Source organism: Paraliobacillus quinghaiensis, from assembly GCF_003426025.1.
Classification (GTDB): domain Bacteria; phylum Bacillota; class Bacilli; order Bacillales; family Amphibacillaceae; genus Paraliobacillus_A; species Paraliobacillus_A quinghaiensis.
Map to the genome: position 1 here is coordinate 57,672 of NZ_QJSH01000005.1, position 104,953 is coordinate 162,624.

At 35.0% G+C, this 104,953-nt stretch carries 94 protein-coding genes and 2 riboswitches (1 of these 96 running past the window's edge); of the genes, 53 read left to right on the forward strand and 41 right to left on the reverse strand.

What is annotated here, in order from left to right:
• Positions 1-304 carry the final stretch of a potassium channel family protein gene (locus tag D2K40_RS05130; protein WP_229666639.1) on the forward strand. 362 nt of this gene lie to the left of the window's left edge, so the window shows 304 of its 666 coding nt (coding positions 363-666); the start codon falls outside the window, past its left edge; it ends in the stop codon at positions 302-304.
• 82 nt (positions 305-386) lie between these two features.
• Here D2K40_RS05130 and D2K40_RS05135 read toward each other — a convergent pair whose 3' ends face one another.
• The 3 genes from D2K40_RS05135 to D2K40_RS05145 all read right to left on the reverse strand — a co-directional run bounded on the left by D2K40_RS05135 (position 387) and on the right by D2K40_RS05145 (position 1,849).
• Positions 387-857: an NUDIX hydrolase gene (locus D2K40_RS05135; RefSeq protein ID WP_117153802.1), complete on the reverse strand. Its 471-nt coding sequence runs from the start codon at positions 855-857 to the stop codon at positions 387-389.
• Positions 858-1,018: 161 nt separating this feature from the next.
• Entirely contained in the window at positions 1,019-1,294 is a 276-nt protein-coding gene (locus D2K40_RS05140) for a hypothetical protein (RefSeq protein ID WP_117153630.1), read from the reverse strand.
• A gap of 111 nt (positions 1,295-1,405) precedes the next feature.
• A complete protein-coding gene (locus D2K40_RS05145; RefSeq protein WP_117153632.1) occupies positions 1,406-1,849 on the reverse strand; it encodes an ASCH domain-containing protein in 444 nt (147 codons plus the stop codon).
• Positions 1,850-2,199: 350 nt separating this feature from the next.
• Here D2K40_RS05145 and D2K40_RS16615 point away from each other — a divergent pair, with 350 nt between their 5' ends.
• Genes D2K40_RS16615 through rlmH (D2K40_RS05155) form a run of 3 tightly spaced genes read left to right on the forward strand, consistent with a single transcriptional unit; the run spans position 2,200 to position 3,896 of the window.
• Positions 2,200-2,352 (forward strand): hypothetical protein, encoded by a 153-nt coding sequence (locus D2K40_RS16615; protein WP_229666637.1) that lies wholly within the window; start codon positions 2,200-2,202, stop codon positions 2,350-2,352.
• Positions 2,353-2,363: 11 nt separating this feature from the next.
• Entirely contained in the window at positions 2,364-3,365 is a 1,002-nt protein-coding gene (locus D2K40_RS05150; RefSeq protein ID WP_229666642.1) for a Zn-dependent hydrolase, read from the forward strand.
• A 45-nt stretch (positions 3,366-3,410) separates the two neighbouring features.
• Positions 3,411-3,896 (forward strand): 23S rRNA (pseudouridine(1915)-N(3))-methyltransferase RlmH, encoded by a 486-nt coding sequence (rlmH, locus tag D2K40_RS05155; RefSeq protein ID WP_117153634.1) that lies wholly within the window; start codon positions 3,411-3,413, stop codon positions 3,894-3,896.
• Here the strand turns inward: rlmH (D2K40_RS05155) and D2K40_RS05160 are convergent.
• Positions 3,816-5,549, reverse strand: coding sequence for a recombinase family protein (locus D2K40_RS05160; RefSeq protein ID WP_162879139.1), 1,734 nt, complete (start codon positions 5,547-5,549; stop codon positions 3,816-3,818). The two genes, rlmH (D2K40_RS05155) and D2K40_RS05160, sit on opposite strands and share 81 nt — an antisense overlap.
• Positions 5,542-6,306: a hypothetical protein gene (locus D2K40_RS05165; RefSeq protein WP_117153638.1), complete on the reverse strand. Its 765-nt coding sequence runs from the start codon at positions 6,304-6,306 to the stop codon at positions 5,542-5,544. Before D2K40_RS05165 ends, D2K40_RS05160 begins: the two co-directional genes overlap by 8 nt.
• 124 nt (positions 6,307-6,430) lie before the next feature.
• Between D2K40_RS05165 and D2K40_RS16345 the strand changes: the two genes are divergently transcribed.
• The 4 genes from D2K40_RS16345 (at position 6,431) to rlmH (D2K40_RS05180) (ending at position 8,936) form a co-directional block, all read left to right on the forward strand.
• Positions 6,431-6,589, forward strand: coding sequence for a hypothetical protein (locus D2K40_RS16345; RefSeq protein ID WP_162879140.1), 159 nt, complete (start codon positions 6,431-6,433; stop codon positions 6,587-6,589).
• Between the two features lie 49 nt (positions 6,590-6,638).
• Positions 6,639-7,670, forward strand: coding sequence for a hypothetical protein (locus tag D2K40_RS05170; protein WP_117153640.1), 1,032 nt, complete (start codon positions 6,639-6,641; stop codon positions 7,668-7,670).
• Between the two features lie 97 nt (positions 7,671-7,767).
• Positions 7,768-8,097, forward strand: coding sequence for a hypothetical protein (locus D2K40_RS05175; protein WP_162879141.1), 330 nt, complete (start codon positions 7,768-7,770; stop codon positions 8,095-8,097).
• Between the two features lie 359 nt (positions 8,098-8,456).
• Positions 8,457-8,936, forward strand: a complete 480-nt coding sequence (gene rlmH, locus D2K40_RS05180; protein WP_117153644.1) for a 23S rRNA (pseudouridine(1915)-N(3))-methyltransferase RlmH — start codon at positions 8,457-8,459, stop codon at positions 8,934-8,936.
• Positions 8,937-9,254: 318 nt separating this feature from the next.
• Here rlmH (D2K40_RS05180) and radC read toward each other — a convergent pair whose 3' ends face one another.
• The 4 genes from radC to D2K40_RS05200 form a co-directional block, all read right to left on the reverse strand.
• Positions 9,255-9,863 carry a RadC family protein gene (gene radC, locus D2K40_RS05185; RefSeq protein ID WP_229666636.1) on the reverse strand — a complete coding sequence of 203 codons (609 nt, stop codon included), beginning with the start codon at positions 9,861-9,863 and terminating at the stop codon, positions 9,255-9,257.
• A gap of 193 nt (positions 9,864-10,056) precedes the next feature.
• Positions 10,057-10,815, reverse strand: a complete 759-nt coding sequence (locus D2K40_RS05190) for a hypothetical protein (RefSeq protein WP_117153648.1) — start codon at positions 10,813-10,815, stop codon at positions 10,057-10,059.
• 25 nt (positions 10,816-10,840) lie between these two features.
• Positions 10,841-11,359, reverse strand: a complete 519-nt coding sequence (locus D2K40_RS05195) for a hypothetical protein (protein ID WP_117153650.1) — start codon at positions 11,357-11,359, stop codon at positions 10,841-10,843.
• A gap of 28 nt (positions 11,360-11,387) precedes the next feature.
• Positions 11,388-11,600 (reverse strand): hypothetical protein, encoded by a 213-nt coding sequence (locus D2K40_RS05200; protein WP_117153652.1) that lies wholly within the window; start codon positions 11,598-11,600, stop codon positions 11,388-11,390.
• 288 nt (positions 11,601-11,888) lie between these two features.
• Between D2K40_RS05200 and D2K40_RS05205 the strand changes: the two genes are divergently transcribed.
• From D2K40_RS05205 to D2K40_RS05255, 11 genes are all read left to right on the forward strand, one after another.
• Positions 11,889-12,464 (forward strand): restriction endonuclease subunit S, encoded by a 576-nt coding sequence (locus tag D2K40_RS05205; protein WP_117153654.1) that lies wholly within the window; start codon positions 11,889-11,891, stop codon positions 12,462-12,464.
• A 14-nt stretch (positions 12,465-12,478) separates the two neighbouring features.
• Complete coding sequence (locus tag D2K40_RS05210; protein WP_117153656.1) at positions 12,479-14,008, forward strand: type I restriction-modification system subunit M; 1,530 nt, start codon at positions 12,479-12,481, stop codon at positions 14,006-14,008.
• An 8-nt stretch (positions 14,009-14,016) separates the two neighbouring features.
• On the forward strand, positions 14,017-15,297 hold the full coding sequence (locus tag D2K40_RS05215; RefSeq protein WP_117153658.1) for a restriction endonuclease subunit S: 1,281 nt from the start codon (positions 14,017-14,019) through the stop codon (positions 15,295-15,297).
• A gap of 42 nt (positions 15,298-15,339) precedes the next feature.
• Positions 15,340-18,438, forward strand: a complete 3,099-nt coding sequence (locus D2K40_RS05220) for a type I restriction endonuclease subunit R (RefSeq protein WP_117153660.1) — start codon at positions 15,340-15,342, stop codon at positions 18,436-18,438.
• Between the two features lie 13 nt (positions 18,439-18,451).
• Positions 18,452-19,183, forward strand: coding sequence for a M48 family metallopeptidase (locus D2K40_RS05225; protein WP_117153661.1), 732 nt, complete (start codon positions 18,452-18,454; stop codon positions 19,181-19,183).
• A 40-nt stretch (positions 19,184-19,223) separates the two neighbouring features.
• Entirely contained in the window at positions 19,224-20,801 is a 1,578-nt protein-coding gene (locus D2K40_RS05230; protein WP_117153663.1) for an SIR2 family protein, read from the forward strand.
• Between the two features lie 241 nt (positions 20,802-21,042).
• Positions 21,043-22,389, forward strand: coding sequence for a hypothetical protein (locus D2K40_RS05235; RefSeq protein ID WP_117153665.1), 1,347 nt, complete (start codon positions 21,043-21,045; stop codon positions 22,387-22,389).
• A gap of 36 nt (positions 22,390-22,425) precedes the next feature.
• Positions 22,426-22,932: a hypothetical protein gene (locus D2K40_RS05240; protein WP_117153667.1), complete on the forward strand. Its 507-nt coding sequence runs from the start codon at positions 22,426-22,428 to the stop codon at positions 22,930-22,932.
• Positions 22,933-23,243: 311 nt separating this feature from the next.
• Positions 23,244-23,942 carry a glycosyltransferase family 2 protein gene (locus tag D2K40_RS05245; protein ID WP_117153669.1) on the forward strand — a complete coding sequence of 233 codons (699 nt, stop codon included), beginning with the start codon at positions 23,244-23,246 and terminating at the stop codon, positions 23,940-23,942.
• Positions 23,943-24,157: 215 nt separating this feature from the next.
• Positions 24,158-24,865 (forward strand): glycosyltransferase family 2 protein, encoded by a 708-nt coding sequence (locus D2K40_RS05250; RefSeq protein WP_162879142.1) that lies wholly within the window; start codon positions 24,158-24,160, stop codon positions 24,863-24,865.
• A gap of 156 nt (positions 24,866-25,021) precedes the next feature.
• Positions 25,022-25,351: a CHY zinc finger protein gene (locus D2K40_RS05255; protein ID WP_373285558.1), complete on the forward strand. Its 330-nt coding sequence runs from the start codon at positions 25,022-25,024 to the stop codon at positions 25,349-25,351.
• Between the two features lie 88 nt (positions 25,352-25,439).
• On the opposite strand, the gene D2K40_RS05260 is transcribed toward D2K40_RS05255, so the two are convergent.
• Positions 25,440-26,018, reverse strand: coding sequence for a biotin transporter BioY (locus D2K40_RS05260; RefSeq protein WP_117153675.1), 579 nt, complete (start codon positions 26,016-26,018; stop codon positions 25,440-25,442).
• Between the two features lie 362 nt (positions 26,019-26,380).
• Between D2K40_RS05260 and D2K40_RS05265 the strand changes: the two genes are divergently transcribed.
• The 5 genes from D2K40_RS05265 to pntB all read left to right on the forward strand — a co-directional run bounded on the left by D2K40_RS05265 (position 26,381) and on the right by pntB (position 34,935).
• A complete protein-coding gene (locus tag D2K40_RS05265) occupies positions 26,381-28,087 on the forward strand; it encodes an IS200/IS605 family accessory protein TnpB-related protein (protein ID WP_117153677.1) in 1,707 nt (568 codons plus the stop codon).
• Between the two features lie 139 nt (positions 28,088-28,226).
• Positions 28,227-28,310: riboswitch (cyclic di-GMP riboswitch) on the forward strand.
• A 231-nt stretch (positions 28,311-28,541) separates the two neighbouring features.
• Positions 28,542-30,308, forward strand: coding sequence for a diguanylate cyclase (locus D2K40_RS05270; protein WP_117153679.1), 1,767 nt, complete (start codon positions 28,542-28,544; stop codon positions 30,306-30,308).
• Between the two features lie 130 nt (positions 30,309-30,438).
• Positions 30,439-31,359 carry a TraB/GumN family protein gene (locus D2K40_RS05275; RefSeq protein WP_117153681.1) on the forward strand — a complete coding sequence of 307 codons (921 nt, stop codon included), beginning with the start codon at positions 30,439-30,441 and terminating at the stop codon, positions 31,357-31,359.
• A 618-nt stretch (positions 31,360-31,977) separates the two neighbouring features.
• Positions 31,978-33,525 carry a Re/Si-specific NAD(P)(+) transhydrogenase subunit alpha gene (locus tag D2K40_RS05280; RefSeq protein ID WP_117153683.1) on the forward strand — a complete coding sequence of 516 codons (1,548 nt, stop codon included), beginning with the start codon at positions 31,978-31,980 and terminating at the stop codon, positions 33,523-33,525.
• A gap of 3 nt (positions 33,526-33,528) precedes the next feature.
• Positions 33,529-34,935 (forward strand): Re/Si-specific NAD(P)(+) transhydrogenase subunit beta, encoded by a 1,407-nt coding sequence (pntB, locus tag D2K40_RS05285; protein ID WP_205417559.1) that lies wholly within the window; start codon positions 33,529-33,531, stop codon positions 34,933-34,935.
• Positions 34,936-35,353: 418 nt separating this feature from the next.
• On the opposite strand, the gene D2K40_RS05290 is transcribed toward pntB, so the two are convergent.
• On the reverse strand, positions 35,354-35,488 hold the full coding sequence (locus D2K40_RS05290) for a DUF4023 domain-containing protein (protein ID WP_117153685.1): 135 nt from the start codon (positions 35,486-35,488) through the stop codon (positions 35,354-35,356).
• Positions 35,489-35,662: 174 nt separating this feature from the next.
• Complete coding sequence (locus tag D2K40_RS05295; protein WP_117153687.1) at positions 35,663-36,664, reverse strand: tRNA dihydrouridine synthase; 1,002 nt, start codon at positions 36,662-36,664, stop codon at positions 35,663-35,665.
• A 750-nt stretch (positions 36,665-37,414) separates the two neighbouring features.
• Between D2K40_RS05295 and D2K40_RS05300 the strand changes: the two genes are divergently transcribed.
• Genes D2K40_RS05300 through D2K40_RS05315 form a run of 4 tightly spaced genes read left to right on the forward strand, consistent with a single transcriptional unit; the run spans position 37,415 to position 41,661 of the window.
• Positions 37,415-38,269 carry a MurR/RpiR family transcriptional regulator gene (locus tag D2K40_RS05300; RefSeq protein ID WP_117153689.1) on the forward strand — a complete coding sequence of 285 codons (855 nt, stop codon included), beginning with the start codon at positions 37,415-37,417 and terminating at the stop codon, positions 38,267-38,269.
• Positions 38,262-39,155, forward strand: a complete 894-nt coding sequence (murQ, locus tag D2K40_RS05305; protein WP_117153691.1) for an N-acetylmuramic acid 6-phosphate etherase — start codon at positions 38,262-38,264, stop codon at positions 39,153-39,155. The genes D2K40_RS05300 and murQ overlap by 8 nt, the downstream gene beginning before the upstream one ends.
• A gap of 21 nt (positions 39,156-39,176) precedes the next feature.
• On the forward strand, positions 39,177-40,625 hold the full coding sequence (locus D2K40_RS05310) for a PTS transporter subunit EIIC (protein ID WP_117153693.1): 1,449 nt from the start codon (positions 39,177-39,179) through the stop codon (positions 40,623-40,625).
• Positions 40,618-41,661, forward strand: coding sequence for a MupG family TIM beta-alpha barrel fold protein (locus D2K40_RS05315; protein ID WP_117153695.1), 1,044 nt, complete (start codon positions 40,618-40,620; stop codon positions 41,659-41,661). Before D2K40_RS05310 ends, D2K40_RS05315 begins: the two co-directional genes overlap by 8 nt.
• 194 nt (positions 41,662-41,855) lie before the next feature.
• On the opposite strand, the gene D2K40_RS05320 is transcribed toward D2K40_RS05315, so the two are convergent.
• The 5 genes from D2K40_RS05320 to D2K40_RS05340 all read right to left on the reverse strand — a co-directional run bounded on the left by D2K40_RS05320 (position 41,856) and on the right by D2K40_RS05340 (position 46,413).
• Positions 41,856-42,635 (reverse strand): energy-coupling factor transporter transmembrane component T family protein, encoded by a 780-nt coding sequence (locus D2K40_RS05320; protein ID WP_117153697.1) that lies wholly within the window; start codon positions 42,633-42,635, stop codon positions 41,856-41,858.
• Positions 42,622-44,289 carry an ABC transporter ATP-binding protein gene (locus D2K40_RS05325; RefSeq protein ID WP_117153699.1) on the reverse strand — a complete coding sequence of 556 codons (1,668 nt, stop codon included), beginning with the start codon at positions 44,287-44,289 and terminating at the stop codon, positions 42,622-42,624. The genes D2K40_RS05320 and D2K40_RS05325 overlap by 14 nt, the downstream gene beginning before the upstream one ends.
• Complete coding sequence (locus D2K40_RS05330; protein ID WP_117153701.1) at positions 44,286-44,867, reverse strand: ECF transporter S component; 582 nt, start codon at positions 44,865-44,867, stop codon at positions 44,286-44,288. Before D2K40_RS05330 ends, D2K40_RS05325 begins: the two co-directional genes overlap by 4 nt.
• Positions 44,860-45,471: a YkoF family thiamine/hydroxymethylpyrimidine-binding protein gene (locus tag D2K40_RS05335; RefSeq protein WP_117153703.1), complete on the reverse strand. Its 612-nt coding sequence runs from the start codon at positions 45,469-45,471 to the stop codon at positions 44,860-44,862. Before D2K40_RS05335 ends, D2K40_RS05330 begins: the two co-directional genes overlap by 8 nt.
• Before the next feature lie 84 nt (positions 45,472-45,555).
• A riboswitch (TPP riboswitch) is annotated at positions 45,556-45,661 on the reverse strand.
• A 299-nt stretch (positions 45,662-45,960) separates the two neighbouring features.
• Positions 45,961-46,413, reverse strand: coding sequence for a staygreen family protein (locus D2K40_RS05340; protein WP_117153705.1), 453 nt, complete (start codon positions 46,411-46,413; stop codon positions 45,961-45,963).
• Positions 46,414-46,781: 368 nt separating this feature from the next.
• Between D2K40_RS05340 and D2K40_RS05345 the strand changes: the two genes are divergently transcribed.
• Together D2K40_RS05345 and D2K40_RS05350 are read left to right on the forward strand one after the other, a co-directional pair.
• The gene (locus D2K40_RS05345; protein WP_117153707.1) at positions 46,782-47,678 is read left to right on the forward strand and encodes a glycerol kinase; all 897 of its coding nucleotides are present in this window, start codon (positions 46,782-46,784) and stop codon (positions 47,676-47,678) included.
• A gap of 79 nt (positions 47,679-47,757) precedes the next feature.
• Positions 47,758-50,913: a DEAD/DEAH box helicase gene (locus tag D2K40_RS05350; protein WP_117153710.1), complete on the forward strand. Its 3,156-nt coding sequence runs from the start codon at positions 47,758-47,760 to the stop codon at positions 50,911-50,913.
• Positions 50,914-50,929: 16 nt separating this feature from the next.
• Here D2K40_RS05350 and D2K40_RS05355 read toward each other — a convergent pair whose 3' ends face one another.
• The 3 genes from D2K40_RS05355 to D2K40_RS05365 all read right to left on the reverse strand — a co-directional run bounded on the left by D2K40_RS05355 (position 50,930) and on the right by D2K40_RS05365 (position 53,624).
• Positions 50,930-51,325 carry a (deoxy)nucleoside triphosphate pyrophosphohydrolase gene (locus D2K40_RS05355; protein WP_117153712.1) on the reverse strand — a complete coding sequence of 132 codons (396 nt, stop codon included), beginning with the start codon at positions 51,323-51,325 and terminating at the stop codon, positions 50,930-50,932.
• A gap of 217 nt (positions 51,326-51,542) precedes the next feature.
• Entirely contained in the window at positions 51,543-52,265 is a 723-nt protein-coding gene (locus D2K40_RS05360) for a DUF981 family protein (RefSeq protein ID WP_117153714.1), read from the reverse strand.
• Positions 52,266-52,367: 102 nt separating this feature from the next.
• Positions 52,368-53,624, reverse strand: coding sequence for an MFS transporter (locus tag D2K40_RS05365; protein WP_117153716.1), 1,257 nt, complete (start codon positions 53,622-53,624; stop codon positions 52,368-52,370).
• A 245-nt stretch (positions 53,625-53,869) separates the two neighbouring features.
• On the opposite strand from D2K40_RS05365, the gene D2K40_RS05370 reads away from it, so the two are divergent.
• Together D2K40_RS05370 and D2K40_RS05375 are read left to right on the forward strand one after the other, a co-directional pair.
• Positions 53,870-55,297: a hypothetical protein gene (locus D2K40_RS05370; protein WP_117153718.1), complete on the forward strand. Its 1,428-nt coding sequence runs from the start codon at positions 53,870-53,872 to the stop codon at positions 55,295-55,297.
• A gap of 248 nt (positions 55,298-55,545) precedes the next feature.
• The gene (locus D2K40_RS05375; protein ID WP_117153720.1) at positions 55,546-55,974 is read left to right on the forward strand and encodes a helix-turn-helix domain-containing protein; all 429 of its coding nucleotides are present in this window, start codon (positions 55,546-55,548) and stop codon (positions 55,972-55,974) included.
• A gap of 203 nt (positions 55,975-56,177) precedes the next feature.
• Here D2K40_RS05375 and D2K40_RS05380 read toward each other — a convergent pair whose 3' ends face one another.
• The gene (locus D2K40_RS05380) at positions 56,178-56,561 is read right to left on the reverse strand and encodes a hypothetical protein (protein ID WP_117153722.1); all 384 of its coding nucleotides are present in this window, start codon (positions 56,559-56,561) and stop codon (positions 56,178-56,180) included.
• Between the two features lie 2 nt (positions 56,562-56,563).
• The gene (locus D2K40_RS05385; protein WP_117153724.1) at positions 56,564-57,541 is read right to left on the reverse strand and encodes a ParA family protein; all 978 of its coding nucleotides are present in this window, start codon (positions 57,539-57,541) and stop codon (positions 56,564-56,566) included.
• A gap of 138 nt (positions 57,542-57,679) precedes the next feature.
• Between D2K40_RS05385 and D2K40_RS05390 the strand changes: the two genes are divergently transcribed.
• Positions 57,680-58,207: a VanZ family protein gene (locus D2K40_RS05390; protein WP_117153726.1), complete on the forward strand. Its 528-nt coding sequence runs from the start codon at positions 57,680-57,682 to the stop codon at positions 58,205-58,207.
• A 123-nt stretch (positions 58,208-58,330) separates the two neighbouring features.
• Here D2K40_RS05390 and panF read toward each other — a convergent pair whose 3' ends face one another.
• The 4 genes from panF to D2K40_RS05410 form a co-directional block, all read right to left on the reverse strand.
• Positions 58,331-59,782, reverse strand: a complete 1,452-nt coding sequence (panF, locus tag D2K40_RS05395; RefSeq protein ID WP_117153728.1) for a sodium/pantothenate symporter — start codon at positions 59,780-59,782, stop codon at positions 58,331-58,333.
• Positions 59,779-60,096 carry a YhdT family protein gene (locus D2K40_RS05400; RefSeq protein ID WP_117153729.1) on the reverse strand — a complete coding sequence of 106 codons (318 nt, stop codon included), beginning with the start codon at positions 60,094-60,096 and terminating at the stop codon, positions 59,779-59,781. Before D2K40_RS05400 ends, panF begins: the two co-directional genes overlap by 4 nt.
• Positions 60,097-60,448: 352 nt before the next feature.
• Complete coding sequence (locus D2K40_RS05405) at positions 60,449-61,654, reverse strand: NAD(P)/FAD-dependent oxidoreductase (protein ID WP_117153731.1); 1,206 nt, start codon at positions 61,652-61,654, stop codon at positions 60,449-60,451.
• Positions 61,655-62,012: 358 nt separating this feature from the next.
• Positions 62,013-63,770 (reverse strand): alpha-glycosidase, encoded by a 1,758-nt coding sequence (locus D2K40_RS05410; RefSeq protein ID WP_117153733.1) that lies wholly within the window; start codon positions 63,768-63,770, stop codon positions 62,013-62,015.
• Positions 63,771-64,055: 285 nt separating this feature from the next.
• On the opposite strand from D2K40_RS05410, the gene D2K40_RS05415 reads away from it, so the two are divergent.
• The 4 genes from D2K40_RS05415 (at position 64,056) to D2K40_RS05430 (ending at position 68,766) form a co-directional block, all read left to right on the forward strand.
• Positions 64,056-65,381, forward strand: coding sequence for an extracellular solute-binding protein (locus D2K40_RS05415; protein WP_117153735.1), 1,326 nt, complete (start codon positions 64,056-64,058; stop codon positions 65,379-65,381).
• 68 nt (positions 65,382-65,449) lie between these two features.
• A complete protein-coding gene (locus tag D2K40_RS05420; RefSeq protein ID WP_229666632.1) occupies positions 65,450-66,739 on the forward strand; it encodes a carbohydrate ABC transporter permease in 1,290 nt (429 codons plus the stop codon).
• Positions 66,740-66,744: 5 nt separating this feature from the next.
• Complete coding sequence (locus D2K40_RS05425; protein ID WP_117153808.1) at positions 66,745-67,587, forward strand: sugar ABC transporter permease; 843 nt, start codon at positions 66,745-66,747, stop codon at positions 67,585-67,587.
• Between the two features lie 147 nt (positions 67,588-67,734).
• Positions 67,735-68,766, forward strand: coding sequence for a LacI family DNA-binding transcriptional regulator (locus D2K40_RS05430; protein WP_117153736.1), 1,032 nt, complete (start codon positions 67,735-67,737; stop codon positions 68,764-68,766).
• A gap of 290 nt (positions 68,767-69,056) precedes the next feature.
• Here D2K40_RS05430 and D2K40_RS05435 read toward each other — a convergent pair whose 3' ends face one another.
• A complete protein-coding gene (locus D2K40_RS05435) occupies positions 69,057-69,626 on the reverse strand; it encodes a TetR/AcrR family transcriptional regulator (protein WP_117153738.1) in 570 nt (189 codons plus the stop codon).
• Between the two features lie 139 nt (positions 69,627-69,765).
• Between D2K40_RS05435 and D2K40_RS05440 the strand changes: the two genes are divergently transcribed.
• Positions 69,766-71,826 (forward strand): efflux RND transporter permease subunit, encoded by a 2,061-nt coding sequence (locus tag D2K40_RS05440; protein ID WP_117153740.1) that lies wholly within the window; start codon positions 69,766-69,768, stop codon positions 71,824-71,826.
• Positions 71,827-71,856: 30 nt separating this feature from the next.
• Entirely contained in the window at positions 71,857-73,671 is a 1,815-nt protein-coding gene (locus D2K40_RS05445) for a YhgE/Pip domain-containing protein (RefSeq protein ID WP_308422896.1), read from the forward strand.
• A 285-nt stretch (positions 73,672-73,956) separates the two neighbouring features.
• Here the strand turns inward: D2K40_RS05445 and D2K40_RS05450 are convergent, their stop codons facing one another.
• Positions 73,957-75,606, reverse strand: coding sequence for a BCCT family transporter (locus D2K40_RS05450; protein ID WP_117153744.1), 1,650 nt, complete (start codon positions 75,604-75,606; stop codon positions 73,957-73,959).
• 277 nt (positions 75,607-75,883) lie between these two features.
• On the opposite strand from D2K40_RS05450, the gene D2K40_RS05455 reads away from it, so the two are divergent.
• The 4 genes from D2K40_RS05455 (at position 75,884) to D2K40_RS05470 (ending at position 81,086) form a co-directional block, all read left to right on the forward strand.
• Positions 75,884-76,330, forward strand: coding sequence for an LPXTG cell wall anchor domain-containing protein (locus tag D2K40_RS05455; protein ID WP_117153746.1), 447 nt, complete (start codon positions 75,884-75,886; stop codon positions 76,328-76,330).
• 130 nt (positions 76,331-76,460) lie between these two features.
• Entirely contained in the window at positions 76,461-77,186 is a 726-nt protein-coding gene (locus D2K40_RS05460) for an EcsC family protein (protein WP_117153748.1), read from the forward strand.
• 175 nt (positions 77,187-77,361) lie between these two features.
• Positions 77,362-80,586, forward strand: coding sequence for a DEAD/DEAH box helicase (locus tag D2K40_RS05465; protein WP_117153750.1), 3,225 nt, complete (start codon positions 77,362-77,364; stop codon positions 80,584-80,586).
• Between the two features lie 269 nt (positions 80,587-80,855).
• Positions 80,856-81,086 (forward strand): hypothetical protein, encoded by a 231-nt coding sequence (locus D2K40_RS05470; protein WP_117153752.1) that lies wholly within the window; start codon positions 80,856-80,858, stop codon positions 81,084-81,086.
• Positions 81,087-81,144: 58 nt separating this feature from the next.
• Here the strand turns inward: D2K40_RS05470 and D2K40_RS05475 are convergent, their stop codons facing one another.
• Together D2K40_RS05475 and D2K40_RS05480 are read right to left on the reverse strand one after the other, a co-directional pair.
• Positions 81,145-81,558, reverse strand: a complete 414-nt coding sequence (locus tag D2K40_RS05475) for a bactofilin family protein (RefSeq protein WP_117153754.1) — start codon at positions 81,556-81,558, stop codon at positions 81,145-81,147.
• A gap of 28 nt (positions 81,559-81,586) precedes the next feature.
• Complete coding sequence (locus D2K40_RS05480) at positions 81,587-82,501, reverse strand: M23 family metallopeptidase (RefSeq protein WP_117153756.1); 915 nt, start codon at positions 82,499-82,501, stop codon at positions 81,587-81,589.
• 654 nt (positions 82,502-83,155) lie between these two features.
• Here D2K40_RS05480 and D2K40_RS05485 point away from each other — a divergent pair.
• Entirely contained in the window at positions 83,156-83,380 is a 225-nt protein-coding gene (locus D2K40_RS05485; RefSeq protein ID WP_117153758.1) for a hypothetical protein, read from the forward strand.
• A gap of 88 nt (positions 83,381-83,468) precedes the next feature.
• Here D2K40_RS05485 and D2K40_RS05490 read toward each other — a convergent pair whose 3' ends face one another.
• The 6 genes from D2K40_RS05490 to D2K40_RS05515 all read right to left on the reverse strand — a co-directional run bounded on the left by D2K40_RS05490 (position 83,469) and on the right by D2K40_RS05515 (position 89,592).
• Positions 83,469-84,377, reverse strand: coding sequence for a Gfo/Idh/MocA family protein (locus tag D2K40_RS05490; protein WP_117153760.1), 909 nt, complete (start codon positions 84,375-84,377; stop codon positions 83,469-83,471).
• A gap of 100 nt (positions 84,378-84,477) precedes the next feature.
• Positions 84,478-84,933 carry a divergent PAP2 family protein gene (locus tag D2K40_RS05495; protein WP_117153762.1) on the reverse strand — a complete coding sequence of 152 codons (456 nt, stop codon included), beginning with the start codon at positions 84,931-84,933 and terminating at the stop codon, positions 84,478-84,480.
• Between the two features lie 74 nt (positions 84,934-85,007).
• A complete protein-coding gene (locus D2K40_RS05500; protein ID WP_117153764.1) occupies positions 85,008-85,859 on the reverse strand; it encodes an NAD-dependent epimerase/dehydratase family protein in 852 nt (283 codons plus the stop codon).
• Between the two features lie 149 nt (positions 85,860-86,008).
• Positions 86,009-88,168, reverse strand: coding sequence for a heavy metal translocating P-type ATPase (locus tag D2K40_RS05505; RefSeq protein ID WP_117153766.1), 2,160 nt, complete (start codon positions 88,166-88,168; stop codon positions 86,009-86,011).
• Positions 88,161-88,544: an ArsR/SmtB family transcription factor gene (locus tag D2K40_RS05510; RefSeq protein WP_117153768.1), complete on the reverse strand. Its 384-nt coding sequence runs from the start codon at positions 88,542-88,544 to the stop codon at positions 88,161-88,163. Before D2K40_RS05510 ends, D2K40_RS05505 begins: the two co-directional genes overlap by 8 nt.
• A 334-nt stretch (positions 88,545-88,878) precedes the next feature.
• On the reverse strand, positions 88,879-89,592 hold the full coding sequence (locus tag D2K40_RS05515; RefSeq protein WP_117153770.1) for an HAD family hydrolase: 714 nt from the start codon (positions 89,590-89,592) through the stop codon (positions 88,879-88,881).
• A gap of 283 nt (positions 89,593-89,875) precedes the next feature.
• Here D2K40_RS05515 and serC point away from each other — a divergent pair, with 283 nt between their 5' ends.
• The 3 genes from serC (at position 89,876) to D2K40_RS05530 (ending at position 92,209) form a co-directional block, all read left to right on the forward strand.
• Positions 89,876-90,964 (forward strand): 3-phosphoserine/phosphohydroxythreonine transaminase, encoded by a 1,089-nt coding sequence (gene serC / locus D2K40_RS05520; protein WP_117153772.1) that lies wholly within the window; start codon positions 89,876-89,878, stop codon positions 90,962-90,964.
• Between the two features lie 93 nt (positions 90,965-91,057).
• Positions 91,058-91,567, forward strand: coding sequence for a methylated-DNA--[protein]-cysteine S-methyltransferase (locus D2K40_RS05525; protein WP_117153774.1), 510 nt, complete (start codon positions 91,058-91,060; stop codon positions 91,565-91,567).
• Positions 91,568-91,657: 90 nt separating this feature from the next.
• On the forward strand, positions 91,658-92,209 hold the full coding sequence (locus tag D2K40_RS05530; RefSeq protein WP_117153776.1) for an NAD(P)H-dependent oxidoreductase: 552 nt from the start codon (positions 91,658-91,660) through the stop codon (positions 92,207-92,209).
• Between the two features lie 322 nt (positions 92,210-92,531).
• Here the strand turns inward: D2K40_RS05530 and D2K40_RS05535 are convergent, their stop codons facing one another.
• From D2K40_RS05535 to gdhA, 3 genes are all read right to left on the reverse strand, one after another.
• Complete coding sequence (locus tag D2K40_RS05535) at positions 92,532-94,217, reverse strand: alpha/beta hydrolase (RefSeq protein WP_117153778.1); 1,686 nt, start codon at positions 94,215-94,217, stop codon at positions 92,532-92,534.
• 6 nt (positions 94,218-94,223) lie between these two features.
• The gene (locus tag D2K40_RS05540) at positions 94,224-95,312 is read right to left on the reverse strand and encodes a DNA alkylation repair protein (RefSeq protein WP_117153780.1); all 1,089 of its coding nucleotides are present in this window, start codon (positions 95,310-95,312) and stop codon (positions 94,224-94,226) included.
• Between the two features lie 336 nt (positions 95,313-95,648).
• Positions 95,649-97,013: an NADP-specific glutamate dehydrogenase gene (gene gdhA, locus D2K40_RS05545; protein WP_117153782.1), complete on the reverse strand. Its 1,365-nt coding sequence runs from the start codon at positions 97,011-97,013 to the stop codon at positions 95,649-95,651.
• A gap of 273 nt (positions 97,014-97,286) precedes the next feature.
• Between gdhA and D2K40_RS05550 the strand changes: the two genes are divergently transcribed.
• The 3 genes from D2K40_RS05550 to D2K40_RS05560 all read left to right on the forward strand — a co-directional run bounded on the left by D2K40_RS05550 (position 97,287) and on the right by D2K40_RS05560 (position 100,217).
• A complete protein-coding gene (locus tag D2K40_RS05550) occupies positions 97,287-98,453 on the forward strand; it encodes a TraB/GumN family protein (protein WP_117153784.1) in 1,167 nt (388 codons plus the stop codon).
• A 292-nt stretch (positions 98,454-98,745) separates the two neighbouring features.
• Complete coding sequence (locus D2K40_RS05555; RefSeq protein ID WP_117153786.1) at positions 98,746-99,747, forward strand: arsenic resistance protein; 1,002 nt, start codon at positions 98,746-98,748, stop codon at positions 99,745-99,747.
• A 32-nt stretch (positions 99,748-99,779) separates the two neighbouring features.
• Positions 99,780-100,217, forward strand: coding sequence for an OsmC family protein (locus D2K40_RS05560; RefSeq protein ID WP_117153810.1), 438 nt, complete (start codon positions 99,780-99,782; stop codon positions 100,215-100,217).
• Between the two features lie 22 nt (positions 100,218-100,239).
• Here D2K40_RS05560 and D2K40_RS05565 read toward each other — a convergent pair whose 3' ends face one another.
• Positions 100,240-100,737, reverse strand: a complete 498-nt coding sequence (locus D2K40_RS05565) for a flavodoxin domain-containing protein (RefSeq protein ID WP_117153788.1) — start codon at positions 100,735-100,737, stop codon at positions 100,240-100,242.
• Between the two features lie 102 nt (positions 100,738-100,839).
• Positions 100,840-101,715 (reverse strand): LysR family transcriptional regulator, encoded by an 876-nt coding sequence (locus D2K40_RS05570; RefSeq protein ID WP_117153790.1) that lies wholly within the window; start codon positions 101,713-101,715, stop codon positions 100,840-100,842.
• A 114-nt stretch (positions 101,716-101,829) separates the two neighbouring features.
• Between D2K40_RS05570 and D2K40_RS05575 the strand changes: the two genes are divergently transcribed.
• The 3 genes from D2K40_RS05575 to D2K40_RS05585 all read left to right on the forward strand — a co-directional run bounded on the left by D2K40_RS05575 (position 101,830) and on the right by D2K40_RS05585 (position 104,809).
• Positions 101,830-102,849: a YeiH family protein gene (locus D2K40_RS05575; protein ID WP_117153792.1), complete on the forward strand. Its 1,020-nt coding sequence runs from the start codon at positions 101,830-101,832 to the stop codon at positions 102,847-102,849.
• A gap of 326 nt (positions 102,850-103,175) precedes the next feature.
• Entirely contained in the window at positions 103,176-104,495 is a 1,320-nt protein-coding gene (locus D2K40_RS05580) for an APC family permease (RefSeq protein WP_117153794.1), read from the forward strand.
• A gap of 101 nt (positions 104,496-104,596) precedes the next feature.
• Positions 104,597-104,809: a hypothetical protein gene (locus D2K40_RS05585; protein WP_117153796.1), complete on the forward strand. Its 213-nt coding sequence runs from the start codon at positions 104,597-104,599 to the stop codon at positions 104,807-104,809.
• The last annotated feature ends 144 nt before the right edge of the window (positions 104,810-104,953 follow it).

Consider the following 104,953-nt stretch of genomic DNA (forward strand, 5'->3'; position numbering starts at 1 on the left):
TCATCCGGAACGCGATATGGCTAGAAGAATTGCACATCACATTACATCAGATAAGATTGTTGATTATATTGAGTTATCGAACAAGCATAGTATTATTGAAGTCGTTGCAAGTGATAAAATTATAGGCAAAACAATTGCCAACTTGAAAGTACAGCAAAAATTCAAGTGTAAAGTGATTGCAATTAAGAAGGATGAAGAAACTGTCTCAATGATTCCTTCAGACGATGTGGAAATTGAAAGAGGAGACATATTGATCGTTATGGGTGATAATAAAAAGCTTAATCGATTGGAAGTAGAGCTTTAATTAATAGCAAAAATGAATGTTCTAGATATATGGCTATCCATCTATTCTGGATGGCCCAAAAATACTACACCCGTAACGAGGTTTAATTATCACGTAGTGTATAGAATCGTTCTAGAAACTCATCTAATATAACACGATGGCTTTTCACAATATTATCAGGCAGGTCTTTCGGATAGAAAAATTCAAATTTTATTGACTCAGAACGATCAACCTGTAAATTACCTGTAAAACCTTTTGTAAAATAGGCAACAGTTACAACATAAAATTCATCCCCATTTTCAGCAATTACAAAATGATCAGAACCTGAATAAACATTAATAAGCTCTAGATGATCTATAACAAGTCCAGTTTCTTCTAATACTTCACGACGGCAAACCTCTTCTGTTGACTCGCCTAATTCCATTAGTCCACCAGGTATGCCCCAAGTACCATATGGGTATTTTCTTTTTTGTAATAATAATTTACCGTTTTGATCTAAAATAATTACAACAGATCCAACAAATATTAATGGTCTATGACCGACAAGTTCACGCAGATCTTCAATGTACCCGATTATAAACAACTCCTTTCTAGTCCGTCATTATTCAATAACCTTATTATCATTATACTGTACAACTAATCATTCGTTATTAATTTAGATTGAATTGTGCGCATCACCTAATGTTTAAACTCAAAAAAATAACTCCTCGATTAGAGGAATTATTTTTGCAAATATTATAAAACATCACTATTATTTTGCTGGGCTTCTTGCACTTGTTGACGAATATCGTGTAATTCTTCGGAAGCTTGCTGGAATTGTGGGTTGTCTGTTGCCTCAGTTCCTACTTGAATTCTCGTGCTTTCGAGTGCGTCTTCTGCTTGTTGCAGTTGCTGATGTGCCTGTTGTAAAAGGTTAGAATCAGTTCCTTGCGCCTGTAGTACAGCTTGCTGTGCTGCTTGTATTTGATCACTGATTCTTTGTAATTCTTGATGTAAATTTGCTTGTGCCATATAAATGTCCTCCAAAATTTATTGGTGTTAAAGTACATGTATAGTTTTTCTAAGATCAGCACTATTATGCACAACCACATAAACTTCAGTACTAATTGGTTAAAGTAAGTATTAATCTACGACTTCGAATCTTTCACAGACTAACAGCATATCTTCTTGAAAAGGTTTATTTAACTCTTTCATTTCCTGTGTGAAAATTTTCTTGTGTTCTCTCCACCAATATTCATAAGAACCATCACCTTCACCTTCAGCGACAGCAAATTCCTCTGGCACTTCATTCATTGGCAAAATGGTTACTTCGATCGTCTTTATTATAACCACTGGCTTATCTTGGCTATCCAAAATGATACTATATTCTCCAACAGCAGGGAGTGGCTCATTTTCTACTTGATATAAGGTGTGGTTAGAGCATGTCGCAGTCTTTTTTCTGTCACACACAAGCTGTGCCAATGTATCCGGCTCAGACCCAAATTGCCATGCAGTATAATTCTCTGGTGGTGTTAGATCTTTTTCTTTCCAATAGTTATTCCAAAACGTTAGTGCGTCTTTGTTCATATTCTAATCTCCTTTGGTTAATTTATTAAAGCTTACCATAATAAATTTATGTGTTGGATGAGATTTTAAAATCGTACAAAACCAATGTCTTATGCGTTTCTTCTATTATAACTTTAATTACAAATATATTTTAAAATCTGAGTTTAAATCACCAAATATTTACTATAGGATAGTGTACGCCAATTATATTTCACAAAACCATTTTACTTGTTAATTTTCTGAAAATAAACTTTCTTGTCGATAGTGATTAGTGATATGATAATTAGAATAAATAGTTACGGCAAAGAAGTAATGTTGAGTAATGTATGTAATCTGTAGGATAGATGAGTATTCAAGTCAGGTGGTGCACGATGAAAATAAATAACGAACGGTTATGGAAAAGAATTCACGAGTTAGGAAGCATTGGACAAGATCCTGAAGGGAGCTTAACGCGACTAGTGTTTACAAATGAGGAACGACAAGCAAAGCAACTGGTAAAGTTCCAAGTGCTACGACCATTTTAATTGGCTCACACATTGATACCGTCATCAATGGTGGCATGTTTGATGGAGCTGCTGGGGTCTTAATGGGGATTGAAGTTTTGCAAACAATGCATGAGCAGAATATTGCGCTCGATCATGCTGTTGAAGTGGTTATTTTTACCGATGAAGAAGGAGCACGTTTTTCTTCGGGCATGTTAGGCAGCCAAGCTTTCATAGGTAAATTAACAGAACCGGATTTAGAAAATAGTTTCGATACATATGGGATCTCTATCGCTGATGCTATGAGACAGCAGGGATATAAACCGGAACATGTAGCCTCGGCAGAAGTAAAGCCAAAAGAGATAAAATGTTATCTTGAATTACATATTGAGCAAGGCAAAGTATTGGAGTCTCAAAATATACCTGTGGGGCTTGTGACAGGGATGGTAGGTTTGCGGTGGCTAAAGATTAAATTAACTGGTGAGGCTGGACATGCTGGAACGACACCGATGAATTTCAGAAAGGATCCGATGGCATGCGCAGCAGAAATTATCCAGGTCATCGAAACATTAGCCCGTAACGAACAACAGACTGTCGCAACGATTGGAAAACTGTCTGTTCAGCCTGGAGGGATTAATGTCATTCCAAGCGAAGTAGAGTTTACCGTTGATATGCGTGACCTTTCTGATGCTTTACTTGATGAACTCGTTGAGGAGATTGGAAAGAAAGCTCGTGATATATCAGAGCAACGCGGTATTATATTTGATCTCCAAATCTTAGACCGTTCCAATGGTGTAACAACTATACCGTCTGTTAACGAAGCGATTGCAGCTGCTATTAGAAAAAATGATATCGAACTAGTAAAATTACCAAGTGGCGCAGGTCATGATGCCATGAATGTTGCTCAAATAACGGATATAGGAATGATTTTTTTGCGGACGAAGGATGGAATCAGTCATAATCCAGCAGAGTGGGCCGATCAAGCAGACCTAGCTATGGGAGCAGAAGTTTTGCTAGATACATTTATTGAACTAGGAAAAAGATGTGGCATCTGATAACTAGGTTAACTTGATATTAGACGCCGGTGAGGAGTATGAAGGATGAATATAATGATTGTCAGTGTGGGGAAGTTGAAAGAAAAATATTTAAAGCAAGGGATTGCTGAATACGTCAAGCGTTTGGGTGCTTATGCGACAATTAAGGAAATCGAAGTACCTGATGAAAAAGCACCAGAAAATTCTAGTGCTGCACAGATGGAAGAAATTAAAAATAAAGAAGGCGAACGTATTCTAGCTAAATTAAATCCAGATACTCATGTGATCACTTTGGAAATTAAAGGGAAGCAAGTGACTTCGGAACAACTAGCCAAAGATCTGGATCAACTTGCTACGCATGGGAAAAGTAAGGTAGCTTTTGTGATTGGTGGATCATTGGGATTAAGTGATTCGGTCATGAAGCGGAGCGATTTTGCTTTGTCATTTTCAAAAATGACACTACCACACCAATTAATGCGGCTGGTATTGGTCGAACAGATTTATCGGGCATTCAGGATTAATCGGGGAGAACCGTACATCTTTCAAGGGTAAAATATTAAGCGAATCCATCATTTCGCTAAGTTTTTTCCCATCTCTATCTTCCAGCATCCAATGCTCAACTGGTTGGATATAATCCATACTTATTGTTTCTAATAACTCCATTGTTTGATCCTCTAAACCTTCAATTGTGAAGTCAAAGTGCAAGTTTATCCTTTCTATATGTCTTCCAATACCACGTGGTGCTTCTTTGCTAATTTGGATATCCTTTATAACTAAGCGAAGCAATGTTTTTTGACTGGTAGGATCAGAATCCTTCATTATCTTCTTAAAGTTGCTCAAAAGCTGATATAATGCTTTCTCATCAATAGGTGTTGTATCACATGCTTCCAATTCACTATTTAATGCTTCAAGCTGAATATTAAGTTTTGATTGTTCTTCAGTTAATTTGGTTAACTTTGGCTTGAAAATATTAACTAGTGATGGATCGTCCATTAATTGATCCGTAATATTGTTAATACGAACTTTCACCTTATTTAATTTTGACTGTAATATCTTAATCTCATCATTAATAGGTGTCTCTGCGTTATTACGATTTTCATTAACACTATCAATAATTTGTTTTAACACATATGGCTCAGACACAATACGTTTTAATTCCTCGAATACCTGCTGTTCTGCTCTATCCGCACGAATGGAATGAGCACTACATGCCTTGCTACCTTTGTTGTGAAAGAGACCACAAACATAATAGCGATATCTTTTTCCTTGTGCCCCCTTGGATGATCCAGATACCATTCCGTATCCACATTCAGGGCATCTAATTAGTCCATTTAAAATATATGGATTTTTGGATTTTGTAGGTTTTACAGAACGTTTTTTGCGATTTTTTTGTACTCGATCCCACTGTATTTGATCAATTATTGCTTCATGTTTACCATCAACAAGAACATAATTGGGATTCTTTCCTTTACGATGCTTCTCTGACCAGTTTTCAAACATATTAAAACGTATTTTCCCTATGTAAATTGGATTATCTAGGATAGTTTTAATCGTGTTAATTGAAAAATCAGATCCTCTTTTTGTTTTGTGGCCCATAGTATTAATGCGACTTACAATGGCTTTGTAACCTAATTCTTGTTCTGCATAATCAAAGATTAATTTGATTATATGTGCTTCTTCTTCGTTTATAACTAAGCGTTTATTGACGCTATCATAGCCTAATACTCTACCTCCATTAAAATAACCTTCTTTTGCTCGTTGTATCATTCCCATTTTCCCACGTTCAATAATTGAATTTCGTTCATATTCAGAGAAGTTACTCATCATTTGAAAGACCATTTTCCCCATTGGAGTAGCTATATCAAAGTTTTCTTTAAGACTAATTAAACTAACATTTGCTTGTTCACATCTTTCAGCTATTTCTAAAGCATCCTTAGACTTACGAGAGATTCGATCTATCTTATAAACAACCACAGTAGAAAAATATTTGCTTTCAATATCCTTTAACAACCGTTTCATCTGAGGACGACCAGAAATATTTTTCCCACTTACTCCTTCATCAACATATCTCATCACAATCTCCATGTTGCTACTTTGAGCATAGTTTTCGATTTCTTCGATCTGTGCTAGGATACTATATCCTTCCTTTGCTTGTTCCTCAGTACTAACGCGAACGTATAATGCGGCTTTAATTTTTTCACTCATTATCGTCACTTCCTTTTTCTTTATTTTGATTAAGGTCTTGTAATAACCTTTCTGTGTATTTAACAGCTTTTTCATAAGATTGGTTATCTATTATTATTTTCTCTTTTCCAGAATGCCAGGGGAAAGCATGTAATGATGACTTGCCATAATGAACATAATCATTAGCTAATTTTATGGAGTCTAACTGATGTTTGCTTTCAGTGAGTTCCGGTTCAATGGATACATCTAATGTATTAATTTGATTAATGATTTGCGAAAGTAAATAGAATAAATGTTGATCGGTGTATTTTACGCGACTCTTAAAAATAAATGTCATCTGTTCATCCTCGTTCGAAGCTACCTTACTGACCGTTGTTTTTATACTGTATTCATTTTCAAGAAGCGGATTCAATCCATTTGCTCTTTGGGAATCATGATCACCGTCATTACTGCTATTTACATTATATAGCGGTGGAGTTAATTCAACGGATGTATAAGAAACTTTTTTATAAAAATCATCAAAGAACATATATAAATCAGCTCCAAAGTCTTTAGAAATTGCATGTAAGACTTTTGAAGGAACATCCTTTGTATTGCCCTTTTCAATAGTTGTTAATGTAGATTGGGATAATAATTGAACTCTATTAGCAACACTCTTCCCACTAAAATCATTTCCATATTCTTTTTGAAGATGTTCACGAATATATCGCACCCTTTTTCCAATTGGTAGCTCTGCCAAATCAGATAAATTTGTTTTGTTTAAGATTATATTCTTCATCTTTTCACATCCTTTGGTATAAGTAAGTATAACTATAACATGTAATTAAAAATATAGATATGGGTATTGTAATTTTAAATTAAATCGTGTTATGATTTGAAACAAGAAAGCGAGGTGAGCAATTATGAATGAAAAAATTAATGTTGCTAGATGTGATATGTTACGCTTTGCAAGCGAAGATCGTATTGCAGATTGGGTTAGTGAAAAAGAAGACAAGGGTGATCAGTTTATTCAAAGGGTTGCTGAAACTGTTAATGAGTTCTTCAATAAACAAGAGAAGTAGATACATCTGTAATACGTGCACAACTAGTTACTTAAGGAGCGTGAGATAAATGTTTGATACGGTAAAATTAGCTGTTCCTTTAATACTAAATGAACAGGAGATTAAGGATATTGATTGGACACAAACAAATTCTTCCCAACGGTCATCTAATAATACTTCAAGAACGATATTCAAAACTTTAAATGACGATGATTATAAAGGGTGTCCGTTTATACGCTATACCTATAAAGAGGATGATCCTTCTAGATGTTGGTTAAAAGTAGAGGTATCCATTCCAACTTTTTTAAATGGAACAAATGTATATGAGCTACAAGATGGAGATATTGAAATATTCTTCAAAGTAATCCGTAAATATCTTTCTGTAAAATTGAAGATAAATCTTACTAGAGTGCCTCCAATAGAACAATGTACGGTTGAAAAGGTTCACGTATGTAAGAATTTTGATGTGGGCGATAAGAAACCACATTATTTAAGAGCGATGGCGAGTTGTATTATACCTAAGTATCAAAAGCGGTACTATTGTAGCGTTGGTAGTGACAAAGTTGAATCTGTTGAATGGAAAGCATCAAAGAGAAAAGAGAAAATATATGATAAGGAAGGGGAAATCCAACAACAGAAACAATACTGCAACAAAGCACGTCACTTAAAGAAATCTAAAGGACTATTAAGGTACGAAATTGAGCTTTCTGACAACGAAATTAGACAAATTAGTACAAATAGAAGAGCAGGTGTTGTACTAGATAATGCTATTGCTAAACGTATTATTCAAAATGGATTGGATCGAAATGGATTAAGTAGTGGTATAAAGTACACCTCACTACAACAAGTAATTGACGCCATTAACAAACAACCATTGGAACTTAGAACTAAGTCCTCCTTAATAGCATTTGTAACAGAATTATTATTCAATGGTGAGAATGAGTGTCGTAACAAATATGCATCATCGACTTATAGAAAAAGAAAACGACAGCTAAAAAATATATTAGGAGTGGATGAGCTTTTAATTGGTGACAAAACGTTACCACCTTTGAATGTGTTAACCAGACAAAAAAGGACTGCCTCTGTTGTTGCTAAACAGTAGACAGCCAAATAAAAATCTGTTGAATTGATTATATCATTAACCATTTATAACTTCAAAATCAATTTAGGTGTTAATGATGAAGAGAGGTGAAACGCTATTGAGTATAATTGTAGATATTACAGATACATTCCCAACACGTGATACATTGGCTATAGCGACTGTTAATCTACATTCTCTACTAATAGTATCAGGTGTCTTGCTAAAGGTAGATGATCTAACAGATCAATATTATGTTGAACTTCCACAAGCAACAGATGGACATGCTTTTGTTGAATTGTGTGAAGAGGCAACAAATGAGAAGGTACATGATTCAATGGTCTTTCAGTATGAAGAATACATAAGGTCATTAGAATTCGATAGCAGATCAGATTCGATTCCTTATACCTACAGACTTGAGAGAGAACGTATTGAAAAAGTAGAATTATAAACTATAGGGATACCCATACTATAAGAAGTAAGATGGTTTAGTACATTGCCCCAACTAGGAGCAGGGTACTATTTTTTTTGATTCATCCATTATATAAATTATCCAATGTTACAATTATACATATAAGAGTGTATATATAAGGGTAGGCTTAAAAAGGGAACTTTATTGTTGTCTTTTTTAATTTACTAAATCGTCTTGAAAAGCGATGATATCAAGGGTTTATCAATAAATAGCTTAAATAAATTCGTGGTTCAGAGCAAAAAAGTGTAGTAAAGTGAGTAAGTACTCCCAATATCAATTATCACCATAAATTTTAAATGATTTATGAATAAAGAAATAATTAGAGGTGTTATGTAATTATGCAAATACAAATCGTTAGTGTTGGTAAGGTCAAAGAAAAATATCTGAAATTAGGTATTGCTGAATTTGAGAAAAGATTACGTTCTTATTGTAAATTAACAATGGATGAAGTAAGTGATGAGCAAGCCCCTGAGCAACTGAGTGATAAGGAATTGTATCAATTGAAACAAAAAGAAGGAGAACGTATCTTAAACAAGATTAAACCGAATCAATACGTTGTTGCCCTTGATATACAAGGAGATAACTGGTCATCAGAACAATTGGCTAGAGAAATGGAGAAGTTGAGCATCCATGGTAAGAGTCAGGTTTCGTTTGTTATTGGTGGGTCAAATGGATTAAGTGATGATGTCCTAAAACGTGCAGATCAAAAATTATCGTTCTCAAAAATGACATTTCCACATCAACTAATGAAACTTATCTTATTGGAGCAGGTGTACCGTTCATTCAGAATACAGAAAAATGAGCCATATCATAAATAATCTTAAGCGATTATATTCATATCCGTAAGTAGGGTATTTATAAAAAATATTAAGTTTCTCAAATTTCAATGTTACAATTTTGGATTATGAAGGATTAATACATAGTAAATGACAAATTTTTATTTTTAAAAAATTTTATTATTTATACAATATCCTTGGAAAAACCTTATATACAAGGTTTGAGGTTAAATTACATAGCGGTACATACCAAAAAAGTGCAGACTATTTCTATCTTTAGCCCATATCTTAAGAAATTTAAAATGAAGCCAGTGTTGGTGCTATTTCTAGCACCTTCACTGACTTTTCTGAAAGGAATTTTTATAGATATCCTTTTTCTTTTAAACTCGCATATTTTTCGTGGCCAATGACAAGATGATCTAATATTTCAATCCCCATCATCTTCCCAGCCTCACCTAATCTTTTAGTAACATTAATGTCCTCCATACTTGGTGAAACATCTCCACTGGGATGATTATGAGCTACAATGGCACTTGCGCAACTACGACGTACTAGATGTTTAAAACATTCACGTGGATGTACGACAGATGCATTTAAGGAACCAATAAATACTGTTTCACGAAATAATATTTGGTTTTTCGTATTTAATCCTAGCACAACAAAATGTTCTTGATTTAAATATTGCATATCTGTCAAATAATCATATGCATCTTCAGGTGATCGGATAGTAAATCTTTGTTCAACTGGACAAGGATTCATACGAGCAAGTTGTAGAGCGGCAATGATCTGTCTTGCTTTTACTTTACCAATCCCTTTTATTTGAAGTAATTCTTCCTCCGTGACATCAAGTAGTTCTTGAATAGATGTATAGCGGCTGAATAGTTCATTTACTACATAGCTGTCTTCCTTTTCACGTGTAGTTGTTGCTAATAAGTTTTTAAAAGTGATTTTATTGATTGAGTTATTCATTATAATTTCCTCCATTGTATTGTAATAGTATTAAAAAAGGAGAGACGATCACCGTCCCTCCGATTGAGTAGATAAGCACTATGCGATATACTGTTGTTAAGATTACCTATGCAGATGAGTTCATTTTGCGGATGAGCTCATCTATTTTTGTGCATTAAAAAATACATCGACTGCTTTGCAATCCATGTACAACTCAATAGTTATATTCATCATCGTCTTCCATTTGCACTTCTTTTAGCAAGAGTAAATCTTGTATGAAGTCTGATGCTTGCCTTTTAGATAAATGCTTACTTCGTTCCACACCAAAAGTCATCTTCATCATTTCTTTTGCTACCTCCGTCGGCATATTCATTTCACCAATGATATTGAAGATTTTATACAGCTGAGCTTTTGTAACTTGGTCTTCACTTCTTTTAGAGTTTTGTTTTCTCGGAAAATCCTCAATGTCTTGAGTGAAAATACCACTCGAACGTGTTGCGGATAAGACAGCATCAATTAATGATCGTTTCTTAGCCATCTTCAATACAGTGTTAACAATCGTATATGCATCTTGATTTTGAAAAGATGATTCTTTGCTGTTACATGAACCTAAGCCTTCTGCTTCCATAACTCCATTATCTTTTCGAGTAAGGGTCATCTTCACTTCATAAGCAAAGATACCAACATCCCATTTTTCTATTCTATTGACTATTTCAATTGATTTTGAAAATCCGAATACATCACAGAGTTTTTCAGCACCCGGTTTTAATAATGTTGGCTTGGAGAAACCATTTACTGAACCATAATCAACACCTTTGATCATCACCTCATCTACAAATTTCTGAAGTTCTTCAATTCTACGTTTCGATTCACTAGATTTCACAACTAAGTTAGGTAGAGAAGATACATTAGAGTGATCACTCATAGAGAATGGTACGATGTTATTTATTGATTTTTGTTTATTTATCTTCATGTGATTTTCACCTCCTTTCAATGGATTAAGATCTTTTTTGAATTACATCAGCTAGTTTCGTTAAGCCTTTAGTAGTTTTATTAATCAGAAGCCTTCCAGCTTTATGATTTAATCGGTTTCCCTCACTAAATGTTTGGTTGGATATAGATAGTGTTTTAGAGATCATATTGTGTGCTGAGTGGTTCAATTTTTCTAGGTTGGTCGTAATGATTTCTAATACTTCTTCCCCCTTAGATTCCATAGTATCTGCAACATCTTTAAGAGCACAGCTAATCCTTGCACTGGTAGATATGTCAGCTTCTATTTCCTGTTCTTGCAAAAATTCTATTTCCTTTATTGCAATTTCTATCTTGTTTCTACTAACAAGCAAATGAGAGAGCCTCACATAATCATTACAATCGATAGCGTCTAATAAGTCATCTATAACTATTTCATGTTGTTCTATTAGAGATTGATATATTGTGTTAATCTCTTGCCTAGAAATGCTCTTTCCATTTATAAATTCCGCATCACTTTGATACTCTTGAAATACATTTTTACTCATAAATAATCTCCTCCTAATTTAAAATGAGTTAGTCTAATTTTTTGTTGAAATAGTGATAACCTCTTAAAGTTAATTTCAACAGCAAACCTTCTGACGTACTGTTCTTCATAATAATTAAATAAGCATCTTCAAGTTTTAGTAAATTTACTTGTTGAATGTCATACTTAATCAAAAACTTAACAGGAATCCACTTGTTTACTTCCTTTGCTTTCAATAGAATTTGTACCAATGTGTGATTCATACTTTTTCTCCTTTCTTAATTGCGCTCCTCTCACCACGCATGTCGTCTCTGTAAAATCAAAAAACGTCATCTATCCAAATGGATAAAAAACGTTTAGTATAAAAGGGGTGGGGCATGAAACGGACATGTCCCCCTTTCTATATATTCATGCAGGTACTCATAGAATTTATATCTAATTTTTCAGTAATGGTTACCTCTAATCAAGGTTTGACATACAAAAACAATTATTATAAGTTGTATTTAACAATTGTTAAATATTGAATATGACATATTGGAAGTGAGTGTAAAATGCACCTTCAGGATATTGCAGAGATAAAGACTGGTATTGTTCTAACCAGGAAAAAAGCGGAATTAGAATTTAACGTTAAAGCCACTTATCGGTTATTGACATTGAGAAACATTGAAGAAGATGGAATATTTAATGGTCAACCTTTTGATGTTTTTAAAAGTGATGATGTACTAAGTCCACGCTACTTCACTGAAGAAGGCGATATTGTGATGCGGTTATCTGATCCAAATACAGCTGTTTATATAAGTAAAGGCCAGGTTAATCTTTTGGTTCCATCTAATTTTGTGTTAATCAAAGTAAAAAGTGATCAAGTCTTACCTGAATATATTGCTTGGTATTTAAACAGGGATTCTATTAAGCAGGAGTTAGAAAAATCACAATCAGGAACACGGATAGTTAGCACAAACAAAAATGTGTTGAAATCCCTTTCTATAGAAATGCTGTCATTGGATAAGCAAGAAGCATTAATTAAATTGTTAAGGCTTCATCGCAAAGAAAAAAGGCTTTACCAAAAATTAATCATGGAAAAAGAGAATTGGTTTAAAGGCGTTTCTCAACAAATGTTACAAGGATAATTGGAGGAATAATAATGAGTGAAAAAGTAACGCAACAAGATATTAATGCAGTACTGTGGCAAGCCGCAGATACGTTTAGAGGAAAGATAGATTCAAGTATTTATAAAGATTACATTTTGACGATGTTATTCATGAAATATATAAGCGATGCTTATAAAGAGCATTTAGAAGAGTACACCCAAAAATATGATGGAGATGAACGTCGAATACAACGTGCTTTGTCTCGTGAACGTTTTGTATTAGAAGAAGATGCAACTTTTGATTACTTATACAGTAAACGTAATGATCCAGAAATTGGTGAGATTATTAACAAAGCATTAGAGAAATTAGAAAATGAGAATACCGGCAAATTACGAGGTGTATTCCGTAACATTGACTTTAACTCTGAGTCAGTGTTAGGAAGGGCAAAAGACCGGAACTCGATGTTACGTTCTGTGTTAGAGGATTTTAATAGATTAACATTAAAACCATCTGTTGTAGGTAGTGAAGATGTGATTGGGGATTCCTATCAATATATGATTGAACGTTTTGCAAGTGACGCAGGTAAAAAAGGTGGAGAATTTTTTACACCATCCATGGTTTCTGAATTGCTAGCTCGCTTAGTAAAGCCCGAAGAAAACGATCGCATCTACGATCCAACATGTGGATCTGGTTCATTATTAATTAAGGTTGCTAACCAGGTGCCAAACAAAAAAGTGCAAATCTATGGTCAAGAACGTAACGGTCAGACACATTCCTTAGCAATTATGAACATGTACTTACATGGTATCGATGATGCTAAATTAGAGTGGGGAGACACATTAGCTAATCCACTTCACTTAGAGGATGATAAATTGATGAAATTTCAACGTATTGTTGCAAATCCTCCATTCTCTTTGGATAAGTGGGCAATGGGATTTGCTAATGATACAACGAACGATAAAAAGTTCAAGATGGATGCATCATTAGACCCCTATCGACGTTTTGATTGGGGAGTGCCACCTAGTTCCAAAGGTGATTACGCATTTGTTCAACATATGCTTTATTCATTAGCTGAAGAAGGTCGCATGGCAACGATCTTACCTCACGGTGTATTGTTCCGAGGCTCAAGTGAAGGGAAAATACGTAAGCAAATACTAGAGATGAATCTTTTAGATGCTGTAATAGGAGTACCTGAAGCTTTGTTCTTTGGAACAGGAATACCTGCTTGTATTATGGTGTTCCAAAAAAATCGTAAGCGTAATGACGTATTATTCATTGATGCCTCAAGTGAAGGGGATTATGAAAAAGGTAAAAATCAAAACAAACTACGTGAACAAGATATCAAAAAAATCATAGAAATGTATGAAAAATATGAGACTGTTGATAAGTATTCATATGTTGCTTCGATGGATGAAATTAAAGAAAACGATAATAACTTAAATATTCCTCGATATGTAGATACATTTGAAGAAGAAGAGTTAGTTGATCTGAAAGCCGTTAAACAGAATATAAATGAAATTAAGTCCGAATTGGAAAGTGTTGAGCAAAAGATGAAAGAATATTTAAAAGAATTAGGATTGTAGGTGGTTGTATGGGAAAAATGAAAAGTAGCTTAACTCCACAAGGTTATAAAAAATTAACTGTTCCCGAAGATTGGCTTCTAACTCCTTTATATGAAGTAAGGGATAGTAATGATAGATATTCATTTACAGGTGGCCCTTTTGGTTCCGATCTTAAAACAAAGGATTATCAAGAAGAAGGTGTTCGAATTGTGCAACTACAAAATATAGGAGATGGAAAATTTCTTGATAATTATAAAATATATACCTCAGAAGAAAAAGCAAATGAATTACTTAACTCAAATATTTATCCAGGCGATATAATCATTGCAAAAATGGCTGAGCCATTAGCTAGAGCTTGTTTTATTCCTAATATTAATTCAAGACTTGTAATGGCTTCAGATGGAATAAGGTTAAAGGTAGACAAAGAAAGATTTGATGAAAGATATATTTTATACTATATAAACAGTAAAGTATTTAGAAATGAGGCTATCAGAAGAGGATCTGGAACCACACGACTAAGGATAGGATTATCGGAATTAAAAAGCATCCCTATAGCTCACCCTAACTATTTAGAACAAAAGAAAATTGCTGATATTCTCACTACTTGGGATAAGGCAATTGATTTAAATGAGCAATTAATTGTACAAAGGAAAGACCAAAAGAAATGGTCAATGCAAAAGTTGTTAACTGGTGAAGTTCGCCTACAAGGGTTTGATGGGGAATGGGCAGATGTGAAAATTAAAGATATAGCTAAAATCTATTTAGGTTTAACCTATACTCCAAGTTATGAACCTAATGGTGTTCCTTTCCTGTCAGTTAAAGACATTAATGGAGGTAAGATTAACTTTAATAATGTAAAATATATTAGTAAAGATGAATATGAAAGTTCTACTGCAAATGCAAAGCCTAAAAGAGGTGATATACTTTTTGGTAGAGTGGGAACATTAGGTAATCCAGTAATTATTACTGAAGATATTGATTTTTGTATATTTGTCAGTTTAGGATTCTTAAGGATGTTGGATGATAACATTTATAACTATTATATAAAATATTGGATGTCTTCAAACTTGTTTAAAAGACAGGTTGACTCACTAATTGCAGGATCTTCACAGAAGAATCTAAATACAGGGTGGTTAAAAGAATTTAAGTTAAAGTTACCTCCTATAGAAGAACAAAAAGCGATTGCTAGTTTACTATTGAATTTTGATAAGGAAATAGAGTTACGAGAAAAAGAACGGGAGCAACTACAACAACAGAAAAAAGGTCTTATGCAATTATTACTTACAGGAAAGGTTAGGGTAAAGGTTTAATTCCTTTATCCTACCTTTTAGTTTATTTATGGAGGTGAAAGTATGAAAGGTTTCCGGTATGATGAAATGACAGTTAGTCAAACCCCTGCAATTGAGGTGCTTAAGGGATTGGGTTATAAGAATCTTCCTTTAGAAGAAGCGGAACGCATGAGAGAAAACCTTTATAATGTAATATTAAAAGATGTCTTAGAACAAAAATTACGACACCTTAATGATTATGAATATAAAGGTATCACGAATTCTTTTAGTGAAGCAAATATACAGCAAGCAATCCGTGATTTAGATGAATCATTAACAGACGGGTTAGTAAAAACCAATGAAAAAATTTATGAATCTATTATGCTTGGGAGAAGTTATTCGGAAAATCTGTCTGATGGATCAAGAAAATCATTCTCAATTCAATACATTGATTGGGAGAACATTCATAATAATGTTTTTCATGTGGTAGAAGAGTTTTCTGTTGAACGTCAAGATGGGAAAGATACTATTCGCCCTGACATTGTTTTATTTGTAAATGGTATCCCATTTGTAGTAATTGAATGTAAGCGGGCATCCATTTCTATGGAACAAGGTATTAGTCAAATGATTCGTAATCAAGGTAAAGACTATGCGCCGCACCTATTTAAGTTTGTTCAACTGGTTATGTCAACAAATAAAAATGAAACTAAATATGCTACTTGTAATACACCAAAGAAGTTTTGGTCTGTTTGGAAAGAACAAGATGATAATTGGTTACAAAATCAATTAAATCAGGTTATTTCGGATCGGATTCCAACAGTACAAGATAAAAATATAATTTCTCTATTTCATCCAGAACGTTTATTAGATATAACACGTTACTTTGAATTGTTTGATAAAGATGTTAAAAAGGTAGCACGTTACCAACAATTCTTTGCTATAAAAGAGATTATAAAAACAATTGAACAACGTGACGAAAATGGAAATCGTCAATCAGGTGTTATTTGGCATACACAAGGGTCTGGTAAGTCACTAACTATGGTTATGTTAGCTAAATATATTTTATCTGAACTGTGGGAATATAGTCCAAAGGTTGTTATCGTAACAGACAGAGTCGATTTGGATAAACAAATTCATAAGACATTTAACCACTCAAGGCTTAAAGCAAGTCGGGCTTCTTCTGGAAAGCACCTTATTAATCTAATTAATGATAATAATGCTGATGTTGTTACTACCTTAGTGCATAAGTTTGATACTGCTTCAAAAAATCAGGAACCAATTGAGTCAAAAGATATCTTTATTTTAGTTGATGAGAGTCACCGTACACAGTATGGAGAATTGAACATCAAGATGAAAAAAGTGTTTCCAAATGCTTCATACCTCGGATTTACTGGGACACCCTTAATGAAAAAAGAAAAGAATACAATGATCCGGTTTGGAAAACTAATTCACCAATACACAATTGCAGATGGTGTAGCTGATAAGGCTATTTTACCTTTATTGTATGAGGGAAGAATGGTCGAACAATCAGTAAACCAAAAAGCAATTGATAATCGCTTAGAAATGATTACACGCCATCTAAATGACGAGCAAAAAGATCAAGTAATGAAAAAGTGGAGTAAGTTTGAGCGAATTGCATCCTCAGATCAACGATTAAACACCATTGCATTTGATATAAATAAACACTTCTTGAATAACTATAAAACACAAGGATCTAACTTTAAGGCAATGCTCGCAACGAACAGCAAAATAGAAGCAATTCGTTATTTGGAAGCATTTGAGGAATTGGAAGACTTAAACTGTGCTGTTATGATTTCTCCTCCAGATCAGAGAGAAGGACATGAAGCGGTTGATGAAGCTTCTAATGATAAAATACAACAATTCTGGAAGCGGATGATGGTTCGTTATGGTGATGCAGATAAGTATGAAGATGCGATTAAAGATGAATTTGTTAATGGTGATGATATCGATATACTGATTGTTGTTGATAAACTATTGACTGGCTTTGATGCACCGAAGGCTTCTGTTCTGTATATCGATAAGCCTATGAAAGAGCATACACTACTGCAAGCAATTGCTCGTGTGAACCGTTTATATGAAGGTAAAGATTATGGTGTTATCATTGACTACCGTGGTTTGTTAGAAAAATTAGATGAAGCTATGGAAATGTATAGTGGAGCAGGGCTTGAAAACTTTGATCCTAATGATTTAAAAGGTGCAATTCATGACGTGGTTTCCATTGTTGGTCAGCTACGTCAACATCACTCTGACTTGTGGCAAGTATTCGCTCCAATCAAGAACAAGAGGGACACAGAAGAATATGAAGTTTTATTAGAAGATAAAAAGATAAGAGATGACTTCTATGATGTCTTGAGTAAGTTTGGTCGTAATGTTGCTATCGCACTTGAGTCTGAACAGATTTACAATGCATTAGGACAAGAGGAATTAAATAAATACAAACGTGATTTAAAGTTCTTCCAGGAATTAAGGAAAAGTGTTAAGTTGCGATATTCTGATACGATTGATCATAAAGAATATGAAGCGAAAATGCAAAAATTGATGGATCAGTATATTTCATCAGAAGAAATGATGCAAATCACAAATCCAGTTGATATTTTGGATCGTGAGCATTTTGAAAAGGAGATGGATCGACTAGGTTCAAAACGAGCGAAAGCTGACGCAATCCGTACGCGCTTAACAAAAAGTATAAATCAAAAATACGAAGAAAATCCTGCGTATTATAAAAAGTTTTCGGAACGTATTCAGCAAGCTCTAGACGATTATAAAGAAAAGCGTATCAGTGAAGCAGAATACTGGCAAACAATGAATGAAATGAAAGAAGAATATCGTCAAGGTGCTTCTGAAGACAATTATCCAGCCAATTTAAAAGGGAATGGTAACGCACAAGCCTTTTATGGTGTGACTAAAGAAGTTTTTGATAAAGTAAATGAACAAGAAGCATCTTATGAAATTGTTGGTGACTTGGCCTTAGATATGGATGGGATTATACGAGAGCATACTAAGGTTGATTGGCATGATAATACCGATGTTCATAATCGTCTTGAACAGGAATTAGATGACTTACTTTTTGACTTTGCTGATAAGCACGGTATTAAACTTGATTTTGATAAAATTGATAAATTAATTGAACAAATCAAAACTGTAGCATTACGACGTTATTAAGGTGATGACAAACATGAGTGAACACCACATTGAATATGACAATCAAATGATTGTATTTGAAGTTGAACGCAAGAATGTTAAAAATGTAAATTTAAATATTAAACCAGATATGACAGTTAAAGTATCTGCAAATGAGAACGTTCCACTAGAATTTATAGAAGACTTGGTAAGAAAGAAAGCACCTTGGGTTTTAAAACACGTAAAGGGTTTTGCTAAAGTACAGCCAGAGAGAAAAAGTGAGCGTGAGTACGTGAGTGGTGAATCTTACAAATATCTTGGTAAACAGTATCGATTGCGTGTAAAACAAGTAGACGAGAAAAGTATAGAAGGCGTTAAGTATTTAAGGGGATTTATTCATTTATATGTTCAGAACCCTAACGATTTAAATAAAAAGAAGCGACTAATTCAAGAGTGGTATAGAGAACGCGCAAATAAAATATTTTTGGAATCCTTGGAAAAGATCTATCCCAAGATACAAAAGTATGGAGTTGAAAAACCTACCTTACAAGTACGGTCAATGAAAGCTCGTTGGGGTTCTGCATTAATTGACTCATCTAGTATACAAATAAATTCGGAGTTAATTAAGGCACCAAAACCCTGTATTGATTATGTGATTTTGCATGAGTTGATCCACTTTAAATACAATGATCATAGTAAAAAATTCTATGAGATGCTGTATGCTTTGATGCCCGATTGGGAATCTAGGAAAGAGATATTGGATGAGGATGTAGTGAAGGAATTGTAGTACGAATCAATTAATTTGTTATTTTTAGGAGGTGTTGGTGTTGGACGCATATATTAAAGAAGCAGTAGAAAAGCAATTGAAAGACTTTGATACACTTCCATTTTTGTTTGTGGGAGCAGGGTTATCTAGAAGATATTTACAAACAGACAGTTGGGAAGGTTTATTAGAATATTATGCAAATATCTCCAAAGATTCAGACTTCGGATATCGAATGTATAAAGAAGAAGTAAAAAACTATGAAACTTTAGTTGGGGAAAACCCAAAACTCGCATCTCTAATTGAACAAGACTTTAATAAAAAATGGCTAGATTCACAAGAATACAAAGATGCGAGAGAGAGACATAAAGAGTTAGCACTAGCTGGAGTATCTCCTTTTAAGATAGATATTGCAGAGCGACTAATAAATAAGCAAGGAAACCTAAATAGTGATTATGAGGAAGAAATTAAACTTTTTAAGGAACTTAGTAGTAAGCATATTGCAGGAGTAATAACTACAAACTATGACACATTTCTTGAAAGTTGCTTTGAAGACTATGATGTATTTATTGGTCAGCAGGAGTTGATCTTTTCAGTTATACAGGGTATAGGTGAAATTTATAAAATCCATGGAAGTGTAGCTCAACCTGAATCCATAGTAATTAATGAAAATGATTATACAGAGTTCTTAAATAGAAATGCTTATCTAGCTTCAAAAATATTAACATTATTTTTAGAGCATCCAATTATCTTTATAGGTTATTCAATAAACGATCCGAATGTAGAGGAAATTATGTCATCGATAGTAGAGTGTTTAACCGAAAAGCAATTGGAGCTATTAAAGAATCGATTTATTTTTGTAGAATGGAATAACTCTGATAAGGATGACAGTATAAGCACTTTTCAGAAGAGTTTTAAAAACGGAAAAAGGATTGATATGACTTATGTATATATCAAAGATTATGCATGGTTCTATAAGTCGCTTTCCATAATTCAATCAAAATATAAAGCACCAGTATTAAGAAAATTAAAAAGTCAAATTTACGACCTAGTTATATCAAGCGAACCATCGGAGAGTCTGAAGGTAGTAAATTTGGAAGATGAAAAACTTGAAGATTTAGAGGTAGTCGTGGGTGTAGGAGTAATCAGAGATTTTGCTGAAAAAGGTTATGAAGGTGTATCAGTTAAAGAAATATATGAAGATGTAATATTTGATAATAAGAATTTTGACTCTAATATGATTGTAGATAAGGCTCTACCTACACTGCTTAGGAGACATAATAACAGCATCCCTATCTATAAGTATACCAAAGACTATGATGGTACTTTACCTGAACAAATTGCAAAAGAGAAAAAAACCGAATTACGGCAATTTTTAAATAGAGGATTGATTAACAGAAGTGCCAGGATTGAACTAGAAACAAGATCAGTGGAAGGGGTCACAAGGGTATATGATTTAGCAAAGAGTTTAGAATATATATGTCTTCTAAAAGAAGAGGAATTGAATTTTTTGGAGTTAAAAAGTTTCTTACAAAAGACTATGACGGAGAATCCAGAGATATTAGATAGAAAAGATAAGCAAATTTCAACAAACTTTAGGAGAGTCGTGAAAATATATGATTTTTTAACATATGGAGAATAAATGAGCCCGAGAAAATGTGGCAAGGTATAGGCACTTGCGACACTTTCTAGGGCTTCGATAATTAACGCACTTATTTACAGTAAGAGTATTACTCTCACGATAAAGATTAGCGTTGTTCAATATTTTATGTAAGTTAAAAATAACATATGTACACAAAAGCGTCAATTTAAATCTTTTTACATTAACTTTCAAAAACATGCATTTTTACGTCAATATGTAGCTGTGAGGGGTGGGGTCTAGGATGAAAAAATTAGCTAAAAAAGTATTGTATCTATTGAGGTTTAATCAGGATAGGAATCAATGGAACTGTGGCCTAGAAGACAAAGAAACCTGGAGGATAATAACTGCAATAGCTGACCATAACGATTTTTCAGAGATTATTGATATTGAAGATGCAGAGGACTGGATTCTCAATATTTTTAATTGGTTAGATTTACATAATAAAGAAGAATTACAATTAAGTGACGCTTATGAAGTGCTTAGACTTCTGAAAAATAATCTAGAAACAAATGTAAAAGATTATTGGGTTATCTTTCCTTTAGTGAATGCTACTTTAGGTAGCACAATTAATATAAGTGATGGTATATATATTGTAGGTGGTGAAGAAGAGGATATATTAGAGCAATTACACGGAATAACTAAATTACCTCTTCGAGAACTAGAAGGTAGGTTTGAGCATACTATTAGAACAAGATCATCTGCTTTCATATCACATCCAGTAATGGCAATAAAGAAGCATCATCAATTTTCAAGTGTTAATCGAATGGCATCGGATTCGGTCTTTTACGCTATTAGTATATTAAATGTCCTATATAGAGCTAAGATTTATCCACAGTATGAAAATACTAGAATTTCTTTAGCGATGTCAAAATTATTAAGAAATAGAGGTGATTCAAGAGAGCTAGACAAAATAAATAAACATATCACGGTGCATGGTGAAAAGAATTGGCGTCATATACCTATTAATTTCAATTATACTTGTAATTTTAATTTAGAATGGTTAAAGCAAGCTGAATATAAAAGTCGCTTTATCGAGTTGTATAATTGGACACAAAATAGGGATGACATAGAAGAATTAAAAGTTCGTTTTTTAAGGGCATTAAAGTTCTTTATAAAAGCAATGAATTTTGGAAAGATACATAATTCGTTTGATAGTGAATCAGATACTGTTCTATATCTAAACATTTCTGCTGAAGTAATGCTGTTGAAGAAGAATGAAGATAAGAGGAATGTAAGAAAAGATAAATTAACATTTCTTCTAGATAATTTGGTTAATGTTAATAGTGATCAGAAGGAATCATTTGAAAACGTTTGTAAGTCAAGAAATGAATTCGTACATGATGGTTTAGAGTATATAGATGATTACTTTTATAGAAATGAACTAGATCCGTTCATAAATGATGCTAAAGGTAAAACAGATTTAGATATTTTTATAAAGGTTATTGCAACACTGATTAGTAAAGCGGATCTGTATATTGAATTTGCATTAAACAACAAAAAACATAGTAACTTCAATGTAAAAGAATCGTGGTTTAACTTGTTAAAGGAGAGTTACGATGGAAACAATATATTGATTACTGATATATAGATGTGTGTTTAAAGCCTTTAAATAGGAGGTTTAAATATGGAAAGTGAGATTATAAGTTTTCCAGATTTTATAGATGGATTAATGTATTTTCTTCTTCTTTTTGGGATTGTCATGACAGCTATAGGTTTTATTTTAACTTCAACTTTTAAGACAGTCTTTAACATGAGTTTGTTAAAAGGAGTGGGCTACCTACTCTTTTTTGTGTTTGTTGTTTTTTTTAATTCACAACATAATGCTACAATATTTGGAGTGCCATGGGTATTTCATCTCCCCCAGAATATTTCGCTTTCAAATATTTTTGTAGCAATATTAGCATTATTTGAGGGGATTGACCACGCAATTAAATTTATTAATGACGAAAGCGTCCTCAAACAAGACGAGGTTAAATACACAAAGCAGATGGTTGTAGAGCGACTGATTGAAATGGACATGTCTGATATAGCAATTGAATTAGAAGGTTGGAAAAACAAAGTAGGAAAAGATACAGGATGGGCTAGTTGGTTTAAAAGTAAGTATCCAGAAAAATATAAAATGATTCGATAAAAGTTTTTGGGGGAGGTAGAAATAAATACCTCGCCCATTTTATGTGATAAATTATTATACCCTATAAACAGGTACGGTGAACCGTATCATAAATGAACTACAAAAAATTTAAATGGATGTCCCTGTAAATAGGTTGAGGACATCTATTTTTAGTTTAAATTCAAAAATGAATCACTTAAAGAAATATTTTTTATCTTTTAACAGAATCTAATTTGGTTATACCACTATTTGAAAAACCCACACGTATTAATCCCCTTTTAATAATATAACTTGTAAAAAGATAAAGTAATTAATGGTGAGGAGCAGTAGAAATGAAGAAAATATCTATTATCTTACCGTATCAATCCGATAACGGGCCGAGAGATAAGGCTTTTAGTTGGGTGAAAAAATTTTATGAGGCTACTATGCCGGAAGCAGAATTAATTATTAGTTCACAAAAGAATGGTACTATTAATGTATCTCATGCCTTTAATAATGCTGCTGAAACAGCGGCAGGAGATATTTTTGTACTGGCAGATGCTGATATTATTTATAACCCAGCAATTTTAGACGAAGCTATTAAGTTGTTAGAAAAGTATCCATGTGTCATTCCTTTTCGGGGTGTGGTTGATTTATCACAAGATAAGACAAACAAGTTGTTGGAGACAGAACCAAACTGGCCACTAAATACTACTATTGATGATTATTCTATTGATAACAAATATGGAAGCTTTGGTGGAAAATTGAAGGTTATGAGCCGTGAGACTTATAAAGCAGCAGGTGGATTTGATGAAAGATTTGTTGGTTGGGGCGGAGAAGACGATGCGTTTATATATGCTTTGAAGACACTTTGTGGCCCCTTTAAAAAGCTTGAAAATCAGGTTATACACTTATGGCACCCGAAAATAAACTGGTATAATGCTCCCAATGCTAAAGATAATCGGAGTCTATTGAAAAGATATAATAGGGCGATTGGAAATAAGGAGGATATGCTAAAGCTTATAAGTGAACGAAAGCGGCCAATACTTTAGTCTGGGATTTATGTAAAGATAAGAAAGTATATTGTTTAGATGGTATACAATACCATAGCTGAATACTAAATTAACACTAACTAAACAATTCTATTCAAAGTTTCTCTACAATTAAAAAATTTATTTAGATTGATATAAACCATACAGAAATAATCAGGCAAATTATATATTCGGGAGGGTTAATAGGATTAGTTAGTGCAATTGGAGGAATGACTATGATTAGTGTATTAACCATAACCTATCAACGTCGGCATCTATTAGAGGAAGCCATTGAATCTTTTCTTCGTCAAGATTTTTCAGGTGAGTCAGAAATGGTAATTATTAATGATAATCCTAAAGTCGAGTATGTATCTGAACACCCTAAAGTCCGAATCATTAATATAAAAGAAAGATTTGAATCACTTGGAAAAAAACTTAAATTTGGTTTTTCTCAATGTAAATATGAATATATATACCGCCTTGATGACGATGATTTATTAGCCCCTTGGGCATTGAGTCATACATGGGATGACATTATTACTAATCCAGGTTATGAAATTTATCGAAGCAGTGGTCATTATTTTTTTGAGCATAACAAATTCAAAAAGATAGCTGGCAGTGTTAATAATGGAAATGTCTATACAAAGAAATACTTGTCACGTATTGAAATACCTGAAATCGGCTATGGACAAGATTCCAAGATGACTTTTAATTTTAATGCAAAAATTTATAAATCGACCCGTGAACAAAAAACTATGATATATCGCTGGGGCATGGACACGTATCATTTATCAGGAATGGGAAAAATCAGTGAAGATGCTAGACATGAATGGACTGACCGTATTGTTGAAAGGTTAGCAAAGAAAAGAAATGCAAACGTAGAGGAAGGAAAAATTATACTTCAACCTCACTTTCAAGAAGAATATTACGAGCAGATTGATTGAATTGATCAGATACCAGACAAATGAGCAGTAATTTTTAAGGCTGAATTACTTTGTCATCGTAAAATTCTAGGGGAAACGAAAAAAGTGAACATAATTATTATAGCGTATGACTTAGAACTCATCTTAAAAACCAAATAAGAAGGTGTTAAATTGAAAGTGCATGGCATTAACGTACATGGAGCATTGATAGATAAACAAACCCGTTGCAAGCATTATGATAAACCTATTGATATTATTGCAATTAAATTTAAATGTTGTGAGACTTATTACCCTTGTTATAAATGCCACGCAGAGGAAGCTGATCATCAAGCAAAAGTGTGGGGGAGAGAAGAGTTTGATCATAAAGCTATTCTATGTGGTAAATGTGGGGAAGAATTAACAATAAACGAGTATTTAAATAGTAATTCTTCCTGTTCTTGTTGCAACGCATCCTTTAATCCAGGTTGTCAAAAACATAAATACTTGTATTTTGAAGGGAATAATTAAACTACTAAGAATAAAAAAAGAGCGTAGGTAAAATTAATTGTCTCATTGTACTCAGCGACCATTTTTTATCCACGCACTATTTCTGTTGTTAAGCAATCGACTTATCCTTTAAAACAATCATATTTCTGTTTATATTCTTATATAGTCTAGGTGCCAATACACCTGCAAGAATAGATAAGATTATATCCTTTGGAAGGGGTAATATCATCCATGACCATGCAACACTATAACTAATTGCATCGGATGCTGCTAGATACTTGTAAGAAAAATACATCCAATTTGTTCCAAAAACATAATTAATTACGAACCCAATTAAAGCAGCTAGGATAAAGTTTCGTTTAGAAGGTTTCCACTCAACAATTTTACCGACCACATAAGCTACTATAATATAAGATAAAATGAATCCGAATGTTGGACTGACGATAACAGACAATCCTCCTGAAAACTTAGAAAATACCGGTGCACCAGCAAGACCAATTAGAGCGTAAACGATCATCGCGATAGACCCTAAACGACTCCCTAATAGTAGACCAGCTAAAATACAGAAAAAGGTTGTTAGTGTAATAGGAACACCACCAATGACAATGAATGAAGTTATATTTGCTCCAATAGCCATTAAGGCAGCAAACATACCTGAAAGTGTTATATCAATAGCTCTTAATTTCATACCTATCTCCCCTCGTATATAAACAATTTTTATAAATGCTCTTTGATTAGGATAAAGGAGTGCGGTTTTATTGTCAACCCTAATTAACTATTGGTTAACATTAGTTGTTAATTAGATTGTTAAAATGGAAATATATTTTAAAAATGCTTAAAACATACAAAAAGTAATAAAAAGCAATAAAAGTCTAAAATTTTGTTAAATTTATCGAACTTAGGCGAGAAGACTCCTTCCTCAAACACGTTAGTGTTAGGTGGGAGATGAATCGCTTCTTTTTTTGAAATTAAAAAGCAAATCACAAGACAAACATTGGTTCGATTTGATATAATTATGGTACCAGAAATTTCACAAAGGGTGTGTTGGTGTTGACAATAAAGGCTTATTTTTCGAATCGTGTATACAAAAACGTAAATACAAAAGCTTCTGTTGAAGATACGCAACACACTCTTTTTGTATTTAATCAAGCAAAACAATATCGTGTTCAGAGAGAAGTTCGTGAAAAACGAGGGTCAAAAGAAAAAGGTAAATCTTCGATTCACCAACAAGTGAAAGCAAAATTCGGACTAACAGATTACTACGTGAACAGCGCTGTCCAAGAAGGTAAAGCCTTACTTTCGGCACAACAAGAACTAAAGAAGATGTACATTTCTAATAAAGAAGAACAGATGAAATCCGTTAAAAAGAAAATAAAAAGCACAAAATCTCGCTTAACTGTTTTGAATAAAATCAAAAACTCTTTTATAAAAGAAAAACCCAACTTTAACAAAACGTCTCCTGAACAGCAAAAAGGAAATTTTTTTGTTGTGAAATTCAAAACAAAAACAGATTTGTATTACAACGCATATGATTTCGAACACCTGTATATAGATAATCAAATAAAACATATAACGTCCCGTTTGGGACGTTTGGCGTTCAAACTAGATAGATTTGAAAAACAAACCGAAAGTCTCGAAAACGGCGTAAAAAGTGTATGTTTTGGTAGTAAAAAGCTAGCTAAAGCTAGAACCACAACAGAAAAGTATCAAAATAATCCTGCACTATGGAAACGGGATTGGTATCTCGCTCGTTACGGGAAGATGACCATTTCGGGACGAAAAGATGCGAAATCTGGAAACTTTGTTTTTCATTACAATCCAGATACCAACCAGTTAACCTTTAAAGCGATAAACGGCAACGTTGTAACTTTTGACAACGTTGTATTTCCATACGGACAAGAAAATGTAGAAAATGCTATCCATACGCAATTGGGATTAAAAAATAAAAAGCACTTTGGCAAACCTATCGGATGGTCGATTGAGGACCATGGTGAATACTTCGTATTCAAGTGTTTAGTCGATGTGCCACCAAACCCTTATGTGAACTATTCTAAATTAGGAGGTATCATTGGAGTAGATTCTAATGTTGATCACTTGGCCATTTCCAACGTTAATAGTATCGGGCAACTAATCGACTCTTTTGTATTAAAGTTCGATATTGAAGGTAAAACAAGTGGCCAAGTGTCCAAATTAATAGAAGCTGAAATAATTACCTTAGTTGATTATGCCGCAAAGCATAAAAAACCAATTGCGATAGAAAAACTTAACACAACCAAATCAAAAGTTAAAAATACTTATGGCAATAAAAAAGCGAACCGACGCATGAGTCAATTCGCTTATAACAAAATTGTAATGGCTATTAAATCAAGAGCTGATAAAGTTGGTGTTGAAATTTACGAAGTTAACCCAGCTTACACCAGTCAAATTGGTAAAATGAAATACATGAAAAGATTCGGAATTTCGATTCATGAGTCTGCTTCCTATACAATAGCTCGAAGAGCTATGGGTTTCAAAGAAAAGCTTCCACCAGCGTTGCATTCACTTGTTCCAGAGCAGAAACAAGGTCTACATCACTGGGCGCAATGGAGGTCTTTTTCATCCTGCCTATCTTTTGTTAGAGTGCACGTTTTCTACAAGATAGAGCTTTCTGGTCAAAGCAGGTTGAGCTCTTGGAGCTCACTATTCTCGCAAAGGGCTACGTCAGACTTTGAGAGAATAGGTTTGTCTCGATTGGAAAGCAGAAAATCCAAAGCCTAGTTGAACGGGTTTCGGTTGTGCGTAAGCGCATGCCTCGGTAATCCCCTTCCTCAAAATTTCGTTAGAAATTTAGGTGAGGGTAGTTCAATGTATAATAGTATAAAATAGTAATTTATACTCATAAATCACATATGTGTTAAATGATAAATGGCAAACTTATCGAAAGGTAAGGACGCAAAACTAAGGGTCTAAAGTTTCTAACTATGATCGCCGGGTTACCAAAGAAAGTACGCCTATTTATGGTGAACCCTTTTCTTGGGTTCACTTTTTTTTGCTGTTATAGCTGTTTTAGAGTGTATCTATTATGACTATATTCTTTCAATAAGTTTATTTCTGTCATCAAGGGCTTAAAAAATTCTGAACAAGATGTAGCGGTGGTTATTATTATACAAACAAGTTGAATTGCTTAAACTCTACTATTACAAACTAATCTGGGGAATAAAAGAGGGATTTAATGAAACGTAAAATCATTACCGCATTGAAACCGCTTACTAAAAATATAAATCGAATTTCTATTACGGCATTTAGTCTTATTCTTTTTCTGATGATTCTAATTGGAACCAGTTCTATCATAGGGATGGAACGATTGAACAAGGTGAATGTGCTCCTCGAAGACTCATACAAAGTACTTATGCAGATCCAAAATATAAAGGAATCGATGGTAAGGGCGGAAGATGCAATTCGAGAACATTTTTATGGAAATGGATGGAAAAGTTACACGGATGGAGGAATGGGTGCATCGGCTTCCTTTGACATGGATAATCAAAAACTGAATGTAGATATACTTAATGTTGGAGATGAATACTCGTGGGCTATTCAAATTCTACAAGGCTCATTCACGCTGGATCAAAATAAAAAATATAAATTATCGTTTGATGCCATGTCTACAACAGATAGATCCATTAAGTTGTTATTCCAGAACAGCGTAGATTACCAACAGCACTATAATAAATACATCGATCTGACTAATAAAATGAACACACACACAGTCGATTTTCATATGAAAAATGCAAAGGATGTATTAACTCAAATTGTCTTCGCTCTTGGGAATATACCAGGAAAACCGGTACATGGAAGACATGTTTTAACTATTGACAATGTTTCATTAATTGAAGTAGATACAGGTAAACAACTACTTAATAACGGTGAGTTTATTTCTAAAGATGTCCAATCTACCTTGTTGCAGTCTAAGATGGAGGTGATGGAAGCTATGGATTCTTACCAAGCGTACATGTCGGAACGGCCTATGCAAGAGGGGTTATTTAATGAACTTAATGTACTTATAGAAAAATGGCTTCAGGAGAAACGGCATATGATTCAAGATTTAAATTTAAAATTAGATGTAAGCGGTAATTTGAGTGCAGATTCTGAACTACAATCATACCAATCCGTAAATGAAACTCAAACGAGGATCAGTCAAATTATCCATCAAATTAAAGAAATGGAAGAGAACCGAATGGACGAGAACAGAAGAGAAGCAACTACTGTCAAGCGACTTGTGTTCGTAACCTTGGGGCTCATCGTCTTCTTTTCTATCATCTTGTGTGTGACCATATATTCATATCTCAACAGAGCAATTACCAAACCAATTAAGGAAATGTCGAAATTGTTAAAATCAGCCGAAAGTGATGTTTCTATGGGAAAGAGAGAAGTCATTAAATATGATAGTGACCATCTTGCCATAAGCGAAATCTATCAATTACATGATCATATAATCCACTATTACAATTTAATGAGCGAGCAAATTCAAATTGACGGATTAACAGGTTTAACCAATCGAACCACTTTTGACCATATAATCGGGAAATCCATAGATAATCAAGATCCATTTTATCTTATATTGGTAGATATTGATAATTTCAAGGAAGTAAACGATACGTATGGGCATTTGGTAGGGGATGAGATTATTAAGCTGTGTGGCAAGCATTTACGCACCATAGCTGACGAAAGAGATGTATGCTTCCGATATGGAGGAGAAGAGTTTGGAATATTGATTCGGGGTAGAGAGGTGGATGATGATAAGGTACTTGCTATTGCGGAAGATTTGCGCATTGCAATTGCTGAGACTCCGAATCCGACAGGCGATTTAATCACAGTATCCATTGGTGTATCAAAATCTCAACAGGGCGATAGCTCGCCAATCCCGGTGATACAACGAGCCGATGCAGCACTGTATCATTCGAAGTTAGAAGGGAAAAATAGAACAAACATATTTAACTAGTGTTCAGATTTACTGTTAGCGCCGTTAAACTGCACTGCATCATAATATACACACCCTGTTATTTCAATTGAAACCTTTTTTTTTATTTTTCGTATAAAAGAATATCAATGAAATAGATAGGAGTGTAGATTTGAAAATTTTCTTTCACAAAAACATAGTGCTCATTATTGCGATAATGCTCATAACACTTGGTCTGACAGCTTGTACAACAAGTACAAACAAAGAGGAACTAGACGATAAAGGTGGACTATTTTGGAAGGTAGAGAAAAATGGTACTACTGTTTATATGCTGGGCTCTATACATTACGCAACAGAGGATTATTATCCTCTTCACCCAGAGATTGAAACAGCATTTTCTAAATCCGATTACTTAGTTGTAGAGTCAAATGTTTTAAATCAAAAAGCTAGTCGAAAGCCTCTTTACGATGATGAGACATCATTACAAGATCATTTGCCAGAAGAGTTGTATGAAGATTTGCAGGAAAAATTAAATACACTTGGTATCTCCATTAGACAAGTGGAAAGATATAAACCTTGGTATGTTGATAAGTTAATTCAAGACGTGAGTTTACATCGAATAGGCGAGGAATTTAGTTTGGGTATTGATATGCACTTTTTAGAAAAGTCAACAGATAAAGAAATTATTGAGTTAGAAGGTTCTGAATTTCATATAAATATGTTCGATAATTTTTCTGAATCTCTACAAATTGCCCTTTTAGAAGACACTGTAGAAACAGAACTTGAAGAATACAGGCAATCAAGTAACGAATTTAAAACCATTTGGGAAAATGGTGACTTAGGGGAACTGGAAGAAATATCTTTTGCATTGTTAGAGGATGATGAACATCAAGAAGAATACGATGAGTTTATAGATAAAATGATAACGCAGCGAAATATTAGAATGGTAGAGAAAATCGAAGAATTCCTTGATTCAGACGCACAAACCTACTTTTTTGTGGTTGGAGCAGGACACTATCCAGGTGACATAGGTATTATTCATTTATTAGAGGAACAAGGTTATGATGTAACAAGACTCATACATGAAGTTTGACTCATTAAAAATTTAAAGCTGGAGCAAGATAGAAAGCCTCTTAGAAATCTTAGAAGAGAGTTTTTGGTTTATTTTAGGGATTAGTCGAGAACCCTTGTAACTTCAGTCATGATGCAACAGGACCTATTTGAAGATTATTCGGATAGGGCCTTTTCTATTTGGATAAGTAGTTGGACCAAACAATAGTGGTATATCAACTGTACGCCATCTTTTAAAGTGTTAGTAGTGAAAAATGGAGGTGTGTCAGAAATGACTATTGGGTAGGTCATAAAATACTGATCAGAATAAACAACGGCATTCATCACCTCATTGAAATAAGGTGATGAATGCCAAATTATTGTAAAATAGAATATTTGCTGAATATTAATAATAGGATAGATACGCAATAATTAATTTTCTGGGCTATAAAGAATTTATCGTAGTTTATGTAATGACATAAAATATCCATATACATACGTACGAAATTTGAATATACTGAATTTATAAACATTTTAACGATCTAATATGGAAAAAGGAAAATAAGTTCCTAGACCCATAATAGAAATCATCAAGAGGACTATTATGCGCTTTTTTTGTGAAGATAATCACATGATAACAGAACTAGGAAGGAGTATTTGAATGAAAATAGGCATACCAAAGGAAAGATATGCCGGTGAAACTAGGGTTGCTGCGATTCCTAAAACCGTTGAACAACTAAAGAAATTCGGTTTCGATATTTTGGTTGAAGTTGGAGCTGGAGAGAGAGCTAGTTTTACCGATGAGCAATACCAAAAGGCAGGAGCGATCAATACAAGTACTGCTGAAGTGTGGCAATCGGACATCATCTATAAGATAAATCCGCCAAACGAAGAAGAGATCGTAAAGATGAAAGAAGGCGCGACATTAGTTAGTTTTATTTTTCCGCGTCAAAACGAGAATTTAATTAATAATCTTAATGAGAAAAAGATCAATGTATTAGCGATGGATATGGTTCCAAGGATTTCTCGTGCACAGTCTGTTGATGTATTGTCTTCCATGGCCAACATTGGGGGATATCGAGCGGTGATGGAGGCGTCACATGCGTTTGGGCGTTTTCTTAATGGCCAAATTACTGCAGCGGGTAAAGTGCCCCCTGCTAAAGTATTTGTCATTGGAGCTGGAGTAGCTGGGTTAGCTGCAATTGGTACAGGTCGTTCGCTTGGAGCAATTGTTCGAGCGTTTGATGCTCGTTCAGAAGTGGCGGAACAAATCGAATCCATGGGTGGAGAGTTTTTAAGAGTTGAAATAGAGGAAGATGGAACAACCGCCTCCGGGTATGCAAAAGAAATGTCCGAAGCCTTTATAAAAGCGGAAATGGATTTAATAGCTGAACAGGCGAAAGAAGTAGATATTATCATTACAACTGCATTGATCCAGGGTATGCCAGCACCAAAGCTTATTACAAAAGAGATGGTTGATAGTATGAAGCCAGGTTCAGTAATTGTTGACATGGCTGCGCTTACAGGTGGTAACTGTGAATACACGGTTCCAAACGAACTTACTGTAACAGAATCTGGCGTAAAAATTATCGGATATACCGATCTTCCAGGTCGCATGCCGGGGCAAGCTTCGGATATGTATGCAACAAACCTGGTCAATTTAACAAAGTTGTTATGTAAAGAAAAAGACGGAAATATCACTATTGACTTTGGTGATGTCATTTTACGCAACATGGCAGTTAGTCGAGAAGGACAAATAACATTCCCACCACCTGAAATAAGTGTCTCTGCTGCGCCAGTTAAGAAGGAAGAAATTCACCCCGAGACAGAAACAAGTGTAAAAGAACCAAAGAAAAGTGCTGGATGGAAATATGGTTTTGGCATAGCTGCTATTCTTTTATTCGGTTGGATTGGGCAAGTATCACCACCAGAATTTTTAACTCATTTTACCGTGTTTTTCCTTTCAATAGTTGTAGGTTATTACGTGATTTGGAAGGTGACATCAGCCTTGCACACGCCGCTTATGTCCGTTTCGAATGCGATCTCAGGTATTATCGTAGTTGGGGCATTATTACAGATTACTAGTGATATACTGGCAGTTAAAATTTTAGCCTTTATTGGTATATTAATAGCATCTATTAATATTTTTGGTGGTTTCATGGTAACACACCGTATGTTAAAGATGTTTAAGATAGATCGGGAGGTGTAAGGAATGGGAATGTCTCAAGGTTTAGTTACTGTAGCATATATAATCGCGGGTATCCTATTTATCCTTAGCTTAGCTGGTCTATCTAAACAAGAAACAGCTAAAAATGGAAATATATATGGCATGATTGGAATGGTTATTGCAATAGTTGCCACTGTTTTGAGTATAGATCTAGATATGGAAGCATGGATTTACGTTGTTGTAGCAGTGATGCTTGGCGCGTTTATAGGTGTTTATACAGCGGCAAAGGTAAAAATGACAGGGATGCCACAACTGATCGCTGCATTTAACAGTTTTGTTGGCTTAGCTGCCGTATTAGTTGGTTTTAATAGTTTTATAAAAATATATACACATGTGCCAGTTCGCGATGTCCATTTAAATATTGAATTAATAGAAATATATATTGGTGTTCTTATTGGTGCTATTACCTTTACGGGCTCTATTGTCGCTTTTGGTAAATTGCATGGAATGATTGGATCAAAACTCCTTTCCTATCCATTTAAGGGAGCGGTGAATGTCATACTCATAATGGCGTCAGTAATTCTCATGTATTTATTTATTGTTGAGGGAACTTCTCTAAACGCCCTCATCTATCTAGTCATCATGACAGTGTTAGCGCTGTATCTTGGTTGGCAAATGGTTATGTCCATTGGTGGAGCAGATATGCCAGTTGTTATCTCGGTGTTAAACTCTTTATCTGGATGGGCAGCGGCAGCAGCAGGATTCTTGCTATCGAATGACCTGTTAATTATTACTGGTGCTTTAGTAGGTTCATCTGGTTGGATATTATCCTATGTAATGTGTAAAGGGATGAATCGATCCATCGTTTCTGTTATTGCAGGTGGATTTGGTGACCAAGGGACTAGTTCATCAACTGCTAAAGAAGAGGGTGAGCACCGTGCTATTAGTGCAGACGATGTAGCAGAAATGTTAAAACAGTCAAACTCTGTTATCATTACACCAGGTTACGGAATGGCTGTGGCACAAGCACAATATCCAATTGCAGAAATGACAAAAAAACTGCGTGAGCAAGGGGTAAATGTTCGTTTTGCAATTCATCCCGTTGCTGGTCGTTTACCAGGCCATATGAATGTGCTTTTGGCTGAAGCAAATGTGCCATATGATATTGTGTTGGAAATGGATGAAATCAATGATGACTTTCCTGAAACAGACACAGTTCTTGTTATTGGTGCCAATGACACAGTTAACCCTGCTGCGCAGGACGATCCGAATGGACCTATTGCTGGGATGCCAGTTCTTGAAGTATGGAAAGCGAGAAATGTTGTCGTTATGAAACGTTCGATGGGCGTAGGTTATGCTGGTGTCCAAAACCCACTGTTCTTTAAAGAGAATACGAGTATGTGTTTTGGGGACGCGAAAGTAACTACGGAAGCTATATTGAATTCTATATAAGAGTTAATGATTAAACTCAAATGATAACTACTCCCATGAAGTCGCCATATTCAAGAAGAGGCTGGGACAAAATAAAATTCCTTTATTCAAAATACGAATAATATTTTCTCATAAATAAGAGTAAGATCACCGCAACTGAAATATACTCGCTTTCCGTGGGCACGGCTTCAGCTAACTCGGAAAAGCAAACTGCGCTTTCCGAGTGGATTTTCAGCTCGCGCTGTTCCCACAGGACAAGGGATGCTTCAATGAACTCACATCGCACGAAGGAAATCGATCTATATTTCCGAGGAGTCTCGCATATTTCAGTTGCTAAATAATGCTTCCTAGAAAAATAACCGTACTATAATCAGCTAACGCCTATTATAGTACGGTTATTATGTTGCTTTATTTCCTTTTTCCCAAACTCTTCTTTCTATTAACTATTACTATCGTTATGCTTCTTACTAGGTAATTTATTGCTTGGGCGACCATTGCCTTGATTCTTCTTGTTTCTTTCAGCCTTTTTTTGATTTTCATTAAATTTCTTTACAAAGTCATGTGTACTATCCATGCTAATCCCTCCTTGTAAAAAACATATTTACGATAGCCTTCCCGATAAACTTTATACTATTCTTCCATTACTGCTCAGATTTCAATTAAATTTAATAAATTAAAAGAGAGAAAAGCACGAATGCTCTCCTCTCTTGTGAGAATTCAGTAATGATCGGATTCAACCAAACGGTCTTTACTTGAAAACAGAAAAACTTTCCTCTTCTTTCACTCCGTCTTGTTCTGTAAATGCATCAAGCAGCGCACGCACTTCATCGGTGGATTCTGTGCTCATCAACTGGTTTCTTAACTCGCTTGCTCCCCGGAATCCACGGACATAAATCTTAAAGAAGCGGCGGAGTGGTATGAAGAGACGCGGCTCCAACTCTTCGGAATACTTATCGTGAAGATCAAGGTGCAGGCGAAGTAGGTTGAGCAGTTCTTCGCTAGTATGCTCTTTCTTCTTTGTTTCAAAGGCGAATGGATTGTGAAAGATGCCTCGTCCAATCATGACGCCGTCTATACCATACTTTTCTGCGAGTTCAAGGCCTTTTTGACGATCAGGGATGTCACCATTGATGGTCAGAAGGGTGTGTGGTGCTACTTCGTCACGAAGTTTCTTGATCTCCGGAATCAATTCCCAGTGTGCATCAACGTTACTCATTTCCTTTTTTGTACGGAGGTGGATCGAAAGGTTGACGATATCCTGTTCAAGGAGGTGTTTCAGCCAGGTGCGCCATTCCTCTACTTCCGTATAACCGAGACGGGTCTTCACACTGACAGGCAGTCCACCTGCTTTAGCGGCCTGGATGAGTTCCGCCGCGACATCTGGACGCCGGATAAGACCGCACCCTTTTCCTTTTGGTGCGACGTTTGGTGCAGGACAGCCCATATTGATATCAATTCCGCGATACCCCATTTCAGCCATCCCAATACTCATTTGTCGGAAGTATTCCGGCTTGTCTCCCCAAATGTGAGCAACAATTGGTTGTTCATCTTCTGTGAACGTCAGACGTCCTCGTACGCTATCTATCCCTCTCGGATGACAGTAGCTTTCTGTATTCGTAAACTCTGTAAAAAACACGTCAGGTCTCGCTGCTTCACTTACGACATGGCGAAAAGCGATATCTGTTACACCTTCCATCGGAGCCAAAACAAAAAATGGTCGAGGCAACTCATGCCAAAAATTATCTTTCATATATATCTAAATCCCTTCGTTAAAGGAAAACATATTCCCGAGATAAAAAAATAAAAATAATTGTGTTTTATCCATTACTACTGGATTTCAACTAGTATATTTTAATGGTATCAACAGAAAAGTGCAAGGGAGCAAGGCATTGTATTTGCAGAGATCCTCATAAATTTCCCATATTGACGTGCTAATATCACTTTAATGGTGCTTATTTATAGTTAAATAAAAAAACTAATCAAAAGCCTCTTTACGGTAATGAGACTTCATTAAAAGAGCTGTTGATAGAAGAGTTAAATTAATATTTGAAGTGAAAATTAAATACACTTGGTATCTCAATTAGACAAGTGGAAAGATAACCACATTTACAAGTTTGTGAAGTGTAGTTTGAAAGGGAACTACATCATAATGAGTTAAAGTAAGAAAACTCAAACTGTGAGCTTAATTATTAAGTTGTACTAAATAGCTGCTAAAAACGAATCTGATGATAGGTTCGTTTTTTAGGTTTAATCAAAATTAATCCGTTTTCTTGTCACATTCCACACAAGTACTAAACAGATTTTTTAAACAGTTTACTTTATCAAAATGATATTAAAAATCTATTAAAAAATCCTAAAAATCACGTTGAAAGTTTCATTTGATTAATTAGAAAAGCGAAAAAAATTTCAACTTTTGGTACAATGTTTTACAAATAGTTCGTTTTATTGACACTGAGTTTCATGATGACTATGATCAAACTATAGCAGGGGGAACGATCGAATGAAAATCGCAACAATTCGATTAAAGGAATATTACAATCAAGCAAGTACAACCGAACAAACAATTATTGCATATGTGCTGGATCATCCAGAAGAAGCATCGAAGCTGACTATTTATCAGTTAGCGGACCTAACATTTTCATCACCATCTTCGATTACCCGTCTTTGTAAAAAGAATGGTTTTACTGGTTATAAAGAATTTTCTAAATCACTACTATATGAGCAGGCTGTGAGGAAAAATTATAAGAAAAAAAAGATTCCAGATGTAACGAAGACTGACAATGTAAAGGAAGTAGTTGAAAAGGTAACGAATAAGAACATTTTATCACTAGAAGAAACAGCTAATCTACTTGATTACGATGTTATTGAAGCATGTGTCGAATTGATCCATAATTGCGAGAAGATTGTTTTGTTTGGTATTGGTGCTTCGTTGATTGTTGCCAAGGATGCGCAACTTAAATTTACTCGAATTAATAAGATGGTTTATGTTGCAGAGGATTGGCATACGCAATTGTTGATGGCAAGGAATATGACACCCAATGATATTGGAATAGTTATCTCTTATTCAGGAGAAACACAAGAAATGATTAAATGCGCAAAAACAGCAAAAGAAAACCATGCTAAACTCATTTCAATAACCAAATATGCAAGCGCAACCATTACTGAGTTGTCTGATTACAATCTCTTTGTCGCGGCGAATGAATATGCATTTCGAAGTGGAGCAATGTCTTCTCGTATTTCACAATTAAATTTAGTAGATATTTTATATACTGCATATGTAAACATTCAATACGAAAAGTCAATTGAAATTTTGGAACAGAATCAAATAAAGAAGGAGACTAATTTACATGATTAATTTAGATAAAATGACAACAGAACAACAGAATTCGAAGACAATGAACCTCGATCAGATGTCTGTTTTAGAGGCTCTGACAGTTATGAATCAAGAGGATCAAAAAGTGGCGAAAGCAATTGAACCAGTATTGCCGTCTATTGAAAAGGCTGTTACTTCTATTATTGCTGCATTCGAAAGTGATGGAAGGTTAATTTATGTCGGGGCAGGCACAAGTGGACGTTTAGGTGTACTAGATGCAGCAGAGTGTCCGCCAACATTTGGTACATCCCATGAGAAAGTTGTTGGACTCATAGCTGGTGGTGAAAGAGCTTTTACAAAGGCGGTTGAGGGTGCTGAGGATAATGAATCAATGGCAGAACAAGATTTAAAGGATATTCAATTGAAAGAGAATGATATTGTTGTAGGATTGGCGGCTAGTGGACGAACACCTTATGTTATTGGCGCACTAAACTACGCGAATGCTATCGGTGCAGAAACAGTTGCTGTCGCTTGTAATCAGAATTCTGAAATAGGAAAGGTTGCATCTACTCCAATTGAAGTCACAACTGGACCGGAAGTTCTGTCTGGTTCTACTAGATTAAAAGCTGCAACTGCTCAGAAGCTAATATTAAATATGCTTTCGACTATCTCAATGGTTGGTATTGGTAAAGTCTATCAAAACTTGATGGTTGATTTGCAAACAACCAATCAGAAGTTAGAAACAAGGGCGTTACGAATTGTAATGGCTGCTACAGAAGTAGATAGCGAGACAGCAAAAGAAAAATTAAAGGAGGGCGGCGGAAATGTGAAGCTTGCTATTACCATGATTTTATTAGATTGCGATGCAGAGACTGCCAAGGGAAGACTCCAAAAGTCAAATGGACATGTAAGAAAGACATTACAATAACAAGATGGGAGTGAGGCTTTTATGGCGAATCAGAATGAGAAATTAATTGATGAGATTGTTAAACGAATAGGTGGGAAGGATAACATCAAAGCAGCGACCAACTGTATGACACGTTTACGAATCCGAATGAAGGATGAGAGTAAAGTAAATGTAGATAGCTTGAAGGAACTGGAAGGTGTCATGGGTGTTGTTCAAGCGGAAACACTACAAGTAGTCGTTGGGCCAGGTAAAGCTAAAAAGTTAGCAGATTTACTATTAGAACGATATCACGTGTCAGAAGATAGTGCTGTTGAGGAAGAGGAGAACCAAAAGGTAACAGATGATTGGCAGGATAATAAAGCTTCTATCAAGCAGAAGCAGAAAAAAGGTAAGTTAAAGTCCGGACTTGAGACTATCTCTGGCATTTTTATTCCAATGATTCCTGCAATTATTGCAGCTGGTATTTTTAATGGATTTAGTGGCTTAATTGGTACATTGCAAGGGGAGGGAACATTAACAAGTGAGTTTTGGGAAGCGGCTCGTTTGCTATTCTCTTTAATTGGAACCGGATTCTTGGGGTATTTTGCAATTTTCACTGGTGTTAATGCTGCAAAAAGATTTGGAGCAACGGAAGCACTTGGTGGTATGATTGGTGCGATATCAATTGCTACACCACTTGTTGAGCTTTCCCAACTTTTTGGTCTCTATGATGCAGAGCAACCACTAGACTCCATATTAACGACAGGAAAGGGTGGGATTATTGGTGTTATTTTTGGTGTATTTATTTTAGCTAAGATAGAAAAAGCAATCCGTAAACGAATTCCAGACGTACTCGATCTGATTGTTACACCAGTTTTAACACTTCTTATCACAGTATCTATCTTTGTATTTATGATAATGCCTATATCGGGCGTGTTGTCTGATTGGCTTGTCAGTGGATTAAGTGTAATTATAGGTTCTGATAATACACTTATTAGTATTACATCAGGTTATATTCTTGCCGCAGCATTCTTACCAATGGTGTTACTGGGACTACACCATGGTTTAATTCCAATCTATGCGATTCAATTGGAAGTATTAGGTGGGGTTTCCTTATTCCCAGTACTTGCCATGGCAGGAGCAGGTCAAGTTGGTGCTTCAATAGCAATATATCTAATTAGTAAAAAAGTCGGAAACCAACGAATGAAACAAATTATTGCAGGTGCATTACCAGCGGGTGTTCTTGGTATTGGTGAACCATTGATTTATGGTGTAACTTTACCACTTGGGAAACCTTTCATAACAGCGGGATTAGGTGCAGGTTTTGGTGGAGCATATGTAATGATGACACAAGTAATGGCAAATGCTTGGGGGCCATCAGGACTCGTAGCTATTCCATTAATGGAAGCAGATAAAATGATTCACTATGTGATCGGTATTCTTATTTCTTACCTTGGTGGTTTTATAATTACACGATTATTTATTAAAAGTGAAGATGTAGCCAATGCTTAATCCACTTGGTTTCTCTGTTTACGTATCAACCTTTGAAAAGCAATTGCCAATGTTAGAAGCGAGTAAAGGAAAGAATAAATTTATTTTTACTTCTCTTCATATTACAGAAGAGGTAGAAGATGCGTATGTGGATAAAGTAAAAGCAATGTGCGAATGGTTATATCAACATGACTTTCAAATTATCGCTGATGTTTCATCAGAAACATTAGCGATATTTGAAAAGCAAGATATGCTGACACTTGCGAACGATTTACATGTTTCTGTGCTGCGATTAGATTACGGTTTCAGCAGTCAAGAGATAACTAAATTTGCAAACCAAATACCAATTGCTTTCAATGCGTCCACCTTAGATCTATCTGCTCCATTTATACTGGAGGGTAACCAGCTATATGCGATGCATAATTTTTATCCACGACCTGAAACGGGATTAGACTGGGAGCTATTTCAAAAAATAAATCAATCAATCAAACAAACACAAGTTGCGCATGTCATTGCTTTTATACCAGGTGACCAAGAATTTCGGGGTCCGATTTATGAGGGATTACCTACAGTAGAATCACATCGTGGCTGTCCGCCATATGTAGCTTATCTTGATTTGATCAAAAACAGTTCAGTTGATCAGGTATTCATTGGTGATGTGAAAATATCATCAAAACAACTTAAACTGATTGAAGACTATCAGTCGGATCAAATCATAAATATTCCAGTATCACTTACTAGTGATTTCAGATATTTATATGATCAAGTGTATACCATTCGCATTGATTCACCACATGGTTTCATGCGTTTACAAGAATCTAGGGGTTATGCGAGTCAAGGAGATCCAATCAAAGCACAGCATTGTCTAGAGAGAGACAGAGGGAAAATTACGATCGATAATGAAGCATACAAACGTTATTCTGGTGAAATACAAATCATGCGTGAAGATTACCAGGAAGATCATCGTGTAAATGTGATTGGTGAAATTAAAGAAGGTTATCTATCTATTATTGATTGTGTAAAGAATGGAGATAAAATACGATTTATAGAAGTTTGATGATGTGATGGAAACATAGTAGATTTTACCCTCAAGAAATATAAATCAATAGACGTAGGACTAATTGTATAACGATTAGTCCTACGTCTATTACTTCATTATTTATATTAAGGAATAAAATCAATTTTTTTCTAATTCTATTCCTTTCCTTGTCAACGTATCACGGCTAATCACTGTATAGTGGTTCTTCTCTTCTATATTTCCCCAGTGTACCATCTGAAATACCCGATTTGCCAAGCTAATGTAATGAGAGTAACTAGAACGGTAAGCATCATAATCATAAAAAGCCAGTCTTTAGTTGTAACAGTAAATTGCCTATAAAAGGTACGTTCTCTACTCCCTGTAAAACCTTTTGATTCCATAGCAATTGCTGTACGTTCAGCCTTTCGAATTGAACTTGCAAGAAGCGGGACAATAAAACGTTTATATTGATGGACGTTTTCCTTTAGTGTCTTTGCTCGATTAATACCTCGTACACGGTGTGCAGATTTGATAAGTACCAGTTCGTCTTTAATCATTGGCAAAAATCTGTATCCTGCAAGTATCCCATAAGCAAGCTTAGGAGGGAGCTTGCATTGTTGCATTAGACTTAAAATAAAATGCACAACATTTGTTGTTAGAAGAAACAATAAAGATAACGAGGCGAAAGTTAAAATTCTATGTGATAGAGATAAAGCAGTTTGTATATCCTCTATCGGTATAGTATTTCCAAACAAGGAAACAACTTCAGTTGGGTTGATTGGTTCATTGGCGAACGCTATATTAGTCCAAAACATCCCAGCAGCAAAAATAAAAAATGGTGAAAAATAAAGTAAATATTTTTTAATATTAACCTTAGCTACAAAAATAGTAAGAATCCAAATCCAAACTAGAAAGAGAAATGGTGTAATAGGATCAAATACCATTGTCAAAAGTAGAACACTTAAAATAACTGTTATTGCTTTTATACTTGGATTTAAATTATGAATATACATAGGAAACATCCTTTTGCTTTCGTTGCTCTAATTTGACTTGAATAGGTAATTCAAGCTGCCATTTTTTTAATTGTTCACTTGGGACTTCCCATAGCTGTTTTGGACTGGTATCGAGTGCGATTTTTCCATCTTCCATAACAACCACACGATCTGCATATTGTTGTACAAGTTCCATATCGTGCGTAATCATTACAATGGTTGTTCCCGTTTCATTCCGTTCTTTCAATAGAGATAAAAGTTGTTTGGTTGAGTTAGCATCTTGACCAAATGTTGGTTCATCAAGTATCAATATGGATTGGTTATCGACAATCATAGTTGCAACACTTAATCTTCTTTTTTGACCCTGACTAAGTGTATAGGGATGACTCTCCTCAAACCCAGTTAATTGACATTGTTGTAATATTGTAGTGACTTGATGGTTAATGTCTTCTTCATGTAAGCCTCGTACTCGTAAACTAAATGCAACCTCATCGTATACTGAATCAGTAATAAATTGATGTTCTGGATTTTGAAAAACATAACCAATTTTTGTTCTTAAGTCTCTTTCCTTCCATTCATTCAGACTTTTTTCATAAAGATGAATAGCCCCCTTGTTAGGCTTCTCTATTCCAGCAATTAGTTTTGAAAGTGAGGATTTTCCACTACCATTCGCTCCTAAAATCGTTATGAATTCACCTTCATATAGGTTTATATCAATCTCATTTATAATAGTTGTGCTTTTTTTAGTCCAGATTAGTTCTTCTGCTTTTAATGCTAACTGTGTGCTACGCCTATTAATATGGGCTAAAAAGATGTTATTAGGTAAAGGGTAGGAAGCAAGTTCATCAACTGTTAAGGGTAAATTATCAAAGGTGTGATCCAGTTGTTTTTCTATTTCCAATGCAATTCTGGTGGGAGTGGGAATCCAAATACCTTGTTGTTCTAGAGTGTGACGATGCACATTAACACCATCTCTTAAGTTCCCATTATAAAAAACCTGCCCCTTATTGTTTAACATCAAACAACGGTCAATTAGTGATATCCAGCCATCTAATTGGTGTTCAATAATGATAAGTGAAAAGTTTTTTTGCTGTTGCAGTTGGTGGATTGTTTTAATAAATTCAAGGGATGCCACCGGGTCTAAATTAGCTGTAGGCTCATCCAATACAAGAATGTCTGGCTCCATCGCGAGAATACAGGCTAAGGCTAGTTTTTGTTTTTGCCCGCCTGATAGTGTTGTAATCTTTCTTGTCTTGTATGCTGTCATATTGATTAGATCTAGTACACTGTCAATGATATTCTCCATCTCAGAAGGTAAGATCCCCTTATTTTCAAGACCAAATGCAATTTCATCTTCAACCGTAAACATACAGAACTGTGTTTCTGGATCTTGGAATACAACGCCTACAGAATGAGAAACTTCCCCATGAGAATATTCGTGAATGCTTTTAGTTTTAATAAAAACGTCACCTGTTAATTCACCGTCTAACTCTCTTGGGTAGAGGCCATTCAAGCAGTGTGTTAAGGTGCTTTTTCCACAGCCACTAGGGCCAAGGATTAACAGGTTTTCCTCGGCTTTTAGTTCAAAGTTAATATCATCTAATACCGGCTTTTCTGGGTAATCTTCAAAAGATAACGTTAAATGATCAACTTTAATGACGGCTGTTTGACTCATGCGGCTTTTTTTCCTTTTTTGTATTCCTTACCAAGTGCAAAGCTTGATAATACACCAGTTTTAGCTAAAGCATCACTTATTGCTTTACCAAGCCAACCAGCAATAAGAGCACCACTAATTAAACGGATGACAAACATCGCTAGAATATAACTAGGTGCAAAGGCAATATAACCACCTTGGAACATTCCCCAAATAAAGCTAGTAACTGCTGACCCCATACCAGCTAACATTAGTACCCATAATGCGTAATTTTTCCACTTTGTAGCAGCAAACACTGCTTCTGCTCCAATTCCTTGAATCATTCCAACAAGGATAATGATTGGTCCCAGTGCATTGCCTAACATAACTTCAATGGTAGCGGCGATTGTTTCTGATATGAATGCTGCTCCAGGTTTACGAATAATGTAAGCAGCGATAATCGAAACGATAAACCAAATTCCAAAAATCGGCTCATATCCAATCGGTCCCATGAAACCAACTAATATTCCGCCTAGAGGTAAAAATGCTAGATAAACCACTCCAAAGACAACAGATAATGCTGCCATAACAATAACTTCTTTTAATCTCCAATTATTCATTTACTTTACCGCCTTTCGGTGAAGGACTATTTGCTGACATAGATACAGTCATCACGGTATGAGAAGAACCGCTCTCTTCCATATCAATAAACACTTTTTCTAATCCGTTAAATATATTGACAACTTCCCCGTCTAATCGAGTGGCATAATGGGTGCCACTAACTTCAACACCGTGATCTTTCATTGCTTCAATTTGAGCATAGATTTGATCCATGTACTCACCACCACCTAATGGATACAAAGCAAATTTAGTAGCTGCTTCTTGCTTGATTGAATCAACTTTTTCTTTATTAAGAACGACATCATCTTCTGCCATAAAAACATCACCTATCGTATCACCTGGACAACCAACTGAGTAAGTTGCTTCAAATGCAACATGAGCACCTGTCTTAGCGGTATGAAGATAAATAGCCTTTGTCACGTCAAAAATATGAGGGATTCTTCCTCTTACTAATGTGCTAACATCGTCCGTCTGCATCCAAACCTTTGATGTATCCACATTTCTAAGTGCTGTTGTAATAATGTTAATAAAATCATCACTCATTGGATGAATAGAAAAACTACATCCAGCTATTCGACTACTTCCACAAACAAACTTCCCCATAAATATTCTCCTCCTTGTAATATAAAAAAGCTGCACTCCCGTAGGAATGCAGCCAAAATTTATGTATCAAAATAAAAATTCATAAACTATTCGACTGCACTTCCCCACGCTAGTATTATCTAGATCGGGTTCAAAGGGTCAGAACAATATAGTTCCTCTCAGCCATTTTTCGGCTCCCCTAGTGCAACTTTAATATGTAATTATATTCTACATCATCGTAAACGAATATTATAAACTTGTAAAGGTTTATTTTGGTACTTTTTTAAATAATTAAGTGGATTTAAAAAAGAGAGAAAAACTTAAACAGACAGCTCTCCTCTCCTGTGATCATCACGCCGTCTATGGTATAGTTTAATGGTATCAACAGAAAAGTAAAAGGGCATAATTTGATTTTCGTGTAGCTGATTAAAGTAAAGTGGAATTATATGCTGATTTGCTTTTATATTTTGTGATTTTTACAAATATAACCAAGTGAAAATTGTTGAATTATTAAATAGAAAAATTGTGAAAAGTTCCCCAATTTTCTTGTCTAGCAAACTGAGGATGGACAGACATAAAGTTAACTATTATTGATGCTTTATCAAGATTAGGATGTGTATCGAATAAAAAACTATCACCATATCGAATAGCTTTTAATGCAAGTGGTAATTCACGTCTAAATATTTCATTACGTTTTTCAGATTCCTCATGCGTATATTCTCCTTGATCTATATACAAATAAACACAATAGTATAAGGAACTACCATTCAATTTCCATTCACCTAATACTTCATCTCTCATAGGGTTAATTTTATGCCAGGCAAAATGAACTCCAATTGTTAAAAATAACTCTCCAGTTAAATCAGAATGAGTTAGTGTGTAACGCCTAGAGATAACAGGGTTTGTTGCAGTAACACCATCCATGTATTCCACAAATAGTTTGTTTGGATTAAATTTGCTCAAGTAATAACCTCCAATTATTGTTTTTTCTGATCATTATGCGAACTTTCAATGATTAATTCATAATATATTAGCCATGAGTCAATAAGGTGATATTTTTTCGGGTTTATCTTGAGAATTCTGAAAAATTCTCTTACAAGTAAATGAAGGCAAATGGTAAAGAGAAAGTAACGGTTGTCTTCCTTTAATTCCACATTACAATTTAGCTTTGTTATCTTTTCGTAATATGTATAACCTTGAAAGATAATTTCCAAATTCAAATGTATTAGAAGACGGTTTTTAATTATATAAATCAATTCATGTTAAATTCTGTTAAAATGTTAGTATAGAAATTTAAAAATTGACAATCAGACGAAACTAGGAGTGATTCTATGAAAACTAGTAATAAGATCAAATTCCTTTCTACAACAGCACTATCTAAAGAATTAAAAATGAATGTGAAAGAAGTATTTCAGATTTTGCTTAATGATGGATTAATTAAACGAATAGACGATAACTGGGTTTTGACTGAAAAAGGTGAAAAATTAGGAGGAACATTAAAGAAACATCCGAGAGCAGGCGAATACATTGCGTGGAATGAGAGCATCAGGGATAACAAGATATTTACATCTACTAATACCGAGGTGCTGTTAAACGCTACCGCATTAAGTAATCACTTTGGTGTGTCTAAACTTAAAATGAACCCCATTCTGTCAGAGTTAGGTTTTGTTCAAAAAGCTATAAAAGGATGGACAGTTACAAAACTTGGGCTAAGTATTGGTGGGAAACAATTAGAATATGATAAAACTGGAGTACCTTATGTAAACTGGCCGGAAAGTATTTTACATAATAAAAGATTAGTAGAAACCATGAATGAGTTACAGGGAAATGAACCTGAAGAAAACAAAACATCTGATACAGGGAATTCCTTAGGTTTTAGAGATAAATTTGAGGCTAAACATAGATCAGCAGATGGTCACTATGTCAGGTCAAGAGCTGAAATGCTAATTGACAATTGGTTATACATGTCTGAAATTGTCCATGCTTATGAAAGGAAATTACCAGTCGAAGAAGATGTTTATACTGATTTTTATTTACCTGTTGGAAAAGTGTACATAGAGTATTGGGGGTTAGAAAACGATCCTAGATATGCAGCCAGAAAACAAGAAAAGTTAAAAATTTATGAAAAGTATGGGTTTAACTTAATTGAGTTACAGGACGCTGACATTCAGAACTTGGATGATATATTACCTAAGAAGTTGCTGAAGTTTGGAATTCAAGCGTATTAGATGATGACAATAAATGATAATATAAGAAGTATGAGTCGATGGCACAATTAGGTTTAAACTATTAAAATGAGGTGAACTCATGCCAAATCAAGGTATCTATGAAGAAATAGTCTCCAAACACCTAAAATCTCAACTAGAACTGCTAAAAAAAGAAGATTTCGAGATTACCAAAGAATCACTAGATGTAGAAGAAGCTAGAAAAGCACTATCCACTTACATATCAGCGATCACAAGGAAAGCTCTTAAATATGTTAGGGATAATGAAACTAACGACAAGAAAGCACTGCTTGACCAAATTGAGACATGCAATACTATTATAGACACCTTAAGTAAGCGTTTAGATTTTGAAGAGTTTAGTAGATTACAAATTGAAGAAGAAGGTGAAGTTTTAACTTCTATTTATTCTAAGATAAATAGTGTGCGAAGTGTTAAGAAGGAGAAGATAATTAGGCCTGTTACTTCTATTGCAGAAAGCTCCTTATTTACTGGTTCTACTGTTGAGCCAGATATGTTAAGTGAACTTAAGAAGGAGATAATGTCTACCGATGAAATAGATTTCCTTGTTTCTTTTATTAAGTGGAGTGGGATCAGAATAATTTTCGATGAGCTTCAATCTTTTACAGAAAAAGGAGGAAGGCTTCGGGTTATTACAACCTCCTATATGGAGGCAACTGACTACAAAGCAGTTATGGAACTTAGTAAACTAGCAAACACAGAAATTAAAATCTCCTATGATGTCAAACGAACTCGTTTACATGCAAAGGCTTATATGTTTAAACGATTAACTGGATTTACTACTGCATATATAGGTTCTTCTAATTTATCTAATCCTGCTTTAACTTCAGGATTAGAGTGGAATTTGAAAGTTACAGAAAAAGATTCGTTTGATATTGTGAAGAAATTTGATGCAACTTTTGAAAGCTATTGGAATGACGGAGAATTTCATTCGTTTGATCCAGAAAAAGAAGATGATAAAGAACAATTATTCCAAGCATTACAGAAAAAAGAGCAACAAGAAAATGATATTCATTTTAATTTTGATATCCAACCCTATTACTATCAAAAAGAAATGCTAGAAAATCTCCAAGCAGAAAGAGAAGTATTTGGTCGTTACAAGAATTTACTTGTTGCTGCAACCGGAGTAGGGAAGACGGTGATTTCAGCTTTTGATTATCGAAGGTATCGTAAGCAGAATGGAAATAGGGCGCGATTACTTTTTGTTGCGCATAGAGAAGAAATCTTAAAGCAAAGCAGGGATACATTCCGAGCAATCCTTAAGGACTTTAACTTTGGTGATATGCTTGTAGGTGGAAGTAAACCGACTGCAATAGACCATTTATTTGTCAGCATACAAAGCTTTAATAGCATGAAATTAAATGAAAAGTTATCAAGCGATTTTTATGATTTTATTATTATTGATGAATTTCACCATGCTGCAGCTAACTCCTATCAACAGTTGTTAAGTCACTTTGTTCCTAAGGTGTTATTAGGCTTAACGGCAACACCAGAACGGATGGATGGACAAGATGTACTTTCTTATTTTGAAGGACAAATAGCATCCGAAATGAGGTTAACGGAAGCCATCAATAGAAAACTGTTAAGTCCATTCCAGTATTTTTGTGTAAGTGATACAGTGGACTTGTCTAATCTAAGATGGCGAGGAAAGGGTTATGATTTAAAAGAGCTAGAAAATGTTTATACTACCGATAAAATTCGAAGTAATCAAATTGTGAAAAGTTTATATCGGTATGTCACAGATATCGATGAAGTCAAAGGATTAGGTTTTTGTGCAGGAGTAGAGCATGCTATCTACATGGCAAGCTACTTTAATGGACGCGGGATTGCTTCCATTGCGTTACACGGAGAGTCTGATAAAGAGACAAGAGACTCAGCAAAAAACGCACTTCTTAAAGGTGAGATTAAATTTATCTTTGTCGCGGATCTTTATAATGAAGGTATTGATATTCCTGATGTTAACACGATTTTATTCTTGCGTCCTACCGAAAGTTTAACCGTATTTTTGCAACAGTTAGGAAGAGGATTACGGCTAGCTGAAGACAAAGAGTGTTTAACAGTTTTAGATTTTGTTGGACAAGCTCATAAAAATTATAGCTTTGAAGAGAAATTTCGTGCATTAATTGGAAAAACAAAGTATTCAATCAAACATTATGTTGACGAAGGGTTTTCCAATTTACCTAAAGGAAGCTTTATTCAATTGGAGAAGCAAGCGAAAGAATATATTTTGCGAAATATAAAAGCGGCTACTAATACGATTACCAACCTGCGAGCTAAAATGAAATATTTTGAACAAGATACAGGCCTTCCACTAACCTTTAATAATTTTTTAACCCATCACCATTTATCCGTGTATGATTTTTACGGAAAAGGTGGAGATCGTACTTTTCAACGAATGATGGTCGATGTAGGACTTGCAGATGATTTTGACTGTACAGATGAAACCATGATTACAAAAAGGTTGCCTAGATTATTTCACCTTAACTCCAAGAAGACAATAGAATTTTTTATTGGTTATGTGAAAAACACGACAGCTGTTACGAATGAGGAAGAGCGTATAATGAGGAATATGTTTTATTATACCTTTTACCAAAAGGAACCAGCTAAAGAAGGGCTTTTATCTGTTGATGATGGGTTAGCTAAAGTGTTAGGTCATGACCGGATGAGAAATGAAATCCTTAATTTATTGGAATATCAGTATAACTCAATAAGGAATCTTGAGATTGATCATGATTTAAGTTTTGTTACACCATTAACAGTTCATGCTACGTATAATAGAGATCAAATTATGGCGTCATTAGATTACTTTAACGAAGAAAATTCTCCTGAATTTAGAGAAGGAGTAAAACATCTTCAAGAAAAGAATTTGGATATATTCTTTATCACGCTTAATAAATCAGAGAAAGATTTTTCGTCTTCGACTTTATATGAAGACTATGCAATAAATGAAAGGCGATTCCATTGGCAGTCACAGAGCACATTGTCGGAATCGAGCCCGACTGCTAAAAGATACATTCATCATAGGGAGAATGGCCATAATATAGCATTATTCGTAAGAGAAGCTAAAAAGGAAAATGGATATACTGCACCATTTACTTTTTTAGGCACATGCGATTATATAAGGCATTATGGAGAAAAGCCAATTAGCTTCGAATGGAAACTTCGTGAAGAAATGCCACCAACATTAGTACAACAAGCAAATAAGAGTATTGTTTTGTAGTCTTCTTTAAAGGGGGCTATTTTTCTTTTATAAGTTTTTCAACTATAGGAATATCTGCAGGAGCCCAAATTAAGGAGTTGAGATTTTCTCGATTTAACCAAATCAGTTTGGCATGTTCACTTTTCTGGGGAGTTGCTTCAACAATTCTAGCTCTTATTGCAATCAATTGTATAATTAACTCTTTGTATTCATGAATGTTTTCATGAAAGATATCTTCTGCTTTGATTTTGCAGTTCATCTCTTCATCGATTTCTCGTTCAAGTGCAGCATAAATATCCTCTCCTTGATCGACTTTCCCACCTGGGAATTCCCACATGTTTGGAATAGACATCTCTGGAGAACGAAGCGCACACAATATTTCATTATTTTCATTCTCAATGATTGCTGCTACCACTTTTAAAGTCTTTTTCAAATGCTTTCCCTCCTGATTCTTTCTTTGTACTATGATAGCATGCGCATGGCATAAGGACCACCTGCCACTAAGATGTGTACGCAAACAGTTAAGTAAGAATATTTATATTAGTTATTAATACAAAAACAACAAAAAGGCACAGTTAGCTTTAACAGCTAGGTGTGCCTTCTTTTTTCATATATTTCTGACTCTTCACAAAGACGGGGTCTATCCCTCGTTACATAGTGTTGACAATAAGTCCGATATGAGTGAAGAAATTCATAATGCCAAATAACGCAAATGCCAATCCAGAAATGATGAAGCAATATTTAACGATTGCTAGAATTCCTTGATTTGCATTTGTATTCAGTGTAAATGGAAATAATGTAGCTCCTATACCAGTTATAGCATATAAGCCAGAAATGAATATTGCTTCAACAATTGGTACATCAGCAAACATTCCAGTGATTGGTTCTTGTGGTGGTGCTGCGAATAATTGATAGGTAATTCCTGCTACCGCAATAGAGATAAGACCAAGTCCCATTGCTGCACCAAAATAAGATAATGGTTTAAATAAATCAGGTAAATCTTTTTTTAGATGGGATGAAACAGCATCTTTATCCTTCATATTTATTCCTTGTTTCATATATAGGTTAGACTTTCTCCATAACAAAATAGCTGTTGCTAATAATAATACACCAAACGCCAATGAAGGCTCACCAAAAATGATGTCATCAAAAGGAAAGCCAATTTGAGCTAAAGGCCAAGTCAAACTCATGTGTGCTCCAGTGATCGTCAAAATAAAACCCGGAACTGCAAAGCCCATAGACCAACCTTCTAATTCTCCTATTTTGCCATTTTTAAGGTGTAAAAAGAATCGGATTATTAATAATAATGCAACACCAGTTGCCACACTCATTATTGTATTATAGACCTGTGTGCTAGCCCAATCAATAGTCATGATATAACCTCCTAGAGAGTTTAGTAGTTTCTCTAGTATCGATATTTCCCTTGATTTATATAATTAAACGGTGGGGGAAGCAGGGAAGAATCGTTTCTGTCTTTAAATAGCATCTACTTTATGATCCGATACAAATAACAAAACAATAAAACCAATAATGAATAAAATGACTAAGCTAAAAACGCCAAAAGCAGAACTTCCTGTTAGTTGAGTAGTCATCCCCATGAGGAAAGGTCCCGTAACTGCTGCAAATCTACCAAATATATTATAGAAACCAAAGAATTCATTCGATTTTTCATTAGGAACCATTTGTCCAAAATAAGATCTGCTTAATGACTGAATACCGCCTTGAGCTGTGGCAACAAGCATTGCTAATATCCAAAAATCAACTACAGTACTCAAAAACATGGCATAGATACAAACAATAATATAAATGATGATTCCTGTGTAAATCATATTTTTTGTCCCAAACTTAATTGCAAGCCAACCGAATAAAACTGCAAAAGGAGCAGCTACAATTTGTACGGCTAATAGAGCTATAATAAGGTCAGTTGGTCCTAATCCTAAATCCCTCCCATAAGCAGTAGACATTGAAATGATCGTCCCAACGCCATCAATATAAAAGAAATAAGCAATTAGAAATAAAAAGATATTCCGATATTTCTTAATCTCTTTAAATGTTTTTCCAAGTCTCTTAAAACTATTTACTACAACCCTTGGTTCCGGATCTACTCCATGCTTTTGTTTCACATTTTTTATCAATGGGATAGAAAAAGCGATCCACCACAGTGCTGTAATAACAAAAGCTATACGACTTGCTGTAGTCTCCGTGAAAGGAACGGTTCCTGACTGTGCTAAAAAAATAATCGCAATACAAATCACAAAAGGAATTACACTACCTATGTATCCTAACGCATAACCTTTCGCAGAAACGTCATCCATGCGCTCTTTTTTTGTTACATCTACTATATGCGCATCATAAAAAATATTAGCACCACGTGCACCAATTGCAGTTACTGTATAAACAATTAGTAATAGTAGCCAATTATCAGCCGGAACAAACAATAAAGAAAATGTTGAAATAGTACCTACTAGAAAGAAGAAAAGAAAAAATTTCTTCTTCATTCCTTTGTAATCTGCTATGGTCCCTAATATAGGACCGAGCATTGCTAATATGAATGTAGCAATTGAAATGGTATACCCTAGATATGCCGTAGAGTTTGCAACACTCACCTCGGCATTCTCTGCTACCGCTTTATAATAAATTGGGAAAATTGCCGTAGTAATAATAATGGAATAAGCAGAATTGGCCCAATCATACATCATCCAGCTCTTTTCTTGCTTCGTATACTTCCCCACCCTATCTCCTCCTCGTATTAATCTACTTATAGTCTACAGCAGGAGCAAAAGAGATAGTAGTTATTTTGCGTATACTTTACAAATATTTTACTTAGGTGTCACTTCCTGGTTTATGTCGATTTTAGTCGACATAATTCGGGAAGTGACAGGCACCAGAAGAAGACAACCCCTAGCGTCACCGACTTAATCCTGTATGCATAGGCTAAAGCACAGTTAACAATTAACTGATTAAGGAGGTAAGCTAATTGGAATTAACAATTTCCCATTGGATATATGGTTTGTTCACATTGTTAATAATTATTACGATGATTTTTCGGAAAGGTGTTGTGCTGCCTACAATTCTTGGAACATTTTTGGTCGCGTGGGTTTATCAAGGAAACATAGTTGACGGTTTTACTGCAATTTTTAATGCAAATCTTGTGGCGGCTAAAGAGTTATTCAACATTTTCCTTATCATTACATTTATGGTTGCCTTGTTGCACTCATTAAAGGATTTAGGTGCCGATATACGTATGATTAAACCGATTGAAAAATTCATGGTCAATGGTCATGTTGCCTTTTTTGTTTTAATTGTTGTCACCTATGTTATCTCATTGTTTTTCTGGCCTACACCAGCGGTTCCATTAATATGTGCATTATTAGTCCCTGCTGCTGTGCGTTCTGGTTTACCAGTTATGGTTGCGGCGATGGCTGTTGCGCTTGCAGGTCAGGGTATGGCTCTGTCATCGGACTACATTATCCAAGTTGCGCCAGGGTTGTCTGCTAAAGCAGCTGGTGTTGAAACAGCTAGTTTGGTAGATCAAGCGCTAATTTTATCGTTTATAACAGGAGGAATAGCAATAGCCCTTGCTTATTTCTTTAACAGGAAAACAATTCGGCTGAAAAATGATCCTGAAATTGATCAAGAATTAGCAACGATGCAAGGAATGCAAAAGGAAAGTACAAAGAAAACGGAAAGTAAGTACCTTCCAATGTGGGGTAAGATATTTGCTGTTCTAGTTCCAGTATCTATGCTGGTCGTTATGATTTTTATGATATCAACGAAACTAAACGGTGGACGTATGGGCGGATTTGAAGGAGGAGATGGTGCTGCGTTTATAGGTGGAGTAGCTGTAATTCTCCTACTTCTCTCAACTGTCGCTTTTGGTCAACACAGAGCTTTAGATTATATTAGTGAGCATATTATTGAGGGTTTTGTATTCGCATTTAAAGCAATGGGTCCTGTAATTCCAATTGCCGGCTTCTTCTTTCTAGGAAGCTCTGATTTTGCGGGAAGTATTTTATCTATTGGTGACGGAGAACCACCGGCATTACTGTTCGATTTAGTAAAATCAAGCCAAAGCTTCTTACCACAAAGTGCACTATTAGCAGGGTTTAGCATTCTGATCATTGGTATTATCACTGGTTTAGATGGATCTGGGTTTTCTGGTTTACCTTTAACTGGGGCATTGTCTGGTGCGCTTGCAGGTGGCAGTATTGACCCGACAACACTTGCTGCCATTGGTCAAATGGGTTCCATCTGGACGGGTGGAGGAACAATTATTGCTTGGTCTTCTCTAGTAGCTGTAGCTGGATTTTGTGGGGTTCCAGTAATGGATTTAGTCCGGAAAAACTTTGGTCCAGTTATGATAGGATTGGTGGTTTCTACGTTGTTAGCGATATTAATCTTTTAGCAGTATGTAAAAAAATAATAAAGATGAGCTGAACCTTGTATCTCCGGGTTCAGCTCTTTCTATGATGGACTGAGGATATATGATTAAGCGCAAGGAGAGTGTTTGGGATTAGGTTTTTCAAGTTAGAAAAAGCATTAAAAAAGCTTGATTTTTAATGGTTGCAACTAATAGTTGCGCATTTTCCATCGTTCATTGGTAGCATGCAACTGGCAGTTATAGTATCTTTTAGTTAGAGGAGGCGAAAGATCATGACATTTGGAGGGAATATTCAAAGGTTAAGAAAAGAAAAGCACTTATCACAAGAAAAATTAGCTACTGAAATGGGTGTATCAAGACAATCTGTTTCCAAGTGGGAACTTGGGGAATCAACGCCGGATTTAGAAAGGTTGCAACGACTTAGTAAGGTACTAGACGTTTCCATTGACGAACTTTTAAAGACAGATGAAACATTGGACCAAAGTAGTGAGGACTCATTAGAAAGGCAAGAACAAACACGTCAATCAGGAACTGGTTCAGTAGTTCATTTCATAAAACGGAAGGGTTATGTTGCGGGGTATATAATATCCATTTATGCTTTGGGAGTTTTAATTCTTTCTCGTTTTGCACATTTTGCGTTTAAAACAATTCTAGGACCACCTGAAGGGTTTGGTGTCACAATGGATACTTTACCTGCTTAGATGAAGGTTCCGCTTTATTTCGTTAATGGTGTAAGTGTAATCGCTATTGTCTTTATTGTTTTGGGAATAGTTTTTGCTCTGTATTATAAGAAAAAACAGGACGTAAATTAACAATTGAACTAATAATTATTTAAACTATATTTTTAAAAAAACAGATACCTAGTACTGTCGACAAGTGTCAAAACGATAGTACTAGGTATTTTTTAATCAAGTCTTTTCCGGTTCGCCATTTTCTCATTAAGCTGAAGATAGGAAAAATGATTAGCAATGGATTCAATTAATATTGGTTTGTTATTACTCATGGCTAATTTTAGCTCTAGCTGGTTTCCAATCTCAACAAGCTCAGCTTTTTTATACTTGTTTAGGGATACAGTTAATTCATCTCGACTCATTTTTTCCATTTCATTAATCGGTACATCGAGTTTTTTATCTAGTGAGGTTTTTCTTGCTTCTTTAAGCGGTATTTTTTTCTCATTGGACACCTTCTCTTTAATATCATCAAGCATATCCTCGAACTTCCAATGCTCATAGCACCTTAAAATGTCTAGTGTTTTTTCTAACTGTTCAATTACTTTTTGTACTTTCATTATCAATTAGCACCTTTCATTCTTTCTAATAATTCAACTATTATTTTGCGAATGTGCTCGCTTTGCTTGCGGGCATTAGAATTGGACTTTTCAAAAGCAAAAACAGGATATGCATGAGCAGAAGCCTGAGGAATTCCGTCGCCACGTGTGAGATATTCGCCAAATACAAGTTTAGGAAAAGCCCTATTTAATGTACCTAGAACGGTCATTTGCGTATTTATTGGCTTTTTTTTGTTTTCCGTTATGTTATTTGGTATAATCCCGAGTAGCTTTGTTTCTGTATAATGCTTATCTCTAGATTTAAATGTGCTGTTAAGTTCATTCACTTTTTTTCTGATTGATTGTATTCCATAGGAGGACAATGTGTCTAATATAGTAGGGATTAAATAATAATCACTAGTGTAGAGTGCGTTTTGACTTATAAAATTTAAATTTGGAGGACAATCAATGAAAATAAAGTCATAGTGGTTACGGTAATGACCAATTATATTATTAAGAATTCGAAACTTGTACATATCTGATCCCACTAGGTGCGTATTAAAATCAGTTTTTGTGTAAGCTGCAATTTCCATATCTGTATAAATTAGATCAGGGTGAGATGGGATAAGATCGATATTTTCATATAATTTTTGATTATTTTTTCTAACAGCGTTTTTTAGTATGTAATCTTCCGGGTTTATTTCTGCTAATTCTCCTTTATGAAGAAATTCTTTAAACAAAATTTTAATTCCTTTATTATGCTCCTCTACTTCACTGATAAATTTTTCAAAATTATTCTCATGTAAACAAGAAACAGACAGATTACATTGTGCATCCATATCAATTAATAATACTTTTGGTGGTGTCTGTCTATTTAAGTACTTATCTAGTACAGCTGAATCCAAATGCTGTAATCCTGTTGCAATATGATGGGTGAATGTGGTTTTCCCCACTCCACCCTTCCAATTAATAATACTAATAACGTGTGCTTTAGTTGCCATTGTGTCATCCCTCCTTCTAACAAATATATATTCAGGTGGAGAAAAGATGATAACTAAAATTGTAAACATGTACCAGTTTGTGTGCTACCATATTAAAGAGAATAGGTTACAAAACGGATATGGAGAGAGGGAGAAGTTATGCTAGGAACTGTTTTAGAAGTTAGTATTATAGTAGGGTTACCGGTCACATTGCTATACATAATCATTAAATTTTTTACAAGATCATTTCAGCCAGTAAAAAAAGAGCTTGTAAACATAATGATGCTCTTATATACAGTAGATCTAATCTTTTTGGTGTGGTTAGATCCTAGTGAAGTGTTAGTCAAACAATCCTATAATTATATCCCTTTCCAGACTATTTCATTGTACGTTAACCAATTAATAGAAGGCTTTATTCCTTTAAGAGTAATTGTGATTAATTTATTAGGAAATGTGGTTGTTACTGTGCCAATAGGTTTGTGGTTTGGCTACAAGAGGATCAAAGTTAAGCGAGCAATGATGTTTGCTACAGCTGTTCCAGTTGTTATGGAGGTGGGACAATTCATCTTTCATGAAATCGGATATGTTTCTCGTACGGTGGATATTGATGATTGGATTTTAAATTTTGTTGGCATTCTCTTTGGTTACTTTATTTTTAAATGCGTAGAAAAAGTAGTAGATAGGTAGCCTTATTTAAGAAAATATATAAGGTGCCTTCCTCGTATTCTGTCGTTATTGACATGAATCGGGAAGTGCACCTTAATTAATACAAAGCTAATATGAATTGAGGCTACAGAGTTTGTCCCTTTTTTAAACTCTTAGACTTCCTTCAGATCTAAGAGCAGGGTCTTTCTTCCACAAGCTAAAGGTTACGTAAGCAATAAGGGAAAGGATAATAGATGTGACAACAGCATGCATTCCTAAAGGCTGCGGATAGAACGACTGGAACAAAATATAAGAAGAAATGCCGACTATCATCGAAGCAATTGCACCGTATTTATTGCCCTTCTTCCAATAAAGCCCCATCACGATCGACCATAGAAATGCTGATTCTAATCCACCAATAGCAAATAAATTTAACCATATAATTAAGTCAGGTGGGTTCACCGCCATGAGGAAAACAATAACACCTAACAACCCTGTAATACCCATACTAATCAATTGAATCTTTTTACGAGTAGCATCAGGATTTATATAATTTATGTAGATATCCTTTACAATCGTAGAACTAACTAATAATAACAACGAATCTACAGTTGACATAATTGCTGCTAATGGTGCAGCTAGTACGACCCCTGCTAACCAAGGTGGTAATACCTCTAAAGCCACAAGTGGCATGACCCTGTCGCCTACTTCGACCCCCGGAATAATTACTCTGGAAAAAACTCCGATTAAATGCATACAGAGCATAATCACACCAACAACAATTGTTCCAATAATTAAAGCACGATGAAACGATTTTGAACTTTTATATGACATCGCACGTACAGCAATTTGCGGCAATGCTACCACACCAACCCCAACCAATACCCAAAAAGATGATACATAGCTAGGTGTCAGCGTTCCCTCTGCACCAAAAGGAGTAATTAGATTAGGGTTTTCTGCTTGAAGCTCGGTAATGATGTTAGATACTCCACCACCAGAGATGATGATCGCGATTAACAATATTAACGTACCCACAAACATAATGCTACCTTGGATTGAATCGGTTAAAGTAACGGCCCGGAATCCACCAACTGTAACATAGATTAAAACGGTAATAACAAAAATAAATAGTGCAGAACGATAAGATAATCCTGTTAGTGACTCAATAAGTCGGCCACCACCAATCCACTGTGCAGCCATTGCAGAAAACAGAAATACAACAATACTAAATGAAGATAATAAGACTACCCATTTTGACTGATAGCGTTCCTTTAAAAAGTCGACCATCGTTATTGCCTTATTTTTTTTCGTTACGATTGCAAATTTCTTCCCTAAAACCATAAGGGTAAAATAGCCTGTTGCCACCTGTGATACAGCCAATAACACCCAACCTAACCCTTGGTTATAAGCAACACCTGGTCCACCAATAAAACTACTAGCACTTCCGTATGTAGCCGTCATTGTCATCGCAAGCACGAAACCTCCGAGACTTCGACCTCCTAAATAATAATCTTCCATGAAGGAATTATTTGTTATCTTCGTTCGACTCGCCGTTAACCCAATAATAAATATAAGTAAAACCGTTCCAAATAACCAAATCGTTGCTTCAAAATTCATTCCTCTTCAAACTCCTCATCATCTAAAGCTACATCCACAAAAAATAATTTTACGGCGATCCACACCAGTAAAGGCATCATGATAACACTCAGTACACAGCTGTAAAAGAACCATGCAGGTAACCCAAGTATATAGGTATAGGTAGAAACATCGTTGCCTCCAAGTCCATATGCAAAAGAAATCCACCAAATAAAATTGAATAGGACTAATCCAATACCTATAAGCGCTTCTTTATTAGCAATCGCAAAGCGATCATCTCTATAATTATTATTTTCTTTATTCAAATCTTCTCCGCCCCTATCATTATATTTCATGTGTTATTTTAGTTGTTAATTCTTATTCTAGCATCTTATGTATTATATTTTACTATTTATTCTTTAACTTTTGCTACAAATAGTTATCGATTTCAAATAAATAAAGGTATCGTGTGATGATAAGTATGGACTGATACATTATCTTATTGATTTTGAAAGGGTATCTATATCTAAGAGATTTCTATAACTATATGATAGACAAACTAAACTGTAGTTACTATAAGTGAGAGAAAAAAACTATATTAGTAAATGGTATTAAAAAGTAAAAATTAGGAACAGACCCTTCATTCATATGGACAAGTGTGTCCTAGAAGAGTCTAATCCTAATGGATTGATTTATAATTAAGCTAATTTAAACGCGCTGTTTTTGATACAAACTCATCGCAGGATGAGAGCCTTTTGTAATAATATCTTGTATTATTTTTGCAAGTACTCCGCTGTAGACTAATCCATTATCTCCATAGGCAAATAAGAAAAAGCAGTTTGGGAATTCTTCGTATTCTCCAATCATCGGCAATCCATCATGAGTACCTCCATAAAAAGCTCCTAAATAGTATTCAGGATTTACCTGTATATTGGGGAAAAGCTTATTAAATTCCTCAATTAGCTTGTATTTCTTATGCATAATCTTAGAATCACGATCATCTGGATAAGTCGTATTATCATCTAACCCACCAATTATAATACGATTGTCTTTAGTTGTCCGCATATAAATGTATGGTCTTGCGGTTTCCCAAATTAAGGTACGCTTATGCCAATCTGTAAATTCTGTGACAGGATTAGTCACTACTGCATAGGAGCTAGTCATTAAAGCATTTTCTTCTTTTTTAAATTCTAACCCTTCATATCCAGCCGCAATAATGACATGACGGGCTTGAATTGAGTGACCTTTATCTGTAAAAAACGTTGCTTTTTCCTTCTCTAACTTCTTTCCAGTTATATTTGTCTGCTCATAAATAGAAACCCCTTTTTTATGAGCCTCTTTTAACAATCCATGATTGTATTTGAAAGGATTAAGTTCACCATCATCATATGTATAAAGAGCTGATTCTTTTTGAAAAGGATATTGTTGGTTGATTTGCTTTTCTGTAAGTAAATCAGCCTTGAACCCATGTTTATCCAAATAGTAATACTCTTTATTTAGCTTTTCAACACCTGCTTTATCGCTAGCATAATATAGTGTATCTCTCCGAATAAATTCAGGGTCCATTTCCATAGAAACACATTGTTTTTCAATATCATTTACAGCTTCTTCACATAGTTTCATATGCTGAATAGCTGCCTTCTCTCCAAACGAATTGACTAATTCAAATAACATCTTATCACCAAGGTATTGTATAAGTGCGGTATTCGCGCATGTACTCCCTAAGCCAATTTTACGTTTATCTACAACAACTACTTTTAGATCAGTATCGCTTAGGTAATGAGCACATTGAGCACCCGAACTTCCACCACCAATAATTAAAACATCACATGCTATATCTTGTTCAATCATAGGATAGCTAGGTGCATCAGGAAAAGTTGAAGGCCAGTAAAACTTGCCGCTTTGTAAATCCATCTCGTTCACTCCTTGTATTTGGTGCCTGTCACTTCCCGGATTTTGTCGATGATTAGACCTAGGAAGACACCATAGAATTATACTTAATATAAACAACTTTATAATAATTATTAGAGTGAATTGAACTTACCTTGTGCAGCATGGTTGAATCAGAAACGAAAAAGGAAGAACAGTCTACTGTCCTTCCTCCTTAATCATCTTAATTCTTTTATCCCGGTGTAATCGTCCGTAAAACTCCCACTTCAAAACATCGAGAAAAATCAAAATTGTTTAAGTGGGAGTAAACGGACGCTAACACCCCGAATGGTTCAGCTAACAATCAGTGGGGGAAGAGCAAAAACCCCCACTGATTGAAGATTCACTTTATAGAAAAGCATTTAAAACCATAAGCAGGGAGCTCTACAACAGCATTATCAGAGAATGAAATACTTTTTTCTTCAAATAATTCTATACTTTTCTTCTTCTGTAATGCGTCTACATCAATTGCTTGAGCCTGATCACAATTATTTAGAACAAAAACTAATTGTTCTTGGTTTAACTTTTTCTCATATACAACTATATCCTTCTCTTCGTCTACTTGTAGAAAACGAAAAGCCCCTCGGTTACCAAAAGCAGGAATGTCTTTTCGCATCTGTATTAATTTTTTAACAAAATTGAATAAGTCGCGATCTTGTTTATTTTCATCCCATTCCATACAAGCACGACACCCAGGGTCATTTCCGCCGGCCATTCCAATTTCATCCCCATAATAAATACACGGTGTACCTATAAATGATAATTGAAATAAATAAAGTAATCGAACACGTTCTTTTACCCCTTTGGCTAGTGTCAAAATTCTCGCTGTATCATGACTATCTAACAGGTTAAAAGAAACTTCATTTACATTCTGGGGATACATGTGTAAAACATTGGTAATGCTATCAGCAAACTCTATTGACTTCATAGATTGTTTTCCAAAAAAGTCTATAGCTCCATTAGTAAATGGATAGTTCATTACCGCATCAAATTGGTCTCCTTGCAACCAAGGCATCGAATCATGCCAAATTTCGCCTAAGATATAAGCATCAGATTTCGCTTCTTTTACCACCTGACGAAATTCTCTCCAAAAAGCACTGTCAATTTCATTTGCTACATCTAATCGCCAACCATCGATATCAAATTCTTCTATCCAATATCGAGCAACATCAAACAAATGTTCTTTTACAGCGGGATTTGCTGTATCTAATTTAGGCATATTGGCAACAAAGCCAAAGGTGTCATAATTCGGGTTAGGTTTTGTTTGCAATGGGAAATCCCAGATATGAAACCAATCTTTATAACGAGAGGACTCTCCATTTTTTAAAACGTCCTGGAATGATTCAAAATAGTAGCCGCTATGATTAAATACCGCATCTAACATCACTCGAATACCACGTTGATGACATTCCTTTACCAACTTACGAAACGTTTCTTTATCTCCAAACTGCGGATCAATTTCCATATAATCAATGGTGTCATATTTATGATTCGAATGTGCTTTGAAAATGGGGCAAAAGTAGATCCCTGTAATACCAATTTCTTCTAAATGATCTAAATGATCAATTACTCCCTGGAAATCACCACCAAAAAAGTTTGTTGGCGTTGGTTTAGCGCTCCCCCATTCCAAACCTTCATCAGGTGTTAGAGTTGGATCTCCATTACCGAATCTTTCAGGAAAAATTTGATACCAAACGGTGTCTTTTACCCATTCAGGCGCTGTGAATGTATCCACTTTATGCAAGTATGGGAAACAGAAATAACAACCAATATCTTCTGGCGGCTCTTGATAAAAACCACGTTCTGTATATATTAATGTTTCTCCATCTACTCCTTCACAATGAAAAGCATATCTTAGTCGATAGTATGTTGGCTTTACTGAAACCTTCCAAAAATCAAACAAATTCGTAGACCCTGTTTTCTCCATTTTTAGCGTTTGATACTGCCATTCTTCGTCTTTAAAATCATATGGATCACCGTAAATAAGAGACACTTGCTCCATATCATCTTTTTTTGTTTGTAGCATAATGTGTAAATTCTTATCATCATATGCATAAGCGAATTGATTTAACGCTCGATGATAGATTGCTTGTTTTAGCATATAGTATTTTCCTCCTTTTAATTACAAACGTTTGCGCAATTTTTTTGTTTATCTATAATTACACTTTAAACTATTAATAGATAACTTACTATTATTATACAAAACATAAACATAATATGTAAGCGTTTTTGTTATTAATTTGTAAGAGTAATTTATTAAATAATTTTTTTAAATTTATGGTTGCAAAAAAATAAATCACTCGCTATAATTGTAAACAAGATGTGCGCAAGCGTTTTCACAAAACTCATCTTAATCTACTAAAAATATATTGGAGGTTAATTAGTTATGAAGAAATGGTTTTTGTCTTTTGTAGGAATAATATTTATTGTCGGTTTGTTAACTGCTTGTGGTCCTGATGACGCAGATGAAAATGCTTCAAGCAATGATACAAACAACGAAGGTACAACAGAAAACGAAGGTACAACAAACGATGAAGCTTCTGAAGAGTCTTCAATGCCTGAAAAACCAGAGAAACTTACAATCTGGATTAATGCAGAGGAAAAACAAGAAGAAGCTGTTGGTCAAATTGCAGAAAAATATACTGAAGAGACTGGAATTGAAATCGAAGCAATTCCTATCAATATGTTAGACCAAGTTGAGAAATTAGGCGTAGAGGGTCCTGCTGGTAATGGTCCCGATGTCATTTTCCAACCACATGATAGAATAGGAGATTTAGTTCTTAAAGGACTTATTGATCCGGTTGACCTTGGAGATAAAACTAGCGAATATGCAGAATCTGCAGTAAACGCTGTAACAAATGATGGCGATGTTTGGGGATACCCTGCAGTAACAGAAACTTATGCATTATTTTATAATAGTAGTTTAGTAGATGGTACACCAGAAACAATGGAAGAAATAATGACAATTGCAGAAGAGCAAACAAACGCTGCCAACGATGAGTATGGATTCTTAATGGAAGCTGCTAACTTCTATTTCACATATCCATTCTTCTCTGGTAACGGTGCTTACGTATTTGCTAACGAGAACGGTAATTATGACATTAGTGACATTGGTTTGAATAACGAAGGCGCAGTTGAAGGCGGAAAGTTAATTCAATCATGGTTCGATAAAGGATACATGCCACAAGACTTAACTCCTGATATCATGAATGGATTATTCAAAGAAGGAAAAGTTGCAACTGTAATCAATGGTCCTTGGATGGTAAGAGAATATTCAGAAGCGCTTGGAGATGACTTAAAAGCTGCTCCATTACCATTACTTGATAACGGTGAAAATCCAAAATCTTTCGTAGGTGTTAAAGCTTACTTACTTTCTTACTACTCAGAAAATAAAGAGTGGGCACAAGACTTCATGTCATTTGTTACAAATTCAGAAAATGCAATGCTTTACTATGATGTAGCTGGTGAAATGCCTGCGCGTGTTGACTCAATTGATAATCCTGCTATTGCAGATGACCCTATTTACTCAGCATTTGCAGAACAAGCAACTTATGGTGAACCAATGCCTGGTGTACCAGCAATGCAACAAGTTTGGGATCCAATTAACAATGCTTTATCATTTATTTCTAAAGGCGAACCTGTTGAAGAAGTACTTAATGAAGCTGTACAAATAATTAAAGACAACATTGAAGCATCTGGAGCAACAGAATAGATTAATCTTCACTATATGGGAAGTTAACGCTTCCCATTTAGTGTTTCTATTAAAGGAGGGAACTAATTGTGGCTTCGCAGAAAAAGAAATTTGATTTATCACAGCGCAGAAATATCGCAACAATATTGTCTATAATCCCTGGTATAGGACAATTTTATAACCGTCGAATTATGAAAGGGGTTCTACTACTTCTTATTTCCTCTGCCTTTTTAATAGCAACTTGGGATTACATTGACATAGGAATTTGGGGGCTTTTCACACTTGGAACAGTTCCAAGAGAACACCACTCCATCCAATTACTTATTCAAGGATTTATCTCACTGATTGTTCTAGCATTTGCGATTGCAATATACGCCTACAACCTAATGGATGCACGTAAAGATGCAATTGCAATAGAAAACGGTAAACCAAATCCAACTTTACTTCAAGGTATAAGAGATTTTTATAACAATGGCTTTCCATATTTTATGGTTTTGCCTGGTTTAGGAATGTTATTGTTTATTGTTGTATTACCACTTATGTTTATGGTTGCACTTGCGTTTACAAACTACAATCAATATAATGCCCCGCCTAGAAAGCTTCTTGATTGGGTTGGGTTTGATAACTTTGTAAACTTGGTTAACATTGATATTTGGCAAGATACATTTGTAAATGTATTTACTTGGACTATTATTTGGACAGTTGTAGCGACTACATTGCAAATTGTGCTTGGATTATTCTTGGCACTACTTGTTAATGATAAACGTATTAAATTTAAACGAACAATTCGTACTGTCTTTATCTTACCTTGGGCTGTACCAGCATTTGTATCAATTTTAATATTTTCAGCACTTTTTAACCCTACTTTCGGCGCAATTAATCGAGATATATTAAGTCAATTTAATCTAATGATTCCATGGTTATCTGATCCGTTTTGGGCTAAAATCGCCTTGATTATGATACAAACATGGTTGGGCTTCCCATTTGTATTTGCATTATTTACAGGGGTACTACAAAGTGTACCAGCTGATATGTATGAAGCTGCTGAGATAGATGGTAGTACAAGGTGGCAAAAATTTCAATTCATTACCTTGCCACACATTCTATTTGCTACAGCACCATTATTAATCATGCAATATGCACAAAATTTTAATAACTTTAATATTATTTATCTATTTAATGAAGGATTACCAGCAGTACGAGGGCAAAATGCCGGTGGAACAGATATACTGATATCATGGGTGTACAAGCTGACCTTTGAGACAAATAATTATAATATGGCAGCTGCAATTACAATTATAATGGGTATAATAGTAATGGGATTTGCCTTCTATCAATTCAGAAAAACCGCATCATTTAAAGAGGAGGGACGTTACTAATGGCTATGAATAGAAAAAAGAAATCAAAAATAGAAGTAGCGTTCATTTATGTGTTCTTTGTTTTTATGTTTATTATCATTGGTTATCCATTGTTATGGACTGTTATGATGAGTATAAACCCAGGTTCAAATATGCTTGTTACACAATTAATTCCAGATAACCCTACATTTGAACATTACAAGTGGCTATTTACAAATGAGAACAGTGATTATGTTACTTGGTACAAGAACAGCCTAGGCGTTGCCGTTGCAAATTCCATAGGATCTGTTATCCTAACTTCTTTCGTTGCGTATGCTTTCTCTAGATATAAATTTATCGGTAAAAAATATGGGCTCTATATGTTTTTACTATTACAAATGTTCCCCGCTTTAATGGGAATGGTTGCGTTATACATCATGTTAACTACGATCGGCCTAACTGATTCTCTTGTTGGTTTAACAATTATCTATTTAGGCGGTCAAATTCCATTTAACGCTTGGCTTGTTAAAGGTTACTTTGATACGATACCAAGAGAATTAGATGAAGCTGCGAAAATTGATGGGGCAGGTCATTTACGAATTTTTTGGACAATTATGCTACCATTAGCTAAACCTATTTTAGCAGTAGTTGCGTTATTTAATTTCATGGCACCTTTTATGGACTTCTTATTACCACGAATTGTGCTAACAAGTCCTGAAAAGTATACACTCGCACTTGGTTTATACAATTTTATTAACGATCAATTTTCTACAAACTTTACACGCTTCTCAGCTGGAGCTATCTTAATCGCTGTGCCAATTGCATTAGTCTTCCTATTATTACAACGTTACTTAATCGGAGGCCTAACTGCTGGTGCTACAAAAGGTTAATATACATTAAATGAATCCAAGTAATTGCTTGGATTCATTTATTTGTTACTAGTTTTCAAAGCTAGTATCTTCATATATACTGAACATAGAACTAGTTATTAATACTTACTATATATAACTTACTAATTGTTTTAGAGGGTGAAAAGCATGGCAGTAACAATTAAAGATGTGGCAAAAAAGGCAAATGTTGCCGCTTCCACTGTGTCAAGAGTAATTTCGGATAGTCCCCGTATTAGCTTAGACACTAAGAAGCGGGTAAAAAAAGCAATGAAGGAATTAGGATATCACCCTAATGTAAACGCACGAAATTTAGCAGTTCGTTCATCTCAAGCAATAGGTGTTATCATGCCCTCCTCTGCTGATAAAGCATTACAAAACCCATTTTTCCCAGAAATTTTACGAGGAATCGGTACTTCTGCACACGAAACTGATTATTCTCTATATATTTCAACGGGAGGAAATGAGGAACAGATTTATGAAGAGGTACAGCGAATGGTTTATGGTAATCGTGTGGATGGAATAATTCTCTTATATTCAAAAGTATCTGATTCAGTCCTTGATTTTCTTGTCGATTCAAATTTTCCATTTGTTGTTGTGGGTAAACCTTACGAATATGAAAGTCGAGTCACATATGTAGATAATAACAATATTAGTGCAAGTAAAGATATCACGAATCATTTAATAGATCTCGGACATCAACATATTGCCTTTATTGGTGGATCAACGGATTTAGTAGTTACAGTTGATAGACTCACTGGTTACCAAGCTGCAATAAAAAACGCTAACTTACCTAACAATCAAGATTACATTGTACATGCAGAATTCTTAAAATCTGGAGGGCGAAAAGCAGTTGAACGGTTATTCTCCTTAGAAATGCCTCCGACAGCTATGGTGATTGCTGATGATATTATAAGTCTTGGGGTTCTTAATATGATTGAGGAGTTAGGGCTAGATTGTCCTGAAGATGTTTCAATAGCAAGTTTTAATAACTTATATTTATCTGAAATAACCAGGCCGCCACTAACCACAGTAGACATTAATATTTATACACTTGGTGCTCAGGCTGCTAAATGTCTAATCGAAAAAGCTAAAGACAAAAATGAACCTGCCAAGCGTATTATTGTTCCGTATGAAATCAAGTATCGCAATTCTGTGAGAGATATAAGAAGTCTACAGTAACATGGAAACCGGTACGCACCAACAAAAAAGACTTGCAGATATTAACCCTCTGCAAGTACTCTCTTCATTTAGTAACGATTACCCAATTAAAATCAACAAATCAGCAACATGTTTTTCAGGTAAGCACTTCAAATCTATTAATATCCCCCTGTAGGTATCACCTAAAAAAACATTCTATTCTTTTTATTTTCTTCTCTTGAACTAATTGCCTATCATTATGGAAAATAAATTATAAAATATAATGTTTTCTTGATTTTATTAATTCAAATTAAAAAGAAAGTCGGAGTGTTTTAACCTTGTAAATAAGAAAGGCCCTTATTTGTAAGGTTATTAATAATTTCGGCTATTTCTTTTGGTGTTTTGTCCATTCCGTTTTTTAACCAATCCTCTAATACATTAATACTACCACTAATAGCAAATATACTGACATACTCAGATATTTCGGGATCAATTGGATAGATAGATAGCCAATTTTTTACTGTATGCTCACTTGCCACCATCATCACGCGCTTTTTAAAACTAGAATCACCATGTTCGCTAAAAAGGGTTGTGCAAACATCACTCTTCTCTGCTACATACTCAACGATTCTTTCTGTCATTTGTAGGGATTCTTCATCTTGATTATAATGAAATGCCATAAGTGTTTCATTCATATCTTCAATAATTTCTTCCTCAATTTGATTAAGAAGGTCAAATTGATCTGAGAAATGTGAGTAGAATGTTGACCGGTTAATATCTGCTAGTGCACATATTTCTTTTACTGTAACAGTTGAAATAGATTTAGCCTTTAATAACTTCATCAAGCTTTCCTTTAAAACCATTCGGGTATATTTTTTTCGTCTATCTAATTTAGAATTCAATCGAAAACATTCCTTTCTTCCTACATAACCAACAAAAAATGAATATGTGTTGTGAAAAAAACATATGATATTAAACTGTTTGTTGATAATCCAACACCGTGTCATTATAATTGTATGAAGAAATGAATGCAAGAAGGAGATGGTTTCGATCGACATAGCAGCACGAATATTAAAACATAAAAAAGTCGTTGTCATTACTTTTATGGTTATAGCCATCATTAGCGCTATTGTGCAGTTTTCGGTATCGGTTAATTATAATATGGTGGATTATTTACCAGATGATGCGCAATCAACAACAGCAATGGATGTCATGGAAGAGGAATTTGATGGATCTGTCCCAAATACAAGGGTTATGATCAACGACGTTACCGTGCAGGAAGCACTTCAGGTTAAAGAAGAGCTTGCTGCTATTGATGGTGTGAACAATGTAACGTGGTTAGATGATGCAATTGATATAAAGACACCACTAGAAATGGCTGATAAGGATACGATTGAAACGTATTACAAAGATGACAAAGCAATCATATCCTTCAGTATTCGTGATGGTGATGAAGTAGCAATAACTGATAAGATCTATGAACTAATTGGTGAAGAAAATGCAATGGCTGGAGCGGCACTTGATACTGCTGTATCACAAAAAATGGCTGGATCAGAATCGATGTATGCCGCAGCGTTATTAATACCTATTATAATTTTGATCTTAATTGTTTCGACAACCTCATGGCTGGAGCCGGTGTTTTTCTTAACAGCTATAGGGGTTTCAGTCCTGATCAACTTAGGAACAAATATTTTTATTGGAGAAGTATCTTTTATAACTCAGTCCGTTGCTCCAATTTTGCAACTTGCTGTATCACTTGACTATGCTATTTTTCTACTGCATAGTTTTGGCGATTATAGACAAAAGCTTTCGGATCCAGTTGAAGGGATGCAACTTGCAATGAAAAAATCATTTCCTGCGGTCGCTGCAAGTGCAGCAACAACTTTTTTTGGTTTTATGGCTCTAACATTTATGAATTTTGAAATTGGGGCTGACTTAGGATTAAATCTTGTCAAAGGAATTGTTTTAAGTTTCATTAGCGTAATGGTGTTTCTACCGGCATTAACCGTTATGTTCTATAAATGGATTGATAAAACGCAACATAAACCGTTGCTGCCAAACTTCAAGAAAATTGGTAATAATGTTATTAAAATAAGAATTCCTGTGTTAATACTGGTCTTTCTAATGATTGTTCCGGCGTTTTTGGCGCAGAGCAACACGGATTTCACGTATGGTGCAGGCGATCATCCAGAACAAACGCGGGCAGGTAGCGACAAGATCAAAATCGAAGAAACTTTTGGAAAATATACGCCATTGGTGTTACTTGTACCTAAAGGTGACGTCGCAAAAGAAGAAGAACTCGTGGAAGAATTAAAAGGTTTTGGACCAGTGACAAGCGTTATGGCGTATGTCAATACAGTCGGCTCTGTTATCCCACCAGAGTATTTGGATGAATCAATAACAGAACAATTTTATTCGGAAAATTATAGCCGAATCATTTTGCATACTAATGCAGGCATAGAGGGAGATAAGGCTTTTTCATTAGTTGATTCTGTTCAGGATGCAGCAGATTCCTATTATGAAGGTGAGGTTTATTCTCTAGGAGAGAGCGTGACCTTATATGATATGAAGCATGTTGTCCAAAAAGATAACACACTTGTTAATTTACTTACGATTATCGCGATTGCAATCGTACTGTTGGTGACATTTAAGTCGGTTTCCATTCCATTGGTATTACTCTTGACGATTCAATCAGCTGTTTGGATTAACTTAGCAGTTCCTTACTTTACGAATTCGTCTTTGGTTTATGTAGGATATCTGATTGTCAGCACCGTACAGCTTGCGGCAACAGTCGATTATGCAATTTTACTGATGGAAGCATATAAAGAGAATCGTAAAGAAATGACTGCTTTTCAGGCAATTAAGAAAACAATCGATGAGAAAATATTCTCGATTGCAATTTCAGCTTCAATTTTATCTAGTGTTGGTTTTATCTTATGGCTTACTTCAAGCAATCCGATTGTAGGATCGATTGGATTATTGCTTGGAAGAGGAGCATTACTAGCATTTATTATGGTTGTTTGTTTCCTTCCTGCTATGCTGTTGGTATTTGATAAAGTGATTGATAAAACGACTTGGAAAGCTAATTTTTATAAAAAGTAACAGAGCAGATCTTAAAAAGGGGAAATGATGATGAGAAAAAAACGGATGTTTTATATATTAATGGCCATTTTCCTTGTATTACCGCCATTTCTACTAACTCCAGGCGTTGGAGTGGCAGAAGGTGTAGCACAAACTGGGGAGTATTCATACAAGGATGAGGTAGTATATGCAACACTAAACCCTTCTGGTGAACGAGAAGAGGTTTATGTGGTAAATATTTTCGATGTGGTAACAGAGGGGAATATCATCGATCATGGTACGTATTCGAATGTTAAAAATTTAACTAATTTAGCTGAAATAGAACAAGAGAAAAATAGGATTACATTTCCTGCATCAGAGGGTAAATTTTATTACCAAGGGGATAAGAATAACGCAGAATTACCATGGGATATTTCAATATTTTATTTCTTAAATGGTGAAAAAATAGATCCAGATCAACTTGCAGGTAAAGATGGCGATATAGAAATTAGGATTCAAACAACTGCCAACGAGAATGTGAACAGTGTATTCTTTGAAAACTATCTGTTACAAATTTCACTTAATCTAGCACCTGATGTTTTTGATAATATTGAAACTGCAGGTGGTGTAGTTGCAAATGCTGGTAAAAATAAGCAAGTAACGTTCACGGTTATGCCTGAACAAGCTGGGGATCTTAGTGTTAAGGCTGATGCAGTTGATTTTGAACTGCAAGGTATGGATATAGCGGCCGTGCCACAATCGATGTCAATCGAAGCACCAGATATGGACGATATGACTAGCGAGATGCAAACATTAACCGATGCAATTAAAGAGATAAGTAATGGTGTTGGAGAATTAAATAATGGCGTTTCTGAGTTAAATACTGGTGTAGTAACCCTGCGTGATGGTTCAGCTCAATACCAAGATGGAATTTTAGATATTAATGGTGCGTCTAGTGGGCTTGTAGATGCTTCCGTATCAATTGACCAATGTCTCACGCAGATGAGTAATTCACTCCAAGAGAATACTGGAGAAATGGATTTAAGTGCCTTGAAAGAATTACCTGAAGGACTCATGCAACTAGCGGAAGGGCTACGTCAAACGCAAGCTGGACTAACCGAACTAAAAGAGAACTATGCGCTAGCATATAGCTCATTAGATGAAGCGATCATGGCAATTCCGGATCATGAAATAACGGAAGACGAGATAAAGGCTTTATATGCGAGCGGTGCTGATAAAGAGATAATAAATCAATTAGTCGATACCTACAAAGCTGCGCGTACTGCAAAAGGCACGTATGCTAAGACAAAAGAAGCTTTTTCTGCTGTGGAGCCAACACTCAATCAAGTGAGTGGGTCGATTACTGAAATGGCAAACAGTGTAGAAACAATGGCAACTGAGATCACAGCTTCATTGGAAAACATGAATGTGGCAGACACTATAGGGGAACTCCAAAAGGGTTTAGAGACATTGTCTAGTAATTACAAGGAGTTTCATGCTGGGCTCGTAGGTTATACGGACGGTGTAGCGCAATTATCTAGTTCCTACAAGGATGTTCATGGAGGAATAGTTGATTTAGCAGATGGCACAGTTGAATTAGCTGCCGGAGTGGGTGAACTTGATGAAGGAACAGATACGTTATATCAATCTACTAAAGACATGCCTGAACAAATCGAAAAAGAAGTTGATCAGATGATCGCTGAATATGATAAGTCAGACTTTGATCGTGTATCATTTGTATCCGCTGAAAATGACAAAATAAACACAGTACAATTTGTAATTAAAACAGAAAGTATTGAAAAAGAAGAACAAGAAACAACTGAAGAGCAAGTAGAAGAAGAAAAAGGATTCTGGGATCGTTTGATTGCTCTTTTTAAGGGGGTGTAGTCAAGGCTAGTAATTATTGACTTGCGTAAATTTAAAAAAATTAGCAGTACTTTTAAAAACCACAGATGCTTGGTATCCAAGTATTTGTGGTTTTCTCATAATAAATGAATTTTTCCTTTGTATGTAAAAGCGTGCAGATAACATGTAGTACCACGCGAGTAAATCAAATACCTACATATAATGCATTAATTTATTGTGTATCATCAGTAAAAGAACCGCTGTGAAATTATAATTTAAATAAAAAACTCTCACTAACAACATACTAGTGAGAGTTTTTTAATTTTTCTATTTTGAAAGATCACTGTCAATATTTTCGTTTGCAGGATCATCAGATATTACATCTTCATGAATTTTATTCTCATCTCGCAGATCCTCCAAAGCTACATAGACACGCTGACGCTCCATTGGTAGAGAACCATCATTTAATTCTTTAAATAATGCTTTTATCAGAGAAATGATCATTAAGAACATAATAATCATAAATGGAAACCCACCGACAACAGCAGCTGTCTGTAATGCAGCTAGTCCACCAGATAGTAACAGAACAGCAGCGAATGCACCTTCCAACACTCCCCATGTTACACGTAACTGTAATGGGGGATTCATGTTACCTTTTGATGTTAACATTCCGATAACATAAGTACCAGAGTCGGAAGATGTAACGAAAAAGACAGTTAAAGAAATCATCGCGATAACGATCAGAACGTCTGCGAATGGAAATTGTGCCAACATAGCGAAGAATCCAAGTGCTTCATCTTTTAATACAGTGTTAAGGATACTTGCGTCTGTAAAGTGCTCTCTATAAAGCGCCGTTCCACCGAATACACTGAACCAAAACATGCTGACACCTGTTGGTACAAGTAAAACACCAATTGAAAAGCTACGAATTGTTCTTCCTCTAGAAACACGAGCAATAAACGACCCTACGAAAGGTGCCCATGAAATCCACCAAGCCCAGTAAAAGATGGTCCATGTACTATACCAACCCTGTGATCCTTCACCTGCTGCATCAATTCCGAATGACATGGATAAAAGGTTTTGTAAATATGATCCAGTTGAGTGGGTAAAGGAATTAAGGATAAATAGCGTTGGACCTAATATTAAAACGAAAAGTAAAAGTAGGCCAGCAACACCAAGATTAATTTGGCTTAACCATTTAATTCCTCGATCAATCCCTGTTGTTGTTGATACAACGGCCAGGGCTGTGACAACTACAATAATGACTAACCAAAGAAAAGTATTATTAGGAAAGTTAAATAGCGTTTCCATTCCACCACCAATTTGCATAACACCAAGTCCAAGTGAAGTAGAAATCCCAAATAAAGTTGCAACAACCCCGATAATGTTAACTGTATTACCAAGTGGCCCATTTAATTGTTTTCTGCCGATAAGTGGCTCTAATGTCGAACTTAAAAGCATAGGCAGACCTTTTCTGTATGTAAAATACGCTAAAGAACAGGCCACCACAGAATAGATAGCCCAAGGGTGTAATCCCCAATGGAAAAATGAATATTGCAATGCCAATTGTAAAGATTGCGCTGTACCAGCTTCACCTATAGCAGGCCAATTATAATGGTTAATTGGTTCTGATACTCCCCAGAATAAAAGGCCAATCCCCATACCCGCACTAAATAGCATAGCAAACCAACTTGCATTGGAGTATTCTGGTTTTTCATTATCTTCTCCAAGCCTAATCTCCCCCAGAGGACTAATAATTAGGAAGAGCGTAATGATTAAGAAAACACTTCCCCCAAGAATAAAGGTCCATCCAAAGTTTGTAACGATCCAAGTAAATGTTTTGTCCATGTAATCATCAAAATCAGGCAAAACACTTCCTGCTATAACAAATGCAACAGCAAAAATAAGTGAAATCAAGAAAACAGGTGTTTTTAATGATTCACTAAATGAAGTTAATCCTTTTTGTTTCTTTTTCATCTTTCTTCTCCTTTTGTGTAACTAAATATTGTACTTATTTCTAGTGTGGACAAGTTATAGTAAATCATAGCAATAAAAAAAACTATAATAACCAAATATTCGACATTATATTTAATCCGATTTAAAGCCTACCATATTGGAGGTTTTTAAACAAGAATACTACCTGCCAAAAAATAAAACAAAATTTAACCTAAAAATATGTATCCTTTTGCATTGAAAACAAGTCTAATCTGTTAAAGGTATTTAAATTAAGCGAAACTAACGAGGAGGAAAAGATATGATTAGAATAAAAGGATTGGTATCAATTTTGCTTGGCTTAAGTTTATTGCTTGTTTTTACGTCTCAAACAGCTGCAAATGAAGGGGATATTTTACAAAAGCAAGGAGAAATTGATCAATTTCTTTTTGAAGAAAATAATGTTGATCTAGAAGAAAGAGGGATTTTTGTTACGCATACACGTCCGTTTGAGGATACTATTGAGGTTGGCATCTCTCCGTACACAGAAGATCATGCTGCATATTTATATGCTGAATTAGGAAAAGACAATATTACTGTTGTTAATGGCGAGCATGCAGAAACATTCACTAGTGGTCAAGCAGATTCGGACGTGGTAACAACAGATGTGGCAGAAGAATCATCTAATCCGTCATATTTATGGTTATATATACTTGTTGGAGTAATCATAATTGGTGGAGGGCTATTTCTACTCAAAAAGAAAAAATAAATAGCTAAATTTTAGTTCACCCATAAAATGAGATTATGACTTTGATAAAGTTATAATCTCATTTTTTCATGGTCTACTGAATCTTTTTCCCACGGTTAAACGTATATTAATTTTAGAAAGGATTGTTTGTATGGATGAATATCAAACGAAAGTATATGACGAGATACAGACTTGGCGAAGAAAAGTCTTAAAACGATCAGGCTTATTTAACCAAGTATCGAAAAAGGTACAAACTAAATTAAATGGTTTGATTCCGGATAAAGCACATAAGATTATAACGGATAGTATCAAAAATATGGTGAAGGCGACATTAGTCGGTTCCAACATTACAACGAAAAAAAAGCAAGCAGTGGGAATGAGTCTGTATGAACGAGATGAACTTCTAAAAGAAAAGATTGTTTCTTATCGTAAAACAGCTGTTGTTGAAGGGGCAGGGACTGGCGCAGGTGGAATCTTTCTTGGTTTTGCAGATTTCCCATTACTCTTATCGATAAAAATGAAGTTCTTATTTGAAGCAGCCTCGGTTTATGGCTATGATACAAATAATTATGAAGAGCGTTTGTTCATTCTTCATGTATTTCAGTTGGCGTTTTCTAGTGATAGTAAAAAAAGAGAAACCCTTGATATCATTGAGAACTGGGAGATAAAGAAGCGTGATATAATTGATATGGATTGGCAAGTGTTCCAACAGGAATATCGCGATTATATTGATTTACTGAAACTGTTACAATTAATACCAGGGTTTGGTGCGATAGTCGGAGCTTATGCAAACCATAGCCTTTTTGACACCTTAGGAGAAACAGCGATGAATGCTTATCGATTACGGTTTTTGTCTGTTCAGAGACTGGATAGTTAAGAAGTATGTATTCTGATAACGGCTTGTTTATAAAAGGGTTACTTTTTAAAGTGGCTACAGTCAGAGAGGAACTTTACATTAGAAACAATTTAGGTTTAGGTGTCTATAAAAGACCTAAACGTGTGTATAATGAAGGGATAAGCAGAAAATTATTTATACAGGAAGTTGTTGACATATGAAAGGGTACCCAATTTTCAAGAGTGAAATAAAAAAGTCATTTTCAGAACAAACCTACAGCCGTGGTTATACTTATTTTGATAATGGTCATATCCGACATCTTTACTATCAAAAAGATGAGAATAGATGGTACGGTAAAGTTGTCGGAAGTGATGCTTATGCTGTTCGAATTGTAATAGAAGAAAATGATCTACGCTACGATTGTGAGTGTCTAGCATTTTCTCAATATGGTGAATGTAAACATGTAGTTGCTTGTTTATTAGAAATTGAAAGAAGACAAAATAAAGGGAGTTACTTCCCGGTACAAAATATAAAGAAAGAACGACAACAAAAGATGGTTAATTATTTTATTAATAGTTTTTCAAACTTTTATCAAGCAGAGGGATATAATCAAGAATACATAAAGAAGCAAGAACTTCAGGTGGAATTTATTGTGAAAGCACCATCTAACTTGTGGACAATTGAATTAAAGGTAGGTGTTAAACGCACCTATGTAGTCAAAAATTTAAAACAATTTCTAAGAGCTGTTGAATACCAACATAATTATTATTTCACAGAGAAATTTACGTATGAACCGATGGAGCAAGTTTTTAATCAGGAAGATATGGCATTGATTCAACTCTTAATAAATGTTAGTAAAAATGAAGAAGCATATTTTAATCCCTATTACGCATATAGAAAAGATGAACGTGTAGTTATGATTCCACCGATGGTTGTGGATAGATTTTTATCACATTTACTTAAAACCTCATATTCATTTGAAAGTGGCGGTCAAACATATACACAGATAGATGTTATTGAAAATAAAGTTCCGTTTGATTTTAAACTAGACAAAGGAATGGAAAATGAATTTCATCTAGATATAACCGAAATCACGCATATGGAGCTTTTTGAACTTTATCAATATGTATTAAAGGGAAATTCTCTTTATAAAGTAACTACTGAACAACAAAGTATTTTGAGTGAACTTTCTTCGGGAGTTCTGACTGTTGATCCTACATTCCCTGAACAACAGTTTATCGATATTTCAATTGAGCAAATAGAGCCATTTTTATCTGTTGTCATACCTGAATTGAAAAAGGTTGGAGAAATTGAAATTGCCGAACAAGTGTCTAATCAGATTAAGCAATATCCTTTGAAAACAAAGCTATTAATCGACAGAGAAGAAGATACTTTGTTAGTAGACTTAGAATATCACTATGGTGATGTGATGATTAATCCTTTCCATGAAGGTCTATATGAAGTCGATGATACGCCTGATTTGATGATTCGAGATGCACGAACAGAACAACAAATTATGTCTGTGATCGAAAATGCTTTGTTAAAATATAATGGGAAAAAACTATATGTTGAAGGTGAAGAGGAGATGTATAATTTCCTCTATCGAACGGTACCTTTTTTAGAGGGTAAAGCAGAAATATTTCTAACAAATGCAGTTAAAAATCTTCTCTTACCAGAGACTCAAGCTCCTGAGACTACATTTGACTATAATAGTGATGGTAGTTTGCTTGAAGTTACCTTTGATATGAAAGACATTGGACAAGAGCATATTCAAAATATTTTGGAGTCTGTGATAGAAAAGAAAAACTACTATAGACTTCCGAATGGAACATTTGTGTCAATTGAAGGGAATCAGCAGTTTCAAAATATTAAAAAGCTATATTCAGACTTAGATATTAGTAAATCTGAGATTGAAACAGGTATATTGGAGTTGCCAATCTATCGTGCGCTACAAGTTGACGATATTATTAATGAAGGAAACAAGAATAAGGTGCGAATTGGGAAGCAATTTCGTCATCTAATTCAAACATTAAAAAATCCGGATGAATTAGATTTTAATCTTCCAGATAATTTACAAGCAGACTTACGAGATTATCAAGAGATCGGATTTCAGTGGTTGAAAACATTAGCGCACTATTCATTAGGTGGCATATTAGCTGATGATATGGGTTTAGGGAAAACATTGCAGAGTATTGCTTTTCTGTTATCAGAGAAAAATGAATCGAAACAAACAGAACCTGCTTTAATCGTTGCACCAGCATCACTTGTTTACAATTGGAAAATGGAGTTTGATAAATTTGCGCCTGATCTTGATATAGAAGTGGTTATTGGAGCTCCAACTGAAAGAGTTGCAATTTTGGAAAGTGAAACAAGACCGGATGTATTTATCACCTCTTATCCAATGCTAAGGCAAGATATTGACTGGTACAAAGAGCAAAAGTTCAGTTCCTTTTTCTTGGATGAGGCACAAGCAGTTAAAAATGCTGCAACAAAAACATCAAAAGCAGTTCGTTTGATTCATGCATATAAACGTTATGCTTTAAGTGGAACTCCAATTGAAAATTCATTGGATGAATTGTGGGCTATTTTTCAAGCGATTTTACCTGGTTTTTTTCCAAACCAATCTATGTTCCGTAAACTATCACATGAAAAAATTTCAAAGATGGCACGACCGTTTATTTTAAGACGGTTGAAAAAAGATGTCTTAACAGAATTACCTGACAAAATAGAGACGACACATGTCTCAGAGTTAACAATGGAACAAAAAGAGCTTTACTTGGGCTATTTAGAAAGAATTCGAAGAGAAACAAAGGAATCCTTGCATGGTGAGGGATTAAATAAAAATCGGATCAAAATATTAGCAGGATTAACACGTCTTCGCCAACTATGTTGTCACCCTTCATTATTTATTGAGAATTACGAAGGGACTTCTGGGAAGTTGGAACAATTATTGGAAATTGTTAGTAATACCAGAGAAAATAAGAAGCGTATGCTAATCTTCTCTCAATTTACAAGCATGCTTCATATCATTCGTGAGGAGCTGACATATAGGGGAATCAATTTCTTTTATATTGATGGCCAAACACCATCTAAAGAGCGTGTTGAAATGGTTGAACGTTTTAACCAAGGAGAGAATGATGTTTTTCTTATTTCATTAAAAGCAGGCGGAACTGGTCTTAATTTAACAGGAGCAGATACAGTGATCTTGTATGATTTATGGTGGAATCCTGCTGTAGAAGACCAAGCGGCAGGAAGGGCTCACCGAATGGGACAGAAAAATGTTGTACAGGTGATTCGATTAGTCACAAAAGGAACGATAGAAGAGAAAATTGATAAACTTCAACAGCGTAAGAAAGAATTAGTTGAAAAAGTTATTCAACCAGGAGATGCGATGCTCTCCAGTATAACAGAGCAAGAAATAAGAGAGTTGTTGAGTATATAAGTAGTTTATTTCCAATTTTGTTTTCGGTGCGCCGTAAAATATCATAAAACCTTCACATCATGAGCAACCCATTAAAAAACGGAGCATTCTTAACCATTTATAAGTACAGTTGATGTATTTACTTTCATTTATTAATAACAAGTCTATATGTGTGTTGGAGGTGTATTATTAGCTTTTCTTTTCAATGGTTCCTGTGGTAATATTTAAAACAATGCAATATAAAGAGGTTTTAAAACATTTATCAGGGGGAGATTACGATCTCATTTGAAATGGCACCAAAGTCCAAGACATGCAGACTAGTAGCAACAACAACAGTCGGAGGAGAAACACAACTTTCTGTCCTTCATCATGAAGATGGATTTGTTTATTTTAACCTAAAAGATACCGACAAACAGAGAGAAGATATTAAAGAGTATATAAATGAACTGCAACCAAAGATTCTAGAAGGAGTCTACAGTGCAGAGTTAGTAGATATGGAAGAAGAAGAGATATGTTGTTAATTTTAAAACCCCTCAAATGAGGGGTTTATTTATTTACCTTCATATTCACACTAGTTTTTTATCCGTTGGAAGCGGGAGTTTCAGTTGCTGTTGTTTCGTTCTTCTTTTTTTTAGAAGTTGTTTTGGAGTCCTTTATTTCAATTGTGCTTTTCCCATTAAAGACTCCGCCATCTTCAACAATGATTCCTTTTGACGTTGCACTTCCTGTTAATGATCCATTAGGTTGAATATAAACTTTTTCGCTTGTGTATATATCGCCCTTCACTTCACCTGCAATCGTAATGTTTTTTGCTTTTATTGTAGGTTCTACATAACCACTTTTCCCAATAAACACATCACCACTACAGTCAACTTCACCATAGATTTTCCCATCAACACGAAGACTTGTAGGAAGCTTGATTTTCCCTTCAATAACGGTTTCTTTCCCAATGATTGTATCAATAACCTTCTCGCTCTTTTTACCTTTCAACATAAACCGTATCCTTTCCTAAAAGAAATAATTAGTTGTTTGTATCATTAAAATTATTTAGGTATTCTTCGGCATCAATTGGCTCTCCATTTTTAATGATTTCATAATGAAGGTGTGGACCAGTACTTCTGCCTGTGTTGCCAATCAAACCGATTATTTCCCCTTTTTTCACGGAATCGCCGTAAGAAACTTTCATTTCAGACAAATGGGCATAAAGGGTTTTATATGTGCCAGAATGATGAACAATGATAGTTTTGCCATATCCTCCATAGCGCTCCGCCTTTGTTACGGTTCCGTCTGCTCCAGCATATACGGGGGTGCCTGTAGGCGCTCCAAAATCAGTTCCTGTATGTACTGATGGTGTCGCATTAAATGGATCGTTTCGTATACCGAAGTGAGATGAAATAGTTTCAGGATCTGTTGGCCATTTGGTAGGTAGGTATTGTAACTTATGATTTACTTCATCTATATTAGCTAGTGTTTCTTTATAACTAGTGAGCCAATTCGTTGAATCTAGAATCGAAAGGGCAGTCCCATCAGAATTAGTGTTTATATCAGCTTTGTCAATTGGTATGTCTATACCGCCACTAGCTTCTTCAGGTAATGCAGTTATATATTCTTGTAATTCAGATTCCATTTCGTTTAGTTTTTCAATTTTTTGTTCCACTTGAACTTTTTCTTCTTCCATTTGATCAACTTGCGCCTGTAACACTTCAGCTTTATTAGTTTTAAGTTCTAATTTAGTGACAAGTTGTTCATTTTTAGCTTGTTGATCCATACTTGTTTCTATAAAATAAGCTAAAAGGAAAATGGGAACTAATGCGAGTAAAAACATAAATATAATGCCTATTCGCGGGACCCGTAAACGAGTGACAACCTTATTTGCGTCATTGGATAGTATAGTAAAAGTTAGCACACGTAACTTAAATTTCTTTCTGCGTAACACTGCTCAGCCTCCTTTATCATTACAATGCCATAAAGATAGATTGATAGATTTTGTTAAAAGAGTATTTATTAATAAAGTAAGGAATAGTTCAACATATCTTTACTAGCAAACTTTTCTGATTCTATACTATCATAAAAGATGCGTATCATCTGTTATTTCCACGATTTAAATGTATTTATTCCATGAAATATCAGTTTTTTTGTAAAAAAATGTTCAATATTATAGTGAGAAAATAAAAAAAATTGGCCCCTAAAATATTTAGGCGCCAATTTTGCTCAAGAAGCCGGTGTGTTATGACATAGTCTATGTTAATAACAGCTAACAGCACTCTTATTTTGTACAATGAGGTAAGAAAAACACTGCTATTTAATTCCAATAAATTTTCATTTTAATTCATAATGATAGGTGCACTCTTGGTTACAAGAAAATAAGCATTTTTGTTTATTGTTTTTGTAGGATAGCCAATTTGGTTAATTGTATACATTGAATTTGTTTGTCCATAATCATTAAGTTCCAACACAATTAAATTGCTTATATTCTTAGTTAAAACCAATTTTTTTCTTTAGTGAATGCTAAAAATAGCCATTAATATTTCGTTAATTAATGGTCATGATAAAAGAGTAACAAAATAAAACTTGATGAGGAGAGGTTTAAATGGCACAACAACAAATTGATGTAAAACAATTAGACCAAGCTAAAGGTAGTGCTGCGTTAACGAAGGAATTATTAACACAAGCAATTGAAAAATCTTCATCTGATCAGGCAATGTCACAAGAAGCGATTAAACAAGCGCAAACAGAACTTGCACAAGCACAGACAGCTGTTAGTCAAGTGCAAAGTGCTATGATGGCGCAACAACAGTCACAATCTGAACAGTAATTTTAAAGCAAAAGCTACCGCAAAAAGTTCGAGTTACTAATAAGGTTTAAGTAACAGGTGCCTGATTTTATTCAGGCACCTGTATGTATTAAGCTTTTGTATGAATAGCTTTTACAATTTTCTCGCAAATTTCATGTGTAATGAGTGAATCATCAATAGACGGATCAGGTGTTTGATTGTAACGTACACAGTCGATAAAATGATCAACTATTTGATAAAACCCTCGTTTATAAAGTGTTGGTTCCCAGTCCCCAAATTTAGTGATTTGAATTTCTTTATTGTGAAAATGAGTTGTTTCCACAAGACCATTAACAACATATTTATTGTTACCAGTTGTATAATCGATAATCTCCTCAGTAACAGCACCATTTCTGTTCATGATACCCATGGCAATGCACCCTTCACCAATCAGTTGGATTACTACGTTATCAACCATTTCCCCATTTTTAAAAGATTCAATATTTACATCGAGAACCTTAGAATCCATAAGAAATCGAAGTGTATCAACAACGTGGATAAAATCCTCTACAACAAACCTTCGTGCAAATTCGGGTAAGGAATATCTATTTTTCTGTATGATAATTAAACTAGGTTCCCCATGATTCTTTAACTCAGCAACCCTAGGTGCAAACCTCCGATTAAAACCAACCATTGCGAGTTTTTCTTTCTCTTTTGAAAGTGTAGCAATTCGCTTGGTTTCATGAAGGTGTAGCGATAAGGGTTTGTCTATATAAGTATGTATTCCGTTGGTTAGTAATTTCTCTGCTATCTGAAAATGCGCTTCTGTAGCGGTACTGACAAATGCAGCATCAATCCTCATGTCGATTAATTCATCTACTGTCTGTGCTGTTTCGTTAATACGGTATTTTTTTGATAATCTATTCAGAGTATCCGGGTCTCTGGTGCAAAGCACTAACTCAATATTTTCTTTTTCAGTAAGTACAGGTAAATACCCCTTTTTTGCGATGTCACCTAAGCCAATAATTCCAATCCTCACTTTGATCACCCACCTCATAGTACTTTTTTTAATTATATAGCATATCATGTTGACTGAAATAAAAACCTCTATAAGCCAGAGATTATAGAGGTTTTCTTTCTTATTTTTCTGTTACATAACTAACCATACCGATGGCAATTCCAAGTAATGCACCACCTGCTACTTCAATTGGCAAGTGGCCTAGCATTTCTTTTAATTCTTTCTTTCTTTTTTGATGGTAAATTCCATGATGGTCTTCTGATATTTTTTCTAATTGTTCATTCATGTCGTTTACCGCAATTGCCATTTCACCAGCTTGAAAACGAATACCCATTGCATCATACATGACAATTAATCCAAAGATACTACTGACTCCAAAATCTATAGAAGGTACACCCTTTTTAAGTGCTACATAAGTAGTTAGTGATGTAACAGCTGAAGAGTGAGAACTTGGCATTCCACCTGTTCCGAATAACTTCTCCCAATCCCATGTACCTGTATCTACATAATTCAAGGGTACTTTTAAAAACTGGGCAGTACCTATTCCCATTAAAGCCGTCGTAATTGCTCGATTCATCATATCTTCACCTCAGATATAAGATGAGAAAAAAAGCAATCTTTTATTCAGTTCATACATTATTCTAATTAGAATTAATTAATTTTTTTTACTTCATCACGCCAATTGTACTTTTGTTCCCAACCAAGTAAATCCTTTAACTTCTTATTACTTAACAATGTTTCATATCCATTAAGTTCTTTACGGATAGTTACTTCAGGGTAGATAATATCCATCAAGTCTTTGCTCTTGATATCCATACTGCTGTCATCTGCTGCTACATTTAATACTGTATTACCAAGTCCATCCTTTTCTACAGCTAAACGATAAGCAGTCGCTGCATCTCGCGCATCGATATAACTCCAAACAATTGTTTTTCTTATTTCAGGCTTATCAATAAATCCAGGGAAATTTTTGTACATGTGCGGTGCAATAACATTACCTATTCTTAATGAAACAATTTGCATACCTGTTCGGTTATGTATCATTTCAGCTGTTTGTTCGTTGACGACTTTAGAAAGGCCATAGCTATCCTCTGGTAAAATTGGATGTTCCTCATCTACAGGTACATATTGAGGTTGTAAGCCATTTTTAGAAAATACCATACCATAAATGGATTCACTTGATGTAATAACTGCCTTTTTAATACCTAAGTTTGCTGCAGCCTCTAATATATTAAAGGTTGTCATCGCATTGTTTTGGAATGTAACATCGGTTGGTTTCATGTAAGCTCTTGGGATCGCTGCTAAATGCACCACAGCATCTGCACCAACCAGCACATCATATGCTTCTCCTAAATTTGTTAAATCAGCAGTAATTGTTTCACAAATTGGATTTTCTGGTAGTTTATTATCTACATTCAAAACCTCATAACCACTATTAACGAATTCTTCAATAACAGATGGACCTAACAATCCACTACCACCAGTAATAACAACTTTCTTCATCTTCTCCACCTCATCTTTTGTTTGCGTTTTCAATAACAAGTATACCCAGAAAAACGTATAAATCAAAGCGAAAGGGCTTATGATTTTGGAGTGTTACAACTATTAGTTTACCTAAAAGAGGGGATCCTAAATAGCTCCCCTCCCAGATGTTATTCTTTAACACGCATTAAGCGCATACTATTCAACGCTACGATTAGTGTTGCTCCCATGTCTGATAGGATTGCAATCCAAAGTGTTAGCCAACCTGGCACGACTAATAAGAGCGCAATAAGTTTTATCGAAATAGCAAAAGTAATATTAGCTTTAATAACGTTAAGAGCTTTACGACTTAATTTCACAGTAAATGGGAGTTTGCTTAAATCATCTCCCATTAAAGCCACATCGGCTGTTTCTAATGCTGTGTCGGTACCTGCTCCTCCCATTGCAATCCCTACAGTTGACGCTGCTAATGCAGGAGCATCATTGACACCGTCACCTACCATTGCTACTTTTTTGTGACTTACTGTCAACTGTTTTATAAAGTTTAACTTATCCTCAGGCATTAATTCCGCCTGTACATTAGATACACCTACATGTCTGCCGATCGCGTTAGCCGTACTTTGGTTATCACCTGTAAGCATAATCGTCTCTTGAATTCCTGCTTTGTGTAACTTTTTAATTACTTCTTTACTAACTTCTCGAACTTCATCTGCAACGGCTATAATAGCTAAAAGTTGATCTTCTGTTCCAACGACCATTGCTGTTTTACCTTGCTTTTGTAATGTTAAAATTTCATCTTCTAGGTCTTTATCAAACTTGTTGGATGATAGTAATTCATTAAAAAGTGTTGGACTCCCGATATAATACAAAACATTATTAATTTTTCCTTTAATTCCCTTACCGGTAATCGAGGAAAAATCTTCGACGTTAATATCAGAATAAGCAACGTTCTCTGCGTCAGCCTTTTTCATAATTGCAGAAGCAAGCGGGTGCTGGGAACGATACTCTAAAGCTGTGATAATAGACAGTAATTCTTTCTGGTTTTTTCCTTCTTCCAATACTTTATAGTCTGTTACAGCGGGCACACCTTTTGTTAATGTTCCTGTTTTGTCAAAAGCAATTGCTTTTAAGGAACCAATCTCTTCAAGGTAGATGCCGCCTTTAACTAGCACACCTTTTTTAGCGGCATTTCCGATCGCTGAGACAATGGAAATTGGTGTAGAGATAACTAATGCACATGGGCAACCTACAACGAGTACGGCTAATCCTTGATAAACCCATGTCTCCCAACTTCCAGCAAAAAACAATGGAGGTACAATTGCTACTAGTAAGGCAATGACCATGATAATAGGAGTATAATATTTGGCAAACTTATCAACGAATGCTTGTGATGGAGCACGTTCACCTTGTGCTTCCTCAACTAGGTGAATAATCTTAGCAATGGTTGTGTCTTCTACTAATTTTGTTATTTGTACTTCAATTAATCCTTCTTCGTTTAAAGTACCAGCAAACACTTCATCATCAGCAGTTTTCTCTACAGGAACAGATTCACCTGTTATGGCTGCTTGATTAACGGAAGTGTGACCACTTATAACTTTACCGTCCATCGCAATTTTTTGACCAGGTCTAACAATCATAATATCGCCAACGCTAATATCCTCGACTGGTACCATTATTTCTTGGCCATTACGTCTAACAAGCGCCTCTTTTGGTGCTATATTCATTAAAGAACGGATGGAATTTCTCGCGCGATCCATGGAGAATCGTTCAAGCTCTTCGCTAATAGCAAAAAGAATAACAACAACTGCTACTTCTGCCCATTCTCCAATAATGGCTCCGCCGATAACGGCTACTGTCATTAATGTTTTCATATCAAACTCAAGCTTTAATAAGTTTTGAAAACCAACTTTGAAAAGTGACAATCCACCGACCAACATAGATGTTAGAAATAATAAAATCGTCACGACGTTATCATCGCTATTTACAAAAAGGGAAAGGTAACCCAAAGCGAGAAATGTTATCGAGTAAAGTAGCGTAGTATATTTTTTATAAAAAGGAATTTTTTCTTCTACTGCTTCTTCTCTTTTGTCAGAGGATTGTTTGCGAGATCTTTCATGAATAATCTTTAAGTTTTCAAATGCTCCCGCTTTTTCTAACTCTTCAATGGAAGCATCTCCTGTTACAGAAATCTTTGATGCGCCAAAATTTACGTTAGCATCTCCAACGCCAGGGATATCCTTTACATTTTTTTCGAATTTACCAGCACAATTTGCGCACGTAAAACCTTGGACACGGTATACATGTTGATTACCTTCTTTTTCCTCACTCATGGTTATCCACTTCCCTTCCGTGAACTACAGCCGTAGTTACAAGTGTTTTAACATGTTCATCTTCTAGAGCATAGAAGACTAATTTTCCTTCTTTTCTACTTTTCGCAATTCCTAATTTACGAAGGTGACGCAAATGGTGTGAAGTCGTTGCTGTTGATGCGTTGATGATATTAGCAACGTCACATACACATAATTCTTGTTCTTGTACAAGTGAGTAAGCTATTTTTAATCTTGTTTCATCGGCTAATGCTTTGAATATATCAGCAACTGGTCTAAGGTTTTCTTGTTCAACTAACGAGCCAACACGATTCACTTTTTCTTCGTCATAACAGAAAATATCACACATATCTTGTGTTTGTTTTACCTTTTGTTTCATATTTTCACCCTTATTCAAATGATTATTTGATTATTATTCATTATAATGAAAGTTTGAATGAAAATCAATTGTTAGTCAAATAGTTATTTGATTGATGATAAAGCAATTGACTCCATGAAAGTATTAACAAATCGCGTACCGGTTTTAAGTTCAATTGCTAACTAAACAAGCAGGTGGTTTCTTTGAAGAAAACAATAAATTAAAAACAGAACTTCCAAATAATTAGAAGTTCTGTTTTTGCTTCCTTACAAATAATGAAGAAAGCCGAGGATCGTAGTTCACCCCCAGCTTTGAATGATAAAAGTATGTTATCAGACCTAATTTATTCTTAAAATCAAACGACTAATGAATAGTCAGCTTGAAATATTTCTAAAAGTTCTTTAGCACTATAAACAACTTTGTCTGGTTTCACTGATGTAGTTGGTACTTGCCTGTGACGGTGGTTCATCCAAATAGATTGCCATCCTGCTTGTTTCGCCCCAACAACGTCATGTTCAAAAAAATCACCGATATAGATCGTGTTTGTTCTATCTATTTGTAACTTATTTTCAATTATAGTAAAAACTTCTTGCGCAGGTTTTGCATGGCCAAGTGCTCCAGATATAAAGAAGTGTTCTTCGGGAATCCATCTTACCAAATCCAGCTGTTTTATTTTCATTGACTGATGATCTTTTTCACCATTCGTTAAAACAGCAAGCTGTATATTTTGTTGATAAAGAATATTTAAAAGTTCCTCTACTTCTTCATATAATGTAATTTTCTGTTGTTCAGCTAAATAAGCATCTTGGAAATTAATCGCTTCTTGATAACTAAGTGTAATACCGAATTCTCTACAAGCTTCAGTTATACGATAGGTTTGTAATTCTACGATTGATAATTCTCCTGTACAGTTTTTTTGAAATAAAAGATCATGTTTCCTGCTGGCTATGTATAGATCTGTAAGCTCTTTTTCTGTAAATGATTGAGTGAATTGTTCTTGTACAGCCTTTTTAAAAGGTGATGTTTGATCATACAGTGTATCATCTACATCAAAAATAACAGTCTGCATTCTGGTTGCCTCCTCGAGCATAGATGTTAATAATTATAGCATTTATTTTTATTAATGGAGTAGGTATTTCACTTTTTATAGGTAAGCTAAATATAGGCGAAATTTTTTGAATATTTTAAGTTGAAAGTAAATAAGAATGCTGTTAAAATAATCACAAAGATTAAAGTGATTTCGATTATAATGGGAAATGTCTAAGCAGTCGTGTTGGTAAGGAAGGAAATCCTTACCTTTTTGTATATAAAACTGTTTTTTAAAGATAAAATATAGAGGTGGGTGTGGTTACATGAAGAGAGTTTATAATTTTTCTGCAGGGCCGTCAATGTTACCTTTGCCAGTATTAGAAAAAGCACAAAGTGAATTGTTGAATTATCGCGATTCAGGAATGTCTGTAATGGAGTTGAGTCACCGTTCAGGATTGTTCACGGATATTATTACGAAAGCGGAAGAAGTATTACGTGAATTAATGCATATTCCAGAGAACTACAAGGTATTGTTTTTGCAAGGTGGAGCTTCACAGCAATTTGCGATGGCCCCAATGAATTTACTTGTTAAAAGTGGTAAGGCGGATTATGTGAATACAGGATCATGGTCAAAGAAAGCAATTAAAGAAGCGAAAAAATATGGGCAAATACGTGTAATTGCTTCTTCAGAGGAAGAAAATTTTACTTACATTCCAAAGGTCGAGAAGAACATGATTGACCCAGAAGCTGATTATGTTCATATAACAACAAACAATACAATAGAAGGAACAACATTCCCTGAAATTCCAGATACAGGTGATGTCCCCTTAGTTGCTGATATGTCCTCCAATATTTTATCTGAAGAGATTGATGTATCAAAATTTGGTTTGATTTATGCTGGAGCACAGAAAAATATTGCCCCTGCAGGCTTGACAGTTGTGATTATTCGAGAAGATCTAATTGGTAATGCACCTGAGAGTTGTCCAACGATGCTTGACTACAAAACACATAGTGATAGTGGTTCGTTATATAATACACCACCAACATATACTATTTATATGGCAAAGCTTGTGTTTGAATGGTTAAAAGAACTTGGTGGATTAAAAGAGATGGAGCGGATCAATCGTGAAAAGGCTCAGTTGTTATATGATTATATTAATGGATCAGCTATGTTTACATCTCCAGTGCAACCCGACAGCCGTTCAATCATGAATGTACCGTTTGTTACGAAAAGTGGAGATACTGATTTGGAAGCGGCTTTTATCAAGGAGGCACAGGGTCTAGGGCTGGAAACATTAAAAGGTCATCGTTCTGTGGGCGGCATGAGAGCTAGTATATATAACGCAATGCCAGTAGAAGGTGTAGAAAAATTGGTTAACTTCATGCGAGAATTTGAAAAAAACTATAAATAGCAGGTACAATAAAAGTGGTAATGATTGCGGTCATCACCACTTTTTTGTGTTTTGATCGAATTAGCAAAACCACAAGGTATAGAGGAGATATTAATGACAATGGATAGCAAAACTATATATTGGTCATCCTTTACTCTAGGAAATTGGAGATTTTACATAGGTGCAACTTCGAAAGGTTTATGTTATATCAGTTCACCGAATGATAGCTGGGAAACTTTTCGTAATTGGGCTTTTCATAAGTTTGTTAACCCCAGATTAATAGAGGAAGAAGAACAATTAAAATTTTATCTTACAGAATTAGTAGCCTATTTCCAAGGTGAAAAGAAACATTTCAGTATGCCTGTTGATTTACAGGGGACTGCTTTTCAGCAAGAAGTGTGGAAGACACTTAGTCAAATTCCATTTGGAGAAACGCGTAATTATACTAAAATTGCTGAAGCTATTGGTAAACCAGCTGCTGTTCGCGCAGTAGCAAATGCTATTGGGGCTAATCCCGTTCTAATCACTATACCGTGTCATCGGGTTATCGGAAAAAATGGGAAATTAACAGGATATCGTGGTGGTTTAGAAATGAAAGAACATTTACTTCGACTTGAAAAGTGATAAATTTAATTAGTAAAAAGATATACTACTTTGAATACTGCTTGCATATACTGTCTCTAAAAGCATAAATAGCCTTTGGAGGTAATGATTATGAAAAATATATTTATTATTAATGGTCATGAATCATATCCGAAAAATGATGGGAGATTGAATCAAACCATTTTCGAGGCAATGATTAATAAATTACAACCCAATTATAATATTCGCACAACTACAGTTGATAAAGGTTACCTTGTTGAAGAAGAACATGATAAATTTGCTTGGGCAGATATTGTAATCTATCAAACTCCAATTTATTGGTTCAATGTTCCTGGGAAATTAAAAACATACTTTGATGAAGTTTATACAAGAGATGTTTTATTCAAAAAAGTAGAGCAATACGGAACCGGGGGATTATTGACTGAAAAAAAATATATGCTTTCAACTACATGGGGTGCACCACTAAATGAGTTTGCAACAGAAGAAGGTTTCTTTCAAGGGAGAGATGTGGATGAAACGTTATTTCATCTTCACCGAACACAAGCTTTTCTTGGTATGAAACCATTAAAGAGTTTCTCAATTCATAGTGTAATGAAGCACCCGAATATTCCGCTATTCCTAGAACAATTAGATGCCCATTTAGAAGAAGTATTTGACTGTTAAAAAACCCATACAAGAACCTTCGAGTAGGTTCTTGTATGGGTTTTTCATTTGTATTCCTAAAATAAAAATATTTAATGCGCAATTTATATAAACTATGCATTAACTCTTTATTTTTCTGATCCGCTCCTCAAAAGAAATTGGTTCCCTTTCCGCAGGCACGGCTTCAGCTAACTCGGAGGTAAAAACCACCTCCGAGTGGATCTTCAGCTCGCGCTGTTCCTGCAGGAGTGTCACCAATTTCATTTGATCCGCTAGATAGTTTAAAGATATATTGATTACACCGCATTTTAGTTCAACTATGAAGCTTTGAACCTGATTGATCTTATTGGTTGAGATATAAAAATCTCTCCATATAATAGATGAACGTCTGATTGTAATAGCTTGAGAAATACCAATCACCGTTATGTCCAGCATAAGGCATCATTAATAGTACAGCATCATTATTATTGTTATCATAAGTAGCTGCAAATTCCTTTGATACGGATGGGTCTACTACACCGTCTTCAGTCCCGTGGAATATTAATGCCGGGGGGCTATTTTCTGTGACAAGTGCAGAAGGATCCACTAATTCAGGCGAACCATCAATTCCTAAACCTTCCGACAATCCATTTGCTGGAAAAACAGGAATGATACCTTTTACTTGTAAGGCAGGACTTAATATATCTTGATATTCATTACTTGCCAAACCTAGACCTACCGCATTAGCTAATTGTCCCCCAGCAGATCCCCCTGATACAAAGACTGAATCCAAATTAGCTTCGAACGCTGCATTGTTTTCTTCTAAATACCTTGTAAAAATACCGATGTGTCGAACCATATCATCAATGGAAAAGTCACCTACAATATGTTCAGGAACAGGCGCACTTTCAACAAATTTGTCTACATTACTTAGACCATATTGCACATCAAATACTACATAACCTTGACTAGCAAAATACTTGTTAACTTGTGCAGTATTAGAAGCTCCCTTATCACCAATCGTCCATCCACCACCATGGATTCTAATCAATGTAGAACGATTACCAGGTAAATCATTCCTATCTTTTGGAGGTAGATAAGCGTCAAATCGTAATTCAAGCCCATCATCAACGCCTTCAGTTCCTTCATAAAACAAAACATCTTGCTTTAATTCATATGCAAGTGTTTCTTTTCCTAAAAAATAGTCAGTCAACGAAAAAGGTATTGTAGCGAAATGTTCTTCCACATTCTCAGAAATATTTTCCCCCCAGTCTACTCCAAATGCATCAGAGAAATCCGTCTCCATTTCATCGAGTGAAAAGATAGTAAAGAACAAAGGTAAACTAAAGATAATGGCAATACTGAGTCCCGTAATAGTTACAAGAAGATTTAAAAGAGAGCCTCCATATTGAGTACGTATCTTTAAGAAAATGGCTACAATTGCTAACGTACTAATACTAAAAAAGAATAGATATCCCGGCAAGGACATTTCAATAAAGCCACCACTTTTACCGGTTAATAGAACATAAGAAACATAGATTCCAAGAACAAGTAATAACATTACTAGAATACTTGAAGTTACCTTTAAATAGGTATGTTTCTTTTGATAATATTGAATAGAGAAAAAAGAGCGTTCGTAATCACTAGATTTCTTCTTTGCTGCTATAATAGCACCTAACAAAAATAAACTCATTAACAGAATAACAGAGACAATACTTCTCGAGGATTGATTAGTAACGTCTAGGGAAGCAATAGTATTCATAATAGGAACAATACTCATTGCAAATACACTTAATATTAGGTAAAAATAATCTAACCCCTTGTTTTCGCGTGGGATTAAAGCGATAAGTATATTTCCAATTAAAGTGATTGCCATTAAATAACCAAGGATATTCCCCAGGAAATGTTCAACATCTATAATAAAATAGATAATACCCAAAGTTAATGCAAGTAAATTAGCTATAAGTACCACAGTTGAAAATGTCGTAGTGAAAGATCTTTTGGGTGATGAAAAAAAGTTAGGTTGTCTCTGAATCATAGGGTTTGACATAATTTTTTACTCCTTTTCTAAGTTAATGACTTCAAATTCACAGCTCGCTTTTTTTATCCCATTAACGATAATGGATAACACATGCACACCAGTGTAATGTGTCCGTGTTGTCATGTTTCGGAAGGACTGCTTACGACTGTATGTTTTTCTTTCATTTTCTTCAATTTTCGTACTTGTTATTTTAAAAATCTTCTTATTTCTTTTGCCACTTTTCTTCACATAATCAATAGCGTACTCAACTCTGAGATTAGTTGTTGTTTTCGAAAATACTTCAAAATAGAATGTAAGATCTCCACCTATAGCCACTTGGTTAGAAGCGATATTAAATTGTCCCACCTTTATTAAATCTGCAGACTGATAACCAAACAAAGCTAACACTTCCGGGTGCGCTTGTTTTAATAATGTTCTTGACGCATGTTGGATAATCCAATCTGACTTTTCGTTTTTACCGTGCCACTCTTTCATGCGTTCTATCATCATATCGGGATGCGTTCTGGATATATCATTTAAATTGTTAGCCACGCTTCGCCGAACGTAAAGTGATTCATCCGCTTTTAAGTTTTCTAGTATAGGTAATAGTTGAGATGGATCATTTTTCAATGCAAGTACTGTATTACCCCAAGGTAGACGAGGTCTACTCCCTTCACTTGCAAGTCGTCGAATATGTTCATTTGGATGCTCTGACCAAGTAAACATCTGCGTTAGCATTTTTTCTAAGTCAGCTTGTAAAAAAGGACGAACAGCAAATTCTGAAGTGCTATATCTTGTGAAGTAGGCTAATGCTTCCATAGATTCATCCCAGTTTTCTTGCCCATACTTCGCAACGTATTCTGGAAAAATAATGCCTTGAAGTCCTTCAAACTCTGGAGCGCATTTATAGAGCAGTGACAGCGTCTCCTTATATGTAAACGAAAGTGTCCGGTGCATTGATGTGGTAATACGATGTACACGCTGTTTAAACTCTAAGCTATCCCAATCGTTTTGAAAGACAAATGTTTGAAACTTATCATGATCAAAATTAGGATAATAAGTCTGAAGCTTAGTTGATAATTCTGTTAAAAATACTGTATTAAAGATATCTTTCACTTTAGCCACTTGTGTCACCAACTCAATTAATTAATGTATTATACTTCAATCATAGCATGAAAGTTTATTTTTTATGAATAAAACAATTAACAAAATTATTATTGAGAACAAGAGTGAAATCAGAGAATAACAGAATAATTCTGTTTGAATAAAGTTTATGAATACTATACTAGGCACAGTTCCAATTGGATTAGAATATTGGCAGTCTCCGATTATGATTGGTAATGCAGTATTTATAATAGTTGAGATCAAAAAATTCATTACACGAAAAATAAAAAGTTAAGGACAAAAATAAAGCTTATAGCTGCATAACAGCTATAAGCTTTATTTGGCTTAAGAATATAATTAAATAACACCCTGCGCAACCATTGCTTTGGCAACTTTCAAGAAACCAGCTATGTTTGCTCCTACAACAAGGTTTCCGTGATGACCGTATGTTTCTGATGCTATTACACTATTTTTATAAATATCTTTCATAATTTCTTGGAGCTTCGCGTCAACTTCATCAAACTTCCAAGAAATACGTGAGCTATTTTGAGCCATTTCTAGGGCAGATACAGCTACACCACCAGCGTTAGCAGCTTTTGCTGGTCCAAACAATACATCGTTTTCTAAAAAGATGTCGATTGCATCTAATGTGGAAGGCATGTTGGCACCCTCAGCAACGGCTTTAACCCCGTTAGCTACAAGTGTTTTTGCAGCTTCATCATTCAATTCGTTTTGTGTAGCACAAGGAAGAGCGATATCACAAGCTATATTCCAGATTCCTGTAAAATCAGGTGTGAATGTAGCAGATGGGTGTTCCGTAACATATTCTTTGATACGTTTACGTTCTACTTCTTTCAAACGTTTTACAGTATCTAAATCGATACCGTTCTCATCATAGATATAGCCACCGGAATCACTACATGCTACAACTTTTGCGCCAAGCTCAGTTGCTTTTTCTATTGCATAGATTGATACGTTACCTGATCCAGAAACAACTACTGTCTTTCCTTCTAAACTTTCACCATTATATTTTAGCATTTCTTGAACAAAGTAGACTGTACCGTATCCAGTAGCTTCTGTACGAGCTAAGCTACCACCGAAGTCCAACCCTTTGCCTGTTAATACGCCAGCTTCGTTTCCGCCACGCATTTTTTTATATTGCCCAAATAAGTAACCAATTTCACGTCCACCAACACCTATATCGCCAGCAGGAACATCTGTGTCTGGACCAATATGTTTTGATAATTCACTCATGAAGCTTTGGCAAAAGCGCATGATTTCTCCATCAGATTTCCCTTTAGGATCAAAATCAGATCCACCTTTACCTCCACCGATTGGTTGACCAGTTAAAGAGTTCTTGAAAATTTGTTCAAAACCTAAAAATTTAACAATACTTGCATTTACAGATGGGTGAAAACGTAAGCCGCCTTTATAAGGTCCAATTGCACTGTTAAATTGAACTCTAAAACCGCGATTAACTTGTACTTTACCATTGTCATCTACCCATGGAACACGAAATGTTACCATGCGTTCTGGTTCTGACATTCTTTCTAAGATATTATGTTCAATGAATTCAGGATGTTTTTCGAAAACAGGAGTTAGAGATTGGAATATTTCTTTTGCAGCTTGATGAAATTCTTCTTCATGGGGATTACGTTTTTGTAATGTAGCGAAAACACTATCTACATATTCTTTAGCATTAGTTGTCTGATTCTGTGTCATAAAATTTACCTCTCCTCTTATATTTTTAACAAATAATTTGTTAGATGATCTAACATATGATTATATATATCTTAAATAAAGGATCTGGATATGTCAAATTGAATATAGAATATTTAGACTTTTTAATTAATGATTAAAGGTAAAAATAGTGAGTGTTAATTTTAATTATTCTGTATTCATTGTTACTTTATGATAAAATAATTAAGATACATTTTTTTAATAGATTCAGTGAAGCCAGATATAAAAGTATGAGTATAAAAGGAAGGTTAATCCATGACGGAAGATAACATTACAAGGATCACCCAAGATGGTAAAGAATATATTTTAATTGGAACAGCGCACGTATCAAAACATAGTGCAGAACAAGTAAAAGAAGTAATAGAAAAAGAACAACCGGATTCAGTTTGTGTTGAATTAGATAAGCAACGTTATCAATCCATTGTAGACGGCAATAAGTGGAAGGATATGGATATATTTAAAGTGATTAAAGAGAAAAAAGCATCGCTTTTATTAATGAACCTTGCTATCTCCTCTTTTCAAAAACGAATGGCAAAACAATTTGGTATTGAAGCCGGACAAGAAATGATTCAAGGAATAGAGTCAGCAAAAGAAACAGGTGCAGAATTAGTATTGGCAGACCGTAATATTCAAATCACTTTCTCAAGAATTTGGGGAGGTGTTGGTTTCAAAGGAAAAATGATGTTACTATCTCAAGTCCTTGCTGGTATTTTTACAAAAGAAACTATCTCTGAAGATGATTTGGAGAAGATGAAGAGTCAGGATTCAATTAACGCGATATTAAGTGAATTTACTGAATCATTTCCAAGATTAAAAAAACCATTAATTGATGAGCGGGATCAGTATTTGGCTCAAAAGATTAAAGATGCACCAGGGAAGAAAATTATAGCTGTCTTAGGTGCAGCTCATGTTCCTGGAATTAAAGATGAAATTAAGAAAGACCATGACCTAGAACAATTGAACAAAGTGCCACCAAAATCAAAGGTGCCAAAAATTATTGGTTGGTCGATACCGATTTTAATAATAGCGATCATTGCTTTTACGTTTATTTCAGATCCAGATGTAGGACGGCAACAAGTACTTAGTTGGTTATTATGGAATGGTTCATTTTCAGCCATTGGCACTGCCATTGGTTTAGGACATCCGCTTGCGATATTAACTGCTTTTATAGCAGCACCAATAACATCGTTAAACCCATTAATAGCAGCAGGTTGGTTTGCTGGATTTGTTCAAGCTTTAGTAAAGCGACCACACGTGTCAGACTTTGAAAGTTTATCAGAGGATGTTTTTAGTGTGAAAGGTTTTTGGAAGAATAAAGCTACACGTGTTTTACTAATTGTTGTACTTGCAAACTTAGGAAGTACAATTGGGACGATCATTGGTGGAACAGATGTTATAAGGTTGTTTATAGAAAATTTATAAAGTAGGTTGAATAATGCTTTGCGCTGTAAAACGGGTTTTCTCGTTAATAGAGTGCGAGGCATTTTTTTATGCACTTAAAATTGTGAATAAATAGTGGATTATTATTGAACATTATGTGAACAATCTGATACAGGAACATACGATCCCTGTTATAAACACTGATATAACAACATTGTAAACGCATTCTCGTTGTTTGAAAGTATGTGAAACAAAGTATTGACGGGTTCTTATATACCCCTTATAGTATATATACACGCAGGGGTATTAAAAGAAAGAGGGGGATGAAAACAACATGTATCAAATATATGAGTTTCCAAAGAAATACTTGTTACTAAGTGTGCCATTAACTTTAGTTATTGGTTTTTTGATTGGTACGTTTGCAGATACAACATTCTTAAAACCAACAATATTGGTTGCGACAATTATTATGATCTATGCAACGATGGTTGGATTTAAGTTTAAAGAACTGACTGCTATAAAAGGTTCTAAAGTATTAATTTATTCCATAATAATTAACTTTTTAATCGTTCCTGGTGTAGCTTATCTATTGGGAGTTACAGTATTGAAAGAACATCCAATAATGTTTGCTGGTTTAGCTTTATCAGCCTTATTACCAACAAGTGGGATGACGATCTCATGGACAGCAATCCAAAAAGGTAATGTGCCAGCTGCAGTCAAGTTAACAGTATTTGGTTTGATTTTAGGGTCTTTATTAACTCCTTGGTATCTATTAATCATGGTTGGACAATATGTTGATGTTAATATACTAGAAACCTTCCGAACTATTATAATAGTAGTTTTTGTTCCTATGATTTTAGGACATATAACATTTAAAGGATTAATGAAAAAATACACAATGCAAGAATTTCAGAAAAAAGTAAAACCAGCATTGGCTCCTTTAAGCATTTGGGCAATGTTATATGTAGTATTTGTAAGTGTAAGTATGCGTGCAACGATGATTTTAAATAATCTAGAATTACTTCTTATCGCATTACTTGTATTAATTGCATTTTATTTGATTAACTATGTCATCAGTACGGTAGTTGCCAAACAGTTTCTAAATCGTGGTGATGGAATAGCACTAGTTAATGGTACAGTACTTCGTAATTTGTCAATTGCGATAGGTTTAGCAGCTACTTCATTTGGTGCAGAAGCAGCCTTAATTGTGACAATTGCATTTATTGTACAGCAGCAAAGTATTGCTTATTATGGAAAACTTGCGAGTAAGTTTTGGTTCAAGGAAAAAGAAAATCCTGACCAACTTTCGAATAAAAAAACAGCAGTAGTAAACTAATAAACTAAAAGGATGGATGAAAAATGAAGACAATGCAAAAGATGAAATTTAATGTTAAAGCTCAATCTGAAGGTGTAACAGTAAAAGCACAAGCAGGTAAACATGAAGTGGTATTAGATGAATCAGCACAAATGGGTGGAAAAGATTTAGGTCCAAATCCGCTTCAAAATATCCTTGTCTCTTTAGCTTCTTGTGAAAATGTAACAGGTCACATTGTTGCACGTGAAATGAAGTTTGATCTTCAAGGATTATCTTTTAATGTTACAGGTGAATTTGATCCACGCGGATTTATGGGAGACCCAGAAGTGTGTCCTTATTTTGAAACAGTAACAGTTGAAGCTACAGTTACAACAAGTGAATCAGAAGAAAGAATCAAAGAATTAAAAGAAAAAGTAGAAGCCCGTTGCCCAGTATACACCATGTTAAAAGGTGCAAATGTTGAAATGATAGACAACTGGACTAAAGCTTAATAAGGTTTAAACGAAAAAGCACTCATACTTTATGAGTGCTTTTTCGTTTAAATTGAGTAGCAAATTCTTCAATCTTTTCTGTCGATAATTGAAAGGTACTTTGTTTTATACCAACTATCTTTTTAACAATCATACGTTCAATGGCATTCAGTTTGTAGAAATCATAGGTGTACCCGAAACGTGCTTTCGCACATGCATGGTGTAAAAGTGCTGCAGGGAAAGCATTCTGAAATTGTTCATTAATAGTTTTAGGGTCGGGGTGACCAGCACATAAGAATAAACCAACTTTTTTACGCAACAAAATCGGCAAATTTTCTTGTAAAAATTGTTTTAGTTGTTTTTGGATATTCCCCATGTATATAGAACCACCGATAATAATGTTATCAAAACCTTCTATATTAGGGCATGGCTCATTTTTTAAATCAATCATTTGAATATCCCCTGGTAATTTTTTTGCTAAATGAAAAGAGGCTTGCTTGGTGGCTCCATGTTTTGTCATATAAATAATACATGTTTGCACAATGACAGCACTCCTTTAATATAAGTAAACCATTGCAGTTCACTTACTTCTTTAGAATAAAAGGAAACATCCTTATTAATCGAAATCATTTATCTTTATGTTTTATTTTATGAATCTATGCAAAAAAGTTTCTACATTTTTCTTTTGTTTCATAATCGGCACATATATACATGAAAAAGTTCGGGTAAAAGAGTGTCCTGTTAGTGGGATAATTGAAAGGTGGCCATCTGTTACCTCCCTAGCAATCACACTTTTTGATAAAAGGGAAATGCCTTTTCCTTTCATTAACGTCTCTTTAATTCCTTGATTACTACTAATTGTTAGAAAAGAGTCCACTTTAATTCCTTGAGAGCGGATCATATGTAGAAGATACTCTCTTGTACCTGACCCCTCCTCTCGCGTGACCCATAATTGATTTTGTAGATTAGAGAAAGAAACATTTTTAATTTTTGCTATTGCGTGATTGCTAGAAGCAACAAGATACAGTTGATCTTCCATAAAAGGGTGAACTTCAATTTCCTTTTCATTTGTCTGTCCTTCAATTAACCCAATATCTACTTGCAAAAGACGCACTGATTTAACAATCTCTTCTGTGTTTCCAATTACTGCCTCAATTGTTAAGTTGGGATATGCTTCTTGTAATTCCACTAGGAGCCCCGGCAAAATATACTCTCCAATCGTGAAACTTGCACCGATTTTCAGAGAACCAGAAATAGCATTGTGGTGTGCCAAGATATCTCGTTTCGCCTGTTCATAAATTGAAAGCATTTGTTTGGCACGGTTATACAGTAATTCTCCTGTAGGGGTCAGGTTGAATGATTTTGGAGATCGGTCGAGTAGTTGCGTTTCAAACTCTTTCTCAAGATTCTTTAAATGTAAACTAACGCTTGGTTGCGAGATTCGTAATTTTTCTGCTGTTTTAGTGAAATTTCCTACTTCGATCAACGTAACAAATGTTTTCAATGCATCATATTGCATGTAAAATGCTCCTTTATTAAAAAAACTAATAATAACGATTAGATATATGTATTTTACTAATAGTTAATCCGATAGTAAAGTAGTTAACAGGAGAATGGAAAAGGAAGTGTCATAATGGAAGAACAAAATAAATATAAATGGATAGGGTTTATCCAAGGAATTGGAATCACATTATTACTTGCAATCGTGGCAAGGTACCTGGCTAACCTCCCGTTTCTATCAATTTTAGGTTCGCTCGTGTTAGCAATATTACTAGGTATCACCTGGAAATACCTTGTTGGTAAACAAGATGCAATGCAAGTTGGTATAGCTTTTTCCAATAAAAAGTTATTGCGGGTTGGAATTATATTATTAGGGATGCGCCTGAATCTAGCAGACATTTATAATGCTGGTCTGGGAGTGTTTGGATTAGCGGTTATTCAGGTTCTTTTTGCTCTTGTTGTTGTTTATGGATTAACACGTTTGTTTGGCGTAAAAAAAAGACTTGGTATTCTAGCAGCATGTGGTACCGCTATTTGTGGAGCCGCAGCTGTTGTGGCGATTGCACCACAGATTAAGGCAAATGATGACGAGACAGCAGTAGGAGCCGCAACTGTAGCGATTCTTGGTACAATTTTTACCTTAGTCTACACATTGATTTATGGGCTTTTAGGATTAACGCCTGAAGCTTACGGTATTTTTACAGGAAGTACACTCCATGAAGTTGCGCATGTAATTGCCGCAGCGGATATTGGTGGTGTAGAAGCAGTAGATCTTGCGGTAATTGTTAAATTGACCCGTGTTGCATTATTAGTACCTGTTGCTTTACTAATTGGATTTTTTATTCGAAAAGCAGATGGAACGCAAGAAGGTGCGAAACAATCATTTTCTTTTTCAATAATACCGTGGTTCATATTAGGGTTTTTAGCAATGAGTGGATTTAACACATTAGGAATTGTATCAGAAAATATTGCAATGGTAATCGTAGATATTGCTTATTTACTTATTGGCATGGCAATGGCCGGTCTTGGGTTAAACGTTGACGTTAAGACATTCCGTAAGTGGGGACTGAAATCTTTTTCAGCAGCGTTAATAGGATCGGTTCTATTATCTGTTTTAGGTTATACGCTAATTCGTTTGTTTGGCTTAGGTTAATTTACATGCTAATTTAGAATAAAAAGGCTGATATCCACTGTAATAGGTTGGTATCAGTCTATTTTAATAAGTCTAAATGCTGTTCAGAGAACGCCGGAATAAATTGAAGTTCGCTGAATAATTGTTGATTTCGCCGAATTATCGCTAACTTCGCCGAATAATCTCTAGGTAACGCCGAATAAAGTTACAGCGCATTTTATATCAAGTCCAAATATTAAAAATGCACTATTGTTTGAGAAAACACCCAGTGTGTAAATCAGTAGTGTTTGAATATTCGTGATAAAGGCTATAACTAAACTATCAAGTGATTTTTGAGGGGTGTAGTTATGTCTGAATATAAAAAGAACAGTATCAATTTACCTGGTGCTGTTGGATTAGGTACAGGTGTGATGATTAGTGCAGGGATTTTTGCGTTATTAGGTCAAGTCGCCGCAATGTCAGGCATTTGGTTTCCGATTATCTTTATTGTTGGTTGTATTGTTACAGGATTCAGTGCCTATTCTTATACAAAAATGAGCGAGAAATATCCTTCCGCTGGTGGAATTGGCATGTATCTAGTGAAAGCATATGGTAAAGGTACAATAGCAGCTTCTGCAGCCATGTTGATGGCTTTATCAATGGTGATTAATCAAAGTTTGGTAGCAAGAACATTTGGTACATATACACTGCAATTATTTGATGTAGATACTACAACAAGTATTTTCGTCCCTTTGTTAGGTGTTGGACTGCTAATCTTTGCATTTATTGTAAATATATCAGGTAATAGTTTCATTCAGACTTTTACTTCTTCGGCATCATTAGTCAAGATTATTGGTCTACTTATCTTTGCGATAGCTGGGTTGTGGGTTGCAGATTTTGCACTAGAACCAGCAGACATAGGTAATAACCCACCAAATCCAGATGCGATAAATTATGTGGCAGCAGTTGCATTAACTATTCTTGCCTTCAAAGGTTTTACGACAATTACAAATAGCGGATCTGAAATAACAAAACCAAAGAAAAATGTTGGCAGAGCGATTGTGATATCGATTTTAATTAGCCTTGCTGTATATGTCGTACTGGCTTGGGCTGTCTCTGCTAATTTGTCAATAAATGAAATTATAAAGGCGCAGGATTATGCATTGGCCGAAGCGGCTCGCCCTGCTTTTGGTGACCTTGGTGTCTGGTTTACTGTTATTATAGCAATCATTGCAACAATAACAGGAATAATTGCTAGTGTTTTTGCTGTATCTCGTATGCTTGCAATGCTAACAAACATGGAGTTAATTCCGCACAAACACTTTGGCATGCCCGGTAGTATTCAAAAACATACACTTGTTTATACAATTGTTATTGCAATGGTACTAACGATATTCTTTGATTTAAGTCGAATAGCTTCAATGGGAGCAATTCTTTATCTCGTGATGGATATGATGATTCATTGGGGTGTTTTCAAGCATCTTCGAAAGGATGTTGGAGCTAATCCGTTTATTGTGATGAGTGCTTTTATTATTGATGGTATAGTACTACTCGCTTTTGTCTGGGTGAAGTGGCTAAATGACCCATTGATTGTATTAGTTTCAATAGGTACGACACTACTTGTTTTCATTAGCTTGTATTTCTTCTTGAAAAAGAAACAATTAGCAGAAAGAAAAATGAATAATTAGGTGACGGGCCTTTCGTATAGGCTAAAAATAATGCTTGCTAATTCAATAAAAGGTGCTATGATATATCTGATTATAGTCAGATGGAGTGTGAGATTAGTAAGATGAAAATTGTTTCTTTTAATGCTTTTCGCACAATTGGTATACCAGGTGTACATTATATAAAACCAGACCTTATGTTTAAAGAAATAAATGCAATTCGAGAAGCAGATATTGTCCTTTTTCCAGAGACATGGCAAGTGCCAGCATTTGTTTATGGATGGAAGAAAAAGATCTTTCCGAGTATTGAATCAATGCAACTTGGTTTTAGGAAATAGTCGAGAATCCTCGTGACTTTAGTCATGAGATGAATCGACTTCGGACAAGGGTTAGCTTCTGCTAACTCAATTGTCCGACATGTTCTATCGGACTAAATCAATTCATAAATCAACGTTTTTCTATATGCATGTGATATAATGAAC

Bases quoted from the DNA above. Each gene is read 5' to 3' on its own strand.
- D2K40_RS05140 (WP_117153630.1), bottom strand. From the start codon at position 1,294: ATGGCACAAGCAAATTTACATCAAGAATTACAAAGAATCAGTGATCAA.
- D2K40_RS05145 (WP_117153632.1), bottom strand. From the start codon at position 1,849: ATGAACAAAGACGCACTAACGTTTTGGAATAACTATTGGAAAGAAAAA.
- D2K40_RS16615 (WP_229666637.1), top strand. From the start codon at position 2,200: ATGAAAATAAATAACGAACGGTTATGGAAAAGAATTCACGAGTTAGGA.
- rlmH (WP_117153634.1), top strand. From the start codon at position 3,411: ATGAATATAATGATTGTCAGTGTGGGGAAGTTGAAAGAAAAATATTTA.
- D2K40_RS05160 (WP_162879139.1), bottom strand. From the start codon at position 5,549: ATGAGTGAAAAAATTAAAGCCGCATTATACGTTCGCGTTAGTACTGAG.
- D2K40_RS05165 (WP_117153638.1), bottom strand. From the start codon at position 6,306: ATGAAGAATATAATCTTAAACAAAACAAATTTATCTGATTTGGCAGAG.
- D2K40_RS16345 (WP_162879140.1), top strand. From the start codon at position 6,431: ATGAATGAAAAAATTAATGTTGCTAGATGTGATATGTTACGCTTTGCA.
- D2K40_RS05170 (WP_117153640.1), top strand. From the start codon at position 6,639: ATGTTTGATACGGTAAAATTAGCTGTTCCTTTAATACTAAATGAACAG.
- rlmH (WP_117153644.1), top strand. From the start codon at position 8,457: ATGCAAATACAAATCGTTAGTGTTGGTAAGGTCAAAGAAAAATATCTG.
- radC (WP_229666636.1), bottom strand. From the start codon at position 9,863: ATGAATAACTCAATCAATAAAATCACTTTTAAAAACTTATTAGCAACA.
- D2K40_RS05190 (WP_117153648.1), bottom strand. From the start codon at position 10,815: ATGAAGATAAATAAACAAAAATCAATAAATAACATCGTACCATTCTCT.
- D2K40_RS05195 (WP_117153650.1), bottom strand. From the start codon at position 11,359: ATGAGTAAAAATGTATTTCAAGAGTATCAAAGTGATGCGGAATTTATA.
- D2K40_RS05200 (WP_117153652.1), bottom strand. From the start codon at position 11,600: ATGAATCACACATTGGTACAAATTCTATTGAAAGCAAAGGAAGTAAAC.
- D2K40_RS05205 (WP_117153654.1), top strand. From the start codon at position 11,889: ATGCACCTTCAGGATATTGCAGAGATAAAGACTGGTATTGTTCTAACC.
- D2K40_RS05210 (WP_117153656.1), top strand. From the start codon at position 12,479: ATGAGTGAAAAAGTAACGCAACAAGATATTAATGCAGTACTGTGGCAA.
- D2K40_RS05215 (WP_117153658.1), top strand. From the start codon at position 14,017: ATGGGAAAAATGAAAAGTAGCTTAACTCCACAAGGTTATAAAAAATTA.
- D2K40_RS05220 (WP_117153660.1), top strand. From the start codon at position 15,340: ATGAAAGGTTTCCGGTATGATGAAATGACAGTTAGTCAAACCCCTGCA.
- D2K40_RS05225 (WP_117153661.1), top strand. From the start codon at position 18,452: ATGAGTGAACACCACATTGAATATGACAATCAAATGATTGTATTTGAA.
- D2K40_RS05235 (WP_117153665.1), top strand. From the start codon at position 21,043: ATGAAAAAATTAGCTAAAAAAGTATTGTATCTATTGAGGTTTAATCAG.
- D2K40_RS05240 (WP_117153667.1), top strand. From the start codon at position 22,426: ATGGAAAGTGAGATTATAAGTTTTCCAGATTTTATAGATGGATTAATG.
- D2K40_RS05245 (WP_117153669.1), top strand. From the start codon at position 23,244: ATGAAGAAAATATCTATTATCTTACCGTATCAATCCGATAACGGGCCG.
- D2K40_RS05250 (WP_162879142.1), top strand. From the start codon at position 24,158: ATGATTAGTGTATTAACCATAACCTATCAACGTCGGCATCTATTAGAG.
- D2K40_RS05260 (WP_117153675.1), bottom strand. From the start codon at position 26,018: ATGAAATTAAGAGCTATTGATATAACACTTTCAGGTATGTTTGCTGCC.
- D2K40_RS05270 (WP_117153679.1), top strand. From the start codon at position 28,542: ATGAAACGTAAAATCATTACCGCATTGAAACCGCTTACTAAAAATATA.
- D2K40_RS05280 (WP_117153683.1), top strand. From the start codon at position 31,978: ATGAAAATAGGCATACCAAAGGAAAGATATGCCGGTGAAACTAGGGTT.
- pntB (WP_205417559.1), top strand. From the start codon at position 33,529: ATGGGAATGTCTCAAGGTTTAGTTACTGTAGCATATATAATCGCGGGT.
- D2K40_RS05290 (WP_117153685.1), bottom strand. From the start codon at position 35,488: ATGGATAGTACACATGACTTTGTAAAGAAATTTAATGAAAATCAAAAA.
- D2K40_RS05295 (WP_117153687.1), bottom strand. From the start codon at position 36,664: ATGAAAGATAATTTTTGGCATGAGTTGCCTCGACCATTTTTTGTTTTG.
- D2K40_RS05300 (WP_117153689.1), top strand. From the start codon at position 37,415: ATGAAAATCGCAACAATTCGATTAAAGGAATATTACAATCAAGCAAGT.
- murQ (WP_117153691.1), top strand. From the start codon at position 38,262: ATGATTAATTTAGATAAAATGACAACAGAACAACAGAATTCGAAGACA.
- D2K40_RS05310 (WP_117153693.1), top strand. From the start codon at position 39,177: ATGGCGAATCAGAATGAGAAATTAATTGATGAGATTGTTAAACGAATA.
- D2K40_RS05315 (WP_117153695.1), top strand. From the start codon at position 40,618: ATGCTTAATCCACTTGGTTTCTCTGTTTACGTATCAACCTTTGAAAAG.
- D2K40_RS05320 (WP_117153697.1), bottom strand. From the start codon at position 42,635: ATGTATATTCATAATTTAAATCCAAGTATAAAAGCAATAACAGTTATT.
- D2K40_RS05325 (WP_117153699.1), bottom strand. From the start codon at position 44,289: ATGAGTCAAACAGCCGTCATTAAAGTTGATCATTTAACGTTATCTTTT.
- D2K40_RS05330 (WP_117153701.1), bottom strand. From the start codon at position 44,867: ATGAATAATTGGAGATTAAAAGAAGTTATTGTTATGGCAGCATTATCT.
- D2K40_RS05335 (WP_117153703.1), bottom strand. From the start codon at position 45,471: ATGGGGAAGTTTGTTTGTGGAAGTAGTCGAATAGCTGGATGTAGTTTT.
- D2K40_RS05345 (WP_117153707.1), top strand. From the start codon at position 46,782: ATGAAAACTAGTAATAAGATCAAATTCCTTTCTACAACAGCACTATCT.
- D2K40_RS05350 (WP_117153710.1), top strand. From the start codon at position 47,758: ATGCCAAATCAAGGTATCTATGAAGAAATAGTCTCCAAACACCTAAAA.
- D2K40_RS05360 (WP_117153714.1), bottom strand. From the start codon at position 52,265: ATGACTATTGATTGGGCTAGCACACAGGTCTATAATACAATAATGAGT.
- D2K40_RS05375 (WP_117153720.1), top strand. From the start codon at position 55,546: ATGACATTTGGAGGGAATATTCAAAGGTTAAGAAAAGAAAAGCACTTA.
- D2K40_RS05380 (WP_117153722.1), bottom strand. From the start codon at position 56,561: ATGAAAGTACAAAAAGTAATTGAACAGTTAGAAAAAACACTAGACATT.
- D2K40_RS05385 (WP_117153724.1), bottom strand. From the start codon at position 57,541: ATGGCAACTAAAGCACACGTTATTAGTATTATTAATTGGAAGGGTGGA.
- D2K40_RS05390 (WP_117153726.1), top strand. From the start codon at position 57,680: ATGCTAGGAACTGTTTTAGAAGTTAGTATTATAGTAGGGTTACCGGTC.
- panF (WP_117153728.1), bottom strand. From the start codon at position 59,782: ATGAATTTTGAAGCAACGATTTGGTTATTTGGAACGGTTTTACTTATA.
- D2K40_RS05400 (WP_117153729.1), bottom strand. From the start codon at position 60,096: ATGAAATATAATGATAGGGGCGGAGAAGATTTGAATAAAGAAAATAAT.
- D2K40_RS05405 (WP_117153731.1), bottom strand. From the start codon at position 61,654: ATGGATTTACAAAGCGGCAAGTTTTACTGGCCTTCAACTTTTCCTGAT.
- D2K40_RS05410 (WP_117153733.1), bottom strand. From the start codon at position 63,770: ATGCTAAAACAAGCAATCTATCATCGAGCGTTAAATCAATTCGCTTAT.
- D2K40_RS05415 (WP_117153735.1), top strand. From the start codon at position 64,056: ATGAAGAAATGGTTTTTGTCTTTTGTAGGAATAATATTTATTGTCGGT.
- D2K40_RS05425 (WP_117153808.1), top strand. From the start codon at position 66,745: ATGAATAGAAAAAAGAAATCAAAAATAGAAGTAGCGTTCATTTATGTG.
- D2K40_RS05430 (WP_117153736.1), top strand. From the start codon at position 67,735: ATGGCAGTAACAATTAAAGATGTGGCAAAAAAGGCAAATGTTGCCGCT.
- D2K40_RS05440 (WP_117153740.1), top strand. From the start codon at position 69,766: ATGGTTTCGATCGACATAGCAGCACGAATATTAAAACATAAAAAAGTC.
- D2K40_RS05445 (WP_308422896.1), top strand. From the start codon at position 71,857: ATGAGAAAAAAACGGATGTTTTATATATTAATGGCCATTTTCCTTGTA.
- D2K40_RS05450 (WP_117153744.1), bottom strand. From the start codon at position 75,606: ATGAAAAAGAAACAAAAAGGATTAACTTCATTTAGTGAATCATTAAAA.
- D2K40_RS05455 (WP_117153746.1), top strand. From the start codon at position 75,884: ATGATTAGAATAAAAGGATTGGTATCAATTTTGCTTGGCTTAAGTTTA.
- D2K40_RS05460 (WP_117153748.1), top strand. From the start codon at position 76,461: ATGGATGAATATCAAACGAAAGTATATGACGAGATACAGACTTGGCGA.
- D2K40_RS05465 (WP_117153750.1), top strand. From the start codon at position 77,362: ATGAAAGGGTACCCAATTTTCAAGAGTGAAATAAAAAAGTCATTTTCA.
- D2K40_RS05470 (WP_117153752.1), top strand. From the start codon at position 80,856: ATGGCACCAAAGTCCAAGACATGCAGACTAGTAGCAACAACAACAGTC.
- D2K40_RS05475 (WP_117153754.1), bottom strand. From the start codon at position 81,558: ATGTTGAAAGGTAAAAAGAGCGAGAAGGTTATTGATACAATCATTGGG.
- D2K40_RS05485 (WP_117153758.1), top strand. From the start codon at position 83,156: ATGGCACAACAACAAATTGATGTAAAACAATTAGACCAAGCTAAAGGT.
- D2K40_RS05495 (WP_117153762.1), bottom strand. From the start codon at position 84,933: ATGAATCGAGCAATTACGACGGCTTTAATGGGAATAGGTACTGCCCAG.
- D2K40_RS05500 (WP_117153764.1), bottom strand. From the start codon at position 85,859: ATGAAGAAAGTTGTTATTACTGGTGGTAGTGGATTGTTAGGTCCATCT.
- D2K40_RS05505 (WP_117153766.1), bottom strand. From the start codon at position 88,168: ATGAGTGAGGAAAAAGAAGGTAATCAACATGTATACCGTGTCCAAGGT.
- D2K40_RS05510 (WP_117153768.1), bottom strand. From the start codon at position 88,544: ATGAAACAAAAGGTAAAACAAACACAAGATATGTGTGATATTTTCTGT.
- D2K40_RS05515 (WP_117153770.1), bottom strand. From the start codon at position 89,592: ATGCAGACTGTTATTTTTGATGTAGATGATACACTGTATGATCAAACA.
- serC (WP_117153772.1), top strand. From the start codon at position 89,876: ATGAAGAGAGTTTATAATTTTTCTGCAGGGCCGTCAATGTTACCTTTG.
- D2K40_RS05525 (WP_117153774.1), top strand. From the start codon at position 91,058: ATGACAATGGATAGCAAAACTATATATTGGTCATCCTTTACTCTAGGA.
- D2K40_RS05530 (WP_117153776.1), top strand. From the start codon at position 91,658: ATGAAAAATATATTTATTATTAATGGTCATGAATCATATCCGAAAAAT.
- D2K40_RS05535 (WP_117153778.1), bottom strand. From the start codon at position 94,217: ATGTCAAACCCTATGATTCAGAGACAACCTAACTTTTTTTCATCACCC.
- gdhA (WP_117153782.1), bottom strand. From the start codon at position 97,013: ATGACACAGAATCAGACAACTAATGCTAAAGAATATGTAGATAGTGTT.
- D2K40_RS05550 (WP_117153784.1), top strand. From the start codon at position 97,287: ATGACGGAAGATAACATTACAAGGATCACCCAAGATGGTAAAGAATAT.
- D2K40_RS05555 (WP_117153786.1), top strand. From the start codon at position 98,746: ATGTATCAAATATATGAGTTTCCAAAGAAATACTTGTTACTAAGTGTG.
- D2K40_RS05560 (WP_117153810.1), top strand. From the start codon at position 99,780: ATGCAAAAGATGAAATTTAATGTTAAAGCTCAATCTGAAGGTGTAACA.
- D2K40_RS05570 (WP_117153790.1), bottom strand. From the start codon at position 101,715: ATGCAATATGATGCATTGAAAACATTTGTTACGTTGATCGAAGTAGGA.
- D2K40_RS05575 (WP_117153792.1), top strand. From the start codon at position 101,830: ATGGAAGAACAAAATAAATATAAATGGATAGGGTTTATCCAAGGAATT.
- D2K40_RS05580 (WP_117153794.1), top strand. From the start codon at position 103,176: ATGTCTGAATATAAAAAGAACAGTATCAATTTACCTGGTGCTGTTGGA.
- D2K40_RS05585 (WP_117153796.1), top strand. From the start codon at position 104,597: ATGAAAATTGTTTCTTTTAATGCTTTTCGCACAATTGGTATACCAGGT.